This is a genomic window from Methanosarcina sp. UBA411, from assembly GCF_002495725.1.
GTDB lineage: Archaea > Halobacteriota > Methanosarcinia > Methanosarcinales > Methanosarcinaceae > Methanosarcina.
Genome location: NZ_DAGK01000012.1, coordinates 95,098 through 210,440, shown reverse-complemented (window position 1 = coordinate 210,440; position 115,343 = coordinate 95,098). Strand labels below are relative to the sequence as shown.

The window sequence follows — 115,343 nt, the reverse complement described above, 5'->3', positions numbered from 1 at the left end:
GTGAGCTTCATAGTAGACCGTGTCCATGAAATCAAAATTTCTCACATTCCTTATAACCATGACGTATTTATTCCGTTTTTATCCGGGAGCTGAAAACAGCTTTATATATACGAACCTCTTATCAATTTACTTCTGCTTTTCGGTTATGACTTGCGTTTTCAAGCAGAAAGTTTATAGGTGATCATGTACTTCTAAGGTTCGATCTGCAGCATTTAGCTAGCAGTATCTATGTTTCAACTCATTTACTCTCCGCATTGAAGTCTCTCATGTTTCAATTAAATATCTGATTTCAATGTTGACAGATGTGTGTTAAAAAACCTATGATTGATGAAAAATTGCGACACTCGCAATTTCGAAGGAGAATCTTATATGGCACAATTAGCTAAATTCGACGTTCCAGAAGAACTTACAAACAAAGCACTTGAAGCTCTGGAGCTTGCCAGAGACACTGGAAAGATTAAAAAAGGCACCAATGAAGCCACAAAAGCAATAGAAAGAGGCAATGCAAAGCTCGTTCTGATCGCAGAAGACATCGAGCCTGCCGAGATTGTCGCTCACATCGCTCCTCTTTCCGAAGAAAAGAAAGCACCTTATATCTTCATCAAAAACCAGAAAGAACTCGGTGCAGCCAGTGGGCTTGGTGTGTCCTGCGCAACTGTCGCAATCGTAGATGCAGGAAAAGCAGCTGAAATCGTCCAGGACATTGCTCAGAAGCTTGAAGCTCTTAAATAATCCTGATAACAAGAGGTGCTAATTATGGCTGATGAAAGCATAACCGGCGGCTTTGCTGCTGAGGTTATTGACGTTATCGGGAATACAGGTATGCATGGTGAAGCCAGCCAGATCCAGTGTAGGGTTCTGGAAGGCAGGGATAAGGGCCGTGTTATCACAAGAAACTGTGTGGGCCCTGTCCGCGTAGGCGACATCCTGATGCTTCTTGAGACCTCAAGAGAAGCAAAGAAACTGACCACCAGATAAGAAAGCGGTGAGATTGATGGAACAGAGAAAATGCTATTTCTGCGGGAAGATGCTGGAGCCCGGAACTGGTAAGCTCTATGTCAAGAAAGACGGTTCTACCTATTACATGCACTCTTCCAAGTGTATGAGCAACTTCAAATTAGGCAGACTTCCAAGGCGTACCGAATGGACCGAGAAGGGCAGAATCCAGTTGAAGAAAGCATAAAAGTAGAATTGCCAGTTTTATTTGTTCGGATTATTAAGGTGTGCACATGGAACAGACATACGTTATGGTAAAGCCTGACGGAGTCCAGCGCGGGCTAGTCGGAGAGATAATTTCCAGAATCGAGAAGCGAGGTCTGAAGCTCGTTGCCCTCAGGATGAACGTTATCAGTGAAGCCACTGCAAAAGAGCATTACGGTGAACATGCAGCCAAGCCTTTCTTCCCAGGCCTTGTCGAATTCATCACTTCGGGACCTTCAGTCTCAATGGTAGTTGCAGGAAAAGATGCAATCCGGGTTATGAGGGCTATAAATGGGGCCACAAACCCTGTAGATGCAGCTCCCGGAACAATCCGTGGGGATTTTGCTCTTGATGTAGGCAGAAATGTAGTTCATGCCTCCGACTCTCCAGAAGCTGCAGCAAGGGAAATTGCAATTCACTTTAAGGACTCCGAAATTGGAAACTATTCCAGGGTCGATGAGGTCTGTCTGTACGAATAAAGCAGGTGCATCAAAGCCTTTTTGTGTTCCTGGAATTTCAGGACACGATTCCAGGCCTTTGTTTATCCGACCTGCAATTATGGGTCCGTCAGGGTAAACCCGGACCCTTCTGGACCTGCAGCAAATAAGACGCGGGAATGAGAGAGGTTTTGCATATGGCCGACAAGAAAAATTTGAGGACTCCTATAGTCTGCGTGATGGGGCACGTTGACCACGGGAAAACGACTCTGCTAGACAAGATCAGGGGTACTGCAATTGTCAGTGGAGAAGCTGGCGCAATCACTCAGCATATCGGGGCAACCGAAGTTCCAATAGACGTGATTATCAACAAACTTGGAGATCCAAGGCTTCGGGACAGATTCATAGTTCCAGGGCTGCTCTTTATTGATACTCCTGGACATCATGCCTTTACAACTTTAAGAAGCAGGGGAGGCGCCCTTGCCGATCTTGCAATTGTTGTAGTTGACATAAATGAAGGCTTTAAGCCTCAGACCTATGAAAGCCTGCAAATCTTAAAGCGGTTCAAAACTCCTTTTGTTGTTGTTGCTAATAAGATCGACAGGATTGGCGGCTGGGTCTCACAAAAAGACCTGCCTTTTGCAGCTACTTTCAAAAAACAGTCAGAAGACGTCCAGGGCAAGCTTGAGACAAAACTCTACGAAGTAATCGGTGAATTATACAACCAAGGTTTTGCAGCAGAACGGTACGACAGGGTTACAAACTTCCAGAAAACCCTGGGCGTAGTGCCTGTAAGTGCTATGACAGGTGAAGGAATTCCTGATGTCTTGATGGTACTCCTTGGCCTGGCCCAGAAATTCCTTGAAGCAAACCTACAGTACAGTGCCAAAGGTCCAGGAGTCGGAACTGTGCTTGAGGTCAAGGAAGAAAAAGGTCTTGGTGCAACTCTTGACGTTATTCTCTATGACGGCACTTTGAAAAAGGGCGATACCGTTGTTATCGGAAGCCTCGGAAAACCAATCCAAACAAAGGTTCGGGCTCTCTTAAAGCCAAGAGAACTTTCTGAGATGCGTTACGAGAGCAAGTTCAAACAGGTGAATAAGGTTACTGCCGCCGCTGGTGTAAAGATTTCGGCTCCTGGTCTAGAAGGTGCTCTTGCAGGCTCTCCAATAAGGGTTGCTACCGAAGAAACCCTTGACGAGGTTGTATCCCAGGTAAAATCCGAGGTCGATGAGGTCAGAATTGATACGGGCTCAGTAGGAATCATGATCAAAGCCGATACCCTTGGCTCTCTTGAAGCTCTTGTCTATGAGTTCCAGAAAGATGATGTCCCTATCAGGAAAGCAGAAGTTGGGGATATCTCACATCGGGATGTAATAGAGGCTTCTACGGTTGAAGACCCGTTATATTCTGTGATTATAGGTTTCAATGTCAAAGTTCATCCTGACGCCAGAGATTTCCTGCAGGAAAGCAGTGTGAAGGTATTCACCAGCGATGTGATTTACCGCCTGGTTGAAGATTACCAGGAGTATGTAAAAGAGCAGCAGGAACAGGCTGAAAAGAAGATTTTCGAAACAATAATCCGTCCTGGAAAGTTCAAAATCCTTCCCGGATGTGTATTTCGCCAGAGTAAACCAGCAGTTGTCGGCATAAGAGTACTTGGTGGAGTCGTGCGGACAAACGCGGATGTTATGCTTGAAAACGGAAACGTTGTAGGCAAGATCAAAGGTCTGCAGATTGAAGGAGAAAATATTCCGTCTGCAAGGGTAGGCAAAGAGGTTGCAATGGCAATTGAAGGCGCAACCGTAGGCAGGCAGATCAAAGAAGAGGACGTGCTCTATATCAATGTGCCTGAGAGGCATGCCAAAATTCTTGAGCACGAGATCTATGATTCCCTTTCAACTGATGAAAAGGAAACTCTTGAGATTTTCCTCTCCCTGAAACGAAAAGATAATCCTTTCTGGGCAAAATAATGCTTATATGATAACTATATTCAGAATTATGTTCAGAATTTATGGAAGGTTCAGGTAAGAATTCAGGAAAAATCCGGGTAGAGTTTCGGATGGAAAGGCAAGGCAAAGGAATATATTTAAAATAAATCTGATATTGGAGGATTTCACATGGCTAATTTCAAAGTTGTAGTTTCTGACCCAAAGGAAGGGCGTGCTTACCAGATCGATTTAAAAGATGCTGGAGCAAACGCATTAATCGGAAAGTCAATAGGCGATGTTGTTGACGGTTCAATTTTCGGACTGGCCGGCTACAAAGTCAAGATCACCGGCGGCTGTGATGGTAGTGGTTTTGTTATGAAACCCGACCTTCCGGGCTCCAGAAGGCAGAGAATTCTGATGGCAGTAGGTGTGGGATACACCCCCAAGCTTCCAGGACAGCGCAGGAGAAAGATGGTACGCGGCAAGGAAATTACCTCTGACGTCGTCCAGGTTAATGCAAAAGTCGTTGAGTATGGAAGCAAATCCATAAAAGCTCTTCTCGGCCTTGAAGCCGCAGAAGAAGCTCCTGCAGCAGAGTGATTTTTCAAGTTCCGCCTGCGGGCGGGGCTTTAAACAATTTTTTACTTATTTTGTTTTTGATCCTGCTTCTCTCTTCTGTTATTGTTTTATAGTATTTTATTATCACTATTTTACTAGAGATATTTTTATATTTAGTTTCCCTGCTCTGCCTTTATAAATTCTGTTTTTTCTATACAGAATTATTGATACTTTGATTTTTACATAATTTTCGCACACTACTTGATATAAAAAATAATCTTTATATGCCAAATTTAAAAAAGAGTAAGTGTTAAGATTGGATAAACAGAAAAAGAAAGGAAATTATTATCACTTTTTTGTTCATGTAACAATTCAAATCACAGTTTCACCTTTATCTTTTTCTAGTTTTTATTTTCCTGCAGATCACGAGTTTTATATTTTTTCTGAAATTGATTCCGCGATTTTCAGCATTTCGTCTTTCTCCAGGGAAGCGCAAAGGCTTAGATTAACATCTCCTAACTTCCACGTCAAAAGTTTCGTTTTCCTCATAGAAAGATATTTTCCTTCTATCCCATTAATCTGAATATCTTCACCTTTACCCATAATTGTAGCATCTGATGACTGGTTCATAGAGACGGTTTCCGCGAGAGCTATAAATGCTTTGTCTTTTGTGTAAGTCAGCTCGACGGTCTCAAAACGCTGGTTTTCCGGAGAGAATTGGCTGTTATTGTAGATCATTGTATTATTGAATTCATAACCTTCAGGAAGGTACTCTGGAGTAAGAATCTTAAAACTGGCTTTCTTTCTGGCTTCTTCAAGGCTTAATTCTTCAGGAGGCCTAATTTCCCCCAAGTCCACTATTTTTGCGCCTTTTGGGATCTCAAATTTAAATTCTGAGTCCGGAATTTCGGTGTTTACTTTCAAGTCTTGAATTTCCAATCTCATGGTTAGACTTCCATCGCCGTTATAAGTCTCATATCTGAGAGGCATCCATGTCTCTTGATCTACCCAAATTTTTGTCTTGTATATCAGTTCGTAATCTCCATCGTTTTCTTTTGGAGTTGTCTCCAGCAGATAAGTTTTTCTTCCATCTATGTTCTCAACGCCAGGCATTGTTACATTAGTATCATTAAGAAATTCACTTATAATATTGGTATAGTCATTTTTCGTAAGTTCTGAAGCTTTGGAAATTTTTATTTTTGTGACCGTATTGGTATCTGGTGTGTAACTCCACAAGATTTTCCCATCTGAAACGATTATTGTTTGATTTTCTTTACCGGGCTCTGTTACAATACTTTTAGTCATATTAGGCTTTTTGAACAGAGTTTTAGATTCTGTTTCCTTGATTTCTCCTCCGAGATAGGTGGTCACGTGCATTGTATATGAATAATCTCGAGTGCTGTTCTCTTTATCCATCATCTGGGCTGCAATTTGTTCTGCACTTAGGTTTTTTTCCGTGCAGCCTGAAGTAAAGAGAGCTACAACTATGAAAATCAGAACAAATATTGATCTAAATTTTTTCATTGTTATCATATTACTCATCCTTCAACAGATAATTTTTCTTTGAATATCGTAAAACTAATAATCTTGAGGACATTTGTAATTATTTAAGTGTTTTTCAAAATTAAGCTTAAAACATTATCCATAAACCAAGTAACATAAGCACGAATCCGCTGATTTTTTTCAAGTGTATTTTATATGAACGAATTTGTTTAGATAGAGTATAGCCTCCTATCAAGCCAATTCCAATAAAAGGTGTCAATACTCCAGCGCTGAAAGCAAGTAACAGGATCAGATTATTTGCTGTTCCACTAGTGATGGTTTTGTTGAGCAACACAAGGAGCATCGGAGCAGTGCAGGGAACTTTTACAAACGAAAATAATATCCCAAGGAAAAAAATTCCACCCAGAGTACCCGCATATCTCCGAGCAGAGTTCTGGAAATAGTTATCCAGAGTACCCGCATATCTCCGAGCAGAGTTCTGGAAATAGTTATCCAGAGCAACAGGTGATTTTAAGATTCCCAGAAGGTTTAACCCGATAAGAATTACAACGACGCCTGTAACAAAAGAAAAGCTTTCCAAATCGGGAATTGATTTTCGGAATGAGAGCAAACACAGACACAATACTAAGTAAGAACCTACCAGCCCTAATCCAAATACAGTTGCACGTATCATACCGCTTTTGGCGCTATTGCTCGTCCCTGCAGTAAAACTTAACAGAAATCCCAGTATGGCCATCAGGCAGGGTGAAAAACCTGTAAAAGACCTAGTGAATAAGCAAATGACAAATTCAGGTTTGTGCTTATATACTCGTTTTCCTGTTCTTTTCTCGTTGCCTCTTCTGTGGTATATTCAGTAATATTTTCCTCTTCCGCAAGATATTCATCGATTAAAGTTTTTAGCTTTTCTTCAGTAATTTCTTCTTTAGGAACCTTTGTTTCATTGTTTATCACAATAGCCGGGACTTCAAGAAAACCATACTTATTCCACTAATTAAAACCATCAGCAGTGCTGGTTTCAATCCGTGTTATTATGATGCTATTATTATATTGAGCTTCTATTTGATCGATAACAGGGTCAGTTATTTCACAATCATGGCAACCTTTTTGATGAAAATAATCAATCGTGATTGGATTTGCATACGCTATCGGTATAAAAATAAGAGATAAATAAATGATAGTCAGAGGAGCTATTATGCGAGAAATCCTTTTCATGAAAATCCCTATAAGTACATCTTTTATTTTCAAGAATCTATGTATGTCGATAATAGGAAACTCAATTATCTGAGTTCTGTTTGCGCTGCAACCATTTTATTCCTAAAACCAAAAATATCAGTAATATTCCAAGAATTATACTTCCTTTCAAAATCGGAAGAATAGGATAGTCAAGAACAAGGTAACGTACAAAAATGAAGGCACATGCGATTACGTAAAAAACCAGCAATCTTATAGGATCTTTTTGATTTGCTTTCCTTTCACCATATATGATCTTTGAGAGTGAGACTCCGATAAATAATAAAAGCAAAATCCAGTATATCTGATCCATTTTATAAACTAAAGAAGCATAAAGATAGGCAACATACAGAAGTATTGTAACGAGTAGAAGACCCATATGTTCTCGAATTGATGAAGAAATTTTAGTTTCTTTATCTTTATATATCTCTGTGGTTTTTTCTTCAAGAGACCTCGAGCCCAAAATATGGTTAATTATAAAGGAAATATTATTGTTCTCAATTTGTTCCTTTTTTCTATACCAGACCATAAACGAAAAATGTATAGCTGTAATGAAGAGGGAAAGAATAAATACCCCTGACATCTCTAGCGGAACATATCCTTCCCTATTTAGTAGCCCGATTATTAAAAAACTAACAACTAATACTGGGAATGAACGTAATAATTCTTCTTTTATAATATAATCTATATTCATATGTTGACCACCTCTGTACCTTTTGGAGGTTTAAATTTAAATTCAGTATCTTTTATGCCTGAATATATAGAATAATTCTCATATTCTAGTGTCATCAGAAGTTTTGTCACCATTATAACTTTGGATCTTTAGCGGCATCCAGATTTTGGGATCAATCCATAAAAACGATTATTAATTCATTGATTCAGCTATTTTTATGAATTCTTCTTTGGTCATTGCGCCAGTAATCATAATTTCTGTATCATTGGAATCAAACCTAAGCAGTTTTTTATCCTCGCTCATGAACTTGTTCGGTTTCTTGATTGAAATCTCTACTTCATCTAATATTTCTGCTCCTTGAACATTCGTTGTAGAGATCCTTGTTGCTTTGAAGTCATGAACTGTTCCATACTTCTCGTTAGTATGCTTTGCTATTTCTTCAACAGTTATCTCATTTATGCAATCTGTTGCCACGATCGAGAGGATGAGGGTCACGATTTACAGTTTTTTAAGCATGTTGATCACACTTCATAGTGATTGGATGTAGACCTCAGAGATTCGCCAAAATTGCTTTCCCTTCATTTAATATGTACCATGCTAGATAGATAATCCCCACCAGCGCAACAATGTTTCCTATACCCTTAAGGACTAGTCTATCTGTGATGTCCATCAAACCAACTCCGAACAGAACATCTGCAACTGCAATTAGAAATATCCCATTTATCATATCATCATCTCCTTAGATATATTTACAAACGGTGACTGATCAAAATTTTAATGTGTTGTGGACTGGAACAGTGTATCGATTTCATGTAGAAAGGCCAAAGCTTAAGGCAGGCTTCTGGTGTAAAATCGATAGCTTTCAGAAAAGAAAATTCCTAACCGATCCAATGAAATGCATTCTAACAGCAAATTCGTATTCATGCGATTCTTCCATTCGTAATTGATTGGTACTAGTAAGTTGACAGCTCCCTCATATTGTGTTGAGTGTGTTAACTAAACCTTGCAAATATTATCCCAGTTTTTCCGTAGAAGAACATATTGATAGTTTGTATAGTATTTTTACATACTTGTCATTCTAAAATAATAATTATTAATTGGATGTCAATTATGACTACTTCTACTGAAAGAGTATCGGAAAAGTCGTAAGTTTACACCTAAATTCTCATAGTACCGAGAAATCCAATCAAAAATATGGATCATTCGGTCTTTTAAAATTTTAGGACTTACGCGGTTGAACTGAAAAACAACAGCTCTAAACCTTCAACTGTCTAAACTGCTGCGGCAGTACTTCCAAGGTCATTATAGGTGAATGAGATAACCGCCGTCTCGTTCTCATCCTTGCCACTGAATGGCATCCCTACGAGTGTGCTAGATATGGTTCCACTCTCATTCTCCATGGTGAATTTCTCCGCACTGATATTTTCAATAGAAGGTTTATATCCAGATTTAATCAGTTCTTCTCTAAGCTTCAGTACGTCTTCATCTGATAGTGCCTTTGCTGTCGCCTCATTAAGATCTACTCCTGATAGTTTTGTTGCCTTCACCTTAGCACCCGACTCATCTGCGGAGTCCGCATCCTTTGAGCATGGGCCATCCTGTGAGCACGGGCATGCTATCGCAGGCGTAACCAGTACCATACCTACAACGAGCATCATCATGAAAACCCCGCTGATTTTTCTAACTTTGTCATTTAACCTCAATTTATTTCACCTCTTCACTTTCATTCAAGAGGCAAGAAGCAAACTTTAAAACAGTTATAAATTATATACTTCATGCCTTCGGGTATGCAGGGTTCAGGATAGGTCTCAAACTCTAGAATCTGTAGAACATTCTCACTTATTCAGTTTTAGAGAATCCTTTATAAGTTTTCCGGCCAATCTCTCTAACTATCAGAGATCATAGAATCTTTACAGCTCTAAAATGAGCTACAAAAAACAGTTAGAGAGATTGGCCGGAAGTTATATATAGAGCAGCTCGATGTCAATTATTTAAATGTCTACAATTAGTAACCAGGCTTTTCGCTAAAAAATCTAATGATATTTCCTTTGAGAGTTTGTATTTTTATATGGCAAAATCGGACTTTACGATACCACCTGGTTAAAACTTTGTCATTATGTCTTTTTACCGCAAGATTGGTAAAGTCAGCTTTTATTCTTGAGACTATAGATTCAGGGTTTAAGAATAAGTAGCTTGGAGAAAAAAGATCTGCTTAATTAAAAAAGGATGTAGAGAGATTGAAGCAGACTTTTCCAGAAACTTTTTGATAACTGGTATTTTTAAAACTGGATTCAAGGTTATTTTATCCATATTTTTCAATCAAGTTTTCATAAGAAGGGTTTATTCTATAAATGATATTTTTTCCTTTTCTTTCTTCATTTATGAGTTCCACTTCTTTAAGAGTTCTCATATTCCAGCTAATTGTAGCTCTGGAAACTCCGATTTCATGTGCAAGAGCTGAGTTTGTATTACATTTCCCATTTTGTATTTCTGAAATTATTCTTTGATTTATTACGTTTTGAAGAGCAGAAATAATTTTTCTTTCTTCTTCATAAGTGGAATTATTTTCGAAATACCTAATCTTTCCGCCGTCTTCATAGACTTCAATTTTGTTCTGAGCTTCCAGAATGGTTATATGATGCCTTACTCTTCCTCTGCCTAAGCCTGTTTTCTCTACAATTTCACCAATGCATGCTCCCGGTTTAGTCTTGATATACGTATAGATACTAGACCGATTAGGATTATCAAATACATTTCCTTTATCTACAATTCTGAATCCCAGTATCACTAAAATTAGCTTTGCAAGATACAGCAGTATATCTATTATTGATACAATTTGCATCGCAGCTAGCCATAGCAGAAACTGCCAATAGGGTATTACAGTATCCTCAAGTTTTACTACTTTTTCTCCGTTAATTGAAGCTCCGACTTGATCACTTGGAGCTGGGCTTACAATATATTCTGTAGCCTCAGCTGTTGTTGTTAAGAGAAAAAATAGTAAACAGAAGATAAGCTTTTTTTCAAGCTTAATGCTGGTAAACATTAAGTGTATAGCTCTGTGTTCCACTAACCGATTCTCCATAAACCTTAAAACTCCAGGTTCCTTGTTGCACATATCCCTGGGAGGGGTCTATATTGAGGTGTATCCTGCCGTTTACGCTCCCGTCAGAACTATCGCGGTAAGTCCCGATTTTACTTCCTGAAGGGGTGTAAACGCTAAGAGTTAGAGAATCACTTGTATCTCCCCAGTTCAAGTCCACTTCTAGATAATTCACTCCTGAACCTACGTTTACATTGTGGGTTATAGTCTGCCCCTGGCTTATTGACTGGGTTGACCGTTGAGGAAAAATAAAGCTTTCTGTATCAAAAGAATTTTCTGTCGAGGGACTAACAATATAATCTTTCCCATCGGAATCTAGAATAACGTTGGTGTTGGAATTTTCTGCGTATGCTTCTTTAGCTGAAACCGCAGGAACAGCCTTCAACCCTATAATAACGCATAAAATCAACATTTCCCAGGCTTTCATGGTATCACCCAAAAATTAGTTAGAGATCAAGACATATATAATTTCTGTGCAAACTCTCAAACGGTCAGTGTACATGTCTTTATGAAAAATTGTTACAAAATTAAAAAATTACCTGAAAAAAAGCATAAAGATACCTTTAATCAAGGATATTTCTTCAAAAAAGAGAAGTTATGAGGACATTCTCCATCCTCATATCAGTATAAAATCGTAAATTTATAAACTGACTTTAAAAACTCTTTAGAGCAGCCTCTCTCCAGGCTCGGTCCCGGCCCCGGGTTTGCACTCATAAACTTCAGTAATTTTCATAACTACAAGGGCTTTTGCAGGGAACCTGTCTCCTCTGCTCTTGACCATTTTGTACATCTTTTCGTAATCATCCCCTTCGGTCTTAATCTCAATATCTCCCTTTATCTGGTAACAGTCTTTTATTTCCGGGCCCCAGACATAGATAGCTCCCCTCGGGTTTTCGTCAAGATTGTTGCGGGTTTTATGAAAATAATTGTCTGCAATCCAGATTGTTTCCCCGTCTTCCTGCAAATTACACATGCCTATTGGGATTACATTTGGATCTCCGCCTTTAGACGCCGTTGCAAATGGGAATATTTTCATTTTTGCAAAGTCTTCTTTCATTTCGTCAGTTAATTTCACCATTTATTTTACCCCTTATTGAATTGGTTTTTACTAATATGGCTGTAATCCTTATATAACTTTGAATGTTTCAAAAATATAAAAAGTCAAGAACTGCGTTCTATCTTTTTTCTTATTGGGTAATCCATATAAAAAGAATATAGATAGAGATAAGAAGGATGATAAGCCGAAAATAAAGAGAATACTAAGAATAGAAAGAAATCTATACCGAAAATAAAGAGGATTAAAGATTAGATAAAGAAGGTGCCAGAAAGTAAAAATGAATGGAAGCTTTAGAGAAAAAGTACGATAAACAAAAATGTGATAAAGAAAAAAAGCCCAAGGAAAAGAGCCGGAAATATAATTGGCTCCCCATTTGAGTTTCAACAGTTGAACACTTTATCCAGGAAGTACTGGTGAATTCGTAAATCTTCGGTTAATTCCGGATGGAAAGCAAGAGCCAGCACATTTCCCTGTTCTGCAGCAATAATCAGGTTATCAAGCCTAGAAAGTACGCGAACCCCAGGCCCACAGCTCACGATTCCAGGAGCCCTTATAAACACGCCGGTAAAAGGAGAATCAAGGATCTCTAGCTCAAGTTCGGCCTCAAAAGAATTCCTCTGCCTTCCGAAAGCGTTTCTGTTGACCTTCGTATCCATAATTCCGAGCAGTTCCTGGTTGGTTTTCTCAACTTGCTCGTCGCCTTCCTTTGCAATTACAATCAAACCTGCACAAGTCCCAAGAATCGGAACTCCTCTTGCAGCCGCAGCTTTAATTTCCTCTGCAATCCCCTCGCGGGCAAGAAGTCTGCAAAGTGTGGTACTCTCCCCGCCAGGAATCACAATCCCGCTGCATTCCGGGACAATACCCTTATGCTTTATTGCAACTACTTCTGCATCCACTCCTCTTTCCTTAAGGGCTCTCCTTAAAGCATTAATATGCTCAGAAACCGCTCCCTGAATAGCGATTACACCTATTTTCATGAAAAACACCATTTTCCAGAATTAATTCATTACCTGTTAATCCGAAAATAAAAAATTGAAGTGATTTATTCTTACAGGCCCGTAAGAAAGAATCCATTTTTAAAAATTAAACTTCAACCGGTGAGCTGCAACCTTTGCGCCGGTTTATCACGTCGTTCACATCGTTTTTGATCAAACTTTTTTCTAAAACGTTTGCGATCAAGCCTTTTTTGAAAAGGCTTGTGAGCAATCATATTTAAAAATGTTTGTGATCACATCCTATACTGACACGAAACGAAATTCTGGTAAATCAGCCCTCCTGAGAGGGTTGAAAATATAGCCTTTCTTGCCCATCAGCTCTTGACTCAGCTCAGTATCTTCATCATGATTCAGCCCTCTTGAGCGAAGCGAAAAGGGCTTCGTGCTCCCGAAGCGAAATTCGGGGAGCGAAAAGGGCTCCGTCCTCCCGAGACGGGACTCGGGAGACGGAACTCAGGCAGGTTTTACCACCCGCGTTCCTGAAGGGCTTCTTGGGCAGGGATCATGTCTGCGCTGATGCCTTTCATGCCGGCACCGACGCCTTTTGAGATTTCTGCGAGCTTTGCAGGGTTGTCAAAGTTGTTTACGGCTTCAACAACGGCTTTTGCCATTTTCTCAGGATTTTCGGCTTTGAATATACCTGAACCTACAAAGACCCCGTCTGCCCCGAGGCGCATCATAAGCGCTGCATCTGCAGGGGTTGCAACTCCGCCGGCTGCAAAGTTTACTACAGGCAGACGCTGCATTTTTGAGGTTTCGACTACAAGTTCGATTGGAGCTTCTATTTCCCTGGAAACCAGAATCAGTTCTTCTTTTGTCTTCCCGGCAAGGGCACGGATTTCGCCCTGAATCTGTTTCATGTGCTTGACTGCCTGGCTGACGTCCCCTGTTCCAGCCTCTCCTTTTGTTCGGATCATGGCTGCCCCTTCGTTAATTCTCCTGAGGGCTTCTCCGAGGTTTCGGGCTCCGCAGACAAAAGGCACGGTAAACTGTGTTTTGTCTATATGGAAGTAGGGATCAGCAGGGGTCAGGACTTCAGATTCGTCCACCATGTCAACGCCCAGGGCTTCTAAAATTTCGGCTTCGACGAAGTGCCCGATCCTGGCTTTTGCCATCACAGGAATTGTAACCGTATCAATAATCTGCTGGACAATCTCAGGGTCGGCCATCCGGGCAACCCCACCCGCCTTTCTGATATCTGCAGGAACAGCCTGGAGGGCCATAACAGCAACTGCTCCAGCTTCTTCTGCGATCCTGGCCTGTTCTGGATTTGTAACATCCATGATCACACCCCCTTTCTGCATTCTTGCAAAGCCCCTCTTGATAAGTTCTGTCCCGTGTCTTAATTTTTCAAAGTCCATGAATGTCGTCCTCTCTGTTTTGATATGATTATAAGCTCTATGCCGTGGGAAACCCTGTCCACGCTGAAAAGACCTTAAGGTCTTTTCCATTGATTACAACCGACAGGTTGCGGTTTTCAGTTAGTTGTTTCTCCGGTGAATTATGAATACGCTCAATAGTCAAAAGCATTATTTAAGTTATTCCTTATGAATAAACACAAAGCAAATTAATTTCTAATGATTTAATGTTTTTCCTTCAACAATTTTTATTTTTTAATTTTATATGTTTCATCTTGCCTCTTTAGATAATGCAATATAGAGCCTTACTGTGGTTTATTTGTCTGCCTCTATATGCTTGCCTGAAACTTATTATCACTATTTCTGTCTTCATATAATATATATGATCTTCTTTCAGGTTCTGAAATATATAGTTTTCCTGGGACATAAGGCAAACAGGACTTGAAAAATCCTCTAAGTTAGTTCCTGATATCAAAACCATTGATTTATTAAATTCTATAGGTTTCAGCCAGGATTTGACAGATACTATCTGAGAATATAGTTATAAGGAATATCGGGATCATTACATTCACAGGGGATTTTTTCCGGGAATAACTTCTTGATTTTAGAACTTATTGATTTTTTTCTATTATTTGGGGGAATCTGGTTGAATTTCTACTCCATTCCGTTCTTTTTTAATGCATTTCTATTCCATTCCATGTTCTGGCTGCTTAAGAGTTCTTTTTCTCTTCTATACAGGTTGAGCTTTGTGCAGACAACTACGGACACCCAGATTGTAGATGCAGGTATGAATGCTTCTAAGAATTCGATGAGTTTAAAACTAAAATAGGCTGCAGTTTCGAGAGTCTCGAACCCAACATTAAGAATAAAGCTGGAGACTCCAAACAGTAGAAGTGCAGTAACTATTCTCAAAACTCTCTGTTCAACACTTCCTTCATCATCAGGGAGCCCTTTTCGTATAATAAGAACGTATGCCGCATTCGTGCCAAGGAAGAAACCTGCTACATCAGCACTTATCAGAGATAAGGCTGTCAGAACAGGAGGGATAACAAACAGAATGAAGTACAAAATTAGGTTCTTATGCCTGAATGCGAGTTCAAAATTCTCTTTCTTGAAAAACTCTTCTTTCAGGGAGCTTTTGAGAAAGAGAGTAAAAGCAATCAGTAAAAATAAGCCTATAATAGCTCCTCCCATTATGTCTCCCAGAAAATGTCTTCCCAGGTACATCCTTGACAAAGCTACAAGAAATATCATAACAGGAGCCATCAATTTAATTATCCGTCTGTTGAAAATCTCGGAGCTTCCTCCCCAGAGTGCAGTTGTAATTGCGACATGCCCGGAAGGGAAACCGAAAGGAGAATGGTTAAGCGTTTCTTGAAGGCGGAAGGTCTCAAGGACTTCTTTGTCGGGAAGTTTGAATATACCTTCAGGTCCTCCCCCACTGAAAGGCGAGGTATTTTTCACTCCATATTCAAGGTTAAGAACTCTATTATCTACAAAATCCGGCCTTGGAAAGGCGACCACTGTCTTAATGATTTCGGTAATCAGACCTGTCCAGATTAAGAGCTGGAACAGAAGAAAACCTTTCCGGAAATTAATCCCGAAAGTTACGATAATTACTATGGCAGCTAAAAAAGCCGACGATCCCATTGAAGTTATCAAAATCATGAGGGATGTAAGCCAATCGTTTCCAAGTGATTGCAGATAGAGTATAGGTTCAGTCTGAAACAAGGGCTCTGACTCCTTATTTAAACATTTGCCTGCAGATATGCTCAGTTTTATCCAAAAAGTCTCGGGTTAAACTGCATATCTGGAATCAGTAAAAAATCTAGTTCTATTTCGTATAATTGAGTTTATGACGATGTATTCTAGAAAACTATTTTATATTTATATTGTTTTGTACCTATGTATAGCTGGAATCCTCTTCAGGGTTGGATACTTATTATTTAATTTACTGAGTATAATTACCTGTAAGATCTGAGTAAAACTACTCTTGTAAGATCTAAGTAAAATTATTCTTGTAATATTACTGTTCCGCTCTTCTGTTTCATTTTACTGTCCTATCTCTATGGACTCTGGAAGTTCCAGCTTAAAGTCACTGATCGAGAACCTCTTTTCAGGGCACCTTTCTTCACATCTTCTGCAGGCAGTACCGAGACATCTTTCGTTGTTGATCTTAAAACTCTCAGATTCTCTTGAAAGTGCCTCTTCTGGGCATTCTTTCACACAGGTATCACAACCACTGCACTGAATGGTAGCGGTAAAACCACATTTTGACTCCACGATCTCCAGGCTTTTCCCAAGTTCGTGGATATCCGTTTCAGATTTTTTTTCAATAATGATTTCCTGAAATTTTTGCGGGATAGGCTGGATGCCTGATCTTTCGAGGTTTGAGTTATACTTTTCAAGCGGCATCCCTTCATTCCAGAGGGCTATTTCCTGGACGTAGATGGCTTCAAAGGTTGGGGATGAGGCAAACATTATATGATTTGAAAGCACCGATTTCTTCATTTCATTAAGGTAGGAGAGGTAGTCAGGGTCGAGGGCAAGGTCTTTTGCAAGTTCCAGGGAAGTATTTCCGCACTGGATAATCCGTTTCGGTGTTGCAGGCACAATGCCTGTAAAGCGGGCTTTTAGAGGGTCCACATACGTTCCGCTTGCCCCGCATATGTACATTGTTTCCAGATCTTCGTATGCTATCCCTGCCTCATGCATCAGGGTCAGATGACCTGCTCTCAGGGCTCCGAAGGCTTTTCCGGCTTCTATTACATCTTCCTCCGTAAATGTAACTCCCTTTCCCAGCCGAATTATACCGCCTTCAATAATAGGAGGCTTTATTATGCCAGTTACAAGCCCTGCATACATAAGGGCAATTACCCCCGTACCTGTAATTCCCTTTGCAGGATATCCGGTGGCTTTAAAAGTCCTGTTGCGCAGATCTATTCTTGGCCCTTCTACCAGCCTGAGTTTTTCATCAAGGACAAGCGCTTGCCAGCCTCTGGAAAGCTTCAGGTCGGCAATCGCTCCAGGCGTTGCCAGCATCCCTTTGCTGATCTGCTGTCCTTCGATAACAGGGCCTGCAGCAGCCGATCCTGTGTATATTCTGTCGCCTACTCTCAGGGCCATCTCGGCATTTGTCCCGTAATCCGTGACCATACACGTTTCGGGAGTGTCCAGAAACCCGCTCTTTATCATCATAGCAAGGGCATCAGCTCCGATTTCATGCCTTACCGAAGGCGGGATAATCACATCAACATCGGCATAAATCCCAATCTCATTTCCTGAAACTATATGCCCGTTCCTTTCCAGAGGCTTTACATGTATTTTCTCGAGGGCGTTTTTTCCCGCAAATGCGAGGTCCCTGATTTCTATTCCTTCGAATAGCGACAATTGGATCGGATTTCCACAAACGGCTATACGCTTGAGGTTTTCTGGCTTAAGGTCCTTTACCAGGGAGTTTATGGCTGAAATAAGAATTTCATGGGCTATTCCCTGCCCATAACTAATCGCAAAGTCCATATGGTCAACGACATTTGCGCCAGGGAGCGGGTTTCTGGACAAAATTGCAGTCCTGAGGACGGAAGAATCCGTAAGATTTAGGAGCTGGGCTCTAATCCCGCTGGTACCAATATCGATATTTATTGCCTGATCCATATTTTATCCCAGTATTTTTTTGCAGTTTTTGTTCATCCTTTATTTTCCAATTTAGAATTTAATATGAGAGATAAAGCTCGAAGAAGAAAAATAAAAAAGAGAACTGGGAAGTAAAGTAAAATCAGTATAGTTCCTTGCGGGCTTCTTTCCAGTTCTTTCCTGCACAGATCTTCTTTGCAATTTTTACTGCATCAAGTGGGGTTTTTCCATATATAGAATTGCCAAAGGTATCGACAAAATGCCTGTCTATGGCAGCCCCGCCACAGGCTACAGGAACGTCCTCAGAATCCAGAATCTCTGCAAGGTCTTTAAGACCTCCTTTGGTTGTGCTCATAAGGGTCGTTCCGGTAACAAGGTCAGCGTTTGTTGCTTTTACAGCTTTAACGGCTGCTTCCACTGTTATGTCTCTTCCAAGATCAACTACTTCGAAACCGTTTGCCCTGAGAATAGCGGCTACAATATTCTTGCCTATGTCATGCACATCTCCTTCAATAACGAGGGAGACCACCTTCCCCTGGGAGGGAACTTCTCCTATCCTTTCCTGGCAGAGTTCCACCCCTCCTATAAGGGCTTCGTTTGCCAGCAGGATTTCAGGCACGTAGCTCTCTCCCATGTCGTAAAGCTCACATACGGTCTGAATTCCGGGCATAAGAGCATTTAAGACCAGGTCTGTAGGATCTTTTCCTTTTCCAAGCAGGGTAACTGTGAGGTTTATTGTTTCGGCGCGGTCTCCCGCTATCACTGCTTCTGCCACAGCTGTGTATTCGGGGTCTTTCGGCTTGTTCTGTTTCTTTATCTGGTCAGCAACAGTCATTTCTTTGTTTCTATCTCCAAGGTCAACCCCGAGGCCGATCATGATCCCTTCTTCAATGAGTCTTTTAAACTTTGCAGGTTCTTTTTCTTTCATTTCGAATATCTTCTGAACTGCAACGTCGATGTGCCTTATCATTCCTGCATCCCTCCGAGCACATTTTCTTTCATATTCCTACCAATACCGACTCCAATCTGCCTGACAAGATCTTCAACATCGTCGTATTTCGGGATTGGGGTCTCTTTACAGGCCCTTACATATGCTCTGAGATTTTCGAGGGAGGTTCCAAATGAGACCCCACATGAAGTTCCTACAATATCAGTTCCCTGCAAGATGCATTCCCGGGTTCTGTTATAAACCTGTTCGGGAGTGCCGTTTGGCATCAGGTTTATGACGTCCAGGCTTCCTAGAATGGACATCTCGTTGCCCATTACCTGACGGCAGTACCAGACTGGAACGGCATCAAAGGAGAAACAGTCAATTCCACTCTGTTTTATATAAGGCAGGAGTTTACTGGTATCGCCGCAGATGTGTAGGATCTGGGGACAGCTGATTTCCTGTGCTATTCTTTTGTGGGAAGGGAGTATAAACTCCCTGTATGTTTCCGATGAAATCAGATCACCGGAAGCCGAAGGATCAGCGAGGAAGATGATATGTCCCCCGTAAATAATCTGCAACTTCCCGTAAGCTATCACAAAATCAGTTGCCGCTTCAATGAAGGCATGGGCTTTTTCCGGGTCGGTCTTTGTCCACCTGGCCATATTCTCAACACCTGCTATGTGACCTGCTACCGTAAATGGGGATGTAAGTACCGGGATGATAGGGAGCATGCCGTCGTAGCGCTTCCTCAGTTCTTCAATTGCTCCGAGAACTACCGGTATTCTTCCGGCTTCTTCCAGGTTATCGGGCCAGGTTATATCTGAGGGGTCTGTATAAGCAGGGCCAGTTACGGGAGGCCTGTCCGGTTTGTCCCAGTCAAGTTTGCACCCAAGAACTTCCGCCTCAAGAGAAATATCAAACTGGGGACGTGCAGCCTCAATGCCGCAAACCTCATAAGGAGAGGCTGCAAGGTCTGCCATCATCTTGCTGTCAAAGTGGGCTTTTGGCCAGGAGGCGTTGCATACCTGCATCAGTTCGGTTGTGGTCTGAGCGAGGGGATTTGCAGGGGGTACATAGTCAACCCTGCCTCCAAGCACTGCTGCCAGAACTCTTCGGGTTGGAGTCATTTCACTTACCATGCTATACATCTCCTTTTAATCTGCATCTAATATACTTTAAATTATATATTAATATGTTTGACTTTGCAGTCAGATCACCAAAGAATTCGTTTTTGAATGCCACCCACAGGGTAAAAGAAGTAGTGATCTGTTGTCAGGTAAAAGCCTGAAATGTCTTGTTTTCATGAGCCCTTTTGCAAGTTTTTTCCGAGTCCCTGAAATATATAAGAAAACTATCCTTTTTTGTGTAAGAGCCCACAGTTTTTACATTTACATCTATTAATATGGACTTTTGAATATTTAACTGAATGCTGTTAGCACAATAAAGAAAAACTTATATATTTCTCAAATCTACACTGTATTAATTTATTTATAAACAGGGTTTGCCTAAGTAAACCTAACGGGTTCATGATTAAAAAACTGAAAATTTTCTGAAAGTTTATTGCACAGGATGCATATGACAAGATGATTGCTTTTTTGACAGGACATTGAAAAATTAGGCCTTGTAAGGATATTTAGCTCTTCAACCCGGTAAGTTGAGAGGATATTATTTTCTAATTAGTCCGTTTTCTTTTTAATATAAAGATAGAGTTTTTAAAAATGGTATTACTTTTACCCGAGAGCCTGGGGATTTGTTTTTAACGTTTACTTTTATTTTTTATCATTTTCTGAAGTAAATACAACTTTGCAACTCCCGAACACGTTTTTTAAAAAGAAGAAATATATCCTTAATTCTCTATATTATTAATTATAAAAGTCAAACACAAAATCTCCCCTCAGGAATACAGTATCATGGTAAATGTAATTTCCCACCTCGGAGTAGGTTTTCTCATTGCTCTGGCTTTAGGCTTGAAAGAAAACAAACTGAGAGTTGTGGCCTTATTATCCACACTACCTGATCTGGATTATGTCCTGTACTCAACATTTATCTATGCCAATGACAGCCTGAGCCCTGAGGTAAGAAACCAGCTTTTTTACCTGATCGGACACAGAGAGTTTATGCATTCTATTCTTTTCATTTTTCTGATTACTTTTATTCTCTGGTTTAAGACTAAAGATTGGCTTTTTACGGTTGGAGGGTTCCAATCCCTCTTCTTTCATTCGTACCTGGATTATGTTACAAGCTGGAAAATGCGTCCCTTCTACCCGTTCAGTACAGATGCTTCCATTATGAGTGCGGCTTATTTCTTTGACCCTTTGCTAAATCTGCTTCCTCTCTTGCCTCCCTTCATTGTGATTATAGTAAATTTGAGTCATAGAGGAAAGATAAACGGAAAAATAAAGGGCTTTTGCACTTACATATCAAACATTGACGATAAGCTCTATGCCTCGCTTATTCTTTTGTTACTTGTCTGGCTTACCTTCATACCGGTCTCAAAAGCTTTCCTGATCAAGCAGATTTCTTGGACCGAAGAAGCTGAAATAAGCTATCAAAATACCTATCCAGAATCTATGAATAAATTCCTGACGGCGTACTCTTATAATTCCACTCATTATAAAGTCCTAGAAATAAGTTATCTTTCAGGAATAGAGAAAAGTTCGTATGTTGAAAAAGTTTCTGTAAAAGGAAATGTCTCTGATGATGCTGCTTATGTTAAAAGAGCAGAAAACTTATACAGGGCAGGTGTTCCTCAGGAAATTGATTATCCGGTCTACGTGGTTTCCGAAACGAACGATTCTGTAACTGTTATTCTCAGTGATGCCAGAAATCCTTACATTAGAGAACTGGCTTATTTTAAATCATTTTATAGGTTCGTTTTTGACAGGAAAAACGGAGAGGAATATGAAGTTTATGCAAGTATGCACGGAGGACAGGAGGAGAGATTAGGCAGAAACTGGTTTGGGTGATTTTACTTTGATTGGCTTTCGAGATCAATTGATTTTATTTTGATAAGACAAAGCTCAATTTAATAAAAATGAGTTGAGTCCAACAAAAAAATTTTCCGAAACTTCCTCAGTATCCTTAAATTATCTCTAAAAAATAGTTGTTAGTCCGATTACTTATTTTTCCATAGCTGGTAAACTGTAATCGGACTAGCGCGAAACCTTTAAAAAATGACTTTCTGGTTATTTCTGGATTTTCTTGAAATATTTGTCGATTTCTTCCCAGTTGATTATATTCCAGAAGCCTTCTATGAACTTACCTCTGTCGTTCTTGTAATCAATATAATAAGCATGCTCCCATACGTCAAGAGCCATAAGTATCGGGTAATCCGGGACTATATTCACATTGTGCTTTTCTATCTGCATGATCATAAGTCTCTTTGTATCATTACAGAAAGTTAAGGCTGCCCAGCCGGAACCTTCAACACTGGATGCGACCTGGGTAAACTCCTTCTTAAATCTCTCAAAACTTCCAAAGTTGTCTTTAATCATCTCAGACAGTTCACCCACAGCTTCTTTGCTTGCATTGCTTTCAGGAGTCATCTCCCACCAGAAATAGTCATGAAGGACATGCCCACCAAGGTTAAAAGCCAGAGCTTTTGCACTGGCCTTATAATCAAAGTCAGTCCCTTCTTTCCTCGCCTTGTCCATCATCTCTATAAGCGAGTTTGCATTGGTCACATAAGCCTGATGATGCTTGTCGTGGTGAATGCGTAGCTGTTCTTCGGAAATGTAAGGTTCAAGGTCTGAATAGCCATATTTCAAATCCGGTAGTTTGTATAACCCTTTAGCCATGTTGTTTTCCCCTATTCCTGGTTGCTGGTTTTGCATAATTTGTTTGAAACTTGCCCCTGTTATTTGCTTGGCCGTTATTTACTCGGCATGGAGCTCATGTATCGGACTCAAGATTTAAGCTCCGGTTCAAGAAAATTCCATTACAAATTCTGCTAACCAGTTTCCCCTTAACAATATTAACAGAAATTTGTCACTTATATGATCCTGCTTGGTGATTTTAAGGTGAATCTAAAGTGACTCTGCTGTTTTATCTCTTCAATTACATATTAAATTGCCATATGGCAATTCTAAATGCAGAATATAGTTATACACCCCATCTATTTAAAGGTAAAAGATGCAAACTATAATATATTTTGCAAAAATTCGTTCAGGTTATTCGTCAGAAGATTTGTGTTTCATCAAAAATAAAAATAAAAGGTTATTCAGGGATAAAGCAAATGGTAAATTCACTTTCTCACTTGGGAATCGGTCTTCTGATTGCGCTGACTTTAGGCTTTAGGGGAAAAAAGCGAAACACTCTGGGATTTCTAGCAATCCTTCCTGACCTGGATTTTATCCCATACATCCTGTTTGCTCTCGTCAGCGGCAGCGTAAGCCATGAGGCTAGAAATCAGCTTTTTTATCTGCTTGGCCACAGGGAATTCATGCACTCGATCCTTTTCGTTCTGCTTGTCACGCTTTTTATCTGGCTTAAAACCAAAGACCTCCTGTTTACAGCAGCCGGATTTACAGCTATTTTTTCTCATGTCTACCTTGACTATGTGACAAGCTGGAAAATGCATCCCCTTTATCCTTTCAGCACAGAAACATCCACTCTCGGAGCCGTTTATTTCTTCGATCCGCTGGCAAATATTCTTCCTTTGCTGCCTGTTTTCGTTTTACTTGTAGCCTATATGAAAAGCCATGGTAAATGGAATGGAAAATTCAATAATTTCTGTTCTTTTGTCACGAATAACCGGAGCAAACTCTATCCTGCCCTTTTAATTGTGCTTGTGGTCTGGCTTGCAGTCCTGCCGGTGGCTAAAATATTTCTTGTGAATTATATTTCCGGCGCTGAAGGCGCAAAAATCAGCTATCAGGATACATATCCCTCGTCCTTCGGGAAGTTTCTTGCTGCTTATCCTTATAATTCTACCTATTACAAGATTATGGAAGTGAGCTACTGGTCTGGAATCGAAAAAAGTGATTATATCGAAAAAACCAACGTGACCGGCGCCGCTCCCAATGCCTCCGCATATGTTGAAAGAGCCAGAAAACTTTACAGCACAGCCCTTCCTCAGGAAATCGATTATCCTGTCTACAGCGTTTCGGAAGAAAATGGCTCGGTAACTGTTACGCTGAGCGATGCGAGAGATAAGTATGTTAAATATTGGGCTTATTTCAAAACGGTTTATAGGTTCATTTTTGATACGAAGAGCGGGAAGTATGCGGCTTATGCGAGTGAGCAGGGGAGAAGGGAAGGGAGGTTGGAAGATAACTGGTTTGAGTAAATTTTGGATTATTTTAAAATTAGTTTAAAAATCAGTTTAGTTTGATTTCGTCACATCTTCCAAAAATTTATTATTCATTTTCACTTTTTGATAACAAATCGAAATCAAGATGATGAATGTAACAATTTATTTATTTTTAACAAGTGTGTAGTATCAAGGAGATGATGCTTTGGAGGATATAATCTTAGATAAAAGTGATTTTAATAAATCTAACTGGCAGGAAGTTATTTCAAGTTGTGATAAAAAAGAATGCTTGCAATATAGCACAATATTCTTTAATCGAGCAAAAGAAGCGGAATCAAATGGTGACTCAAAAAATAAAACAATATTCCAGATCTTAGGACTCATTACTTCTCCAATTTTGAGGGAAAGCAAGGAAAAACCATTCGTCTTAGAAGAAAATTTTGATAATATCAAAGATCTATATCTTGGAATTCTAGTAGATCTTACTCCCGACATTTTTGACGCAGAAATGAGAGCAAGGATCTCAGATCTACTTTGGATAAAAAAGAAGGATTACAAATGCGCACTCAATGCAATTGATTCTTATATAGAGTCATCGAAGATATTGGAAGATCCTGAAAGCTGGACATCATCTTTTTATCGAATTAGGAGAGCAGTTGATTTAGCTGCATCGCTTGGGAAGAAATCAGAGAAGTTTGAAACTACTATTAAATATATGGAGGCTATTCTTGAGACTTATAATGGTGAAGACCCAAAATTCCTATCTATAAAGATAATGGAACTGCTTCAAGAATATAAGAAGGGAGATACTGAAAAGTACTCATTGCTTTCAGAAAAAATAGCTTTAAAAGCAGAAAATTATCACGACTGGTGGAAAGCCGAACATGCATGGAAAACAAAAGCAAAATGGCATAGACTTGCTGGAGAAATTGATCAAGAAAGGGAAGCCTTAATACGTAGGGTAGAAACCTACGTAAAAAACGCAGAAGATGACGTAAACAAAAATCCTCCTGATTACATTAACGCCTGTGGACGTATTGAAAATGCGATTCAAGAATATAGGAAAATAGGAAACGAAGAAAAACGCATTGAGAATTTGCACAAACTTCTTCTTGAATATCAGCCTAAGTCTACATTACAAATGTTCCCAATTCCATTGGAGATATCCATTCCTGAAGAACAAATTAAGAAGGCAAAGGAATTTGTCAGGGGAAAAACACTCCAAGATGCAATTTTTACACTTTCATCAATAACACATCCACCTGAAATCTCCAAACTTAAGGAAGATGTTGAGAAAACAACAATCGAATACCCAATGGCTAATCTTTTTTATAACAAATTAGTAAACGAGGAAGGAAAACAAATAGGTAGTGGTGGATCAATTCTTTCAAGTAACCCACATGAAAGAGAGGTAGCCACTAACAACAATATGTTCAAGCATGCAAAAATTCATCATCAATTTATATACTTGGGTATAATTGAACCTGCGAAACAGCAAATAATACAAGATCACGATTTAATCACAACCCAAGACTTGTTCCCACTTGTTTTTAACAATCCATTCGTTCCTGTAGGAAGAGAATTTATATATGCTTCTGGTCTTTTTGCCGGATTAAATGGAGATTTCTTAACAAGTATACATTTACTTATTCCCCAACTGGAGAATTCCATTAGATACATTCTTACCAATAATGGGATAATTGTATCAGGTTTGGATCAAAATGGAACTCAAAACGAGTACGATCTTAATATCACTTTAAAAATGAAAGAACTGAACGAAATAATGCCTGAAGACATTGTCTTTGATTTAAGAGGTTTACTAATTGAACGTTATGGCTCAAACTTGAGAAATAGAATGGCACACGGGCTTATTGATTATAATGAGTATAAATTTTCTCTTGAGATTAGATACCTCTGGTGGCTTACATTGAGTCTATGTTATCTCTGGAAAGTAGCTTCCAGATGTTCAAGTGAAAAAGAAGCCGAGCAATAAGGCAAAAATAGAAACTGATTTCTAAAACTCTATTTTTATTTACTTATTTTCCATAAATATATAGCAACGTAATCACGCAAGGAGAAAAGAAGGAGAAAACCTGATGACTACTATTCATTAGGAAAGTCTCATAAATAATTTTTTCCGGTCTTCGCCGCCTGCTTCGCAGTCATATGGTACCCTGTTTTAAGATTCATCGAAACTCAAACTGTCCCTGAATTCAGAAATGCTTCAAAATTGTGCTTACAGGCGTGGTTCACTAAAAAAGTCGATTCAAAAATTCTCAAAAAAAGGTTGAAGAGTAGTAACTGACTGAAATTTAGCGTAAAACAGAATGAATAGTCATTTCAAAAAAAGGAAAGAGAAATGGCAGATAAAGCCATTTCATCACTCTACTATGACAAACCTTTGTTGCATAGGAGTAGGTTCCAGTATTTCCGGAGGGTGAGAGAATCTCACACTATGGAAAATAATCTTGCCGTCACCTTTCTTAACTGCAAGGAACTTGAACTTGCTAGTTCCCCCGCTTCCTGGTCTGATAGGCTCATCGGGTACATACGTTGACTCTACAAAATAAACGCAATGTGGCATTTCTGACAGTAAGCAGTTGTAGCCGGTCGAAGCAGGATTAGACGGTATTGATATTTCGAATATGTCTCCAATTTTTGCATTTATAGGTGGCAATAACTCTAATTTTTGCATTCTTTTATACCCCCTTTATGTTAACTCTCTCACCATTATTTTCGAAATTATTGTTTATATAAACACTTTGGACTATTTATCAGAGTGATTGAGTTATTAGTTAGAATGTCAGTCCAAGTATATACAACTTTCTAACATTATTCATTATGATTTTAAAATAAAACGCTTAATATTCTTTCTTAAAAACATGTTTAAGTTGTTATAGAAATTATAGTATAGAATGATTCAGAATTTTTCTTTATTCATTTTTGAGCTTAAGTATTGTATAGCTCATTTTTAAGAAGATTAGAACTCGAATCAGCCTAGAATTACATAAAATCCATAACATTTATGAGCAATCAAAAGTCATTTTCACTTTCTAAACTTTACATCCTAATTTAACATTCATTACATACATTTTGTAAAATGCCAACCCGAACTTTATATATAAACTTTCAGATCCACCTCACAAAGATCCACCTCACAAAATCTGAAAATTCTTAATAAACATACCCTCCGGTATCAATTTCTCTAAAATGATTCAAAAAACTCGCTCAATAAATAAGCCCGCCGCCCGGCTCTTATCCGGAAAATATCCTGCCGCCGGAATCCATCCTCCCAAAAAATCTTTATTCCGGCAGCAGTTTGAGTGAAGAATTATCTTTCTTCACCTGATGTATTATTTAGTCTTCTTCAACTTTTTGAACTTCTTCAGCTTCATCGAATTCTTCGGTCTCCTCGGCTTCGTCGGGAGCTTCGAAGTCTTCGAATTCGCCAAGATTTTCAAGTTCTTCGGCTTCGTCCTCTGGAACCTCGGCTTCTTCTGCTACTTCAGCGGCTTTAGCTGCCTCTGTGGCTTCTTTACCTTTAAAGGCTGTGAGTTTCAGGTCTTTTTCGGCTTTTCCGCTTTCGATCCTGGCTATACCTGCTACTTTGTCGCCGGGTTTCAGATTAATTATTCTTACGCCCTGGGTGTTTCTGCCCTGGATCGAGATATCTTTAGCTGGGATACGGATAATTATACCCTCGGCACTCGTGAAAATAAGCTCGTCATCATCGGCTACGGATCGGACTCTCGAAACAGGGCCATTCCTCTCATTCGTAACGATTGTTATCACGCCTTTTCCGCCACGGCGGTGCGTGGGATACTGAGAATACTCGGTTCTCTTGCCAAAGCCGTTTTCAGTCACGGTCAGGAGGGTTGTGGTCTCGTCAACAATATCCATACTGACAACTTCGTCGTCCGGGCCGTCAAGAGTCATACCACGGACCCCTCTTGCAGTTCGGCCCATAGGGCGGACATCTTCTTCAGAGAAGCGGATAGCTTTGCCTCTCTTTGAAACCATCAGCACTTCCTTTTTCCCGTCAGTAAGGAGGACTCTTACAAGCTCGTCGCCTTCATCAAGGGTGACTGCAATTATGCCGGATTTCCTCGGGTTCTTGAACTCCGATAGAGGAGTCTTCTTGATTGTACCTGCCCTTGTTGTCATAAGCAGGTAGTGATTTTCGTCAAACTCCTTGACCGGAATCATGGCACTGATCATTTCGCCTTCCTGAAGCTCCAGGAGATTTACTATAGCTTTGCCTCTGGATTGCCGGGAGCCTTCAGGGATCTCATAAACTTTCTGCCAGTACAGCCTGCCAAGATTCGTAAAGAATAGGATATAGTTGTGAGTTGAGGAAATGAAGAGATTTTCCACGAAGTCTTCATCCTTCATCTCCATGCCAATTATACCCCTACCACCACGGCGCTGCATGGTGTAAGTGCTGAGAGGAAGGCGCTTTATATAGCCTCCGTTTGTAATCGTGACAACGACATTCTCTTCGTGAATCAGATCTTCTTCCCTGACCTCAGCAGTAGCCGGCACAATTTTTGTCCTGCGGGTATCTCCATACTTTTCCTTGAGCTCCAGAAGTTCATTCCTGATTATCTCGTACTTGAGCTCATCGCTTTCAAGGATTTTCCTGAGTTCTCCTATCAGTTTTACAAGTCCTTCCAGCTCCTCAAGTACCTTCTGGGTCTCAAGTCCTGTTAGGCGCTGCAGGCGCATATCAAGGATAGCTTTTGACTGGAGCTCATCAAGGGCGAAATTTTCCATCAGGCCCTGCTTTGCTTCATCGGCATTTGCCGAGCCTTTTATTAGAGCGACTATTTCGTCTATGTTATCCAGAGCAATCCTAAGTCCTTCAAGGATATGGGCTCTTTCCTCGCTCTTCCTTAGGTCATAAAGCGTCCGCTTCTGGATAATTTCCATCCTGTATTCCAGGTAGATCTCAAGAAGTTCCTTCAGGTTTAGCTCTTTTGGCTTTCCGTCAACAAGAGCAAGATTGATTATCCCGAAAGTGGTCTCCATTTGCGTGTGCTTATAAAGCTGGTTTAAGACAACCTTTGGATTTGTGCCTCGAGAGAGCTCGACAACAACCCTGATTCCATCCCTGTCTGACTCGTCCCGAAGATCGGAAATTCCGACAATTATCTTATCCCTGGCAAGCTGGGCAATGTTTTCAATCATTCGGGCTTTATTTACCTGATAGGGAAGCTCTGTTACGATTATCTGCTGCCTGTCTTTCTTTAACTCCTGGATTTCGGCAACTGCCCGGATCTTTACAGGACCCCTTCCGGTCATGTATGCTGATTTAAGACCTGCAGTCCCGATAATATGTGCACCTGTAGGGAAGTCAGGCCCTTTGATTACAGTCATGAGCTCGGGAATCGTAGCTGCAGGATTCTCGATAAGCATGAGGGTTCCGTCAATTACCTCCCCTATATTATGGGTAGCCATGTTTGTTGCCATCCCGACTGCAATGCCTGTGGACCCATTAATAAGGAGATTCGGAAGTTTTGCAGGAAGAACCTCGGGCTCCTCCAGTGACCCGTCATAGTTTGGCATGAAGGGAACAGTTTCCTTCTCAATGTCTGCCAGCATCTCCTCTGCAATTCTGTCCATGCGAACTTCGGTATAACGCATGGCAGCAGCCGAGTCTCCATCAATCGACCCAAAGTTTCCCTGTCCGTCAATTAAAGGATAACGAAGTGAGAACGGCTGGACCATACGCACAATACTGTCATAAACGGCAGTGTCTCCGTGCGGATGGTATTTACCAAGCACATCTCCCACAACACGGGCTGACTTCTTGTAGGCTTTGTCATGCGTAATCCCTGCCTCTTTCATTGCAAAAAGGATTCTACGGTGAACCGGTTTTAAGCCATCCCGAGCATCGGGAAGTGCCCTTCCTATGATTACACTCATTGCATAGTTGATGTAAGAGCGTTTCATCTCATTTTCGAGAAGGATGGTAGTAATCCCTCTCCTTTCTGGCTCTGGACCTTCGTCCTCTGGCTCTTCTGAAGCAGGATCGGATACATTTAATTCCAGTTTTTTGCTCGAATCTTCCTGTGTAAGGGCGGCTGAACCGTCCTTATTTTCCGTCTCTTCATCTTTCTCTTCGGGGATAAGGGTAGCCTGATAAGATTTTTTCAATTCATCTTCTGATTTCTTTTCGCCTTCATATTTTACCATTTTTAGCCACCTCATATATCCAGGTTTACTACCTCTTTTGCATGCATTTGTATGAAGTTCCGGCGTGGCTCAACCTCATCTCCCATGAGAATTCTGAAGATCTCATCAGCCCGAATCGCATCTTCCAGGGTCACTTGTAAAAGGGTCCGGCTCTCAGGATTCATCGTGGTTCCCCAGAGCTGTTCGGGGTTCATTTCTCCAAGACCTTTATAGCGCTGGATAGCGAGCCCTTTTTCCCCGAGTTCTTTCTTCTTTTCTTCGAGTTCCCTGTCAGAATGTATGTAGTACTCAGCTTTGCCTTTCTTTATGCGGTAGAGAGGAGGCTGGGCAATGTATACGTATCCCTCGTCAATTAGAGGCCTCATATAGCGGAAGAACAGCGTGAGAAGAAGAGTCCTGATGTGTTCTCCATCCACATCGGCATCAGTCATGATAATGACCTTATGGTAGCGGGCACTTTCCAAGGTGAAGTCCTCGCTGACTCCTGTTCCAATGGCAGTGATCAGGGAAATAATCTCCTCGTTTTTCAGGATCTTTGCAAGTCTGGATTTTTCCACGTTCAGAATCTTGCCTCTGAGAGGTAAAATAGCCTGGAAACTCCGGTCTCTACCCTGTTTTGCCGAACCGCCTGCTGAATTACCCTCCACAATGTAAATCTCGCAGGCTGCAGGATTCTTTTCCGAGCAGTCCGCAAGTTTTCCGGGAAGAGTGCTTACTTCGAGGGCATTCTTTCTCCGGGTAAGTTCTCTTGCTTTTTTTGCAGCCTCCCTGGCTTTCTGGGCAAGGAGAGCTTTTTCGAGAATAATGTTTGCAACCTTGGGGTTTTCCTCAAAGTATTCTGCAAGTCCGTCAGTTACAAGTGAATCCACAATTCCTTTGACATCACTGTTTCCAAGCCTTGTTTTAGTCTGCCCCTCAAACTGGGGCTCCATGAGTTTGACACTGATGATTGCAGTCAGCCCTTCTCTTACATCGTCGCCTGTGAGCTTTGCGTCCTCTTTGGAAAGCTTGTTAGCTTTAATGTAGTCGTTTGCAACCCTTGTAAGTGCAGTCTTGAAACCGATGATGTGGGTTCCGCCTTCGTGGGTATTGATATTGTTTGCGAAAGAGTACACGTTTTCTGTATAGCTATTAGTGTACTGCATCGCAATTTCCACTACCATATCGTCTCTTTGCCGCTCAAAATAAATTGGATCGGGGTGGAGGGGCTGCTTTTTATTATTCAGGTACTTGACGAACTCTACAATTCCCCCTTCATAGGTGAAAGTCTCAGCCTGACCTTCTGGAGTTCTTAAATCCCTGAGGCTGATAGTAAGGCCCTTGTTCAGGAAAGCTAGTTCTCTTAATCGGTTTGAGAGGGTTTCATAATCGAAATCCAGGGTCTCAAAAATTTTTGCGTCCGGCTTAAAAGTAGTTTTTGTGCCAGTAACGTCCGAGGTTCCGATTTCCTGGACGTCAGCTTCAGGCTTTCCACGGGTGTAGCGTTGGAAATACTTCTTACCGTCTCTTGCTACTTCTACTTCCAGCCATTCCGAAAGTGCATTTACGACAGAAACCCCTACCCCATGCAGGCCCCCTGAGACCTTATAAGTGTTCTTGTCAAACTTCCCTCCTGCATGCAAAATAGTCATTACAACTTCAAGAGCTGATTTCTTGTGAATTGGATGGGGATCGATAGGAATACCTCTCCCGTTGTCCAGGACTGTCACACTTCCGTCTGGATTGATTGTGACACTTATCCTGGTACAGAAGCCTGCAAGGGCTTCATCAATACTGTTGTCTACTACCTCATAGACTAGGTGATGTAGCCCGCGGCTATCCGTGCTTCCTATATACATGCTAGGGCGTTTCCGGACAGCTTCCAGGCCTTCCAGCACCTGGATGTGCGAAGCATCGTAAACCTGTTTATCACTCATCTTGGTTTATTCTCCATAAAAATCTAGTAAAGTTATCTGAATCCTATAACATCCTTATCTTTTTTTAAAATTCGCGGGAAAACTTTTATCAAAATAGGTTTTAGAATTCGTGTCTGTTTTGTAAGCCTTCAATTTTTTATTAAAAGATTTTTATATTTTATTTCCATCTTTTCTTCCACGAACCAGATTCAATATGCGCTCATAGATTTTAAGCCTTTAGATTCCCTAAAAATTGCACAAGATTTTTCAGTATCAATCCTCTCAGAACAGGACTTTTTAGCATAATTCTGCGTCCAAATATGAGCTTTTCATACTAATTTTTTAATACATCTGTAGTTTAAATTAATATTTGCTGTTTCTCTCGTAAAAATTCGTATCTCATAAGGTATCCAAGAAAGAGTCGCGGCATTTAGCCGGTTTATCATCAGATTTTTGTATATACAGTTCCAGGTATTTTTCCAACTCGAAAATCAAGTCCAGAATAAAATAACAATTCGAAATGTTTCCTGGTTATCATGGTATACTGCCTGGAGATCCTGCTGTATCATCCCCGATCGGATTTGCTCACATTTTACTTTAAAGTCGAATCTTTGTATATTAATTTATAACGTTTCTATATAAATTTAACCAGCAATCATTGGGCAGCAACAGTTGCACCGTCTAATCATGCTTCTACGCCGTTTTCGATCAATCCATTTCTCAAAAGGCGTAACGCAAAACTTTTGACCACGCTTATTGGGACTTTGGTCAAGCTTTCTTCCGGAAAGGTTGCGTTCAAGGACTTTCTTAAAAAGGTTTGCATCGCTTCTAGGGATAAAGGTCCCCCCTACCGAGATAGGACTTGTGCAAATCAATCCGTTTTAGCGAATTAAGATAAATTATTGTCCGTAGTTCGGCCCTCTTGAGCGAAGCGTAGCGGAGCGAAAAGGGCTTTGTGCTGTTACGATTACACCGTAACTCCCAGAAAATAGGAGATTTTCTGTGATCCCAATGTGAAATCCGGGCCGTCCTCCCGAGACGGGACTCGGGTGACAGGACTCGGGTGACGGAACTCTGCCATTACAGCATACCCAGTTCTTTCAGTCGGTTTGGAAGATAAACCTCGGTTACGAAATCAAGGCCTTTGCCTGCAAAAGCCTGCTGTTCGGCCTTTTTCCCTATGTCAAGCTGGAGCTTGATTTGTTCTTTCCAATAGTCTGATTCGAAACGTGGGTCGGAAAGTTCGCTACGCAGTGCGTTTATATCCTGTTCTGTAAGCTTGTCGGTAGAGAGTTCGTATTCGACTATGTCCGAAGGCTGGAGGCCAAGGAATTTGGCTCCAGGAGTTGCCATGAATTCGGACAGATGGGCACTTTTTATAGCCCCATAGGCAACCGATGCATAGATTCTGTAGGACCATGGGTCACCGTCCGTAAAAACAGCTACAGGAATACCTAATTCCTCGTTCATGCGCTTGATTATTCGGCGGGTTGACCGTGCAGGCTGGCCTTTAAGGTGGACAAGGATTGCGTTATAAGCTTCATCAAACCCATTTTCCATCAAACGTGCATACATACCGCCGGTTTCTATGGCAATGATCATGCTTGCGTCATGGGTTTTGAAATCAATGTTTTCCACATTGAAGGGAATCTGATATCCTCCTTCCCCCACATCCTTCTGACAGTGGATAATCCGATCTCCACGCTTTGTCTGCTCTGTAATTTCAATAGGCCCGAACATCGTAGCTCCGTCTTCTTCAGGGCGCATGTGGAAATACTCTCTCTGAAGATTAGTTAAGAGTTCAAGGTCTTCTATCAGGCGATCGCTCTCAGCCTGCTCTTTAAATTTTGCAGCTTCCCAGCCTTCTGATATATAGTAAAGTTCTCGAAGAGTTGAGCCACGATTATGGGCCAGATGCTCGTTTATAAGGAATTCGGTTGCGTACGTAGTTTTCAGGAGCTGGAATGCTCCTTTTACGGTTTTTGCGCTCCTTTCGCTTTCCCGGTCTCCATAGACCCAGACATCGCTCTCATCAGAGTATTCTATGTTTGCCTTTGTCCGGCTTGGAAGGCTAACGCTTGGGACAACTTCATTTTCGAACTGGCTGTAAATCCTTTCTATAATCTCAAACAGCTTTTCCTTTGCCAGGATAGCTCCTGGAGTTATTTTACTATCAATTTCGTTGGCCATTTTATGCCCCCTTAAAAGCTTTTGCCCCGGTTACAAGCTCTTCTTCAAGCCCTTCCACAACAAGGTCCGGAAACTTCCCAAGTTCGCTGTCGGTTACATACTCTATCCTATAACTGAGCACCTTTGAAGACCCAACTGCTGCGGAGATATCCCATATATAATCGTAATCATTGCCCAGAGTCACAACCTTTGGTTCGGGCTTTGCCCCACTGATTTTCCAGGGCAGCATCTCATGAACTCTGAAAGCATAGGAAGAGGTTCCGAAATTCTTAACCTTTATTGCAATGTCCGCAGTTCCGTCCTCGTTCTTCTTCACTTTCCTGTGTACAAGCAGGTTTCCCATAATCCTCGCAACAACAGGATTGATGTCAGGAACATCTTTTTCCAGGATATTCGCAACCTTTACAGCCATTTTAGGAAGTACTTTTGTAATGATGATTTCTTTTTCCCGACGCTTCTTAAGGTTGCTCTGCTTGCTCAGGTAGTGCTTGAGTTTTCGTGCAACATCTTTGATCGCGAGGTCAATCTCCTCCTTGATTACAGGAATGTCAGCAATAGCATCTTTTGATTCTGAAGTAAAAGGTACGTTAATAGAAGCAACGTGGATAAGAAGAATAACAGGACCTACAGGAATTCCTCCTCCTGGCTGGTTTAAGCCATACTGTTTCCATTTGACGTCTTCTACGGCATGTGTAGTCACGCAGCCTCCCTGCTGGTAAAGCAAAGGCACACGGTTAGCGAAACGCATTATGCTGATTTTTTCTTCTTTCGGAAGGTTTCCCCCATAGGCAAGCCCCACTTCCACTACAAAAGGATTTCCGGAATATACTGCGGGTTTTCGGGTGCTTGTAGCAATAAAGTCCACATTTGTTTCTTTTTCAAGTCCCCTGTAAATCAGCTCTTCTCCTATAGGAGAAAGACAGTCCGTAGGAGGAGCCATGATCTTTACCTTTTCAAAAGCCTCTATTAGCTTTCTTGCTTCATGGCGGCCCAGGGTCTTTGGGTCGATTTCGGGATCAAGCCCTGAAGCTTTGCAGATTTCCTCGGCAGTTAATAGGCCTATTTTGCAAAAAGAGTAACGAAGGAACGGGGCAAGTTTCTGGCGCTCAGTGTAATGAAGCATCTTCATAAGAGTGCCAAGTTCTATACCTTCTGGATGAGGTAGAATTTCTTCAGCTGGCTTAGGCATTTTATCCGTAGCTCTTTCAAAAACCTCCTCATTGCCGTCAGGTTCTATAAGGGTAATTCTTGCGTGGGGATTTACAATTGCCGTAGCCTTGAGGTATTCATAAATGGACTGCCTTCTACCTTTTACGTAGGAAGCTTTCATTTCCAGCTCGATTTGAGTTCCGTGTGGGCGGAACCAGTCCCTTATCTCGTCTTTCAGGATGTCAGGCTCATTCGTACTGGTATTGATCATAAGCTCGTAATAATGGGCAGGTTGACCAGGACCGGTTTTGGAAAGGATTTTAGTCTGCCTTCCAGCAGTCATCTGGGAATAAAGTACAGCTGCGGAAATTCCTATTCCCTGCTGCCCCCGGCTTTGCTTGAGGGCATGGAATCTGGAACCATAGAGAAGCTTTGCAAAAACTTTGGGAATCTGCTCTTTTATAATTCCGGGCCCGTTATCTTCTATAATAACAGTTACGTAATCCTGTCCGGTTCTTTCGATCTGGACAAGAATATCAGGCAGAATTCCTGCTTCTTCGCAAGCGTCCAGAGCATTGTCAACAGCTTCTTTTACGGTTGTTATAAGGCTTCGGGGAGCCGAATCAAAACCTAGGATCTGCCTGTTTTTTTCAAAAAATTCTGCAACACTTATTGACTTTTGATTTTTGGCAAGTTCTTCTGCAATGGTGAATTCCATGAAAATTTACCTCAGGTTGAAAAATCAATGTAACTTTATATTGCTTTAAATATTCTTTTACAAATATCCAAAGCAGGAGTTTCTGCCTTATATGCAATGTAATTGTTAACGTTTTACTTTTTAAGTATTTTACTTTTCTAGTACTTTACTGTTTTAACATTTTACTGTCTAGTGTTTTACTGTTTCAGCGTTTCATTATTAACAACAATAAAATGCTTTCTGTAGATTTTTATGCATCTCTACTTCCTTAGATAGTAGACTTTACAATTCCACAACATCCTTCCACAGTAACTTTTAGAGCATAAAATAGTTTTAAAATTTAAAAAGCACCTATCTAACAGAAGAAAATAGTTTTTAAATATAAAAAAATATCTTTATCGTCTGAAAAATATTTTTACGACTTATTATATATTTATGTCTTGGAATTTTTTATGTGCTGTTAATTGTTTTAAACAGGTTTACATAAAGTTTTAAACGGACCTTATATCAGTTCTTATTTCATGAAAAAGTTAAGATAAAAAGCCAAAACCTGCTAAAAAATGTAGAATTACTTCAGTTTTATCCCGACCACATTGGGCTGTGGTTTTAAAGTCTAAAAACTTAAAGTTCTGCTCCGACAATTGTCTTGGTGGTTTTTACGGTTTCGCTTTCCCTTATCCTATCTACCACGTCGTTAAGGGTGTTCAGGTCTTCAACCTCTATAAATTACAAAATCATATTCCCCAAAAACATGGTAAGCATCCTTAATTCCCTCGATTGGAGGCATACGAATAGTCTCAGATGGTAATGGTCATGCTGCAATGTCAACTCTTGGTTTCGCAGCAAAAACTAGCGATGGAACTAAAGATTTCGTTGTTTCTGAGCATGCTGCGCCATTTATTGGGAGTCAAGTATATCAACCCTCTGCTTCTTCGTCAGATTATATTGAGAGTGTATCTAAACTTAGCAGCAATCATGCAGACGCCTCATGGGTTGTAAATTCCAGCGTTAGAGCAGTAATTTATGAGTATGATACTGATCATACATTAAACGTAGTTTCATATCAGAATGATCCCGACCTAGGAGACCTAGTTTATAAGTCAGGAATAACAACGGGAGAAACAGGTGGATACGTTACTGCGATTGGATCAACCAGGTACGATTCCGGTGTCGGAAGAACTTTGGATAATCAGTGTATTGCACACTTGAATTGTGATTATGGAGATAGAGCCCTGTGTACTCTCGTTTAGCTACTCCTAACAGTGCTAAGATTGTGGGAATTTTTTGGGGAAAAGATTCAACAGGTACTTACGGAACATTTTCGCCAGTCTCTGGAATCCATAATGATTTAGGGGTATACCCTCTCACTCAGTAAATATACATTTAATAATTTGTTTTGTATGGTGCATACTTCAACACTAATGCATTATTGTTTGAGTACGTTGAAATATGGTATTATTCAAAACTAAACCATACAAACATATTTTTAATTTTTAAATTTAATTTTTATGTTGCTCTTAAGAGAACAGCAGTATTTTTGGTAGATCGACAGAAAGTAAGCTGCAAGAAATGCTGGGAATGATGATTTACATGAACTTGAGAATATCCAATATTATACTATTTGTCATGTTGGTAAACATTTTATGGAACTGCAGTTTAGGCTCTTGTTCTCAAAATGGAGATGGTGTTACGGAAAACTCAAACAACAATTCCGAGAATGTTAATAACAATACACAACGTTTACCACTTACCTTTGGTTCTGGTACTTTTGAAAAACTGAAAAAAGAACCGAGTTTTATTGCTGCATATGGGAGTATGCCCTCTTTTGCAAATTCGGAAGAGAGAGACCAATGGATTGACATCCTTAGCAAGGTAGTGGATAAAGTTAATGTTAACTTTGACCAGGAAATATCGAAGTATTTTTATCCAAATGGTTCTGTTACAGGGTATGGTATAACCATTGATGGTGTAATTCAAGTAGGCATTAACAAGAGCATTATAGTCGATAAATCTTTTATGGACGAAGTCTATCAGATTTTTGATTTAAAAGCAGGTGAGATGGGGATTAAGGAAGTACCTGTAGTGTTCGTGTATGAAGATAATCCAATACCGTTAGAGATTGAATATTCGGAATTAGACTCAAAAACAGCGAATTCTTCGGCGTCTGAAGAAAACATTGTGGAACCAAATAATTCAAATAATCACGATTCTGACTCTAATAATGAAAGTGAATCGAGTAAAAATAACTCTATTCCAAGCTTTGGATTATTGGGAAGCTTGACCTGCCTGTATGGAGGGTGGAGGCTAAGGAAAAAGTAATGAATTTGAATTTACCAGATCAATTGGTGAATGGTAATCCATTATCTTCTGTGTATGGAACATGAAGTACAGAAATCTGATGTACCGAAGCATTGCATAGATTTGAAGAGCTAAGCTCCTCGTCTTTTATTAGATTTGATGAGATACGCATTCAACAGCAAAAAATATGAGAAACGCATAGTTACATTATTGTTCATTGGTCATCGGTTAAGGAATTTTCTCGCCTGAAAGCTATCGATTTTGCACCAGAAGCCTGCCTCAAATTTTGGCTTATTTACACGAAATCGATACCTTGTTCTAGCCCACAACATGTTATAAATTTTAATGACTGTTGTGAGAATGGAGTCAATTTATCACGATTCTTCACTTAACCGAAGACGCATGACAGTGTCTTTTATTTCAAGTTTTAACGTAACTATTATTACAGTTTAAGAAGGCTATTATACAGCCTTTTATTTTTTTGTGATTAATGTAAAATATACTTTATAGTGGTATTATGACAAGACTAAAGTCTATCCTCATGTTTTCATTAGAATTTTTTGTTGTTTTTTGTTGTATTACAGGCACAGCTTTCGGAATAAATTCAACTGATAACAAGTCGGCTCAGCCGGGTGATAACTTGAGTAACGAGATTAGTAATGTAGATTATAGTTATTATAATTATTTTTTTGGGCTTAATTCATACGGGAATACTGTAATTACTAGGTATGGCAAGCTCCCTGTTCTGGAAACCGAAGGACAAAAAGAAAGCTGGAACTCAACCCTTGAGGAACTTAGTAATAAAATAAAAGACACTCTTGCCTCCAAATACATGTATCCTTATGGAGAAGTAATGACCTGCGGAATTAATGCCAAGGGATACCTTGTTATTTTGTTCAAGTATGGTAATGTTGATGAGTCGTTAATGAATGAGCTTTACTCTCTGATAGATAGTTCCGCAAAAGAGATGGGTATACAGGATATTCCTGTAGAGTTTGGGTATGGTATTTATCAAGCAGAAATCCCGCTTGACAAAGAACAGGGCATTTACCATACTTATAGTGAAAGTACCGAAAACCTTTCTGAATCGGAGATACAGGCTATTGAAGAATATATGAAGGAAAAACCTGAAAAACTATGGGGAGATGGACAGATTGCATACTATGGAAAAATTCCTCTATTAAAAAACAAAAAAGATCTGGAAAGCTGGGGCAACAAACTGTTTTCAATTAAAAATGGTACAGAGGGAAAAATTTCACCTTATTTTGACAGAAACCAGATAGTAATGTACGGAATAGAACTTACCAGATTGGAAGTAGTTGTTTATGAGGGTTTACCTTCAGAAGAAAAAGCTACTCTAGTTAAGGAGATTTACCAAATAATTGATGAGGAAGCAAGAAAACGAAATGTGATTGATATTCCGGTTGTTTTTGAAGAGGGTGGATACTATCAACCTATGGAAGAACTGGAAAATGAAGATATGGGAATCGAAGAAATCAATTTCTCGTCATCTGAAAAAAATACCACAGAACTTAACAATACAAACATCAATGATTCTGAATTTAATAATGAGGACAAACCGAGTAAAATTAAGTCTACTCCAGGCTTTGGATTATTAGGCAGCTTGACCTGTCTTTATGGAGGATGGAAGCTCAGGAAAAAGTAATACCGGATTTGAATTCACATAAGTTAGAGCTTACAAGCTTGCAGAGATATTAACATCAACTTAAGGATATAATGAAAAAAGAATCTGTGAGGATCAATATTCCTTTCTTTTTATTGCCTGCAAAAAGCAAGGAAGGAGATATTCTGGATATTACTATTGTCAGAGATATCCAAGAGACAGAGGATGCTAAAGAAAGAGTATCGAGCTTGCTTGAGAAGCTTAAGAATAAGAATCGAGACTGATAAAGTATTAATATAAACTCATATAAACTCTTTAAAATCTGTAGATTCTTTTGACATCATGTACTACATGTCACAATAAGTCCTGCAAAAATAAGAGCAAGCAAAATCATTACAAAGAAGTCTTATTTGTCTCTATTTTAAAAAGCCTTGTAGCTTGAGAAAACAACCGGATTTGTAAACGAGTTTTGTATCTGACCTTTTACATGGATTGGACTCCGTGAGAATATATAAAAAATTTGCAAACTTTGAAAGAACTGCTAATTTTGCGTGAATCAACCTGGATCACATTTTGCAAAAAAAATTGACTTTTAATGGGGGGTCATTGAAAGTATCGTTAATTCAAATTCACTACCAGCAAGTCTTAGTGCCTTATGCTTACTAAGCTTCGTATTATACTGAATATGACAGGTAGATAGCTTCTGGAACTCCTGTGATTGCATAACAACCACCTTAGTATCATGCACAATCTTCTCCTACACATGGTGAAAATCTCGTAATGGCAATTTTACTTATAATGTTCTAATTTTATAACAAGGGTATGCCTGTATATAGTGCTTCAACGAGCCCAAGGATTTTATCTGATGATTAAAGAGTAGTTCATTGTCCGATAGGACTGAAGAAAATAGTATTTTGCATTGTTCTCAGAAACAACTACCTCTCTAAAGTTACTTTTATTTGCAGATAATATGGGATTTTAGGAGCAACTCACAGATATAGGAGCTAACGTATTGAATATAAAAGACCCTATCGAATATAAAAAGAGACTGTTAAGGTTCTGATTAATCAGGGCATTAAGGATGAATCCTGAAGTTTGGATATTTTCTTGATTATTTAAAAGAAGTTCTTGTGTTGGGTACATGACGAGGCAATAAGTATATACTATTTTAACGCAGGTTCTCCTTCTATTGATTGAAGGCATGAAAACAGCATTTCTAGTAATGACCTAATGACCATGAATTGTAGAAATCTTCAGTAAGTAATAAGACAGTACCCGAGGCTGATGTTTGCTTCAAGAAAAACGATTGAAATTTCTTAATCAATTTAAGAGCACTTTTGTCGCATATGTCGGCATTTGTCGCAATGAAAAAATCAATAAATTAAAATTATAATTATTTTGAACTTGTATAATTATTTTGTGACAGATATTATCATGGATATCTATATCAGGTAACGGTGGAAGTTATTTATCTTTTTTTCCGGGAATCCAAAGACTGATTACCTCTTGGGGTTATCTACTCTTCGACTTATTCCTTCTCTAGTTTAGTACTCCTCAATAAATATTTTTTTAACAGATTTTCTTTTTTGTATTTCTAAGGTTAGCGATTATTTTAATATTATCAGTGTATAATACAAGCGCATGCCATCAGAGTCTCACAGGGATGAAGATCTTTTCGAGTCCCAGTATATTGATAAATACCTGAGCGAGTACGCGAGTGTTTCGTCAATAGTACGTGAGGCGCTGCCTTTTGAACTTATTGCTACTGTTGGAGGGGTAGTTGCAGGGATTATACTTTCGGGTATGACAAATGAACTTGGAATGATCCCGGGATTGCTTGTAATCTACCCCGGTGTGCTCGGGCTCAGGGGAAATATTTCGTCTACCCTTGGTTCAAGGCTTGGCAGTGCAATTCATCTAGGACTGATTACAGATCTAGACAGGCATAATCCCGAACTCATGAATAACATCTCCGGTTCCCTTATTCTGAGTGTAATCACCGCTTTTATTCTCGGAATCCTCGGGCATTATGTAACTCTGGCTCTAGGCTTTGAAAGTGCTGGAATCTTTGAACTTACACTTATCTGCGTGATTTCAGCCTTTACATCCGGGGTAATTCTCTCATTTGTTGCAGCTTTGCTGGCTGTAGGAATGTTCAGATTTGGTTTTGATCCTGATAATGTTGTCACGCCTTCGATTGCAACGATCGGTGATATTGTATCTATGCTCATGCTTTTCCTCTCGGCAAAACTGGTGGTGATGCTTTGAGGAAAACAGGGCATCAGACTCCTTACTACACAATCAGTGGTATCATTCAGCGCGGGCTACCTGTACTTATAATCACATGTGTTATGGGAATTCTTGTAGGGCAGCTTCTGAACTCAAAAGAAGAAAGTCTTATATCTATGCCAGCGATACTGATTCTTATCCCTTCTCTTATCAAAATCGGAGGGGATACCGGTAGCATGCTTGGAGCCAGGCTTTCGTCAGCTTTCCATATGGGGCTTGGAGATAATCTCCGGAGTAACCCAGTCGTACACAACAGCGTAATTGCGGCTTCAATCGTAGGATTTGTTTCGTCAATTTCGGTCAGTATACTGGTCTTTCTGGCAAGCAGTTTCCTAGGATTCGGGATGCCTTTTCTCACTCTTCTGGAAATTAGTGTCATTGCCGTCATCATAGAACTTTTTGTTGTATATTCTGCAACAGTTGCCATTGCCTTTGTTTCCCACAGGCTAGGGATGGATCCAGATGATACGGTAATTCCTTTCATAGCAAGCCTTGGAGACCTCGTTGGGGTTACAGGAATTTTCATAGCTCTGTACCTGTTGGAGATTCTATAACTCCTATTTTACAACCCATATTTTATAATTTATAAAAGATCATTTATATGTTATAAATAACATTTAATCAAAAATTAGTTCTATATTATTCAATTTATAATATTCCAGCTAGGCTGTTAAAACTCGAATAATTCAAAAATTAATAATTACTATGAAGTATATACTCATACACACCAGCATAAGGTAGAGTTGATCTAGAGACCATGTTCCCTAAAGAATTCAGATACAGTCCAAAGAACCTCAAGGATCTTTTGACTGAGATGAAGGACACTTCCGAACTCATGGTAGACCTTGCATATTCTGCAATGATCTATGACGATGAGGATGTTGCAGAAGAGGTACTCAATCTTGAAGACAAGATGGATACTCTCGATTACCACATTAAGATGGCCGCGATGTTAAGCACACGCAGGGTTGACGAGGCTGAAGGCCTCCTCGGAGTTTTACAGGTTGCTGCGTGTTCGGAAAACATCGCTAACGCCGCAGGCGACATTGCCAAAATAGTTCTTATGAATATGGGAATCCCGATGGAGCTTAAAGTCGCTCTCAGGGAAGCGGAAGAGACCATAGTCAGGGCAACAGTCGCCGCAGAATCTTCAATGGCAGGACGCACGCTTGGTGACCTCGAACTTGATATCGAGACTGGTATGTGGATTATTGCTATCCGGAGAAATGAGGACTGGATTTATGATCCTGACAGGGAAACTCGCCTCCGGCAGGGAGATGTTTTGATCGCCAGAGGGCATGATGAGGGAGTCACACCGTTTTTCGAGATGGTAACGACAAGGAAATTCGTACCAAGGGAAATCGAGCACAATAAACTTTTAAAAGACCTTGAACATGCTGTGGATATCATCGTTGATATGAAGAACATGTCCGAACTTTCTGTAGGGCTTGCATATTCTGCTATCCTTTTTGACAACGAGGATATTGCGTATGAGGTTAGTGCCCTAGAGTCAGAAATGGATTCGATGAAATATGAACTTCAGCACTGGGTGCTTGAAACAGCAAAGCACGTTGAGGATGTGAATATGCTCAGGGGAATCTTACACCTTGCAAGTGCCTCTGAAGCTATCTCCGATGCTGCCTATGGAATTGCAGATACCGTGCTCAGGGATATTGAACTTCACCCCATTATCACCCTCGCAGTCAGGAATTCCGAAGAGGTTATAACCAGACTCCAGGTTGAGAAATGCTCCCCTATAGTCGGAAAAACTTTCTTTGAATTGAAGCTTGAAACTGAAACCGGGCTGCACGTGATGGCAATCAAAAGGGCTGATCGTTGGGTCTATGCTCCGAAAGGCAATACAGTTGTTCAGGCAGGAGATATGCTTATTGCACGTGGCTCAAGGATCGGAGAAGGAGCGCTTATAGAGATGTGTGAGTGTAAGTTGAACCAGTAATCCCTTTATGTACAATTTCCTGAAGAAACTTATTCTAAGGGGCTGGTATAAACTTATTTATGGGAAGTATAATTTGGAATGAATATTTCCAAATAATTTTATACCTTTTATAATTCTTCAATTTTATAGTTTTTTATTTTATTACTTTTTTTGAAACTCACGAGCTTCCTGACTTTTATATATTTATCTACATACTATTATGTGGGAGTTTTGAGTATGGTAGTTATTGGGCTTTCAAGAAATAAAGACACTCTGGAATCCGTAAGATTGGCAGTAGAGCTTGCAGGAGGGCTTGGGATCAAAGAAGGGTCTACTGTACTGATCCGGCCGAATGCAAATACTGCAGATCTGCCTCCTGGCTCGACAAATCCTGAGATCCTGAAGGGGGCTATACAGGAAGCAAGAAAATGCAATCCGGAAAAAATTATCGTTGCTGAGAAGTCGATGACCACGCTGGATACTGAAATGGTGCTCAGGAAGCTTGGACTCTGGCAGGCTGCTGAAGCCGAAGGAGTGGATGAAATTCTTATCTTTGACCATATGAAACGCTCTCATATGAAACCCGATGGCGCTTCCTCCTGGCCTGAAGGATTTTATGTTCCAGAATTTCTGTCTTCGGTAGACTACGTAATCGCGCTTCCTGTAATTAAGACTCATTGGACTGCAACCTTTACCATGGGTTTAAAATCGCAGATCAGCATAACCGCAGGCCGGGATAGAAGACAGCTTCCTCACGGCCAGCACAAGGATGTGCTTTTCGGAAATATGATTGCCGAGTCAAATCTTGTTTACAGACCTGATTTTTATATATCGGACGCTACAAAATGCTTTGTGACCGGAGGTCCTGACCTTGGAACCTTGAGAGAGCCTGGCATTGTACTGGCAAGCTCGGATGTGGTAGCAAACGATACTGTAGGCCTTGCTCTACTGAAAACTCTTGGCACGGTTCCGAAAATCCAGGAACATTCGGTTTGGGCCCAGCCTCAGATCAAAAGAGCGGTAGAACTTGGATTGGGGATACGTGGAAAGGAAGAAATAACTGTAAAAAGCTTAAGGATAGACGAAATTGGAGAAATTCTCGCCAATCTTGCTTGAAGGCACTCTGGAAAGCTTTTAAAGGCAGAAAAATCTGAATAATAGATCTCAGGAAGCCTGATTTTCTGGCTTTCTAATTTAAAAACTTTCACTTCTTCGATTTGAAAAACCTTATGTAGATGTTATCAAAATAAGAAAATTCTCGGATAGAAAATCCTCACAAATGGATTTTTCAGTAAAAAGTCCTAATATATAAAGTTAACAGGACCTGGCAATTTTATAGCTATCTTACGGAAACTTGGAGCAACTTGATTTCATTGGATTTTCTAATATCTCCTTTTTATATTCCCTTTTTATATTCCCTTTTTATATTCCCTTTTTCAATACTGTGAAAATATGCTCACATACCACCATAATTTATTTATTGTCGACTTTCCCATAGGATTATGAGGGGTTTTCAATGAAATGTGAAAGCTGTGGAGCAGAGAGTGAAGGAAGGTACTGCAAGACATGTGGCGACATAATGGACGAAGTTGTAAGACGGGTAGGAGAAGCACGCTGGGCTGCAATCGATGATTGTTCATTTATCTATCCGCTTGTTCAGCGCGTGGCTAAAGGAGAACTTACAGTCCACGATATTATCCAATCCTTTGATGTGGAAGACTGAACTTGCTTTTTTCTTTCAGGATTTCAGTCTGAGGCTTCTGAAAACGGCTGTAAGGGCCTTTTCTTCTAATGTTTCGGCAGGCAAACAGGTTAGCGAAGGAGTTTGTCTGTTGCCTGCCGGATATCCAGTTGGGGGTAAATGTATCTGAGTTAAACCTTAAGTCAAATCTCTAAGTGCGTTATAAGGCTCAGTCTTTTAGGATTAATTTTAGTACATACCATAACCAAGGCCTTAAGGTTATATCTCTTTAACTTTAATATTATATTGTTGGGCAGTTTTCCTGCTGTCACGAGGTGGTGCTGTACATGAACAGACAGGCCGGTGGAGTTGTTTTGATATTCTTACTTGCAGGAATACTTTTGATTTCGGGATGTTTTGAAAAGGAGAATACAGGGACACCTGTAAGTAACGAATCTCCCGAAGCCGGCAAAGGGGATGAAAACATGAATATTCAGAATATAAAGGTTTTTAGCAACGCATTTGCAGCAAACGGCAGTATTCCAGTAAAGTATACATGTAACGGAACGAATGTAAACCCGCCTCTGGAATTCGAAGGGATTCCTGAAGAGGCCGAAAGTTTAGTGCTAATTGTAGACGACCCTGACGCTCCAATGAAAACTTTTACTCACTGGATTGTCTGGAACATAGAGCCTGTAGCGAAAATAGAAGAAGACAGTATACCCGGGGTCGAGGGAATGAACGATTTCAAAAAGATAGGATACGGTGGGCCATGTCCTCCCTCGGGCACACACAGATACTTCTTCCGGGTCTATGCTCTGGACAGGCAGCTCGATCTTAAAGCAGGGGCAGGACGAAAAGACCTTGAAAAGGGAATGATAGGACATATTATTGCCGAAGGGGAGTTGATGGGAAAATACAGTAAGAAATAATTTTTGAGATGTGGAGAGTGGAGGAAAATCGAATGTCTGAAACGAATCCAGATTTCTTCGAAAATCCTGGGGGCAACCTGGAAAAAGCAACCTTTGCTGCAGGTTGCTTCTGGGGCATTGAAGAAGCTTTCCGCCAAGTTAAAGGTGTGGTTGCAACTGCCGTTGGCTTCAGCGGCGGGCATTTTGAACGCCCTACATACGAGCAGGTCTGTACTCTTGATACCGGGCATGCCGAAGCAGTTCGGGTGATCTTCGACCCAAAAGTGGTGTCTTATGAAACCTTACTTGATGTCTTCTGGAAAATTCATGATCCCACTACAAAGGATAGACAGGGTTTTGATGTCGGAAAACAATACCGTTCAGTTATCTTTTACCATGACGAGAAGCAAAAAGCTGCTGCGTTATCTTCAAAAGAAAAACTTGAAAAATCAGGGGCTTTCAAAAACCCCATAGTGACCGAGATTGTGCCGGTTTCCGAGTTTTATATGGCTGAGGAATATCACCAGCAGTATTTTGAAAAGAAGGGCTTTCTGCAGAATGTTCTCAGAAGCTTGAAGAAATAATTCCTAAAGACAAAACCTTATAAGAATTTAAATTGATAAAGTAATCTTTAAAAAGCCCTTTAGCGGAACAGCGCTTAACTGGTGCTCCTATTACTTTATAGCATATTTTCTGTTTTTCTAGCTCTTTTAATTTTGTTGGATAATTTGATAAACGTTCTACCTAATACAGATATTAACTTATTAATTTTTGAGGCAATGTTATGCATTTTAAAATTCTAGCCGCTGCAATGTTAATTTTAGTGGGGATTGCCGTTTTTTCTGTTTATTCTGGTTCCAGTAACGAAGACATCCAGGACGATAACGATATAATTCAAAAAATAGAGGTTAATAACAGCAATTTCTTTGAGGTTTCGGAAGATTGGGATGGCTTTGAAGCAGTAGTCATAAACACTGATAGACTCAGGAAGGATGCAGATAAAGGAAATGTGACTCTTAAATTAATGGGGGAAAATTTTAAGATTAGAATACAGGATGTTTCAAGAAAAAGTGGTGAAAACGGGTACTACTATTATTATACAGGACATATTATCGGAAGTAAACAGGGAAAAGCTGACTTGTATATAGACGGAGAATATTTATATGGGTCTGTTGAACCCGGGGAGCCATGGAATGTTACATACAATATTGCCCATACTGATAAAAGATATAACGGAAAAATAGTTCACGTTATATTTATGCAAGATTGGGAAAAAGAAAAGGAAAGGCTGGAAAAAATGGGAATTGATCCTCTACAATTTTCCCTCAGAAATAGTGATTCCAAAAAGCATGGAGTGTCTATTGAGATTTTTGATTTTAATAATAAGTCCGTATTCAAAGAAAAATATACAATTAACCCCGGAGATACGATCTCTTCGCCGAAAATAAATGCCGAGTTGGGACAATATAAGTATGAAATTATTCTGGACAATAAATTTACTTTTGAACAGAGAGTACAGGCAGGTTACGCCGGTAATTTAGGTGGTTCAACAAAACTACATCTTAATATCCGTGACGATCCGGATAATCCTATTGATTTCACAAGTGAAATTGCCTGATTAAATTCTTTTCTCCTTTCTTGTCGCAGTCGAAAAGAATTTTATGCCTAACGCAAGATTTCCTTCATCCAGGAATCCTGGATAATTATTTACCTTCCTGATCCTATTTTTCTTCATGATTTTTGACCCTATAACTGTCTGCAACCTGGAACTCCAGAACCGCTTTGTAAGGTCCGCAACTCACGAATTTCTGGCTGAGGAAGACGGAACGCCCACTTCCCGGCTTGGAGACCTTTATGAAGAGCTTGCAAAAAACGATGTCGGGCTGATTATAACCGGCTATTCCTATGTTCTTCCGGGCGGGCAGAGTGATATCTACCAGCAGGGCATTTATGATGATCGTTTTATTGAACCCTACAGGAAGATAACTGAAAGGGTGCACAGATACAAAAGCAAAATCGTGCTCCAGATCGTGCACGGAGGGCGGCAGGCGAACATTTCGGACGAATATCCGGTTCCTATGGCTCCTTCGGAAGTAAAAGACAGTCATTCGGCAGTTGTACCGAGGGAAATGACCGAACAGGAAATTCAGGAAATAATTGAAGCTTTTACAAAGGCGGCTATTCGAGCACAAAAGGCAGGTTTTGACGGTGTGCAGCTTCACTGTGCCCATGGCTTCCTTTTAAGTAATTTCATTTCTCCCTATACTAACAGGCGGACCGACCGCTGGGGAGGCTCAATAGAAAACCGGACAAGAATAGTCACGGAAATTGTCAGGCGCATAAAAGAAGAAACAGGAAACTCTTTTCCCGTTCTGGTCAAACTAAATTCAACCGATGGCTTCCAGCCTGGTTGTTCAAAAGCTGAAAAAGGACTTGATATTTCGCAGGCGGTAGAAATTGCAAAGCTTCTGGAAAAGGCTGGAGTATGTGCAATTGAAGTTAGCGGAGGAATAGGTGAGGCAGGTGGGGTAACTATAAGGACCGCAATCAACAGTCCTGCCAAAGAAGCGTATTTCAGAGATTGTTCTAAAGCAATAAAAAATGCAGTAAGTATTCCAGTAATTCTTGTAGGCGGTATCAGGTCGCTTTCAGTTATTAATGATCTGCTTGAAAACGGGTTTGCAGATATGATTTCTATGAGCAGGGTCTTTATTAGCGAACCTGACATTGTCTTGAAATTCAAATCCGGAGAGGTTAAAAAAGCAAGATGTGTCTCCTGTAATCTCTGTTTTGATCCTGAGGGCATAAATTGCAATTTCCAGTTTGAGTAAAGAATCGGATAAATTTTAGTTATCAGATAAATTTTAGTTTTGAGTAAAGGATTGGATTCAACTTTAGGTTTGAGTAAAATCCTGAATTTTCTTTTTCCTTTGCCATTTAAGCTCTACTATATCTCACCGGGCTGTATCTGCCTGTAGTACTGTATCTCCCCTACCTGTTTTACTGTCCTACTTTACATTTGGATTTCATGGAATATTTAAACTCAAACTTTAACGTATAATTTTTATAATAGATTGATGCAAAAGAGATAAGCCTTCAAGGCTATCAATCGGATTCCGGTTTATTTTTTACGGAGTCCGCTACCTTAAAACATTTGTGAGGAAAGTAATAATGTCAGAAGAGAACCGTGTCGGTAGTAAAATACGCCAGCTTAGAGAAGCTAGGGAAATGACTGTTGAAGAGCTGGCTGAAGCCAGTCAGAGCAGCGAGGAATTAATCCAGCAGCTAGAAAACGGAGCCCTGGTTCCGTCCTTAACACCTCTCTTAAAAATTGCCCGGGCTTTAGGCGTACGTCTCGGTACTTTTCTGGACGATATGCCTCAGAGCGGACCTGTTATTGTCAGGGCAGGACTGTCAGAGAACGTAGTCCGTTTTTCGGGGAAGACTGAGAGGCCCAAGAAGAGTGCTCTTGAGTTTTATTCCCTTGCCTCGGACAAAGCAGACCGCAACATGGAGCCTTTCATTATTGATATTCATCCTTCCCCCGAGGAAAGCCACCAGCTCTCTTCTCACGAAGGAGAGGAGTTCATTTATGTCTTGTCCGGGGAAATCGAAATCTTTTACGGAAAGGATACTCATCGGCTAAATGCTGGAGACAGCATTTACTACGACTCTATTATCCCGCATGACGTCCATGCAGCAGGAAAAGAGGACGCAAAAATTCTAGCTGTAGTCTATGCTCCTCTGTAAAGTCGCAGTCAGGTAGAGGAGAAAGTAAGAACTTAATTTTAACTGGCTGAAAACTCCAGATTTAAGAAATTAAATACAAGTACTTGAGAGTTAAGGAATCAAAAATGTTCAGTACAATCGTTAGTCCGCGCTTTGGGGACATAGATGGGCTTGGGCATGTGAATAATACTGTCCTCCCTGTCTGGTTCGAAATTGGAAGAAACTCTATATTCCGGCTTTTTTCACCGGACCTTGATCTTAGCCCTGATGTATGGCATCTGATTCTTGTCAGGACTGAGTTTGATTTTCTACGCCAGATGTATTTCAGGTCTGATGTGGAAATAAGAACTTTTATTGCAAAGATAGGAAACAGCTCCTTTACTGTCGGACACGAGGCGTGGCAGGAAGGCGAACTCAAGGTAAAGGGCCAGGCAGTGCTGGTTTATTACGATTTCAAGCTCCAGAAAGCAATGCCTCTTCCTGATTCAATCCGCAAAATTCTGACAGAGCATATGCTTCCTGTGATGGATAATGCTAAAACGGATACGGATTGATTCCCCTTGCTCTATTTGAATGTACTTGACTGACCGCCCGCAAACCGGGCTTTGGAGTATACGAGACATAGCTGCTCGCAAGCCAACAGTTTCTAAAAATATGTAATGAATGTGAGAGGCTGAAACCATGCATCTTATAGAAGACTCCCTGGGTAAATTCTTTGAAAAACAAGTGGCTATAGATCCTGACCATGAGTTTATAATTTATCCAGACCGTAACCTTCGTTTTACTTATGGGCAGTTCAATGAAAGAGTTAATAACCTTGCAAAAGGGCTGCTCGCTATCGGAATAAAAAAAGGAGACCATGTGGGGATCTGGGCAAAAAATGTCCCTGACTGGCTTACCTTCATGTTTGCAACTGCGAAAATCGGAGCAGTGCTTGTTACTGTAAATACCGCCTACAAAAGCCATGAGGTAGAATATGTATTAAAACAGTCCGATATGAGGGCCCTGGCTTTGATTGATAGCTTCAGAGACGTTGATTATCTTGAAATAATGAATGAACTGGTTCCTGAGCTCAAGAACTCGGAAAGAGGGCGTCTGAAAAGCAAGAAGTTTCCATGTCTTAAGAGCATAATCTATGTAGGACAGGAAAAGCACAGGGGAATTTATAGCACCAACGAGCTTCTACTTCTTGGCAGCCATTACCCTGATGACGAGCTTAAAGAGATTATGGAAAGTGTCACTGGTGATGACGTGGTCAATATGCAGTATACGTCGGGAACCACTGGTTTTCCAAAAGGGGTTATGCTGACCAGCAAAAATATCCTCAACAATGGGCTCTCAATAGGCGACCGTCAGAAATTTACCTATAAGGACCGGATCTGTTTGCCTGTGCCTCTTTTCCACTGCTTTGGGACCGTGCTCGGAATTATGGCAATTTTGACTCACAGGGCAACGGTTGTTATGCTCGAAGTTTTCGATCCCCTGCTTGCGCTTGCAGCAGTCCAGAAAGAGAAATGTACGGCACTCTACGGCGTGCCTACAATGTTTATTGCAGAGTATACACACCCGATGTTTGATATGTTTGATCTTTCGTCCCTAAGGACAGGGATCATGGCTGGTTCAACCTGCCCTATCGAAGCCATGAAAAAGGTCGTAAAAGACATGCATTGTTCTCAGATTACGAGTGTTTACGGGCTTACGGAAGCATCTCCAGGCATGACCCAGACCACTGTGGATGATCCTGTAGAGCTGAGAGTTGAAACCGTAGGGAAGTCTTTCCCGGGCGTTGAAGTCAGGGTAGTTGATCCGGATACCAATGAACCCGTGCCTACGAACACCGTTGGGGAACTTTGCTGCCGCGGGTATAATGTGATGAAAGGCTACTATAAGATGCCCGAAGAAACGAAAAAGGTAATTGATGAAGATGGCTGGCTTCATAGTGGAGACCTGGGAACCTGCGATGAAAACGGCTATTACAGAATCACAGGCAGAATTAAGGACATGATTATTCGGGGAGGGGAAAACATCTATCCAAGGGAGATCGAGGAATTCCTGCTTACCATTCCCGGAGTTACAGACGTCCAGGTTGTGGGTATCCCTGACAAAAAGTATGGGGAAATCGTAGGTGCCTTTGTGATTCTTAATAAAGGTGTAGATCTTACAGAAGCCGATATCAGAGACTATGCCAAAAGAAAGATCGCCCGTTATAAGGCTCCAAAACATGTATTCATTGTAGATGAATTCCCGCTGACAGCAAGCGGTAAGATTCAAAAGTACAGGCTAAGGGAACTTGCTGTCGAACTTCTTAATAAGCAGGATGAAAACAACAATTGATTAAAACGACAGCTATTGAAAAATAGTTTATCAAATATTATTTTCCTAATTGGTAGTGCTATCGGCCATTCAGGTCGATTTTTATTTTTCATTCTGATTTAATTCCTTAATTCTTTTGCTTTAAAATTTAAAGCCATCAAAAAATTAGATGTCAGCAAATTTTAAGGATTGATCTTATTTTTGGAGCATATTGGAAATTGTTCTTCTATCCAAAAGTTTATGATATTACAAAAACGATAGGCAATTGAATATTTGACGTAATTTATTATATATACAATTTCAGCATTAGAAGGATGTAGTTGTAAGAGAAGCGCAATAGTGCACCTTTGTGCATAGCGTATGGGGAGTTTTTTGTAGGGGTTTCATCCGATTGAGAGCTCAGGGATCACATTAGGAGCTCTCAATCAATCACAACCAATTAACAACCAATTGAATGTCTGCACTGTTTCTCTTACAGCTATGAGAAGAATATTGGGGAGTATTCTTCAAGGGGGTTTCACCGATTGAGAGTTCTAGGGTCATCAAACAGAGCTCTCAATCAATTACCAACCTTTAACTTAATTTTAACTTAATTTTAACTTAATTTTAACTTAATTTTAACTTAATTATATTTTTAACATTTATATAAAATATACTTATGATCTTTTAGCGTCATTATAAAATAACATAGTTTATTATTCTGGAATAAATTGTATTAACAATCTAATTCTTCTAATTTTAGAAGTTCAGCTTTTGAATTATCCCCAACCCTTACCTTCAATAAATCTTTCAAACAATCTATAACTGCCCTATTCTATTTAAGTCCTTTGATGAGTCACTTTTATGAGGCACTTCTGTTTGTATGAATACTAACAAAAGTAATTTATTCTTTAATTGTATGGATTTTTGTTTCTAAAATTTTTTATACCAATCTCCGCGAAACAGACCAATTAAGGAGTTTTGGTCTCTTAATAATTTCTTTGTTAGTTAATGCTTTTATTAGTACAAAGATTACTACTATTGTTTCTTCTATAATCCGGATTTACTTCGGATAAGCTGATTAAGTTTTATACTGCTGCCTGCCAAAAATTAAATTTCTATTATTGAATCCGAAATATCAGCTAGTTTATATTAGCCAGCTTATGATACATTAAGTGAGATTTTTCCCTTTTTATCGCTATCCGGCGATAAAATAATCTTCTTATTTAGTAATACTGGCTTAACATCCGGATCATTAATTTTTTAGGAGCTAGATAATGAATTCCTAAGCTTTGGATAAATCAGGAATGGTTTGCTACCTAATAGGCATAAATGTGGCAGAATTCCGGATTAATATAAGAAATTTAAAGGGCAGGAGATTGATTTCTATAGGAAACCTAATCTGGAGTAAGGACATAGGATTAACAAGAATTATTGTGGGGTTGGTATTTCGCCATTTAATGAAAATGAGCTTGATGAAGTCAGGACTATTGAAGACGGATTCAAAAAAGCGTACAGTGGGGATCTGAGAGGAACAGTAGAAGCTGTTGAAAAACTCAAGGGTTTTGTATTCCAGTTGATTCATTTAAATGCTGATGCTGAAAACGAGTTGGATATAAAAACACTTATTGTCTCGATAGGGGATATAGCGAGGGTAACTGCTGAAATGAAAATGGAGCAGGCATGTTCAGTGTCAGGGCGTGTTCTTGGAGATATAGCACTTGAAGCTGCTGGTGAGAAAAGGGAACCACTTGCTATAAAGGCTTTGTCTATTGTCGGGAGTCTTGCCTTGGAGTTTACGGAAAAAGGCTTGGATGCAGCAGCCAGAGGTGTAGTTGAGTCGCTTGGAACTTGCGGGAAGACCTTTTCAAGACAGAATATGGAAACCCTGACAAGTCTTTCTGAGATTTACCTTATGCAGTTGTCCCTGAAATCCCTCGAAAAAAAATCTCATGGTGCTGGTATTGCTGCTATAGGCTTCCTTGGAGAGATTGGAGTTACTTCGGTAGAACAGGCAATAGAAACTAGTGCTCTGGAAGCTGCAGTTATTCTTGAAGATCTGGGTAATGCCGCTGTAAGGGGAAACAATGAACCTTATGCAAAGGCAGTGATTGAATCACTTGAAAACATGGGCACTGCGGTCTCTAAACACAGTCTGAAAAACATCCTTATCCAGATAGCATGGTCTTTGGAAACTATCCGGGTGCTCACTTTGGAACGGGGCTTGAAAGGAGCTTGCTTTGCCGCCAAGGCTGCGCTTGAATCCGTTAACACGGCAGGTCTGCTTGATGCAGAACAGAATCTGGAAAAAATCAGGGAAATTAAGGAATTTCATTCTTTTATTCTTAAAAAAGTTAAATAAGCAATTGGGGAAAGCTAGAGTTAATGAAGCAGATCTGGAGGGTTGAACACTTAAGATCTTTAACAAACCGGAAGTAGAGCCTGAAAAATATATCTTTTCTACATTTAAATAAAAATGACCAAAAGAAAGAAGTCAATATAAAAAACCATTGTAGAAAAAATATTACATAAAAGTCTCTTTAGAAAAAGTCATTATACAAAAGAAGTTTAATGTAAGAAGAAGTTTAATGTAAGAAATTGAATATGGTGCTCCGGCCGGGATTCGAACCCGAGTCTTCGGCTCGAAAGGCCGGAATGATTGGCCGGACTACACTACCGGAGCACATCGCATCTCACAGCGAAACCTTCAATAGACTTAGTATTATATAAATCTGTCCCTTACATATCTCTTCTGGCGTAATCTATTATCCAGATAACTTTTTATGCAACGACTGTTGAAATAATTTTATGCCACATTTATATATAAAACGCAACTTACTATAAATAATTTCTTAAGTTTCACAGGATTTTCTAAAAAAGATGGTCAATACTAAGGAATTTGGGCGGCCAGGCTATAGGTCATGAACTTTCGCGCTCAACCTCTGTATAGGCAATTGACAGCGTTAATTCTGCAAAGTTGCATGTTAAGAGAAAACCGTAATTATCTTAAGGAAGTCAAAAGAACAATTTAGCCAACGCAGTATAAAAATACGCAATGAAAAAGTACATCATGAAAAATTTATTACAAAAAAGAATATGGTGCTCCGGCCGGGATTCGAACCCGAGTCTTCGGCTCGAAAGGCCGGAATGATTGGCCGGACTACACTACCGGAGCTTTTGTTGTGTCTTATTTTCCCTTATTGAAGGGGTTCTTCAATAAGGGGTTCTTCTATATATATTTAGCGGCTGTCGGTACTTTCGAAAATGTTATTGGCTGTTGGATTCTAAATCTCTCTTAAATATCTTCATCTCCATCATCTTCGATATCGGCTTTAATTTCACCGGTCTCTTTCGATCTTTCAGCTTCTTCCATGAGATTGCCAATCCATTCACCGAGTCTTCCGCAATATTCGGGTTGACAATCGCCGGTGCAGCCTGTACAGGCCGAAAACAATGATCCTGCAAGCAGGAGGTCGTATTTTTCCTTAACCTCTTCCTTTGCTTTCAGTAGGTATGTTCTTGCCCCGTTTGAGACTCCAACCTCTCGTATAATTAAGTCTTTATCCAGAAGCTTTTTTATGATCCTGGAGCATTTTCTGCTATCGATATCCAGCTCTTTCCAGATAACGTTCTGGAAAACGCCTTCTTTATGTCTTCTTATTATATTATAGGCTTCTTCTTCAAGATCCATGATTCCACACTAATAAAGTTCCTTATGAAGTTTATTCTTCTACAGGAGTGATCAGTATGATGTTATTACCCCGAAGCACTACTGAACCAAGAGAACGAACTTTTTCTCCCTTTACAATCTCCATGGTATCTACAAGATGAAGGTTCATGTAGTCATCCACACTCTTAAGGGTACCTTCAAGCAGATTAAGGTCGCCTTTCATCTCTACCTGGATCCTTGATCCAACGATTTTCTGAACTTTTTTATTTGGGAACAAATTTAAACCCTCGCTGATTTATTCTCAATCTTCCCCGTACTCCCGGGTTTATGTTTTTACATCCCAAGCCGGTGCGGGACAAGCCGTATCAGAGCCACATTCAAGCCTGCAGTCCGCTTGTTGCCTTTATCAGTCGCTTACTGCCAGTAACCGAAAAATTTTTCTATATCGTCACTCCACCGGCTTTTAAGAAAAACTGAAAATTACATACCCTTTACAGAGATATATAACCATCGATCTCCAGAGCTCTTAAAAGATCTCCAAAATCAACTAGATTCTTCCAGAAGCCACATCAAGCTTCCGAGTACCAGGATTTACAGGACACTTATCCTAATAACTGCTCCTAATAACTGGTTTTTGGTCAAGCTTTTTAAAAAAAGCTTGTGTGGCTTACAGGACATCTATCCGGATAGGACATCTATCCGGATAAATGTAAAAGTCATATACATAAGGGCCAGAGAGAATATCAAATGTAACCCTGGAGGTCTGTACTTTCATCAACAAGCTTTGCAGATTCCTTTCTCGGCCTCGGGATTGCTCTTGCAATGGGTCCGAAAACGGATTCGTATTCATTTATATGCTGGGTCAGCCAGCGGGAAAGCTCAAGCGCAGCTACCGGAGAGAGTATTACTTCGGTCTCTATACGTCTCTGGATAACCCTTGACTCTGAGGCATCCCCGAACAGCTTTGGAGTGTCATTGTAAAAACCGATCCTAAAATCATAGGGGCTGTGCCCACCTGCAGCTCCTATAGCATATACCTGCCTGAAGTTTTCAGGCTTCACAAATTCGATTGTAATGCCTTTTTTAGCCTTTTTAGGAGCTACACTTTCGATATTTTCCCTGGATTCAATATCCTCGGTCATAGAATTACCTCTACTTTTGCTCTCAGAGCATCTGATCAGGTTAGATCTCATGTGCTGCCAGCTATTGAAAAGCCGGCGGTTCTATCATATAAACAATGCAGTCCTGCATAAGCAGGAACATCTTTAACTCATTATACAGTAAATTCATTATACAGTATTATCTGCAAAAACGTTTTTGATCTTTTAACCCTGGACTTTCTTTTTAAGTCTTTTTGCTTCTTCTGCAACTCCCTTTTTGGAGTGTACCTTTGCTATCAACTCTACGGCATCAAGGTTTCTGACTGCATTATCCAGATATCCGAAAACGTCACCCTGGTATGCCGAGATCCCGTACTTATCTTCAAGTTTCTTTACAATCTCTGAAGGGTCAAGCGCTTCTGTACGCAGCTTAATTATTTTTTCCGAAAATTTCTGTTCTGCGCAGCCGCAGTAAGGCGAATCTTTGCATGAACATGTTAAAAAATCCGAAGCAAAGTTTAACAGGAGCTCCCGAATTTTTGCATCAAGCTGGGAAAGGGACTCCCCATCAAAGATTATATCAAGGGTAGCTCCCTGAAAAATCCTTGAAGGCATATTCACATGCAGGGAGCTTCCTATCTGGTTTGCGTACTTAAAATAAGCTGCATCGAAAAACTCCAGGTTCGTTGCAATTTTCAGGGGTTCATTCTCTCCAAGCACTGCATCCCTGATCAGAAAAGCTTTTGATACCGGAAGGAAATGAGCCGTAATAATTTTTCCAAAACGCGTAAGCGTTATTCGGTTTCCTTTTCTTTCCACAAAGCGATAGCTCTGGAGGCGCAAAATTAGTTTGTCAAGGTCGTAACTTCCGAACATCAGGTTATGGATCATCCTAAGATCCTGCACCGAGGAGGTAACTGCAACTGATGCAAGTACTTCCTCAAGCTGTTCGGCTTCTCCATACTGTACGCCTGCTGAGAGCATTTCTCCCTGGAGCAATTTAATTGCAATCTCTTCTTCTGTATCGGATTGGGAACCTGAATACGATTTTCCAGGTACGGGCATAAGCACGACAATTCCTCTGTCGTGGTAATCAGGTCTTCCTGCCCTCCCGCTCATCTGCAGAAAATCCTGGACTGAAATCCAATCTATTCCCATTGCTAGGGACTCAAAGATTACCTGGGAAGCCGGAAAATCCACACCTGCCGCGAGAGCAGCCGTGGTCACAATTACTGGGAGTTCTCCTTTTGCGAAACGAGTCTCAACCCTCTTCCTCTCATACTGGGAGAGCCCGGCATGATAGGGCGCCGCCTGAATCGAAATGGCCCCTGCAAGCTTGTGGCAGTTTCGGCGAGAGTTTGTAAAGACAATTGTCTGTCCTCTATGTTTTTTGGAAGAGAACATTGAGTATTCTTCTTTCGCAAGCTGGGAAATCAACTTTGACTTTTCGTTTTCCTGGCAAAATAGGAGATGCCTGTCAATAGGGACAGGTCTGTGCTCATAACGGACAAGCCTGGCTCCGAGTTTCTTTGCATAGGCTGCAGGATTTGCAACAGTTGCCGAAAGATAGATGAATTGAGCTTCGGGAGCCACGTATCTCAGCCTTCCTATAAGCCCGTCAAGTCTGTGACCTCTTTCCTGGTCTTCTAGAGTATGTACTTCGTCTACTACCACAGTTCCTATCTTACCCAGAAAATCGGCATTTCCCGACCTAAGCATATGGTCTATGCCCTCGTAAGTCCCTACAATGATATCCGCACTCGGGCTGGTATGCATTTTCACGCGCTGAGAGGTTTTTATGAGAATTGCCCCTATCTTTATGGAAGTGGTAAGCCCGAGTTTTGAATATCGCTCTTTGAACTGATCATACTTCTGGTTTGCAAGTGCAACTAGGGGAACGAGGTAGAGCATTTTTCCTTTTTTTTCAAGAAGGTTCTGGATGCCTGCCATCTCCCCTATAAGGGTCTTTCCAGTTGCTGTTGCCGAGACTACAAACTGGTTTTTTCCTTCCAGAAGACCGGCTTCTACCGATAACGCCTGGACAGGTAGCAGGGTCTCGGATTTCTCGAGCAGCATTTCCTTAAATTTCTTTTGAAGGGGAAGGCTCTTTACTCTAACTGTGGCACTTGTAGGATTTGTTCTTATAGTATCGTAACGTGTGAACTCAGGATCTAGCCTTTCAGGGCTCAGCATCCTGATAGTCCGTCCCAGATCTCTGGTTTTCGAGAGCACCTGCTCCAAGAAATCTATGGACTTTTCCCCATACTTAACATCAGCTGTATGTACTGCACGCAAAAGTTCTTCTTTTGCACAGTCCAGGCAGATAAGTTCATCATGGTATTTGATAGATTTACTATTTATAAAGTTGAAACGTTTCTTTATCCAGCAGTGTTTGCAGATCTTAACTTTGTCCGCGTTGAGTTGGAAACCTTTTAGCATTTCCAGAAAAGCAGCCTCATTTGCAGCATCTCCTCCTTCTGCGAGCATTATCCGGTTTGCACTGCGTAGGAGCTCTATGAACTGCTGGGGAGGAATGAATTCTTCTTTTTTCTTGCCGGTGAGAAGCCTTATTTTATGAGGACGAGGTCCTTTGTAACTATCCTTTATAAGGAGCTCAGCCATATAAATCGGCTGTTTCATCCGGTCCTTTATAGCCATAACTCTTATCTTCGATTTTTCAGCGTAGCCTAGGACCCAAAGCATGATTTTTTATCCTGATATATGAATGGTGTAAGTAAGCTTTCTCTTAAAGCCTGTAATTACCAAAGTCTTAAACTTCGAAGTTTTAAAAGTTAATGTTATGCTGTCTTTTTTTGCTTCCGGCAGCATAATTTGCGTTTACAGGTGAAAGTCTATTCAAGTCTCTTAAATTCTATGCAATTTTATAATACACTTCGAGCGATTATTTACATTTAGGTCATTTTTCGGTATGCATTGCTCTATTTTCTCTTCCTAAGCAAACCTTACGTATCTTCCTTATTTATAATTTTATCACATTTGCTACCTCACCTTATAGGCAACTATTATATAAATATTTTATTACTTATTTATTATATAAATACAATCGTCGCCTATTGGATCTAGTATCGATAGTATTGAATAAGCTATTATAAGAAATTGTTTTAAGAAATTATTTTAAGAAATTATTTGAGAAGAAATTATCTGGAAAATAACATCAAGAAAACATTTAATGAAAATGTTTAATGGCAGTATTTAATTAAAATATTTTATGAAAATCTTAATCGAAAATACCAGAGTAGAAATTCTTTATATAAAAGCAACTTCCCTGTTGCATATTTGAATATGGTTTTACAGAACGAAGGGTAAAATCCCTGAGTCTGTAGTCCAGGGAATATTTTTGTCCAGAATATATTTTGACTCAAAGTTAGCTCACAAGCAGGCTCCTTCTTTCGCAAACCTGCACCTGCAGTTTCGAGTTTCCGGAATATTTTCTATCGTGTCCGAAATAATCTCAAAGATAGCTTCCTGAGCTTTTCCCACAACCTCGGTGACTTCATCAGCGGTCAGTTTCTGTGTGGTCATTCCACAGGCCTGATTTGTGATGATGGCAAGAGAAGCATAACAGAGACTGAGTTCTTTTGCAAGACTTACTTCAGGTACACCGGTCATGCCCACAACATCTGCAAACTGGTTCATCATGCGGATTTCGGCTCTGGTCTCAAAACGTGGGCCTTCCGTACAGGCATAAATTCCCTCGGTATAGGGAAGCCCGTGCTTTTCCAGAGCATCCCTGAGAGCTGTCCTGAGTTCAGGGCAATAAGGTTCAGACACATCGACATGTACGGTCCTGTTATCATAAAAGGTAGAAGGTCTGTTCCGGGTAAAATCTATAAAATCATCAAGAACTACAAAGCTGCCCACTGGATGTCCTCGCATAGACCCCACGGAATTCGTAGAGATTACACGCTTTGCCCCAGTGGAATGTACAGCCCAGATATTTGCCCTGTAATTTATTTTGTGAGGAGGAATATGGTTTTCTCCTGCGTGCCTGGGGATTACTGCAACTTTCTTCCCTCTTATAGTAGTGAGATATGCTGTAACTTCCCCATATGGAGTCTGTATTGACTGGCTTTCAAACTCCTGGTATGAATTAAAACCAACGCCACCGAGCACTGCAACTTCAACATTTCCATCCGCTTTTTCCATTTTTTTATCTTCCTGATGGGGTTTTTACCCTGATTTTCGATCTCTTCTAGCCTTATCATGCCTTAAATCCTTTTGCAGGCCGCCTGCGATCAGGTAAGTTTTTTCTTTCTTCTATCTCTTCCTTTATTTCCGTTTTCGGAAGCCTGGTTTGATACGCTGTATTTTATGCCTGCAAGGGCGATAAGAATTGCAACTGCGACCGAATATACAAAGTACTGGAGGGCAAGGGATGGATTATTGGCAATGCCGTCCGAAAGGGAAGCTGTCGCTAAAATATATGTGCTTGCGCCCCAGAAGAGCAGCCCGGTTGCAATCACGAACAGGGAAATCGCGACATTTCTATAAATGGGTTTATCATCCATCCTTAAATCGAAGATTTTTCCGAGATTAGCAAGCAGCAGGGCTCCTGCGTACCACCAGACTGAAGCATTGATGAATACTGAGACAAGCGTAAGGATTCCTTGATACCATATTCCTTCTGCGGAATAAAGCTTCCATACTTCCATAGCTCCGTATGAAGTTGCTACAAGGATTGTAATCAGAGCAGCCGTATAGCTGATAAAAACCATTCTCTGTTCCAGAAAAGCGTCCCAAAGCCTTTCTTTTTCAAGAGCGACAAGGTCGTCCAGCCCAAAACCCCTATACAGCATGTAAAGCCCTACAGCTGCAAGAATTCCTATAATTGCACCTTCTGGATAGTGGGCAAGCAGGAATATTGCATAAATGAGAAAAGCAAGCCCTAAAGGTACAAAGAAAGTCTGTGAAATCTTTGGGTCGCTAAAGACATGTTTCAGGATATAATAGGTACTTTCCAGATTTTCACTCTGCATTACTACGATTCTTTTTACGGAGTCAATTTTCATGCGTGATTGGACAATAGGCACAAGCGTTTCGTCCTCTGCCCCATCCGAGACAAATATCGCTCTCTTCACATCATTCGTATTGAGAAATATTTCGAGCTGCTCGGCAATTTTCTGGTCTGAGATAACTCCAACGTTTTTGTCTCCTGCAAAAGAAACTATTTCAGCGTCGGCTCCTTTTGCCCGCAATTCATCAAGAATTTTGATCCCACCGAAAATCGTATTGGTATCAGAATCCTCCGGGTCTGCGATCCCAAGTGCGACAGCAGCGTGAACATTTGCCTCCCGTCCTATTATTGGGGTTTCGAGTTTTGCTTTTTCGCCTAGATCGTTATCTCTATCTATGCATATAACTAAGGTCTGCATATCTCCTCTATAACCTTCAATGGCTTACTCTATCGCAGAGAGCTGATTTTTCCTGAATACGATATCCTGATTCGGCTGCTACATCTTTCCTGCCGGAGTTTTACATAAACTCTTTTAATCAGTTAAGTTGCTTTACTTTTTACAAGCATACTATTTTAATTTATACTTTATAAGCTTGTAACGTAACAGTGTTTGTTTCAACAGTGGTTTTGACAGTGAGGAGTTTTACGGTATTTTAAAATAGAATTTACTCTTTACCTTTAAAGATAATTTTATAATTTGGAAATTCCATAAGTAAATATCTACAAAAATAGTCTCTCTTTTTGAGAGAAATTCATTATTTATATCAAAAATAAACAGGGGTTTATATGGCACAAACAATGGAAAATGAAAGTAAAGGAACCGAAGCTGAAAAAAAGAGTTCCAAAATACAGGAAAAAGTTGGAAAGCTTGGAAATGACATTGACACTCTTGCAAAGAAGACAGGGGATGAAGCCTCTAAACTTGCAAAGGGTATAAACACAGAAATAAAATCCCTATCAGAGGAAATAAAATCAATTGACGTAAAGAATGAGGTAAAGAGTATCACTGCTAGAGTTGACAAACTTGTTGATACAACAGGCGATAGTGCAAAAAAACTTGCCTCCGATATCAAGGCTGATGTAAAGAAACTCGTAGATAAGATCGAAATCCCGATCTCAAAGAAAAAATGAAAGCTATAAATTGACAGATAAGAAGATAGAAATCTTCCAGATTAGAAGGTAAATCTCTTCTCTACCTTCTCTTTTATTATCGGTTTTGCTTCTCAATGTACATTCATTGAATCATTTATGATTCCATATTTTCAATGTTTTTCGTTTCTGTATTTTATTTAAAGAGTTAACTTTATTATTCAGCACTGCATCTGTATAAATTAAATTGGAGAGAACAGAATGCAATCATACTCCGGAATTTCCAGAAGGCTTATAGCCTCGATAATCGATATTTTTGTAATTATTTTCCTTTTTATGTTTCTAGAGCTAATCACAGAAATCATGAATAAGACCCTTTTTTGTGTCCTGTTCTTCCTCTCGACGTGGGTTTATTTTGTCTTTCAGGAGAGTTCAACCCTAAAGTCAACAGTGGGCAAGCAAGCTATGAACATTATTGTTACTGACCTCAACGGAAACAGGATTTCCTTCATTCAGGCAACAAAGCGCTTTATTATGAAAATTCTCGCTGCAATTCCTTTATTTACAGGATTTTTGCTGATTCTTTTCACTTCAAAAAAGCAGGCTTTTCACGATATCATGGCAAAGACCGTGGTATTTGTTCAGGAGGACTGATTTATTACTTTTTACTTTTTCGTCTCACTTTCCTTTGTATCAGTTTTTTTACAACGAGTACGTTTTTTTATTATGATATCTTTATGATAAATGGGAAGTCATTTGCTGCCAGAGCAGTTAAGGGAAGTTTATTATGCCTATTTCTTTCAATCAGCACAATTTGATCCAGAACAATCCGGTAAGCTTTCAGAGATCTATATCAAATCATTCGCTTGATATCTCTTTTTCTCCAAAACCCGTGGAAGAAATAAAACTCTTTCTTGATATGGATGGAGTCCTTACGGATTTCACTGCCGCCTGCGAAAAGCTCGGTGGCAATATGATGTTCTTGTACAGCAACGATAGAGAACTCTTCTGGAAAAAGATCACATCTGCAGGAATCGAGTTCTGGTCTGAGATGTCCTGGATGCCCGGAGGGCAGGAGCTACATAGTTTCCTTAGAAGCTCGGGACTTTGCCCAACAATTCTTTCTGCGCTTCCCGGGCCTGAGAGGAAAAAAGCCTTATTCAATGCGAGAGAGGGAAAAATCAAATGGCTCAGGAAAGAACTCGGGTCATCTTACGCAGAGGCAGCAATTCTCTGTTACCGCCCGGAAAAAGCCTTACAATCAGGGATTTCAAGGGTTCTTATTGATGATAACTCCGAAAACATTCGCGAGTGGAAAGAAGCAGGAGGTATCGGAATTCTGCATAAGAACACCAGCCGGACAATTCGGTGTTTCAGCAAAGTGCTTGAAGTCGAGCAAAAGTTCTGATCTGCTAATTATACAGGAAATAATTTTATAGGGAAAAACAGAAAAATTAGGCTTCCTTATTGCAGGCTACGATAAGAGCCACAAAATTTTGCCTATAGTTTTTGATATGTTCCCCTTCCGCACCCTTTAACCACTTTTTTCCACCGTGAATTGTGTGATCTCCACAGATGAAGAAAATCGTTCCTTTTTCCGCATGCCTGTAAATCTCACCAAGGTTTTCATCCACGGATTTTGCAGCCTTTTCCAGTTCTTTCCAGCTTTCTGCCCTGTGAGAAAAACGGTCAAGGGTTCTGAGGTGAACTGCCAGGATGTCAGGATTTCCTTCAAGAGCACGTAGTGCGTAATTCGTTATATGGTGGTCATAATCCAGGATATCTTCGGAATCAGGAACTCCATAAAAATTTTTTATTCTCCCCCTGAAACTTTCCGCACCTTCTGACTCTATGACTGCGGATGCTTTCATGCCTGATCTGTAAGCCCATTCCATAATGCTTTTCAGTTTCGGATTTTCCGAGTCTTTTGTCCTTTCGGTATAAATGTCCGCAGTTGAGTAAATATTATGCTCTTCTGGCAGATATCCTGTAAATATTGAAGCAATCGCAGGGGATGTTATAGTTGCCGGGGATTTGCATCTAAAGAGGAGTCCTTTTTCGGCAATTTTATTCAAATTTTTCATTATCGGAGAAAAATAATTATAAAGGGAATAACCCAGACTATCTACGACAATAATTACTGCTCTTTTGCAGCCTCTTTCCTTAGCGTAGCTCTCTACTTCAGGAATTGGCCTGCCAGTAGGCGGAACCATAGGGATTTTCAGCAGTCTCGAGATCGTAGGGGCAATATCAATGGTGTTGCACTCTAAAATTTTCATATTCTCTCCAATATATATCTGGCAAGCCGGCTTATATGTGTTTCCTGTATTGCTTATACTCAGATATCTGTAGATAATTATACGGATCGGGTCTAAATATCCAAGGGCAGAATAAATGCCGGAAAATGAAGAGTTCTCTGAAGTACGATTTCCTGAAGAAGAAGGATTTTCAGAATTTCCATTACTTAGATAATCAACCTTGTTAACCAAATAGCCGGAGTCGACTTTTGTGGAGTTGAGGGTTTCTACATTCCATATTTTTGTACCCTCAGTGACCAGATAAGAGCCAGTATTTTGGGTCTGCTTTTTCTGAGGCGAGAACAGAGGGATCTTGGAAATCAGGTTTTAGGAAACATGTCTAAATTCTATATCAAAATAGCATAGAGTAGTGAAATTATTACACTTTATTAAAAGACAGTAACTCACTTTAACCGAGAAATTGTGTACAATTTTGGCAAGTGTTTTGGGTTTTTCAACAGGAATATATTCATGTGTACCATAATACTCTCGGGGATTGGTGTGGTTAATGTGATTAATGAGAGTCTGAAATTCTCGGAATTTATTCTTGAAGAAATTCTCAGTTTGTATCAAGAAATAAGGGCTCTTTCTGATGGCGAGATCCTTTCCTGCTCTTCAGACAGGCCCGAGGAATTGTTTCTGAAACTGGATACTTTAATTACCCAAAATTTAGAAAGTGATGTAGTTTCTATTCTCCTGGACAAAAAGGATCTGGAACCAATTTTCGCTCATATTAACCGATTCAGGAACTTATATACAGTGAGACTGGAAACCATGTACTCAAATGAAATCCTTGCAAGCCAATCACCCTGGAATGTGCTTGAAAATTATCCCTTTTACAAAAATTATCTTCGGCTAATCAGGACAGAATATGAAGGCTTCGGATTAAAAGCCGGAGACAGGATTTTTTTCCTCGGGAGCGGACCACTTCCCCTTACCCTTATTGTTTTCTTCAAATATCATGCGGTAAAAGGTACAGGGATAGAGCAAAACCCTGAAAGGACAAGGCTTTCAATAGAAACGCTTGACAAGCTCGGGCTTTCGAAAGACATCACTATTATTAACGGAAGCCATCTCTCCATGAATCCAATTGATTTCCTGGATCCTGATGCCGGGTCAAAGGCTCTCATAATAGCTGCCCAGGCTGAGCCTAAAAGAGAAATTCTCGATCATTTATTAAAAGTAATACCTCCAGGGTGCAGGATTTCTTATAGGATCTACGAGAAAGGCTTGATGAGGCTGGTAAACCGGGACTTTTTGCTTGATTTGCCCGAAGGTTACAGAGAATATAAGCGAATCAAACCCGAACCTCCTGCATACAATACAGTTGTATTTGTTGAGAAAAAAGAATAGTCACTCTGAAAATCTGGAGCATCACAGGAGCTTTTCCGTTACTCGTTATCGGTGCAGACATTTATTATAGGGCTTTGTAGAAATTCTATTCAAATCAACAGAAACGGATCAGATTCAATTATAAAAATCCAGTTCACGCCTTGTCAAAGGTATTTGAGATTCTTCCAGCTACAGGATTTCTACAGAGCCAAATATGCCCACAATTATAAGAACCAAAAGTATAGGAATGAACAGAGGATTTCTTTTTATCATATTTATTCCGCCTCGTATTTTTAAGTAGCTGGATGACATATGTTCTTCATGTAGTTCATACATAAGGATTTGTTTGCATTACTAAGCCTGTCGACAGTCTGTCTACTTACCGATATTCGATCTGTCAGTGTAACATGCAAATGTTTTATTCAGTATAGTCTCACCTCGCATATCAACACCATAAAATTAGGGATATATAGCTAAAATTAAACTATGTAGAATATATCCAATAAATATATAATAAACTTGTTTTATTTATAATTTTGAGGTATCAGATGATCGATTCAAAAAATGTTCCCCGATACGCACAATCTCTTATTTTCCGCAAAAGGGCATCATCTCTCAAAAAAGTAACCTCTTTCTCAATCGAGAACTGATACCCCAGACAGATCTTATACGGGCTGCAGGCATCTCTTCTCCTGCAGTTCACAAGATCAAAAAATAGCACGTCAACAAATCCGGCTGAGGCCACCGATTATCCAGCATCTTTTACGCTAGTGACCTCTAGCCATACTTCAGATATTTTACTTTCCTTTTATCTCAAGTTTCACATATCATACTTTATGGTAATGTTAATAAGTGCAAAGCTATTTAAATTTAAACAACGTGTATTCAAAGAGGAAAATGGTAGACACTTCTTTCTCATTGCTTCAAACAAATCCACAACTTTCAGTCCTGATTTTAATTCTGGTACTATGGGAGTTTTTCTGGAAGGGTATAGCTCTATGGAAGGCAGCACGAGAATCTCAGAGATACTGGTTTATCGCTATACTCATTTTAAATACGGCTGGTATTTTACCTATCCTTTATATTTTCTTATTTAAGAAAGGGAGAAAGGGAATATAAATCAAGAATGTCAAACCATACATTAAATCAAGAATATCAATCCACACATCTTTTAAATTTCCTTAATGTACTGCTATGCTTTACCCCCAACTTTTTTGCTTTTTCAAGGGGTTAATGCCAATATTTTCTGCTTAATCTCTTCTTTACTAAAGAAAACGTGTGGCTTAATAATGATAAACTTTCATTGTTCTATGTTAAAGACACTATACTCAAGATCTGGTATTGAAGGATTTCCTGGGTTCGAATCCTACGCTCGAACTAAACTTTGGGTTTATAGGTAACCTAAAAACTCAATGCTATTGTAGATAAAATCTATCTAAATTATATATTTAAATTCTCTGTTAGCTATAGTATTTTAAATCTAAAAGGAAGTAAATCAAATGAAAGGTGGAGACAGGGATATTATTGAGACAGAATCTGGTGTGGAAAAAAACATAATTAATAAGCAACAACCTCACTGGGAGAAGGTGTTTGAAAGTACATGTTCTAGGTTTGGAGACGAACCGAGTTATCCTGCTAGAAAATCAGCAGCTATTTTTGAGAAAGAAGGAAAGAATAAAATTCTCGAACTGGGATGTGGTCAGGGCAGAGATACTTGTTTTTTTGTCAGTAAAGGCTTTCATATATATTCTCTTGATTACACTGAAGGTGGACTAAAGACAGTAGAGGAAAAAGTCAGGAACATGGGGCTTTCAGATTCTATAGTTACTCTAAAGCATGATGTCAGAAATCCTCTCCCATTCGAAAATGAAACTTTTGACGCTTGTTATTCCCATATGCTCTACTGCATGGCACTGACGACATCTGAATTGGAATTCCTCACTAGTGAAATAAAAAGAGTGCTAAAGCCAGGAGGGCTTAATATTTACACAGCCAGGCATACTGGAGATGCACAATATAAGACTGGAATTCATAGAGGAGAAGATCTGTACGAGATTGCTGGCGGTTTTATAGTGCACTTCTTCAGTAGAGAAAAGGTTGAACACCTAGCAAAAGGGTACAAGGGGCTCGAAGTCGAAGAATTCGAAGAAGGAGAGCTTCCAAGGAAACTGTATCTGGTAATGATGCAAAAATAAGCGAAAATACAGCCTCAATAAGGACGAAGATACAGACTCGGGTTAAATCGATGCTTATTACACAAAAAACTAAATGAAGATAACAGTTGGCTTTAAACCTTTGCAGCAACATCACAGTTATCTTCACGTTTTCTCAAAATATTTCCTTACCCATACCTTATTTTTAGTCAATGCTATTTGTGATCCAGCACTAACACACATTGCAACTGCAAGAGCTTCTGATATTTCTTCCCTTCTTTCTGTGACTTCGCATGTACATGATCGTTGAGACGCGGGTCACAGGTAACAGATTAAAACGTATTGCCTACATTCTACCTCTAAAAATAATAATGATAATATCTTACCCAAAAGCTCTAATACCTACCAGCATTGCTCAATCCAATAATTGTCCTTTAATTAGATAAACAGTCTTACTTTTCCCCAAAGAAGATTTCCAAGTTAATATTTGAACTAAATAGCAGGATATATTTTGCTTATTTTAGCCTTTTGAAAATGATCTAGATAGATTTTTAACAAGCCAAATGCTTAAATATATAAAAATTCCCTAATTATTATCGTACAAGTTTTTTCCCGGGCTCTTCTTTAGTTTATCAGGGTTACATTGAAAGCGTTGTACAATTAGAATGATACCAAACGCTGAAATGATAAATTTTTGATTATCACGGGGTTATGAAGTCGCGTACTAGAGAGTGTTGCAGAAGACGATTTGTTTAACTATAAATGGATCGATAGCAGGCTAAATAAACAAAAAAGAGTCCTGTTTTTGCAGATTTATGCAGTTGGCAATTATAATTCTTGAATGAACCTTGGAGGGGGAAGAAGGCGAAGAAAGCTCCAATTGCGTTAATGGCGGTGGGAGACATACACTGCAGGCTCATGATCAGTCTGATCATTCTATTTTCGCCGTACGAAACAATCTGGAGGCATAGCATGCTCCAAAGATCGAAAAGATCTGAAGCTGCTCTTTAAGTTTCTGGAACTGGAGGTTTCGCAATGCTTCGAATCGTGGTCGACCTAAACCGATGTGAGAGCTACGCTCAGTGCGTGTTTGCCGCACCGACAGTGTTCTGGATGAAGGATGAAGAGTCTCTAGAATATGATTATGCGCCAGATGATTCACTACGAGTGCAGGTAGAGAGGGCTGCTGCAGCTTGCCCGGTACAGGCGATTACTATTTGCTGGCTGGATAAGCAATTGGGGCAGCAGGGAGAAAATCACGATGAGCAGCAGTGATGCCGAGAAGATGGTCTCCTCTATACAAAGAATAGTCATCGTCGGTGCCTCGCTGGCTGGCTTGAGTGCTGCAGAGGCAATACGTTCCGAGGGATTTTCAGGAACATTAACTGTGATCGGCGATGAACCGTACGTTCCCTATGATCGCCCTCCTCTGTCTAAAACTGTCCTCACAGGCTGGCTACCGGTAGACCATACAACCCTGCCACAGAGGGCTGATCTCCATGCCGAGTGGTTGCTTGGTGTGCCCGCCATAGGGCTTGATCTGAGAAACCATAAAGTCGAGCTTGCCGACGGAAGGCGGTTTAGTTTTGACCGTCTGTTGATCGCCACCGGGACTCGCGCTCGACCGTGGCCAGATTCGGCACAGGCTTCCCTTGATGGAGTATACCTGCTGCGCACCCGCGATGATGCTGCCCAGCTACGAGCTCGGTTAGCCGATAGACCAAAGCGGGTGCTTGTGATTGGCGGCGGTTTCACCGGCTCCGAGGTTGCTTCAGTCTGCAGAGAGCTGGATCTGGTTGTCACGGTCACAGAACGCAGCGCTACACCTCTCATCGGCGCTATCGGTTCGGCCGTGGGTACGCTTGCTGGGCAGCTCCAGCGCGCTTATGGAGTCGACCTGCGCTGCAACGTCACGGTTATGGCGCTGGAGGGAGATGAGAACGGGAGGCTGCGCCGTGCCTACCTCTCAGATGGCGATATACTCGACATCGATGTGGCTGTGGTCGCTCTTGGAGCAGTACGAAATGTCGAATGGTTGCGTGATTCTGGGCTGGTATTTGACTCTCGTGGGATAGTTCGTGATGCCGCTTGTCGTGCTTTCGATACCAATGGAATGGTTACAGACAATATTTTTGTCGCCGGAGACGTAGCCCGCTGGCCTCACCCGCTTTATGAGGGGGAACTTCTGGCAGTCGAGCACTGGGGGAACGCTGTTGAGCAGGCTAGGACGGCAGCACACAACATGGTATGTAATCCGGCAGATCGCTGGGCATACAAAACTCTGCCTGCCTTCTGGTCCCGTCAGTTTGGCGTCAACCTGAAGACAGTCGGCCTTCCAAGCTTTGCCGATGAGGTTGTGTTCACACAGGGCTCGATCGCAGAACGCAGGTTAGTTGCGGTTTATGGCTACAAGGGTAGAATTGTCGCAGCGCTCACCGTAAATATGGCCCGCTGGCTGCCTGCTTACAAAGCAATGATCGAAGCCCGTGCACCGTTTCCGCCTGTAATTCATGGTCTTTATGGGCCAGCCGAGCATGGGCCAGTTCCTGCTGGATTTCCGCCTCGCACCCATAGCCCTACACAGGCCGGTTCTGGCCCGAGTACACATCGTCCTAAGGAATCGTCTACAAGCACCAGAGTGAAGGATCCACATGTGCCGCCAGGATTTCAGCCTAAATGACAGGAGGCAGATTATGATACAACAATCCTTGTATGAGCAAGTTCTTGACTACGCCAACCGTGCCAACCCCTATCCGCTCTATGCCCAGCTACGCCAGACACCAATCACACGACAGACAGATGGTAGCTACGTTGTCAGCACCTACCGGGAGATCGTCTCACTACTCCATGATCCTCGGATCGGTTCGGATTTCCGCAAGCGTTCAGTGCGCGAGCGTAATCCCGCAGGCAGTCAGATCAATCAGGAGCCTGTTTCTGAAAATCAAGTACCGGAAGCAGGGGCGGAAGTATCCTCACCCAACCAAGGTTCAGAAACGGAAGTAGTTCCAAGCTTCATCGGTCTAGATCCGCCTGAGCACGATCGACTGCGCCGGCAGGCTACATGGCCTTTTGGCCCTCCGCACACGCCGGGAAGAGTGGCTGAGATGGAACCCCAGCTGATCCGTCTTGCAAATCAGCAGATAGATACTATGAAAGGCAAGGCGTCGATTGACATCGTTGAGGACTTCGCCTATCCAATCCCGGTGACGATGATCAGTGAGCTGCTTGGGGTACCATACGAGGATCAGCCACACCTTCATGCTTTATCAGAAGCTATTATCGAAGGAATTGACCTGGATCCTCAGGAAAGCCCGGAGGAACGGAAGCGGCGACAAGAACAGTCTGGTCAGACCTTTAAGGAACTCGAAAAATATATGGAGACATTGATCGAGCGCCATCGAAAGAAGCCTGGTTCCGACCTGCTTTCTGGACTAATTACAGACTACGGTCCCGATGGGCCGATGTCCCAGGCAGACATTGTGAGCACTGCAAGCTTGTTGCTTATTGCAGGCCATGAGACCACAGTAAATCTGATCACCAACGGGATGCTCACACTTTTGAGGCACCCTGATGTCCTTGAGCGGTTGCAGCACGGACCAAATCTGGTTATTCGCCTGGTCGAGGAGTTGCTACGTTACGAGCCTCCCGTCCAAATTCTGCCAAACCGCGTGGCTCTCGCCGATATTAATATTGCAGGTACTACAATTTTGAAAGGCTCGCCTGTGATCCTGCTGCTTGCTTCTGGAAACCGTGATTCTGCCCGCTTTCCCGACCCCGATAAATTTGACCCTGATCGGAGGGATAATATGCACCTTGGATTTGGCAGCGGCATCCATTATTGTTACGGTGCCCCACTTGCAAGGTTGGAAACGCAGATCGCACTAACAGAACTTGTAAGACGTCTCGAAAACCCTAGGCTTATGAATGATCCGCCCACATATCGGCAAAGTGCCACTCTACGCGGACCACGACATCTCTTTGTTGAGATCGACGGCGTGAGGGACTGAGAGTTCCAGTCACGAGTTAACCGAACACAACAGATCTGTAGCATTCTAAGTTTCCGTAGAGCCAAGGAGTCTAGACTATATTCTGTTTTCTGTTCAAGCCGGACAGTGCATGATTTATAAAAACTACTCTCTTAGTCTAAAACTTTCAGTCTAAGATTTTGTTTTATGAAATGCAGCTATAAAATTAAAATTCACATTATCCTTATACGAGTTACAAAAGAGCAAAAAACCCGCAATTTTTACAGATTTAAAAGGTAAAGATTTAAAAGGAGTTCTTCTAAGAGCCTTTTTGCTCGAAGTGATCTTTACTGTTGGAGGGCTGTCTTCTGATTAACGTTATAATTTGTTAACCAAACACTATTGCCACCACTTTACGATATTTTCCAATTCTATACAGGCTGAAACCAGGCTGAGACAATTTTAAAACTTAGTGTTGATGATAGTCAAAATATATCCAATCTGACTGAGCTAATACTTTGTTCTTAATCCATATTATTAAATTGAATTTTAAACTGTAATCACCCTGGGCCATATGTAATTCGTCGTATGGCAAAAATAGGGTAACGTCTCTAAAGCTTGTGCTCGCGTACATTGGGGTAAACTCACGGCCTGTGGAAACTTCACCACTAACTGTGCAGTATTTCTGGTTAAAATCCCTTAATGGTTCACCAGATCCATAGTGGAAATATGCAGCAATTTCACAACTTTTGTCCTTAAGATTGTATGTATTAAACCCAATATGGATTCTCATTCCAAGTAAATCTTCCCAAACATTGTGCTCAACCCAAACTTGTTCAATTGCCGCAAACGTTTGCTGGTAGTAACCTATGTTTCCACTTATAGTTCCAACATCATCCTGTATCATATAATCAAGATCTCTGAAAGCCTGCATAATTGAGCTCCTTTTAGATTTTACATTTCTGCTCAAAAAATGAATTTACTCAGAAGATAAAACCTCATTATTATTAATATAATTATATAATAATTAAACAATATTGAAACATATTTCCTTAATATATATCCTAAAAAAAGATCGCAAAATCGGCTGATATCTTTATATTCCTATAATTTAGGAACTTTAACTCTAACTTTTATCCTATGAGGTGAAAATACCCCTTCCTCAAAACTCTAAGCTTTGCGAAGAATTTAGGGAGAGAGGTATTTGACCCGCTTATTCATCCAGAAGAACAACAGGTTTGATCAGATCTCTTGGTTTTTCTTTCATGACCATGAGAGCCTCTTCAATTTTGTCGAATCCTTCGAATATGTGGGTGGCCATTTTTTCGGGTTTTATTCTTCCGTAGGTACATAGGTCTGCCATTCTTTCCATTCTCAGACGACCTCCGGTTGTCAGGCCACCACGTATGTCTTTGTGAGACATACCCATCCCCCATTCAATACGTGGAATGGGAAGTATGTCTCCAGTTCCGTAGTAGCTGACGTTTGATACCGTGCCTCCAGGTTTTGCAATTTTTACTGCATCTGAAATTGTGTTTTCATTTCCTCCTGCTATGATTACAGAATCAACACCTTTTCCATTAGTCTTTTCAAGAATCTGTTCAACAAGTCCACCTTTTCGGTAATCAATAACTTCAGATGCTCCGTATTCCAGAGCAAGATCAACAGAGGCTTTCCGACTTCCTACTGCAAAGAGCCTACCAGCACCAAGAATAGATGCACCTGCCACTGCCATCAGACCAACAGGACCAATTCCTATGACTGCAACTGTGGAGCCCGTTTTAATTTTTGCCATTTCTGCACCCTGTATTCCAGTAGTTGCCATATCTGATAGCATGACAGCTTGTTCACGGGGCATTCCTTTTGGAAGATGAGCTAAATTCATGTCTGCATCATTTACATGGAAAAATTCTGCAAAGACTCCATTTTTGGAGTTTGAAAATTTCCATCCACCAAGCATTCCATTTGAGTGCATAGGTACTCCATCCTGTGCCGCCATGGATCGCCAGTCAGGTGTAATTGCAGGGACAATTACTTTATCGCCTGGTTTAAAGTCTTTGACCTCTGATCCGATTTCATCTATGACACCTACAGCTTCGTGTCCCAAAATTAAGTTTTTACGGTCTCCAAGCGCACCTTCCCAGACAGTATGAACATCTGATGTACACGGCGCGACCGCAAGAGGCCTCACGATTGCATCATATGGTCCTGCTGAAGGTCTTTCAGCATCAATCCAGCCCACTTCCCCAATTCCAAGCATTGCAAATCCTTTCATCTTATTACCCCAACATTTCTAAAATAATTATTTTTTCAATGCTTTTTATAGTAACCCGCATATTAATCTGCTGTAGTGGTATTTATAATTACTAAGGATGGAAACTTGAATTTTTACTTTTAATTCAGCCAAAATATATTTTTCCTGCCGGCGGTCTGCTGAAATCTTTCTCGAATCTTTTTGTAAAAACAGAGAACTGAGAATCTTTGAAGCTCTCTTCAGCCTGAGAAGTAATACTTTGCAGAGCTTGTTAGTTTTTTATCGATTTCATTCTGCGACTGTTTTAGAGTCATCAATAAGATTTCTTCCTGTAGTGATCATTCCCGAATTATAGTAGTAGGTTTTTCAGGCGACGTATATTTTTAGAAGCTTCAGAAGTGTTGTCACCTAATCTAATAAAACGTGACTCCATTAATATAGTCAAATTTATATATTTCAAACGCAATACTAAGTATTGAAAATAAAGAGACGTATAATCATCTGTTGTTAAAAACCAACTTGCGTTTTTAACTAAAGAGTCTTATACAATCTTATTTTTTCAGCAATAACTAACAACCAAAATCAGGGTGAAACAAAATGGCTTTTAATGACAGAGGAAGGTCCTTCAGGGGAAGAGACAGCAGCCGTGGAGGCTTTGGCGCTCCTAGGGAAATGTACAAGGCAAGATGTTCGGATTGCGGTGTTGAAACCGAAGTACCTTTCAAACCTGACCCGGACAGACCTGTTTACTGCAGAGAATGTCTTCCTAAGCACAGAAAACCCAGAGAAGATAGATACTAAGTGTTATTTGTTTATCTGAGTTACATCAACACTTATTTCTTTTCCACTTTTTAAAAATCAATCTAATTCGGGGTACATCTTTTTCTTAACCCGTTACCTTTTACATTTAAAAGGAGCCCTTCGCAGGGCCTTTTTTGCTGAAAGTGATCTTTCCCTTTGGGGATGGATTTTTCTGATTCAAGCAATATTTTTCAAGCGATACTTTTCAAGCGAATTCTTGATCAAGGGAAAACATCAGGAATTGGACTACAGAATAAAAACAAAAAAATCTTCTGCATGGTCAAGTCAGTTTAAATATATTTTCCCTGCCGGCAATCTGCTTAAATCTTCCCCGAATACATTTATTAAAAACAAAAATCAAACATCCTTTTTTCCGTGCTCAGATAGATAGTTCTTAACTGCACGTTTTGAGCTATACCATGTTTTCCCTATTTTTACTGCATCTAGAAACCCCTGTCTAGCTCGTAGGCTGAGATATTCTTGAGAATAAGGAGTTTCGATGGCAAGCTCTTTTAGAGGCAGCAGTTCGTCATTTCCTCCTGAAATGGAGAGATATAGGGTCAGGTTTTCATCCACGGCTTTTGCAATGAAATTGGCAAATGGTCCCAAGTTTCCAGAATCTGCGGCTCTAAGGGATTTGTAATATTTTCCTCTATCCTCTTTTTTGAGTACGACAGGAGGATAATATCTTGCCATCAAATACAGATTTGTGAGAAGCCGGGCCACTCGGCCGTTTCCGTCACTGAAGGGATGAATTTCAACAAACCTGTGATGCAGGAAAGAAGCTGTTTCAATTGGATGTTTTTTGCTTTCAGCTACCTTTTCAATAAGTTCATCCATCAGTTTAACTATCTTCGACCAATCAGGTGGAGTCTTTACAGCACCTGCTATTCTAACGTTTCTTGTGCGGTACTTTCCGGCATCCTCTAGTATGCTTCTAGTTACAATTTCATGGATTTCCTGAATTGTAACATGATCTATTGCATGTTTTTTCTTTGCCAGTTCTTCCATCCGGTCAAAAGCTTTTGCGTTGTTGCTTGCTTCAAGATGTTCTCTAAGCGATTTTCCGCCAATAGTCAGCCCTTCCTCCAGAATAAGTTTTGTTTCCTGGAGCGTCAGTGTATTTCCCTCTATTGCATTGGAGTGATAGGTATGAACCAGCCTCATTTCTTCATGTAGCCTTGATAAAGCATCTGCAGGGATGGGCCGCATGAAGTTTAGCTGTTTCATTTTTTCATTTATTCGTGCAAGAAGTTCTTCTTGAATCAGGGATGTATCGGTATGTGTCATAATTTAATATCTCCGATATATATCCTCTGATATATATCGGTATCGGCAATTTTCATAGTTATCCGATATAGATATTTTTTATTTATTTCACTTCAGTTAAAGTATATTTTTCCTGCTGACTGTCTACTGGAATCTTCCCCGAATACGTTTTATAAGAATAGATAAATTGAAAACTACTATTGAAAACTACTTTTTGTGGATTTGTAAAGAGTACTTTGCAGGGCCTTTTTTCATCAAACTGATCTTTTCCTTTGGAGGGCTGCTTTCAAATTAGAGCGAAAGTTTTTAAGTAATCCTGCTTTCAGAAACTATTAATAAAATATCTGGTTATTTCTCTGGGAACTACGTCTAAAAATCATCTCTCATTTGAAAGAGTATGCTCCTTTTTGTATAGATGCATTTATATAATTTGACCATGTAATGTAGTTGCTGAAAATAAAGAGACGTATAATCTGTTATTAAAAACCAATTTTTGTTTTTTAATGTAAGGGTCTATACAATCTTGTTTTTAAACTAACGATTATCCGCTAAAGCGGAGGTGAAACGAAAATGGCTTTTAATAACAGAAATTTCAGGGGAAATTCCGGAGGTTTCCGCGGTAACAGCGGACCAAGGGAAATGACAAAAGTGACCTGTTCTGACTGCGGTGTTGAAACCGAAGTACCATTCAAACCTACTGAAGGCAGGCCAGTATACTGCAGGGAATGTCTTCCAAATCACAGGAAGTTCTAAAGATAATCTACATCAGATGTTAATTTTGCAATTAAGCTTCATTAACGCCTGATTCATCTTTTCTTTTTGTTTTTTTTGGTTTATTCTCTTTGTTTTCTTTACTTATTTCCACTAGTGAAGCAAGAAAAAGAAGGAACAAAACAGCATCGAGAATAATAATTGGTGCTAATTATTTAATTTTCAACTTATCAGTTTTTAACTCAACTTATATAGAAATCAATCAAAGATTATCGAGGAGGAATTAACCTGGCTAATTACAGAAGCACTATTAGAAAAAAGAGATTTGGATCCGCAAAATCAGTAAACTCAGGAGATACACCTGAAGTATCCAGGGTACGAACCCCTCGCAAGGACAGAAACGAAGTCCTGGCAAAGGTTGCGAGTTTACTTGGTTCGAAAAGAGTAACACTTCAGTGTATGGACGGAGTTGTACGAATGGGTAGGATCCCGGGTTCTAAACATAAAAAAATGTGGATTCGTGAAGGCGATATTGTTATCGCTAACCCATGGGAAATTCAGGATTCCAAAGCCGATATTGCCTGGAAATATACAAGGCCACAGGTCGAATGGCTTGAACGGAAAGGCTACATTAAGTACTGATTTGAATTATCGAATAAAGATGCCTAGTATAGATAGGTAACTGAAATAAAGGTGTCTGCAAAAGACGCCTTAAATCCATATCTTGGTCACTTTTATCTGTCTCATAAGCCCTGGACATAAGGTATTTTCTCATTTGAGGAAGCGTGACCTCATTTTTATAGATACATTTATATGTTATAATCCTCTTGTACATACGTTGATAAATAAAGATCCGTATAATCATCTGTTGTTAAAAACCAATTTTTGATTTTAAACAAAGAGTTCTATACAATCTTATTTTAAACAATTAGCAAAAACTAAAACAAAGGTGAAACAAAAATGGCTTTTAACGACAGAAATATGTTCAGAGGAAATTCTAATTTCGGCGCTCCCAGAGAAATGCACAAGACAACCTGTTCTGATTGCGGTGCTGAAACCGAAGTGCCTTTCAAACCTGATCCAGAAAGACCAGTTTACTGTAGAGAATGTCTTCCTAACCACAGGACGCCAAGGGAAAACCGTAGATACTAAGCCCGAATTTCGCTTCGGGAACACGATATTCGTCTCGGTCGAGTTGCGGCTCGACGATACGTGGTCCGTTTCGCTTCTCTCAAGCGGACTTACGTTTTTGCTTTTTTTGAATATTTTATTATTAAAAACTAGTTTTTTTATCCCCATAGATATTACAGATTTATAAGGAGCCCTCCGCAGGGCCTTATGATAAAAGTGATCTTTCCCTTTTGGGGACTGTTTTTCTGATTGAAAGTGACTAATTTCAAGTCAATTATGGATCATGTAACGATGTAGTAGTAAAACTGGTTTTGGATAACTCAATTAGAAAACAAGGCATTTATATATCAGCTTCAATAAATAATGCTATATAAATTGTCAATTTACATCTGGAAAGAAATGGACAATTATATATGGAAATTGGGGTACATAAATGATAGAAATTACAAACAGAGCTGCTGCAGAGCTTAAATCATTATTCGAGAAAGAAGGGATCGAGCAACCAGCGATACGGATCTATATAACTGAGTCAAGTGCAGATGTTCACTATGGATTAGCACTTGCTGATGATATAAATGAATTTGATGTAATCAAGGAGAATAATGGTATCAAGATCGTCATGGCACCGAAAGTGGCGGTTGGTTTTCCTGACGGTAGCATTGATTTCAAAGCTGACAGTGCAGGTAAAACTTTCATAATACAAAACGCATTCACTGGCAACTGTGACAACTGCGAAGAATGTTACATATGCGATGCAGAGTAAAGTTTTGAACAAACTCAATAATTGATTTTAGGATAAGTTCTAAATATACTTTTCCTGCTGGCGGTTTACTTAAACCTTCCCCGAACAGGTTTGTAGAAATCAGGGAAATTAAAGGCTACAATTTTTGCAGATTTAAAAGGAACTCTTTGCAGGGTCTTTTTGAAAAAAGTGATCTTTTCCTTCGGAGGGCTTTGTCTGATTGCCGTGAAAAACTGTTAACCTATTATGTCCTCTAAATAAATCAGAAAGCAAACCCTTTTACCCATAGTAATTTAAGTAAAAAGCCTATAACTGATATTTATGCGGTTCAAAATTATCCTTGAGGAAGATGAAGAAGTTGGGGGATTTATTGCCAGTTGTCCGGCCTTAACAGGTTGTTTTTCGCAGGGAGATACGGTAGAAGAAGCTATTGAAAATATTAAAGAAGCAATCCAGGCTTGTTTGGAATCCCTGGCAGAAGACGAACTGCAGGAATGTATTGGGAAATCTTCCTGCAGAGTCGTTGATGTGGTTGCTTAATGTCTGGACTTCCTGTAATTTCCGGAATGCAGGCGATTAAGGCCTTTTCTAAAGCTGGCTGGCTCCCTCACCAGCAGGTAGGAAGTCATGTTGTCCTGAGAAAAGAAGGCTCAAAAGTTACGCTGACTGTTCCGAAGCACAAAGAACTGAAACCAGGCCTCTTAAGAAGTTTGATAAAAGCTTCAGGACTGACAGTGGAAGAATTTGAAGCTCTTTTGAAGTAAAATCTTTGTGAGTTCAGCCACTTTTTCGTGTGTATCCTGAAGTCAGGAGATATATCCGAAAACGGACTCTTAAATACAAAATGGCAATATTTTCCCGCTTTAATTCAGTTTTAATAAATTTCGGGAAGTCTGCTGAAATCTTGCCCGAGTACATCTGTTACGAAAAGATAAAAAACTTGAGTTTATTACTTTGCTTTTCTTGCTAGAAAAGTAGAGCTGTCTCCGCGATGAAATCTAAACTCGCCTTCCAGTATGTCTTTTTCTTTTATCCTGACCCAGCCACTACCAAAGACATGGTCGCACTCATCATTTCCTTCCCAGGTGAATTCAAACCTTTTGCCACCAGCATAATCAACGATCCTTCCGTCTATATCACCAGAAACTAAATCAAATTGAAAATGTCCCATATTGTCTGGCTCTATCACAATATAAGCCTGAACTTCCATATTGAAATAGTCTTCATCCCATAATTCCATCTCATAAATGTACCATGGCCCTGTGAAGTCCATACTCTTGATTCTCTTTTCTTGAATAAAAACACCGCTATATAATATATGAATTTGAAACCCTAGGAGACTATTAATTCAGTAAAATTGCATATTTATAAGGAGCCCTCCACATGGCCTTTTTAATAAAATGATCTTTTCCTTTGGAAAGGCTATTTTATCACATTTCATTCAGTATTCGTTTGATATCCGGTTTTGCTTCGGGAATACCTTCTTTAACAAATAACCAGACTACTTCCAGGTTCACTCCAAAGTAAGCATGAATCAATTTGTCCCGTATCCCTGCCAGATTTTTCCACGGAACGGAAGGGTATTTTTCACGTATTTCAAATGGGACATTCTTTGTTGCTTCGCCAATGATCTCCAGAGCCCTAACGACTGCAAACTGGGTTTTACGATCTTCGGTAAACTCTTCAAATGTCCAGCCGTTGATAAATTCTTCTGCGCTTCCATTGCATCATAAATATCCTGGATACAGTCTTTTACTTCACGAGTTTTTAATCCCTCTTCAGACAGTCTCAACTTCACTCAGGATGTGTTTGCCTATGTTCGGCTTCAAGGCATCTTTCATAACAAGGTCTACCTTAACGCCCAGAACATCCGAAAGGTAATTTTCAAGGTTGACAAATTTAAAAATAGTAGGGGTCTTGCTGAACTCGACGAGTATGTCAAGATCGCTTCCGGATCTCTGCTCTCCCCTTATGTAAGACCCAAAAATCCCCAGGTAGCTGACATGGTACTTTTCTTTAAGCTCAGGGAGCATTTCATGGAGTTTTCGAATATAAGTGTCAGCTTCTTTTCGGTTTTCCGACATTATTTCAGGCTCTATTTGGTTCATTTTTGAGATAACATAGTATTTTGCAGTTGTAGTATTTATAATTACTAAAGAAGGAGAGTAAAATCTTCTTCACGCTTAATTCAGTTTTAATATTTCTCCAGCGGGCTACTAAAATCTTCTCCTAAAACTGTTGTAAAATTGAAACGAAGTTGAAAAAACGTTTTTTATGTTTAAAGAGATCAGAGTTAGAAGGAACCCTTTAAAAGCTTAAAAAGTTATATTTTAGCTCTTAGAGAAGTAATTCAGGGATTTTCATCTAATTTTGCTTCTTTTACAAAATCCTTTACTATAGTTTCTCCTCCATCAAAGCTCATATTCTGGATTTCACAATAGAGACAAGCAGAGGCACAGGAATCGTCATTAATCCTTTTAGTATGTAAGGTTTATATGAGTCAAGTTTACTGGGTCTTGTTAGACGTTTGTAAGATTCGGGTTGCGTCTTCAGATTTAGATCTTTCCTCACAGTTTTCCTATCGTGATCTATTTGTCTGGCGATTTCACTGATACAGAAGCCTTTTGAATGCAACACTTGTATCAATAACCATTCTTCCTTTTTCAGCATTATTTATGATCCTCAATCTTTTCTCGAGGATTGGAAATTGGGGAATTTAAATCTGGCTAAAATGAGGAGTTATTCACCGGCATTGACACCTTTTTCTAATCCTGTATTTTTACTTATGTTCTCTAACTCTTTATACAAAAGAATACCCAGTGTATCTTCGGGACTGAGGTTTAATTCTTCAGATATTTTGGTAAGTATTTGAGCGTTTTTTTTCGATAAAAATACAGGTTCTACCTCTGTTTTACCCCAGTGTAAAAGTACAACTTTCTCTATAGTCATTTTTTTTATTTGTTTAACACAAAATTCAATCCCGTGACTTCGGCTGCTGAATATTTTTTCGTCACATAATTTATCAAGCCATTGTGCAAGATCATTATCCATCGAAATAGTAAATCGTTCTTTCATTACTAAATCATACTGTTGCCTCTAATATAAACAATTCTATGATTTTAAGCCCAATACAAAACTATTTAGGTGAATAATTCATCATATAGTATGAATTATTCACCAAATACGACGAACTAAATTATAATAAATATCAATATGGTTTAGATTTTCCGATCTAAAAAGAATCATCAATCTAAAAAGAATCATAATAGAAAATTAACCTCAATTGATTTCCAAAATATTTTTTTTCGTTTTATGGAGTAATTGCTATATAGTGTAGTAAAAACTTCACTACATTATATATACATTTTTAAAGAACTATATATCGAGTTAATAAACGGAGATTATAAATGGCCAAAGTCGTAAAGAAAAAAGAACAAATTAATGCCACAGTATCTCCGTGGATCAAAAAACAGTGCCTGGAACTAGCTAAAACTCCCGAATTTTCTAGCGTTTCCGATGTAGTATCTCTAGCATTATCTGAATTTTTTGGAAAATACGAGTATATAAAAATTAAGGAATTAAAGGAACATGAGACTCGAATTCCTGATTTGCTTGAAGTCCTAATGAAAACTAAAGAAGGTCAAGAATGGCTTAAATCTGTTTACGAGATCAAAACTAAAAAAATCAATCATTCAAGAGAAAAAAATTGTCTTTTAGAACAAAATATTGAAGGTCTTATAGGATTCAGAGTAAAAGAAAACTTTGTACTAATATTCATAGATGGAGATCTAGAAGGCGTCACAGGTTACGATAAAGAAGATTTTCTTTCCGGTAAAGTTAAGTGGGTAGAAATAATTACACCCGAAGATCGTTTATTAGCTTGTGAAAACTTAAAAAAAGCTATGTATGAGTCAGATATCTCTACCGAAATAGAGTACAGAATATTAAGAAAGGACGGGGAAACAAGATGGGTTCTGCAAATTCTCCAGAAACTTCCAGCAGGCTCCAGATCACAAGGATGTGTACAAGGTTTAATTCGCGATATTACAAAAAGAAAAGCTGCAGATTTTACTCTTAAAAAAACGTATGAAGCTCGTATAAAAGAAATCTACCACAGGATAAAAAATAACTTGCAAGTAATCTCGTCTCTTCTCAGCCTCGAAGCTGACAGATCTACTGATGCAAAAATGCTTGAAGCATTTCGGGAAAGCCAGAATCGGGTTACTTCCATGGCTCTGATTCATGAAGAACTCTACAAAGGAGACGAAGTAAATAATCTTGACTTTACAGATTATCTCCGAAAACTCACGAATAATCTTTTTCATTCATACAGATTAAGAAATGAGGAAATCAGCCTGAAGCTTGAACTTGAAAAGATATACTTGGACATGAATACCGCAATCCCACTCGGAATTATTGTCAATGAACTGATCTCAAATGCTCTGAAGTATGCTTTTCCAGCCCAAAAAGGCGGAAAAATCCATGTAAGTCTTCATACAACAGAAAAATGTGAAAAAAGATATAAAAGTGTCAGAAACTCAGGAACAGAACAAAACTGTATAAATAAAAAAAAATTTCAGTTTATTTTGATAGTATCCGATAATGGTAATGGATTTCCGGAGGAGATCGATCATCAGAATACGAATTCTCTCGGTCTCCAGATTGTGAACATTCTTGTTGAACAAATAGAAGGTTACATTGAACTTAAAAGGAATAATGGGACTGAATTCAGCATTTACTTTAACAAATTGGTATAGAGATCTTTTTATTTACTTTAGCTAATTATACCTTAAATAGTTTATATACGGAAGATTTAAGATATTTTATAACTCAAAAATAAGTAAGGGAACTTATCTATTCACAATGAATCCATCTTCTGTGGGGGCGCAGAGTATTGGATGAAGTTTTCCCCGAATACGGTTATTAAGAAAAGAGAATTGAAAAACCGCGATTTTTGCAGATTTAAAGGAGTTTAAAAGGAGCCCTCCGCAGGGCCTTTTTGCTCAAAGTGATCTTTCCCTTTTGGGGACGGTTTTTATGATCATTTACATCTCGTCCAGTATTTGTTTGAGATCCGGTTTTGCTTCGGGAATACCTTCTTTAACTGATAACCAGACTACTTTCAGGTTCACTCCGAAGTAAGCATGAACCAATTTGTCCCGTATCCCTGCCAGATCCTTCCACGGAACGGAAGGATATTTTTCACGTATTTCAAATGGGACATTCTTTGTTGCTTCACCAATGATCTACAGAGCCCTAACGACTGCAAACTGGGTTTTACGATCTTCGGTAAACTCTTCAAATGTCCAGCCGTTGATAAATTCTTCTGCGGCTTCCATTGCGTCATAGATATCCTGGATACAGTCTTTTACTTCACGAATTTTTAATCCCTCTTCAGACAGCCTCAACTTCACTCAGGATGTGTTTGCCTATGTTCGGCTTCAAGGCATCTTTCATAACAAGGTCTACCTTAATACCCAGAACATCCGAAAGGTAATTTTCGAGATTGACAAATTTAAAAATAGTAGGGGTCTTGCTGAACTCAACGAGTATGTCAAGATCACTTTCTGATTTTTGCTCTCTCCTTATGTAAGACCCAAAAATCCCCAGGTAGCTGACATGGTACTTTTCTTTAAGCTCAGGGAACATTTCATGGAGTTTCCGAATGTAAATGTCAGCTTCTTTTTGGTTTTCCGGCATTTTTTCAGGCTCTATTTGGTTTCTTTTTGAGATATCATAGTATTTTGCGGTTGTAGTATTTATAATTACTAAAGGAGGAGGGTTAAATCTTCTTCATATTCAATTCAGTTGAAATATATTTCTCTCGCCGGCTGTTTGCTGGAATCTTCCCCGAGTACGGTTGTTAAGATAAGTGAAGAAAAGCGAAATTGAAGAACCCATGATTTTTGCAGCTTTATAAAGAGCACTTTGCAGAGCTTCTTTAGATTAAGCGATTCTTTTCCTGTGAGGGAGGTTTTTTATGATTCAAGTGGAATTTTTCAGGTGTTATATTTATTGAATAAACCAAATGTCAAATCTTTTCACCCATACAAATTTAAGTAAAAACCTCATAATCGGTTTTATGCGGTTCAAAATTATCCTTGAAGAAGACGAAGAAGTAGGGGGATTTATTGCCAGCTGCTCCGGTTTACCGGGCTGTTTTTCACAGGGAGATACTGTAGAAGAAGCTATTGAGAATATTAAAGAAGCGATTCAGGTTTGTCTGGAATCTCTCGCAGAAGATGAACTGCATAACCCTTTTTGAAATAAGCTTCCTGTTAGAAAAAGCTGAGTTTTCGAATTACATTTAAATATACATGAAGACAGATTGAAATGAAAGTACGTGAGGTCATAAAACTTCTTGAAGCCGATGACTGGTATCTGGTTGCAACAAAAGGTAGCCACCGGCAATATAAGCATCCAACTAAACCAGGCAGGGTAACAATTGCAGGGCATAGTGGAGATGATCTTGCTCCAGGAACATTGAACAGCATATTAAAACAGGCTCAATTAAAAATAGAGGACTGAATCATGCACCGTTTCCTCGTTGTAATCGAAAAAGCAAATAATAACTACTCGGCATATTCTCCTGACCTACCGGGCTGTGTAGCTACCGGTTCCACCAGAGAAGAGGTAGAGAAAAACATCTATGAAGCCATTGAAATGCACGTGCAGGGACTTCTTGAGGACAATTTGCCTATTCCTGAATCAGAGTCCTTTGCCGAGTACGTGGCTATTGCCGAAAAACCTTCTACCAGTTCTGAAGTTGTATAATTTTATTTTTTACTTCAAACCTCTTTTAAGTCACATTAAATATATTTTTCCTGCCGGCGGTCTGCTTTAATCTTCCCCGAATACGTTTGTAGATATTGAAAACCTAATACCTGTGAGTTTTCTAAATTTAAAAGAGTTTATTAAGAGCCCTTTACAGGCCTTTTTGCTAAAAGTGATCTTTTCCCTTTGTGGGAGAACTTTCCAATTTAAGTAATCTTCTCTTCACTTTTATTTCAATTGAAATATATTTCCCCGGCCGGAGAGTCTGCTCAATCTTCCCAAAATATGTTTGTAAAATCAAAGTGAGATTGAAAAACCACGAGTTTTCTGGATTTAAAGGAGTTTATAAGGAGCCCTCCGCAGGGCCTTTTTGCTCAAAGTGATCTTTTCTGCTAGGAGGGCTATTGTCTGATTGATCTCACCCTAATAGCTATTTATTCTTAGAGCTCATCCCAAAACCTATTTTATTCCTAAATCGATCAAAATTTCAGAATTATTTTCATTATCTGTGACTCGATTGACAATTTCAGATTCAAAATTCAAGGAGTATATTTTGAGTTTTGAGATAAACTCTTAAATTAGTTCATAATCTCGGAAAGTATTTTGTAGAAATTGGATTCGTTCGGTTTCAATTTCTACAAAATACTTTTAGTCTTCTCTTTTTATGGTCGTTTCTGGACTCTGAACACTGCAATCAAGAGCATAATTGTAGTACTGAATAATCCAAATCCTGGAATGGTAGGAATTTCAGATTTTGCGTAAATATTCTGTGTTGATTCTCCTTCAGTCATATGCCATTCGGCTTTTTTTCCATTAGTAATATCAGCGTTTGATTCAATTATCTTGCCTGGCATCTCGAGATAATAATCAATTTTTGCTTCATTGTCTACATCCGCATTATATACTATATATCCGTCAACCTTTGTTACGTTTACATTCTCATCAGGAACTCCTGAAATTTTGACTTCAACATTATCTTCATTCTGAACTTCTGAGTATTTTCCGCCTTCATCGATAACATATTGCTTTAATGTTTTTCCCTTTTCTTCCTTTACCTGATCATTTATCAAAGAATATACTACTGTACTTGTATTAACTGTGGTATCAAATTTGTCAAATTCCCCGTTTTTATCCACTTTCACGTCATATGTAAGTGAAACACATCCACTTGTAATCACTACCAGAATCAAAGCTGCCGCTATTGCGATTTTTTTCATTCAAAATTCCTCAAGTTTATTTAACCTTTTAGGTAAAGGGAAAACTTGGCTTTAATCTTTTGATTTTGTCATTTACTCTTGGATTCGGCTTCTCTCATATTTATATAATTATTTTCAGGAACGTCTTCGTGACATCGTACGCTACGTTGTTAAATATCATCTATAGTGGGCTCCAAATTTTTTGCCATGTCAAGTAATGATTTCCATATGAATTTATCTTTTAGTCTTCAATATAATGTATTCCTCAGTTAATAATTTAGAAAATATGGTACATATCGGTCTCAATTTCTGCCTAGCTTTAGTTATTAGAGACTTAAAATTTGTAGACTCCAAATTGAGTTTTAGGATTCACTCGGAAAAAAACTAAAAAGGCATTTATCACTACAGTTTTAGTGAATTACATCAATATTTTTAAACTACAGATATCTTTTGACTATTTTTTAGAATTAAATTCGAAACAAGCATATATGTGGACTGTTTAGCCTAAAATTGAACTAATTTAGTTTCATAAAATTGTGTTGGATACTAATCGGTAATGAAGTGATATTTTGAGTATAGATAAAAATAAGGAAGAAAATAAAATAGACCCTCGATCTACTAGGCTTGTATGTGCAAAACTCTATGAAGGAGGGTTACTCTGTTCATATAAAATATTGAGCAGTATTAAACGAAAACCATTTAAAGGTAAAAGTCCAGAATTCGAATTAGATATCGATAGGATTACTAAGGAAGCTGAAGCTGCCTTTAAGTACCATATGAAATTTGCTTTAATGGCTGTAGTGCTTTCATTTTTAGGGCTTATTTTTTCTATATATATGTATGACTATAGTTCCTTTGAACTTTGGCAATATCTATATTATGGGTATTCTGAGCAATTTGGATTTGTGCAATTTATGTTTTATGCTTTCTCAATATCCGCGATTTGTTTATTACTACTCAAGCCTGTTCATGATAGAAGTATTGCACTTGGAAATTTCTCCAAGGGGCACTTTAATCCGAAATTTGACAAAAATATCTCTTCAGAGACACAAAATGGGATAGAATCAATTTTAACCAAGCTTTGTGATTGGATAACACGAAGCAATGTAATAATTGAGGAAGACAAAGGAAATTCTCAAAATATTATACTATTTGGAGACTATTTCCCATTTTTAGGTGCAGGGATAAAAACTAGAAATTGGAATTTTGTAACTGATTTAACAAAACAAAAGAAAGGTTTGGGATCTTTAGTAGAATTTCAGAATAACCAAGAAAAAGGAAGTAAAATTAGTGAATTATCTTTAAAAGAGTTATACGAGGCAGTATGCGATAGAATTGATGCAAAAAACCTTCCCAATCTTTCATACAAATTTATTTTATTTGCAGATGGGAATAAGGAAGATGAAGTCGGTTTTCTGTTAAGAGACAGGTTAAAACCATGTACATATAATAAACAACTTCAATTACTTACTGACCAATTATTAAATAAATCAGTGGAAAATGACCAGTCTGAAAATATTAAATCGTTTTTTGATATTTGTGAAGAAGGTATCTTTAAAGACTATAGAACATATTTTAATATAAGTCATCTTGATAAAAATAGATCAACATTATTCTCTACATTTTTAAGACTTTCAAAAATAGAAAAAGAGTTGTTTGCGGAGTGCTCTTTTTACGTTTTAACTCCAATCGACGAAAATATATATAACATAGACAAACTGCCAAAGAACAATAGTTTCTTTACTGTAAAATCTATGCTTGTTACTGTTGGTCTTATAATAGTTTATATTCTATTCTCCGAGCTACCATATATTGGGATAATTCTAGCTTTTGTTTTGTTTATCTTTGCTGTTCGTCCATTAGCTAAGATATTGATAAATAGAGCTAAAGAAACAGAATATAGTGATGACATTGAACAAATTAAAAGAGGAGAACCTCATAATTATGGACTTTCGAAGACATTCAGGGAGACAATTGCAAGTCCTGATTACAAGAACTATTTTGGTGCTCAAGATATCATACTGATCCAAAATACTATAGAAAATGCTATTATAGACTCTGTAGCAGACTTATTAGATGCTAAAGGAATAGACACGTCTTTTATTAGAAGCGAAATGGTTTCCTTTATTAACAAAGGAATAATGCAGTTTGGTGGGAAGATGGAAAATTCACAAGTTGCCTTTGGAGATGGAATTAAAGTAGCTCAGAAGATGCAACAATTTACGCAAAAGGTATTTAGTGCTTCTAAGGAGTTTAAAAATGAATAAAGGGATAATACAGTTTGGCGGAAACATGGAAAATTCACAAGTTGCCTTTGGAGATGGAATTAAGGTAGCTCAGAAAATGCAAAAAAACATTAAGGTTATAGAAGAGGAAAACAAAAAAGATATAGAAGATGGTTTGGAAGCTATTAAGAGACAGTTAGAAGACCTAAACTTAAGGTTATCAGAACATAGAAATTCTTTGGATGAGTTGGGCAAAAAGACTTTAATTCTTGAAACTGAACTCAAAGAGGAGAAACCCAATAAAGAAAGGATTAAAAGATGTCTAACAGAGTTATCTTTGATAGCTTTCCAAACTACAACCACCACGAATAATCTGTTGCATATATTATCTGCGTTCAAGTAACATTAAAAGCAATAGTCAAAGTGATGCATTACTAAAAGCGATAGGTATTTATGAAATAAATATATCCTTGAATCGGCCAGGAGTAGAAGTTTTTCTATATCTGGCCATTAATTTTAATATTATATATAATACTACCAATATCATTGGTGATCTGAGAAATTAAATTCTTTTAGTTTTTTAAATTGATTTAATTTAAATATATTTTTCCTGCCGTCCGTTCTCTTAAATCGTCATCAAATTTTTATGAAAAAACCAGAGAAAATTGAAAACTCACGATTTATACAGATTCAGAGGGAGTCTTTCTCAAAGCCTTTTGAAAAAAGTGATCTTTCCCTTTTGGGGAGGTTTTTCTGATTAAAGTGAACTCTTCTCCACGTTCATTTCAGTTTTAATATAATTTTCCGGCCGGAGGACTACTCAATCTTCCCCGAGTACGTTTGTGAAGATAAAGTTAAGAAAAGCGAAATTTAAAAACACGTGATTTTTGCAGCTTTATAAGGGTGATTTTGTAGGATTTAGATTAATCGATTATTTTTCCTCGTGAGGAATTTTTCTGATTCAAGCGACATTTTTCAGGTGAATTCTAGGACTTATCCCAAAAGCTATTTCATTTCTACTCATTGACAATTTCTATAATTGTTTTCATGATGAGGAGTTTGATCGGGTATTCTGATATAAGATTCAAGAAACAAATTCGAATTTTTGTGATGTTTTATATGAACTTTAAGAACTTTGGATCATTAATTTCAGCGTCACAAAACGGATTTGGATAAAAAGCAATTTTATTCCATTTATCTCGGAATAGCACACCACTTACATTCTTCATTTCTGCCTCTGAAAGAAATATCCCTTCAGTGCGATCATATAATAATTTATCAATATCAATCTCATCAATTGACGGCTCGCACCAATCTAGAGCAATTATATAGTGAACTTTCCTATGTTCGTCACCAAACGAGTTTCTTTTAGTCGCTTTATCGAGTAATCTTGCCTTTATATAATCGCACAGTATATCAGTAGGAACCTCAATGTAGTCTGAGGAAATAAATCTTGGATATCCCTTTCCCGAATCAGTTCTTTCTATTGTAAATGTGAGGCTCTCAGTGTCGATTACATCTGACGGAGTTTGAAATGTATTCTTTGTTAGTTTCTCTTTGAATATTTCTTCAAACATATCTAATGACTTTTCAACAAGATCCTTTTGAATATGTCTTTCAATACGTTTCATCCTAGGTACTGATAATTCTGTATTTAGAGACACATCAACCCGATAAGGGTGAGATTTTAAAATTTCTCTAAGACGACTTGATATTATGTCTCTGATATGTGGATTTTCGTTGACCCTCGTCACCTCTACATAAGAAGTAATAACTTCATCTCGAAATAGTATGTCAGGTGATTTACTTGGCAAGTAATCATCAGGTAGTAGTTTTAGTTCATTTATTTCTTTGTTCTTTGCTATTAATAACGCGAACTCTAATTCAGAAAGTATTGAACTAAATTTTTTCAAAGTCTTTACATCTTTTAATTTCTCTTGAATTCCTTCGCATTTATAAGATATCAGTTCTGAAATTAGGTTATTAAGGTAAAAAAGATAACGTGAATTATGCTCGTATTCTTCAAAAATTGCATTTTTCAAATAAAGATTATCTATTAATGCCCAAGATAAATCTGGATATTGTTCATTCATAGTGCTAAACTATAACTAATACAATATGAAAATTATGAAAACAATTTTCTCTCTTCTTCAAAATTCTCTTGGGAAGGCCCGTGCTACGCACGGTGACAACAACGGTTTAAGACAGCTACTACTGCACTCTGAAAAAGCTAAATCCATTAATTACTCTGGAACTATAGAACATAATTGAAACTTCAAAAGTAGCCAGAAATAAGTCAAAAAAGAGAATAATTATCCTGCCTACTGAAAAAACAGGCAGGTAAATAAATAAAACTCACAAATTCACTGTTTATCCATCACTTTCCTGTACATCCTCGCCTGGAACCCGTGATACTTCGCAAACCCTTCTGCATCCTTCTGGTCAATGGTCTGGCTGTCAAACGAAACCAGGTCCTCGGAATAGAGGGCATTCGGCGAGCTGCGGGCAAGGATAGTAAGTGCGCCTTTGTAGAGCCTGACTTTCACTGTACCTGTAACCCTTTCCTGGGACTTGTCGATAAAGGCATTCAGGTCGGCATAAAGCGGCTCGTCCACAAGCCCGTAATAGGCAAGTTCGGACCACTGGTCGTCTACGATCTTCTTGAACTTGAGTTCGCTGCGGGTCAGGACGAGTTTCTCAAGGTCGGCGTGGGCTGCCAGGAGAACGGTTGCAGCCGGGTGCTCGTAGTTCTCACGGGCTTTTAAGCCGAGAACGCGGTCTTCAATCATATCGGTCCTGCCAACGCCGTTTTCGCCTGCAATTTCATTCATTTTCTTGACAAGGGCGTAGCCGCTCATTTTTTCGCCATCAAGGGAAACCGGGACTCCGGCTTCAAAACCGATGTCAACAATCCTGGGCTGGTCAGGGGCTTTTTCAGGTGAAGTTGTCCACTCGTAGATCTCTTCCGGTGGGACAAATGAAGGGTCTTCAAGCCTGCCGCCTTCGATGCTGCGGCTCCAGATATTTTCGTCAACGCTCCAGGGCTTGGATTTTGTGGCTTCCACCGGGATTCCGTGCTCTTTTGCGTACTCGATTTCCCACTCGCGGGTCAGGTTCATTTCCCGCATAGGGGCGATAACGTCCATGTCAGTCTGGCGGAAAACAGCTTCGAAACGGAGCTGGTCATTACCTTTTCCTGTGCAGCCGTGCGCAAGGGCGACTGCGCCTTCTTTCTTGGCAGCCTCAACCACTTTTTTGGCGATCAGGGGGCGGGCAACCGACGTGCCCATAACATAGCCTTCGTAGCTTCCGTTGGCTTTGATCAGGGGGAAGATGTAATCTTTAACGAACTCTTCCTTTGCATCGATCGTGTAATGCTTGTCGCTTATCTTCTCGGCTTTTACGTCAGCCCGCTTGATTTCCTCTTCAGGTTGGCCTACATCGACCGAGATTGTAATTACTTCGTCGTACCCGTACTTTTCCTTGAGGATGGGGATGCACACTGATGTGTCAAGCCCTCCAGAATATGCAAGTGCAACTTTCTTTGCCATGCTTTTACTACCCCTTTAACTTTGGATTAAAACAAATAAGAGTCATGTGTGACTTGAAACAGATCTAATTTGAAACAGATCTAATTTGAAACAGATCTAATTTGAAACAGATCTAATTTGAAATAGATCTAACTTGAAACAGATAAGAGAATTGAATATGATTGATAGTCTAAAAATATATAAAGATGGCAGACAGGCCATCTTTTTCGACTCGGTGTATTTAAGTAGAACTTCGAGCCGGAACTTTCTGGCTTTTATCCGGGTTTAGCCGGCTCATTTGCTTTCCTGTTTCATCTCTTTATGATATTCGTTGATGGATTTTATGGTAAGGCCCTGTCCTTTCTTCATAGTTTCTATGGCATCGGCTGCGGCTATTGCTGCCTGCATTGTGGTTATGTACGGAACCTTGAAATCCACGGCTGCCCGCCTGATTTTTGAGCCATCCCTGCGAGACTGTTTGCTTGTTGGAGTGTTGATGATAAGGTCAACCTCATCCCTACGCATCATATCTATGACATTCGGGCTTCCGTCACGAACCTTCTTCACGACGTCCATAAATACCCCGTTTTGTGCAAGATAGTTTACAGTGCCTTCAGTGCCCATAAGTTCGAGGCCTGCTGCCTGGAGTTTCCTTGCAACGTCTACAAGTTTGGTTTTGTCTGCATTCCTTATGGAAAGGAAAACTTTTCCCGTAAGGGGCAGCACATTGTCGGCTGCAAGCTCGGCTTTATAGTATGCCCTTCCGAAGTCGTAGTCAACACCCATGACCTCGCCAGTGCTTTTCATTTCCGGGCCAAGGACAGGATCTGCGCCTGGTAATTTATCAAAAGGCAGGAGTACTTCCTTAATCGAAACATGATTTGGCTTTGGTTCTTCCATGCATCCCAGGCTTTTTAAGCTGTGCCCGACAATAACTTTAGCTGCGATCTTTGCAAGTGAGACTCCAACAGCTTTTGAAACAAAGGGAATTGTCCTGCTTGAACGTGGGTTTGCCTCAAGCACATAGACCTTTCCACCTTTTTCTGCCATCTGAATGTTGATTAGCCCTTTGACCTTAAGTCCAAGCGCTATCTTGCGGGTATAATCCCTTACCTGGGAAAGTACTTCAGGTGAGAGAGTCTGGGGTGGAATCACACATGCTGAATCTCCTGAATGGACACCTGCTTCCTCTATGTGTTCCATGATTGCGCCGATAAGTACGTCTTTCTGGTCGCAGACTGCATCCACATCAATTTCCGCGGCTGCCTCCAGGAAATCGTCGATAAGGATCGGGTGTTCGGGAGAAACCCTGACCGCTTCTTTCATGTAACGTTCAAGGTCAATTTCATCATATACTATTTCCATTGCCCTTCCGCCAAGCACATAGGAGGGACGCACAAGTACAGGGAAGCCGATCCGTTTTGCAACCTCGATTGCTTCCTTCTGGGAAGTTGCATACCCGCCTTCAGGCTGCGGAATGCCAAGCTCCTGCATAAGAAGATAGAATTTTTCCCTATCTTCGGCAAGGTCCATGTCATCAGGGTCAGTTCCAAGAATCACGGTATTAAGGTCAGTCCTGTGCTCCAGTTCCTGCTTGAGAGGAATAGCAAGGTTCACTGAGGTCTGCCCTCCGAACTGCACAAGGACTCCATCAGGCCTTTCGCACTCGATTACATTCATCACATATTCCAGGGTCAGAGGCTCAAAAAAGAGCTTGTCCGAAGTATCGAAGTCTGTAGATACAGTTTCGGGGTTGTTATTGATAATATGAGTCTCGATGCCTTCTTCCCGAAGCGCAGTGACTGCATGAACAGTACAGTAATCAAACTCGATTCCCTGTCCTATCCTGATAGGCCCTGCTCCAAGGATGAGGATCTTCTTCTTTTCTGTGGGATTTGTCTCACAGGCATCTTCATAGGTTGAATAATAATAAGGAGTAGCTGCTTCAAACTCGGCTGCGCAGGTATCGACCATCTTGAAAGTGGCTAAAATTCCGGCTTTGTGCCTGAGGTCGCTTATTTCCTGCCTTGTCCTGTCAGTCAGTTCGGCAAGGCGGGTGTCCGGGAAGCCAATCCTTTTTGCTTCGCGCAGAAGTTCAGGAGTAAGTTCTTCTTTCCTGATGCGCTTTTCCATGTCCACGATCCTTTTTATCTTTGAGATGAAGAATGGATTGATACTTGAAAGTTCGGCAATTTCCTTTACCGACATGCCCCGCTCAAGGGCATTGAAGATCACAAAAAGGCGTTCGCTTGTAGGGGTCTTGAGGAGAGTTTTAATTTCAGGCTCTTCCCATTTTTTTATTCCTAACTGGCTGTCGATATCCAAGGATTTAAAAGCCTTTAGCAAAGATTCTTCAACGGTCCTGCCAATTGCCATGACTTCTCCAGTACTCTTCATGGCTGTGGTCAGGGTCTTGTCTGCAGTTGTAAACTTGTCAAAAGGCCACCTGGGAATTTTTGTAATTACGTAGTCCAGAGCAGGTTCAAAAGAAGCTGGCGTGTTTTTGGTAACACTGTTTATGATCTCATCAAGTGTCATTCCGATTGCGATCTTTGCGGTTACGCGGGCAATTGGGTAGCCTGTAGCCTTTGATGCAAGGGCTGATGACCTTGAAACCCTGGGATTTACCTCGACAATACGGTAATCGCCTTCTTTCAAGGCGTACTGAATATTACACCCGCCTTCGATCTTTAGGGCACGGATGATCTTAATTGAGGCACTCCTTAGCATCTGGTGTTCGGCATCACTTAAGGTCTGGGAAGGGGCAACAACTGCCGATTCACCTGTGTGTACACCCATGGGGTCAATATTTTCCATGTTACAGATAACGATGCAGGTATCGTTTGCATCTCTCATGACCTCGTACTCGACTTCTGCCCAGCCAAGCACGCTTTCTTCTATGAGTACCTGGTTGATGCGGCTGCGCCTGAGCCCGCGCTCTGTGATTTCAAGCAGTTCTTCTTTTGTGCGGGCAATTCCACCTCCTGCTCCGCCGAGGGTGTAAGCCGGACGGACGATGAGAGGAAGGCCAAGTTCTTCGACAACGTCTTCGGCTTCTTTTAAAGTATTAACTGCCCGGCTTAAAGGAACCTTCTCCCCTATCCTGAGCATGGTCTCTTTAAAGAGTTCTCTGTCTTCGGTGTTTTTAATGGCTTCGACAGGGGTTCCGAGAATCTGAACTCCGTATTTCTCAAAGACGCCCTTTTCTGCAAGTTCACTGGTAATATTAAGGCCCGTCTGCCCTCCAATGCCTGCAATAATTCCGTCAGGGCGCTCTTTTTCAATAATCCTTTCTACAACTCTGGCATCAAGGGGCTCGATATAAACCGAATCTGCCATTTCAGGGTCGGTCATTATGGTTGCAGGGTTTGAGTTTACAAGTACTACCTTTACCCCTTCTTCTTTTAAGGATCTGCAGGCCTGGCTGCCTGAAAAGTCAAATTCCGCAGCCTGTCCGATAGTGATTGGCCCTGAGCCTATAAGCAAAACTTTCTTTATGTCCTCGCGTTTAGGCATTAAATCTCACCTCCGAGGACTTTTACAATCTTGTTAAAGAACATTTCCTCGGTATCCATCGGCCCTGCCTGAGCTTCGGGATGGAACTGCACACTGAAAATATCCAGGTCTTTGTGGGAAACCCCTTCTACGGTTTTGTCGTTTGCATTCAGGTACTTCACATATAACCCTGTACCATCAAGAGAGTCCGCATCAACGGCATACCCGTGATTCTGGGAGGTTATGAAAATCTTGTTTTCAATGAGGTCCTTTACTGGCTGGTTTCCCCCCCTATGCCCGAATTTCAACTTGTAGGTCTTTGCTCCCATAGCAATAGAGATAATCTGGTGACCGAAACAGATCCCGCAGACCGGAATTGTGCCTGCAAAAGCCTTTACGGCATTGATCGCATCCTTTGCTTTTTCAGGATCTCCTGGCCCGTTTGAGATAAAAAGGAGATCCGGTTCGTAATCTGCAATTTCCGAGGGTTTTGTGGTTGCAGGAACCAGTGTAAGGTCAATTCCACGCTTATGCAGATCATTTATTATATTCCGCTTTACACCAAGGTCAACTACAACTGCATGTTTGCGTTTGCTGCTGCCTTTCCAGGCGCCTTCTGCTCCGGGAATGAAATGCGGCTCTTTACAGGTTACAAGAGAGATAAGTTCCTCGTCCGTGAGCTGTGGAGAGTTTCTTGCTACATCAACAGCCTCCTCCCCGTCGTCGCTGCCCGTGATAAGGGCTGCTCTCATGGTTCCACGCTCCCTTGCTCCTATTGTGAGCATCCGAGTATCCACGCCTTCAATTCCTGGTTTTCCTTCGTCCTCCAAAAACCTGTGGATAGAACGAGTTGATTTATAATGATAGGGTTTTTTGCAGGCTTCCCTCACAACAAGCCCCTCTGCATGCATATTATCGGACTGGACACGCTCCCCACTGACACCGTAGTTTCCGATAAGGGGGTAAGTGAACATTAAAATCTGACCCTTGTAAGAAGGATCTGTTAGAGCCTCCTCATATCCCGTGAATTGAGTGGTAAAAACAAGTTCGCCGCAAGCTGTGCCTTCGGCACCAAAACCGGTGCCCTTAATAACTGTTCCATCTTCTAAACCTAATACTGCTTTCATCATCTGAACCTGCGAGTAAATGTCATAAGACATGTATAAGTGTTACGATGACTTTCCCGATTCTCGAATTTGCCCTATTTTTTTCAGTCTTTTAATATATAAATCTTTCAATTATATAATTTTTTTCGGAAATCTGCCTTTCAAACTATAAAGTGAAACGTTATTTTCGAAAGACCAGGTATCCATTGTAATATTTTTTAACATATTAATAAAAAACCGAGTAAGTGGTAAAAATTACTAATTTGTTGAAGTAGAGTAAATTTCTTTAGTACAGCAAAATAATAATCTGAAATCCAGATATGCTAAAGTAAAATAAACTTTCATACTTTTTGACCGAAAAGTTATACCAATTCATATGCATTTTTTAAGGGGTAGACTTTTGCTATATTATATTTTCGCAAAAAAATTATATATAAGTGGGAAAGAAATACTAGTCAGGAAAATAAGTTGTTTAAGCTGCAAAAAATAGAGATTTTCTTAAATTAAAATCTTCAACTGGTTGAAGTAATTGTAAAAGGGCTAATTAGCTCGAATAATATTTGGTTTTTATTAACTGAATTTTTGTGGCAATTTTTTAACAACGTTTTTACCTTTTGTAAAGATTATTGGTTATTTTTTAAAAGCCACTTAGTCAAACCGTGGTATTACATGGACAAGTCATATGGATAAAAATATAAAACTCGAATTACGAAACATTACAAAGATTTTTGGTAAAAATCCCCCGAAAGTGATTTCCCTTCTAAATGAAGGGTTATCCAAAAGTGAAATTTTTAAAAAAACAAAACAGACTGTCGGGCTTAACAATGTCAATTTCGAAGTCTACGATGGAGAGATCTTCGTCATAATGGGGCTTTCTGGTTCAGGGAAATCCACTCTTTTACGCTGTCTAAATCGCCTAATCGAGCCAACTGCTGGAAAAATCCTGATAGATGGGCAGGATATCACACAGATGAATGCGAAAGAACTGCGAGATATACGCAGGACCAAAATCGGGATGGTGTTCCAGAACTTTGCCCTGCTTCCCCACAGGACTGTACTTGATAATGTGGCTTATGGGCTTGAGATCCAGGGGATTCCTAAAGAAAAACGTTATTCTAAGGCTCTCGCAGCTATAGAATCCGTAGGGCTCAAAGGCTATGAGCACAGCAAGATAACCCAGCTGAGCGGAGGCATGAAGCAGAGGGTAGGACTTGCAAGGGCGCTTGCCAATAACCCTGATATCCTTCTCATGGACGAGGCTTTCAGTGCCCTTGATCCTCTTATCAGGAGCGATATGCAGGACGAGCTGCTTGCCCTTGAGGACAGGGTGCAAAAGACAATTATCTTTGTCTCCCATGATCTGGACGAAGCTCTGAAACTCGGGGATCGCATTGCCCTCATGAAAGACGGGGAAGTAGTCCAAATAGGGACCCCTGAAGAGATCCTGACCGAACCTGCAGATTCCTATGTCTCAAAGTTCGTTGAAGGTGTTGATAGATCTAAAGTCCTCACAGCTGAATCGGTCATGAAACGGCCTGAACCGCTCGTATCCATCAATTCCGGACCCAGGGTAGCTATCCAGTTAATGAAAAATCATGGGATCTCCTCGATTTATGTAGTTGAGGGAAAGAACAGGCACCTGAAAGGTATACTTATGATAGGTGATGCCCTTGAAGCCCTTAAAACTGGAAAGAGCCTTGAGGTAGCAATGTTTCCGGATTCGCCCCGCGTGGCTCCAGATCTGCCTCTTAGTGAGGTGATCCCGCTGATTGCGGAAAGCCAGTACCCCCTTGCTGTGGTCAATGATTCCGGAAAATTGCTTGGGATTATAGTCCGGGGCACTGTACTTGGCGCTCTTGCAGTGTCTGGAGAGAACGGACGGGCCGAGACTCCCGAAGAAAAGGATCCCGAAGAAAAGGATCCCGAAGAAAAGGATCCAGAAGAAAAGGATCCAGAAGAAAAGACTTCAGAGGAAAGAAAATCTGCAGGGAAATTTTTTAAACATAAGCCTCCCGAGAAAATTGTCTTCATTGGCAAAAATAAAGGAGAAGTCGGGCCCTATTCTGAAGGCTCAGGTGTTACGGATGGCAAGGGCGATATAATTAATGATGGAATTGACAGCGGGGCTCCTGCCGAGGCGACTGCCAAAGTACCTTTAAGGTCTGACTCCGGGTCTGGTCAAGAGGCGAAAACATGCTGATCCCCCGGCTCCCTGTCGGAGACACAGTTGAATTTGCTGTGGACTGGATCGAAGGCAATTTCGGCCTGTTTCTTGACCTCACAAGCAAGCAGCTTGATCTCCTTATTTCGGGTTTAAAAGATGCGCTTCTTTTCCTGCCTCCAGAATTCTTTATCCCTGGAATTTCTCTACTCTCATACTTTGTAGGAAAGCGCAACATCAAACTTGCAGCAGGGACTGCATTTGGTTTTTTCCTTATCGAGAACATGGAGCTCTGGGAGCTCTCAATGGAGACGCTTGCCATTGTACTTTCGTCTGCTCTGCTTGCTCTTATTATTGGGATTCCGCTTGGGATCCTTTCTGCAAAAAATAACATACTTTTCCATGTTGTAAAGCCTGCACTCGACTTCATGCAGACTATGCCATCTTTTGTGTACTTAATTCCTGCTCTCATATTCTTTGGGCTCGGAAATGTTCCTGGCATGATCGCAACTGTTGTTTTTGCAATGCCTCCTGCAATAAGACTCACAAACCTCGGGATAAGACAGGTCCCAAAAGAGCTTACTGAGGTTGCAGACGCCTTTGGTTCCACTGGCTGGCAGAAACTTTCCAAGGTTGAACTGCCTGTGGCACTCCCGACTATAATGGCCGGGGTCAACCAATGCATTATGCTCTCCCTTTCAATGGTTGTAGTTGCAGCCATGATCGGAGCCCGAGGGCTTGGATATCAGGTTCTTTTCGGGATACAGCGTGTGGACATTGGCATGGGCTTTGAAGCAGGACTTGCTATTGTCATAATCGCGATCTTCTTGGACCGGATTACTCAGTACCTTAGCCCCAGATAAAAGCCCTAGATAAAAGCGCTATTTCCAGATCTTTCCTTAAAAGGGTGTTCTGAATAGGATATTCACTTTAGCAGGGCAGCCTTATGCATCCCCCAAAGAAGGCGCTCACTTATTATCAACTCTTGAAAAACTAGGGATAAGAGAAAAGAAAGACTCAAAAAAGACTGGATAAGTTGAAAAAAATTTAAACAGGTAGTAGATATTTTGATTGATACAAAATTTAATTCGAATGTTAAAAAACTTGGATCAGTTCTGGCAATTGGCCTTGTCATAGGCCTTACCCTGTTTTCAGCAGGCTGTGCGGAAAAAGAAGATGAAGTCGTAGAAGGCATAGAAGCTGCTTCCCCAGCGGCAGGGACATCGGAGTTCAGCGAACCTGTGAAGATAGGATACGTCTTATGGGACGGTGAGATTGCAAGCACCAATGTGATACAACAAGTTCTTAAACAGGCAGGGTATGAAGATGTGGAGATCACTGCAGTTGATGTAGGCCCCCTTTACCAGGGACTTGCTAGCGGGCAGTTTGATTTCACCACTACCGCCTGGCTACCCAATACCCAACAGAACTACTGGAAAGCTTACGGTGACCAGATCGACTCTGTCCAGACAAACCTGGAAGACTGCAAAATTGGGCTTGTTGTGCCAGCTTATGTAACTATCGATTCGATCGAGGAGCTAAATTCCGAAAAGGAAAAATTTAACGGCAGAATAATCGGGATCGACCCCGGATCAGGCACTATGCAGATATCAGAATCTGCAATTTCCGAGTATGACCTGGAAATGGAGCTTGTCCCAGGCAGTGGCGCAGCAATGACTACCTCCCTAAAAAAAGCCATTGACTCCAAAGAATGGGCAGTTGTGACCCTCTGGTCCCCTCACTGGGCTTTCAACCGCTGGGACCTAAAGTACCTCAGCGACACAAAGGGTGTGTTCGGCGAGGCTGACCATGTTGAAACCCTGGCAAAGCTCGGCCTTAAAGAAGAAAAGCCAAATCTCTACGGCATCCTGACCCGCTTCAAGTGGACCCATGATGATATCCAGACTGTCATGATGGATATTGAAAACGGAATGACGCCTGAAGCAGCCGCAGCAAAATGGGTTAAAAACAACCCGGAAAAAGTTAACGAGTGGATAGGGCAAAAGTAAGTTTCTTTTTCCCTAATTTTTTACACAGTTTTTAATTTTCGTCTTTCTCTTTTTATATTTTTCATCCTTTTTTCTTTACTTTCTGGCCTTTGTTTTATTTTCACTCAATATGTATAACTTTTCAACATGTATAACCTTAGTACCACTGTGCCTTTCAACATGTATAACCTTAATATCACTGTGCCTCAATATGGTATAAAATCGCCATTCGTATTATCTTCTGCTGCCGGGCGAGTTTAAAACATTATATATTATAAATATCAACTCTTTATCATAATCATTTTTCAGGTCTAGAGAAAATCGCTTTAGAATACCGCTTCAGAATGCGGGTCATGTCAGTTAAAATTCTGAATATGAGAATTTTGGTTATTCTTACTGTATAAGAGGCAGATGACAAAAATGGCAAATGCACTAAAAGACCTTGATAGATTGGCCAAGGCGGACTACAGCAAAGCCAGGGTTTTCTTCCAGATGGGCAAATATGAAGATGCTCTGGCTGCTTATGGAGAATCAGACAAAGTCTGGAAAAAAATGGCAGAATTGTTTTTCGAAAAAGGGAAGGGAAACCACGGAAAAGAGTTCCTTGAAAAGGCTAAGGAAACCCAGTCTCACATCGGGATGTGTTTGTTCAAGCTCGGAAAATATACTGAAGCCCTGGAAATTGTGAATTCTGCCCTTTAGCTTAAGCCTGAAAGCCCTACTGAGTGGTCTAATCGGGGTTTCGTGCTCTCAGCCCTGGGGCAAAACGAAGAAGCCCTTGAAGCTTTCGAAAAAGCACTTGTTTTTGACCCGAAATCCTCCAAAATCCTGACCAATAAGGGCATAGTATATTTTAGGATGGGTCTCATGAAAAAAGCTCTTGATACTTTCGACTGCGCTCTGGAAATAGAGCCCAGGAAAGCTTCAGACTGGGCCTGTAAAATTCCAAGATTTAGTTTTTTCTCACGAAATAAGGCTCCCATAATGAAGCCTGATAATGCTGAGACCTGGTACTGGAAAGGTAATGTGCTTCTTGAACTCGGCGAAAAGGAAAAAGCTCTCAATGCCTTCAGGATGGCTCTTGAAAGCAATCCCGACCATCTTAACTCTCTTCTCAGCGGAGGGGATTTGCTTTGCGAGTTTGCCGAATACGGCGAGGCTTTCAAGTGCTATGTACGGGTTCTGAAACTCAGCCCTGGAAATGAAGCTGCTGAGAAGGGAAAAGAGTTTTGTGAAGAGAAAATTGATGAATGATTATTATTCTGTATTGCACTTGGCATCATTCTTGATATTTTTTATCACTAAGGTACTCATTTTTCTCTTCCAAAAAGAACAATTGATACCCCTAAATAATGTATTTTTACATACTTCATGATGCTGAGTGATAAAAGTTATATTTTCTCCGAGTAATATAAATTTATTTTTAATTCTATGCTTCAATCAAAAATTCCAAGATGGCTACAATATGGTAGATACAAAACACTTGATATTTGAGGAGAAATGTTATGAATTTTATATCTAATTTATTTGGAAAAAATAAAACTCAAAATTTTTTCGAGGCATGTAAATTAGGTCAGGTAGAAAATGTAGAGAAACTTTTGAAAAACGATAAAGTAGATATTAACTCGCAGGATGCATATGGTAAAACTGCTTTAATTTATGCAGTAAATAAAGAGCACAGGGACATCGTAGAATTGCTTATTAAAGGCGGTGTCGATCTTAATATTCAGGATGAAAACGGGGATACCGCTTTAACTTCTGCGGCAAAGATCGAACGTGGGGATATTGTTGATCTGCTCATCAAAGGTGGTGCCGACCTCAATATTAAGGATGGAAACTGCGAGACTGCTTTGAAGTTTGCGGTAAAAGTAGGATATAAGAGCATTGTTGATCTGCTTCTTGAGGGTGGTGCCGATCCTAATATTCTGGACAGGAACGGTGAAACGGCTTTGATTTCTGCCGCAGATCGAGGACATAAGGATATTGTAGAGTTGCTCATTAAAGGTAGTGCAGACGTAAATCTTCAAGACAAAAATCGTAACACAGCTTTGAATGCTGCAGCCAAGATTGGACATAAGGGTATTGTTGAGCTACTTGTTAATGCCGGTGCCGATCTTAACATTCAGGACAAAAATGGCAATACTGCTTTGATTTATGCGGCAGATAGAGGGTACAGGGAAATTGTAGAGTTGCTTCTTGAAAGTTGTGCCAATCTCAATATTCAGGAAGAAAACGGGCTTACTGCTTTGATGTTATCGGCACAAGTGGGGCATATGGATATTGTTGATTTGCTTATTAAAGGTGGAGCAGATCTTAACATTCAGGACGAGAATGGCAATACTGCTATGGATATTGCGGAAGAAATGGAGTTTAACGAGATTGTTGATTTGCTTCTTGAAAGTGGTGCAAGTTTCAGATCCTGATTTTCTCTGGAAGCCGTCACAGGATGGCGAATATACAGAGAGCCACTAATAAGTTGTAAAGGGCTAATAATCAGATTGCAGATATCTAAATATCGGTCTCAAAAGCATAGCCTCTCTAAGTTTTGGATTACGATGAAGAAAACAGACAAAGCCTTCGTATAATTGATATACCATCGTGACAATTCCTATTGCTATGAATGACAGTAAATCCAAAAATTCAGCTTCATCTTCTCACTTAACTGACCGTGCAGCCTGCGAAAAGGCACTTGCCGGAAATCTCACTCCTACTTACGAATCCGTAACATTTTCAAATCCGGTTCTTGACCAGTTCAGGGATCTTATGCCCGATTTCAATAGACGTCTCTCGCCTGACAGGGATCTGAGACTCTCTTCTTCTGATCATCTTCGCTTGAGCCCGGAAACTCTTCCGAGACTTGTTTCCAACTCCTGTGCCGGAATCAGATCTGCTGGTCTTCCGGAGTCCTTATTCGAAAGCCCTAAGCTGCCTGCAGGGAAAGGGTTTGAGATCATGCCTGACCTGCCGGGAAGAACGTTGACAGGATCAAGAATCTGCTCTCTAACGCTTAGTTCAGACCTTCCTATGGCTCCTCTTGCGAGCAGGTTTTTAACTCTCAGGCCGGCTGAAGAAGGGTTGAAGGAAGTCAAAGAGAATAGGAAATAAAGCACAGTGAAAATAAAGAACGATAAAATTAATGGACGGTAACAATAAAATATAAAAGTAACGAACGATGAAAATAAAGAACGAGAAAGGCTAGAAAGGATATAGTAATTTATATTCTTTATTATTCTATTTACTTAAAAATTAACTATACTCATCTAATGAAAAAAAAGACCGTTTTTACTATTTTATAGAGATTGATCAGGTGATGCACATAACTATCCCTAAGATACTTACTGCCACAGCAACTAAAGTTATAAAAATTAACAAAGCCGAACCATCGTTCTCAAAAGGATCATTGTTCTTATAATCCATATTATTATATATGCGATATTTACTTAAAAACCTTCGCAGGTTTTGCAAAATTAATTATACAGAAACATCCCGTAAGAGCCTTTAATTTATTCATAGAGACCGCAAAATTCATGTACTTACCCTTATTATTTTTTTTACATATTCTAGGGGCTCATTAACATCTTTAAGATTGAATATCTCCTAGGCTCATTAATATCTTTAAGATTGAATATCTCCTAATATATCCTATTTTTTCGGAAACTTAACTCCTTGTTTTTTTCAGAGTTTTTTCAAATTTCTCGAGCCCGAGGTCAACCTCTTCAGCTGTAATCACTAGAGGAGGAGAAATACGAATTACTGAATCCCCGCAGGGGAGAAGCAGAATTCCTTCTTTAAAGGCTTCCCTAAGAATTCTATCCCTCCGTACCGTATCTATTGAATTATCGGGTTTTACAATCTCGACTCCGATCATCAGGCCTAAACCGCGTACATCCCCTATACAGGGAAAGTTTTCCTGAAGCTCCATCAGGCGTTGCTTCATCTGGAAACCGCGTTCCTTTACTCGATTCTCCGTATTTTCTTTTTCCAGAAATTCGAGAGACGCAAGAGACGCGGCTGAAGCCAGAAGATTTCCTCCAAAGGTGTTCGAATGGACACCTGGCGGCCAGTCCATAAGCTCATGGTCTGCAAGTATTGCTCCCATTGGAAGCCCTCCTCCAAGGGCTTTTGCAAGGCATGAAATTTCAGCTCTGACCCCAAAGTTTTCCATTGCAAGGAAGGGGCCTGTCCTAAAGCAGCCTGTCTGGACTTCGTCAGCTACAAGGAGGACATCATTGTCTGTACAGATTTTCCTTACTTCCCTGTGAAACTCAGGAGGGGGAACAATGTACCCGCCTTCTCCTTGGACCGGTTCCACAAAAACAGCAGCTGTATCCTTTGGGCTTAATTCTCGCCTGAAAATCAGATTTTCAAGTTCTTTTGCACACTCAATTCCGCAGGAAGGATACTCGAGTCTAAGAGGACAGCGATAACAGTAGGCATAATGGGAATGAGCTGTGTGAATCGCGGGAAAATGTTCTTTTTGCCTGGCTTTTGAGCAGGTAAGGGAGAGGGAACCTAGAGTCCGGCCGTGAAAGGAATTGTAAAAAGAGATAAGGCCCTGCCGCTTTGTTTTCCATATGGCAAGTTTGATTGCAGCTTCCACAGCTTCAGTCCCACTATTGCAATAGAAGACCTTTGAATAGCCTGAAAGTTCTTCTAGTTTTTTTGCAAGCTTCACCGGAGGCTCGGCAAAGAAATCCCCGTATCCACAGTGAGTCATTTTCTCAAGCTGGGTTGAGATTGCAGTGTTAATATGAGGATTGGAGTAGCCTGCATTCATGACAGCGATTCCTGCAACCAGGTCAATGTACTCTCTTCCATCAACATCCATGATTATAGAGCCCTTTGCTCTGTCCACAACCAGGGGATAGGGACGGGCTGCACAGGCCGATATCATATTGCAATCTTGCTTGATAATCTCCCTGGCTTTCGGGCCGACGATATCAAAAAGTTCGGTTTCTTTTAGTTCGGTTTTTTCTTCAGTAAAATCAAGACCGTGACCCACATTTTGTGATGAATTTTTCCCCGACTTCTCAGTCCCTTGAGCCTTTTCAAATTTTTCAGTTTTCTTCTGAGCCAGAACACCTTCCTCCTTTATTTTTTCCATGTTCTAGACTTCATTCCGCTGAATCGATCTGGGCTTTTTGCAGCCTGCCGCTATAGTCGATGTATACGGCTTTTACCTCGGAGAACTCCTTGATAGCCTCGGTTCCGGCTTCCCGAAAACCGTTTCCTGTCCCTTTCACTCCCCCAAAGGGGAGATGTACTTCAGCCCCTATTGTAGGGGCATTAACATATGTGATTCCGGCTTCGATTTTTTCGATTGCCCTGAAAGCATTTCCAATATTTCCTGTATAGATTGCCGAAGAAAGCCCGTATTTAGTATTATTGGCAAGCTCGATTGCTTCTTCAAGGCCTGAAACCGTAAAGATCCCGAGTACTGGCCCGAAAATCTCTTCCTGTGCAATCCTCATTTCCGGCCTAACATCCGTAAATATTGTGGATTCAAAGAAATAACCCGGAAGTCCGGGATCTATTCTATTTCCCCCTGTAAGAAGAACTGCCCCTTCTTCTTTTCCTATTTTCACGTATCTTTCGATCTTCTCAAGCTGTGCTTTGTTGATTACAGGTCCTATATCCGTCTCAGGCAGGAGCCCGTCACCTACCCTGAGAGCTTTTGTTTTTGCAAGCAGCCTTTTTATGAATTCGTCCTTTATCTTCTCATGCAGAATTAGTCTACTTGTCGCAGTACAGCGCTGTCCGGTAGTCCCGAAAGCTCCCCACAGTACTCCTTCAAGAGCTAGTTCAAGATCAGCATCATCCATGACAATTACCGGGTTTTTGCCTCCAAGTTCCAGAGAGACCCGTTTCATGGTTTTTGCACATTCTTCCATTATCCATTTTCCGGTATCAAGGCTGCCTGTAAAGGAAATAGCTTTTATTCGAGGGTGCTGGACTAAAGCTTTTCCCACAGTTCCTCCTGGTCCTGTTACCAGATTTATTACTCCGGGAGGCAAGCCTGCTTCAATAAGCGCCTCTATCAATTTGAGGGCAAGTAAGGGAGTATCACTTGAAGGTTTGAAAACGATTGCGTTTCCAGCTACAATGGCTGGCATTATCTTCCAGGCAGGAATTGCAATTGGAAAGTTCCAAGGCGTAATTAGACCAACGACCCCTATCGGTCTCAGCACTGTCATGCAGAATTTTTCCTTGAGTTCGGAAGTCGTTGTTTCCCCAAACATCCTCCTTCCTTCCCCAGCGGCATAATTTGTGATATCGATAGCTTCCTGTACATCTCCCCTTGTTTCAGGCAGAATCTTTCCCATCTCTTTTGTCATAAGGACAGCAAGTTCTTCCTTTCTTTCCTGCAGAATCCGGGCTGCTCTGAAGAGTACCTCAGCTCTTTTTGGAGTCGGGACCTTACTCCAGAGCCTGAACCCTGCTTCGGCAGCCTCAACTGCCTTGTTCACGTCCTCAGCTCCAGCTACCTGTATTGTTGCCAGGCTCTCCAGAGTAGCCGGATTTATATCCTCAAAAACCTCTCCGGTTGACGAGTCTTTAAACTCTCCCCCTATAAACAGCTTGTACTCCTGAACCATACAATCCCCCTAAAAGGATGAATATACGAGGAAATAAATATATTCCAGCAATTTTTTCTTACAGAAGGTTTTCCAGGCCTGCAGGATAACTCTGCTTCTTATTAAGTAGGAGGAGAATTAATAAAGGGAACTAAATAAAGCTGGTTTCAAGCTCCTTAAAAGCCTAGATAAATATTCAAAAACTGAATTAGCAACAGCTATTGACAATTTCAAACACACTCTAAATCTGGTTACTCTTAATCTGGTTAAGAATTACCGCGTGGCACAAAGTTTTTCCTTTGCTCTTTTTAGAAGCTTGCACTGTTGCTGACAGCCTGCCAGATTCTTTTTGACAACTCGGAGTACTGAGCCTTTGGATCTCCTATTTTCTCAATAAAGGAATTTGCGCCATTTTCTATTGCCTGATGCATCAGTTCGTCTCTGCCTACACCTGTGAACAGGATGAAGGGAGTATTAATCCTTTTGTCACGGATTGTTTTCAAGAACGTGATGCCATCCATTAAAGGCATATCATAGTCTGATACTACCACATCATAGGAGTATTTCTCCAGCCTTTGAAGGGCTTCTCTTGCAGAGTTTACAGTATCCGAAGTTATGTCATGGAAAACTTCTAAGAAGGTCTTTGATAACTCCAAAAATAAGGGGTCATCGTCTACAAGCAGTACTTTCATGGGATCTCTCCTTAGGTTATTATTTTATAACCTTAGTGTGGTTCATTACACAATTCACCATCTCCTAGAAATATGTACCTAAATCTCACCCACAACTACTTCTATCAATACAAATGTCTTAATTAATATAAAAAGTTATCTTCTTTCCTTCATATATTGGAGTTTCTACATATTTGAAGTGATAATAGATGATGATAAAAATATTATTTCTTCAGAAGATCATGAATAAAGAATAAGGGATAAAGAATAAGAAAAAAGAATGAGAATGAAAAGTAAAGAATAAAAACAATAAAGAATAAGGGATAAAAAAGGATTTATCCCTGATTTATGAAACTATCCAATTCTTTTTTTAGCATCTGGCTAAGGATTTTTCCATCGACCATGCCCCTGTATTCTTTCATGACAATACCCATGAGGGGACCAAGAGCTGCCGGACCTTTTTCCTTGATAAAGTCTCCTCTTTCCATGACGGTTTTCTTGATGAAGGTTTCGACTTCTTCGGGATCAAAAGCACTGAGCCCAAGCTTTGAAATCGCTTCCGGAGTGCTCAGTTCAGGCTCTTTTGCAAGAGCGGATAAAAGGTCCTGGATGGCTTCTTTTGCGATTTCCTGATTTGAAATTGCTACAAAAAGCCCTTTGAAATGCTCATCTGTAAGGTTTTCGGTCTCTACCCCATTTCTCCGGATTTCCGGAACGATCCCGACAAGAGTTCTCGCAATGAGAGTTGAGTTTACGTTTGCATCTTTCCTGTAAATCTCTATTAGATCTTCAAAGAGAGGAAGATGCTTTGAATAAGCTATTTTTTCGGCAAGCTCTTTATTCAGGCCGTTTTCGGAGATAAAACGTTTCGCCCTTTCAGTAAGGAGTTCGGGAGTCTCAATCGAATCGAAATATTCCTGCGAGATTTCGATTTGAGGCACATCGGTTTCAGGGTACATCCTTGCAGCGCCAGGAAGGGGCCGCATATAGGCGGTATTTCCATCGGGAAGGGCTTTTCGAGTCTCCTCCGGAATTCCTTCTATGGCTTCTTTTGCCCTAGCAATAACCGCTTCGATTGCGAGCCTAGCTTTTTCGGGCTCGTCCGCAACCATTATTACGGCATCCCCTACAGATGCACCTATTGCGTCTCGGACAGTCTTGACTTCTTTTTCGGTTATCCCGTAGTTGGGAAGTTCGTCGGTGTGGAAAATCCCTCCTACACCCGCAGTCTTTGCCCGGTCTGAAAATTCGGTTCCGAGTCTTCTTCCTGGCTGTACTTCTTTGCCTACGAGCCCATCGAATTTCCTGAGAAGGGCTGCAAGGACTGCTCCTTTTTTCACGCCTTTTTGCAAGACCTTGGATTTTGTATCTACGAAAAGTCCTGTTACGTCATAGATTTCTTCGCAGACGAAGGCTTTTCTTTCCATAAGCTCCTGCCTGATAAAAAGGAGATTTAACTGTCTTTCAACTTCCCTGCGAACAATATCTTCTATGAGGTCAAGTGCCTGCACGCCTTTAATTTCGACTCTTGCACCTTCGGCAATTGAGATGTTTACATCCTGCCTGATCGTGCCAAGCCCTCTCTTTACTTTTCCTGTAGACCTGAGGAACATTCCTATCTGCTCGGCAACCTCTCTTGCCTGGCTAGGGGAAGTAATATCTGGCGCAGTTGCGATCTCCACAAGTGGAATTCCCAGCCTATCCAGGGAATAAATTATCGAGTCTCCGATTTCCTCTACTTTCTGGGCAGCTTCTTCTTCTACGCAGAGGCTGTCAATTCCGCAGCGCCCGTCAGAGGTCTCGATATATCCGTCGCTTGCAAGAAAAGCAGTCCTCTGAAACCCGCTCGTGTTTGACCCGTCGACCACAATCTTCCTCATAACGTGCATCTGGTCGACAGGTTTCATGTTGAAGAGTTTTGCAACCTCGAGGGAAATATCCAGGGCTTCCTTATTGAGTTCTCTTGGAGGCTCTTCATCATTTTCTACAAGGCAGGTAGTGTCATATGCCTTATAGACATACTTCCTCCGGATCTTGGTCTGCTCCACTGCAGCCCTGTCCTTTTCTCCCATCTCACTTTCCGTAGCCCTGAGATACCTGAAGAACTCAAAGTCCGAATCCTTGACATCCCTTATAATGGTCGGACACCTACAGAACAGCTTCTCCTTCGAATCAAGCTGCTGGTGAATTTCAAGCCCGGCTTTTAGCCCAAGTTCACTGTAATCATATTTTTCCATATTTTCACCCGAATCTAAGCAGGAAGCGCCTTAATGCTCTTTAATTTCCTTATCTTCTTTAAATTTTCCTGAAATTTTTCTTAAATTCTCTTTAATTTTCCCTTTAGCCCTTTTTAATTCTCTTTCAAATCCGATCTTTCAAATCCAGCTCTTTTTGTTCTCCCTTCTGTTTTAAGTCCTTCGGCTCGTTAATTCCTCTCTCATTTAAACTCTTTTTGCGCTTGATTCCTCTCTTAGCTTTTTAGGTGCTGCACTGCAATTCTCAATTGTTGTTGAGTAGCTGTTGAATAATTGTTGAGTAAGAAGTTGAATGTAAAAGGTATGATAGAATGTATAAAGGTATCTCTGTATATAAGAGTGAAACAATTTGACCCGCCAAGTAGTAAATATCAGTAAAGAAATGCTGGCCATTTCCGCAGAGATATTCTTCTTGAAAAGTGTAAGCATCGGACTTACCAAAAGGAGTCTCTTCTCGGATTATTCTTATATTCTTATATTCTATCGTCATTAAAGTTTTTTATTTCCTGAAAACCTACACCTTTATATAATCCCGAACTTACCTTCTGCCATGAGAAACGGTACTATCAGAGCAAACATTAAAGAAGGACTAAATGTCGGAATTGTCTTAAAAGCAGACCAGAAAACCGGAAAAATTACTCGGGGCGTCGTAAAGAGAATTTTAACCAATTCTTCAACCCATCCGCACGGAATAAAAGTACAGTTAACGGATGGCCAGGTTGGAAGAGTTAAGGAAATCTATTAAAAGTTGCAGGATAAGTGTTTTCGGAAATTGGCATGTGGTCAATGGTAAGGAGTAACCGCCAACAACCATATATCTATTAATCTTATGTTGAAAATCTTATGTTGAACATGCACCCAATATTTAATGGAAAAAATGACAATGAGATAAAAACATGCTAAAATTTATTGCTTCAGATATGTTTTTTATTGCCGGTACGAAGCTTGGCAAGGAAATCAAGAAAATATTTACACAGCAGCAGCAGAAGCCGGTCATCGTTACTGAAGAGATGCTGCAAAAACTGCCGGATCCGATAAAAAGATATCTTAATTATACAGGGGTGGTTGGTAAGCCGATAGTACAAACGGTAAGGCTCAAGCAAGTCGGAAAAATCCGGAAAGATATCACACAACCGTGGATGAACTTTGAGGCAAAACAATATTATTCCGCAAGCCCGCCGGGTTTCGTCTGGATTGCGTATATGAAAACTTTTGGTTTGCCACTGATGCGAGTGAGAGATTATTACCTGGAGGGCAGGGGCAATATTCTGGTGAAGGCGCTTTCATTATTCACAGTTGCAGATTCAGGAGGCAAGAAAATGGATCAGGGAGCTATGACTCGTTACCTTAACGAAATGATGTGGTTCCCATCGGCTTATCTGGGAAAAAACATTTCTTTCGAACCCATCGACGCCAGTTCAGCAAAAGTAACGTTGAAGGATATGGGTAAAAATGTAACCGCAACTATGTACTTTGACGATGAGGGGAAGTTGACAAATTTCATGGCTCCACGTTACAGGGACATGGGCAACGGTAAGTTTGAATTGGAAAACTGGTCTACTCCGATCAGAGGATACGGTGAATTTGAGGGACTTAGGCTTCCCATACAGGGCGCAGGCGTCTGGAATTTAAGAGAGGGCGATCTGGAATACATTGATGTAAAGATAACCGATTTAAAGTTTAATCCGGAAGATCCATATTGAAAAAATAAGCAAGAGAGCTAAGGCGTTTTCCATTATACTTTTGTAAGATTTAAATGTCTCATCCTGAGTTGCTATTTTTCATTATTCTCCAGGTGCTTTCATCAGCACCAGCATTCATATAGTAGTATATAATTAAACATATGACTATAAAATCCACATTATGCAGCGCTTTTTCGAAAACCAATATTTTTTCCTAATAGGGTTTTTGAAACCGATTAAATTAATTTTAACATATGCTGGAACTTGGCGAAAATTGAATGACATTGTTTTTGATCTCTAAATACACCATATTTTACTGCATAATGTGGGATCAAAATTCCAGCAGTTACAAAAACGCAGTTAGAGCTAAAAAAGGCAAAGATAAGTAAACGAATAAATACACCAATAAATACAAAATAAGGAAATATAAATATAAATCTTCTCCGTGGCAAACTCTCTTTTCAATGTTTTCTAAAATCACTGAAAAATCATCCTAAGTAGTATCATAACCAAAAGATAGTTATCATTTCTTATGGCTTGATATATCTAGACTATATATCTATATAATTTTAAAAATAAATTTTGAACAAAAGATATCCTGGTATAGTAATGTTTATTTTAGTTCAAAGCCAATTAATTATAAATGAATATTCCTGAAAGAAAATATCTTAGGGGAGCTAACCTTATAGGGGCTGACCTTCGAGAGGCTAATCTTGAAGAGGCTAATCTCATAAAGGCTAACCTTGAAGGAGCAGATCTCAGAGGCGCTAATCTTCGAGGGGCTGATCTTCGAGGGGCTAACCTTTCAAATGCTCATCTCCTGGGCGGAAAAGGAGCTGACCTTGAAAAGGCTAACCTTGTAAAAGCTAACCTTGAAGGTACTGACCTTATAAAGGCAAACCTTCAAGCTGCTGACCTTGAAGAGGCTAACCTTCAATTGGCCAACATTCATTTGGCTAATCTTGGAGGGGCTGATCTTCGAGGGGCTAATCTTCAGGTGGCTAACCTCCAAAGGGCTGATCTTCACGGTGCCAATCTTCAAGATGCTGACCTTTATGGAGCTGACCTTCAGGATACCAATCTTACAAAAGCTAATCTTCAGGGGGCTAGCCTTATTAAGGCTAATCTTTACGGAGCTGATCTTCTAGATACTAACTTCCAAGAGACTAACCTTGAAGGAGCTAATTTATGTCATGCAAAAAATGTATCAGTTGACCAGCTTTCTAAAGTGAAAACCCTTTATAATGCAAAATTAGACGAAGAGATCTTAATACCACTAAAAGAAAAGTACCCTGATCTTTTAGAAGTACCAGATTCTTTTCTATTATGAAATCTATTCCCTATGAATGGATTGCACACAGAACAAAATAACAAAAGTATTTCTCCCTTTTAAAAATATTGTTGAATTCGCACTTTTTTAATATTACCTTTTTAATATTATCTTTTTAAT

109 protein-coding genes, 2 tRNA genes and 3 pseudogenes (1 of these 114 running past the window's edge) are annotated in these 115,343 nt (G+C 40.2%); 60 read left to right on the top strand and 54 right to left on the bottom strand.

Annotated elements, in window-relative coordinates; all coding sequences use genetic code 11:
• On the bottom strand, nucleotides 1-60 hold the 5' portion of the coding sequence (locus tag BP861_RS04735; protein WP_292373057.1) for a TatD family nuclease-associated radical SAM protein. Its footprint begins 588 nt before the window's first position; 60 of the gene's 648 nt are visible here — the first part of the coding sequence; it begins with the start codon at nucleotides 58-60; the stop codon falls past the left edge of the window.
• A 309-nt stretch (nucleotides 61-369) separates the two neighbouring features.
• On the opposite strand from BP861_RS04735, the gene rpl7ae reads away from it, so the two are divergent.
• The 6 genes from rpl7ae (at nucleotide 370) to BP861_RS04705 (ending at nucleotide 4,168) form a co-directional block, all read left to right on the top strand.
• Nucleotides 370-732 (top strand): 50S ribosomal protein L7Ae, encoded by a 363-nt coding sequence (gene rpl7ae / locus BP861_RS04730; protein WP_292373055.1) that lies wholly within the window; start codon nucleotides 370-372, stop codon nucleotides 730-732.
• Nucleotides 733-756: 24 nt separating this feature from the next.
• Entirely contained in the window at nucleotides 757-978 is a 222-nt protein-coding gene (locus BP861_RS04725) for a 30S ribosomal protein S28e (protein ID WP_292373053.1), read from the top strand.
• Nucleotides 979-994: 16 nt separating this feature from the next.
• Nucleotides 995-1,183, top strand: a complete 189-nt coding sequence (locus tag BP861_RS04720) for a 50S ribosomal protein L24e (RefSeq protein ID WP_292373051.1) — start codon at nucleotides 995-997, stop codon at nucleotides 1,181-1,183.
• Nucleotides 1,184-1,229: 46 nt separating this feature from the next.
• A complete protein-coding gene (gene ndk / locus BP861_RS04715) occupies nucleotides 1,230-1,679 on the top strand; it encodes a nucleoside-diphosphate kinase (RefSeq protein WP_292373050.1) in 450 nt (149 codons plus the stop codon).
• A 155-nt stretch (nucleotides 1,680-1,834) separates the two neighbouring features.
• Entirely contained in the window at nucleotides 1,835-3,610 is a 1,776-nt protein-coding gene (infB, locus tag BP861_RS04710) for a translation initiation factor IF-2 (protein WP_292373048.1), read from the top strand.
• A gap of 147 nt (nucleotides 3,611-3,757) precedes the next feature.
• The gene (locus BP861_RS04705) at nucleotides 3,758-4,168 is read left to right on the top strand and encodes a 30S ribosomal protein S6e (protein WP_292373046.1); all 411 of its coding nucleotides are present in this window, start codon (nucleotides 3,758-3,760) and stop codon (nucleotides 4,166-4,168) included.
• A 390-nt stretch (nucleotides 4,169-4,558) separates the two neighbouring features.
• On the opposite strand, the gene BP861_RS04700 is transcribed toward BP861_RS04705, so the two are convergent.
• From BP861_RS04700 to BP861_RS04625, 16 genes are all read right to left on the bottom strand, one after another.
• Nucleotides 4,559-5,650 (bottom strand): outer membrane lipoprotein-sorting protein, encoded by a 1,092-nt coding sequence (locus BP861_RS04700; protein ID WP_292373044.1) that lies wholly within the window; start codon nucleotides 5,648-5,650, stop codon nucleotides 4,559-4,561.
• A 106-nt stretch (nucleotides 5,651-5,756) separates the two neighbouring features.
• Nucleotides 5,757-6,365 (bottom strand): cytochrome c biogenesis protein CcdA, encoded by a 609-nt coding sequence (locus tag BP861_RS04695; RefSeq protein ID WP_292373043.1) that lies wholly within the window; start codon nucleotides 6,363-6,365, stop codon nucleotides 5,757-5,759.
• Complete coding sequence (locus BP861_RS04690) at nucleotides 6,365-6,580, bottom strand: hypothetical protein (RefSeq protein WP_292373041.1); 216 nt, start codon at nucleotides 6,578-6,580, stop codon at nucleotides 6,365-6,367. Before BP861_RS04690 ends, BP861_RS04695 begins: the two co-directional genes overlap by 1 nt.
• 322 nt (nucleotides 6,581-6,902) lie before the next feature.
• A complete protein-coding gene (locus BP861_RS04685) occupies nucleotides 6,903-7,553 on the bottom strand; it encodes a hypothetical protein (RefSeq protein WP_292373039.1) in 651 nt (216 codons plus the stop codon).
• A 171-nt stretch (nucleotides 7,554-7,724) separates the two neighbouring features.
• On the bottom strand, nucleotides 7,725-8,006 hold the full coding sequence (locus BP861_RS04680) for a DUF4367 domain-containing protein (protein ID WP_292373037.1): 282 nt from the start codon (nucleotides 8,004-8,006) through the stop codon (nucleotides 7,725-7,727).
• A gap of 76 nt (nucleotides 8,007-8,082) precedes the next feature.
• Nucleotides 8,083-8,259, bottom strand: coding sequence for a hypothetical protein (locus tag BP861_RS04675; RefSeq protein ID WP_292373035.1), 177 nt, complete (start codon nucleotides 8,257-8,259; stop codon nucleotides 8,083-8,085).
• Nucleotides 8,260-8,803: 544 nt separating this feature from the next.
• Entirely contained in the window at nucleotides 8,804-9,235 is a 432-nt protein-coding gene (locus tag BP861_RS04670) for a hypothetical protein (protein WP_292373033.1), read from the bottom strand.
• 599 nt (nucleotides 9,236-9,834) lie between these two features.
• Nucleotides 9,835-10,599: a winged helix-turn-helix transcriptional regulator gene (locus BP861_RS04665; RefSeq protein WP_292373032.1), complete on the bottom strand. Its 765-nt coding sequence runs from the start codon at nucleotides 10,597-10,599 to the stop codon at nucleotides 9,835-9,837.
• Nucleotides 10,559-11,059 carry a pre-peptidase C-terminal domain-containing protein gene (locus BP861_RS04660; protein ID WP_292373030.1) on the bottom strand — a complete coding sequence of 167 codons (501 nt, stop codon included), beginning with the start codon at nucleotides 11,057-11,059 and terminating at the stop codon, nucleotides 10,559-10,561. The genes BP861_RS04665 and BP861_RS04660 overlap by 41 nt, the downstream gene beginning before the upstream one ends.
• Nucleotides 11,060-11,296: 237 nt before the next feature.
• Complete coding sequence (locus BP861_RS04655; RefSeq protein WP_292373028.1) at nucleotides 11,297-11,710, bottom strand: pyridoxamine 5'-phosphate oxidase family protein; 414 nt, start codon at nucleotides 11,708-11,710, stop codon at nucleotides 11,297-11,299.
• Between the two features lie 359 nt (nucleotides 11,711-12,069).
• On the bottom strand, nucleotides 12,070-12,669 hold the full coding sequence (gene pdxT, locus BP861_RS04650) for a pyridoxal 5'-phosphate synthase glutaminase subunit PdxT (RefSeq protein WP_292373026.1): 600 nt from the start codon (nucleotides 12,667-12,669) through the stop codon (nucleotides 12,070-12,072).
• Nucleotides 12,670-13,151: 482 nt separating this feature from the next.
• A complete protein-coding gene (pdxS, locus tag BP861_RS04645) occupies nucleotides 13,152-14,048 on the bottom strand; it encodes a pyridoxal 5'-phosphate synthase lyase subunit PdxS (protein ID WP_292373025.1) in 897 nt (298 codons plus the stop codon).
• Nucleotides 14,049-14,699: 651 nt separating this feature from the next.
• Nucleotides 14,700-15,776 (bottom strand): phosphatase PAP2 family protein, encoded by a 1,077-nt coding sequence (locus BP861_RS04640; protein ID WP_292373023.1) that lies wholly within the window; start codon nucleotides 15,774-15,776, stop codon nucleotides 14,700-14,702.
• A gap of 321 nt (nucleotides 15,777-16,097) precedes the next feature.
• A complete protein-coding gene (locus BP861_RS04635) occupies nucleotides 16,098-17,699 on the bottom strand; it encodes a methylamine methyltransferase corrinoid protein reductive activase (RefSeq protein ID WP_292373022.1) in 1,602 nt (533 codons plus the stop codon).
• A gap of 121 nt (nucleotides 17,700-17,820) precedes the next feature.
• Nucleotides 17,821-18,648, bottom strand: a complete 828-nt coding sequence (locus BP861_RS04630) for a cobalamin-dependent protein (RefSeq protein WP_292373020.1) — start codon at nucleotides 18,646-18,648, stop codon at nucleotides 17,821-17,823.
• A complete protein-coding gene (locus BP861_RS04625; RefSeq protein ID WP_292373018.1) occupies nucleotides 18,645-19,748 on the bottom strand; it encodes an MtaA/CmuA family methyltransferase in 1,104 nt (367 codons plus the stop codon). Before BP861_RS04625 ends, BP861_RS04630 begins: the two co-directional genes overlap by 4 nt.
• Nucleotides 19,749-20,519: 771 nt before the next feature.
• Here BP861_RS04625 and BP861_RS04620 point away from each other — a divergent pair.
• Nucleotides 20,520-21,575, top strand: coding sequence for a metal-dependent hydrolase (locus BP861_RS04620; RefSeq protein WP_292373016.1), 1,056 nt, complete (start codon nucleotides 20,520-20,522; stop codon nucleotides 21,573-21,575).
• 219 nt (nucleotides 21,576-21,794) lie between these two features.
• On the opposite strand, the gene BP861_RS04615 is transcribed toward BP861_RS04620, so the two are convergent.
• Nucleotides 21,795-22,406 (bottom strand): superoxide dismutase, encoded by a 612-nt coding sequence (locus tag BP861_RS04615; protein WP_292373015.1) that lies wholly within the window; start codon nucleotides 22,404-22,406, stop codon nucleotides 21,795-21,797.
• A 437-nt stretch (nucleotides 22,407-22,843) separates the two neighbouring features.
• Between BP861_RS04615 and BP861_RS04610 the strand changes: the two genes are divergently transcribed.
• Complete coding sequence (locus BP861_RS04610) at nucleotides 22,844-23,896, top strand: metal-dependent hydrolase (protein ID WP_292373014.1); 1,053 nt, start codon at nucleotides 22,844-22,846, stop codon at nucleotides 23,894-23,896.
• A 169-nt stretch (nucleotides 23,897-24,065) separates the two neighbouring features.
• Nucleotides 24,066-25,853: a DUF4209 domain-containing protein gene (locus tag BP861_RS04605; protein WP_292373013.1), complete on the top strand. Its 1,788-nt coding sequence runs from the start codon at nucleotides 24,066-24,068 to the stop codon at nucleotides 25,851-25,853.
• Between the two features lie 387 nt (nucleotides 25,854-26,240).
• Here BP861_RS04605 and BP861_RS04600 read toward each other — a convergent pair whose 3' ends face one another.
• The 6 genes from BP861_RS04600 to BP861_RS04575 form a co-directional block, all read right to left on the bottom strand.
• On the bottom strand, nucleotides 26,241-26,555 hold the full coding sequence (locus BP861_RS04600) for a protease inhibitor I42 family protein (RefSeq protein WP_292373012.1): 315 nt from the start codon (nucleotides 26,553-26,555) through the stop codon (nucleotides 26,241-26,243).
• Nucleotides 26,556-27,217: 662 nt separating this feature from the next.
• Nucleotides 27,218-30,055 (bottom strand): DNA gyrase subunit A, encoded by a 2,838-nt coding sequence (gene gyrA, locus BP861_RS04595; RefSeq protein ID WP_292373011.1) that lies wholly within the window; start codon nucleotides 30,053-30,055, stop codon nucleotides 27,218-27,220.
• 11 nt (nucleotides 30,056-30,066) lie between these two features.
• A complete protein-coding gene (gene gyrB, locus BP861_RS04590) occupies nucleotides 30,067-31,971 on the bottom strand; it encodes a DNA topoisomerase (ATP-hydrolyzing) subunit B (protein ID WP_292373009.1) in 1,905 nt (634 codons plus the stop codon).
• A gap of 623 nt (nucleotides 31,972-32,594) precedes the next feature.
• Complete coding sequence (locus BP861_RS04585) at nucleotides 32,595-32,825, bottom strand: hypothetical protein (protein WP_292373007.1); 231 nt, start codon at nucleotides 32,823-32,825, stop codon at nucleotides 32,595-32,597.
• A 205-nt stretch (nucleotides 32,826-33,030) separates the two neighbouring features.
• On the bottom strand, nucleotides 33,031-34,140 hold the full coding sequence (locus BP861_RS04580; protein WP_292373005.1) for a DNA topoisomerase IV subunit A: 1,110 nt from the start codon (nucleotides 34,138-34,140) through the stop codon (nucleotides 33,031-33,033).
• A 1-nt stretch (nucleotide 34,141) separates the two neighbouring features.
• A complete protein-coding gene (locus tag BP861_RS04575; protein ID WP_292373003.1) occupies nucleotides 34,142-36,007 on the bottom strand; it encodes a DNA topoisomerase VI subunit B in 1,866 nt (621 codons plus the stop codon).
• 800 nt (nucleotides 36,008-36,807) lie between these two features.
• Here BP861_RS04575 and BP861_RS04570 point away from each other — a divergent pair.
• The 18 genes from BP861_RS04570 (at nucleotide 36,808) to BP861_RS04485 (ending at nucleotide 55,108) form a co-directional block, all read left to right on the top strand.
• The gene (locus BP861_RS04570) at nucleotides 36,808-37,236 is read left to right on the top strand and encodes a hypothetical protein (protein WP_292373002.1); all 429 of its coding nucleotides are present in this window, start codon (nucleotides 36,808-36,810) and stop codon (nucleotides 37,234-37,236) included.
• Between the two features lie 319 nt (nucleotides 37,237-37,555).
• Complete coding sequence (locus BP861_RS04565; protein WP_292373000.1) at nucleotides 37,556-38,305, top strand: hypothetical protein; 750 nt, start codon at nucleotides 37,556-37,558, stop codon at nucleotides 38,303-38,305.
• A 496-nt stretch (nucleotides 38,306-38,801) separates the two neighbouring features.
• Nucleotides 38,802-39,950, top strand: a complete 1,149-nt coding sequence (locus tag BP861_RS04560; protein ID WP_292372999.1) for a hypothetical protein — start codon at nucleotides 38,802-38,804, stop codon at nucleotides 39,948-39,950.
• 71 nt (nucleotides 39,951-40,021) lie between these two features.
• Complete coding sequence (locus BP861_RS04555) at nucleotides 40,022-40,192, top strand: DUF3006 domain-containing protein (protein ID WP_292372998.1); 171 nt, start codon at nucleotides 40,022-40,024, stop codon at nucleotides 40,190-40,192.
• A gap of 1,357 nt (nucleotides 40,193-41,549) precedes the next feature.
• Entirely contained in the window at nucleotides 41,550-42,176 is a 627-nt protein-coding gene (locus BP861_RS04550) for a magnesium transporter (RefSeq protein WP_292372996.1), read from the top strand.
• Nucleotides 42,173-42,751, top strand: coding sequence for a magnesium transporter (locus BP861_RS04545; RefSeq protein WP_292372995.1), 579 nt, complete (start codon nucleotides 42,173-42,175; stop codon nucleotides 42,749-42,751). The genes BP861_RS04550 and BP861_RS04545 overlap by 4 nt, the downstream gene beginning before the upstream one ends.
• 203 nt (nucleotides 42,752-42,954) lie before the next feature.
• Entirely contained in the window at nucleotides 42,955-44,154 is a 1,200-nt protein-coding gene (locus BP861_RS04540) for a potassium channel family protein (protein WP_292372993.1), read from the top strand.
• A gap of 216 nt (nucleotides 44,155-44,370) precedes the next feature.
• The gene (locus BP861_RS04535) at nucleotides 44,371-45,249 is read left to right on the top strand and encodes a DUF362 domain-containing protein (RefSeq protein ID WP_292372990.1); all 879 of its coding nucleotides are present in this window, start codon (nucleotides 44,371-44,373) and stop codon (nucleotides 45,247-45,249) included.
• A gap of 400 nt (nucleotides 45,250-45,649) precedes the next feature.
• Complete coding sequence (locus tag BP861_RS04530) at nucleotides 45,650-45,856, top strand: hypothetical protein (protein WP_292372988.1); 207 nt, start codon at nucleotides 45,650-45,652, stop codon at nucleotides 45,854-45,856.
• Complete coding sequence (locus BP861_RS04525) at nucleotides 45,843-46,004, top strand: hypothetical protein (protein WP_292372987.1); 162 nt, start codon at nucleotides 45,843-45,845, stop codon at nucleotides 46,002-46,004. Before BP861_RS04530 ends, BP861_RS04525 begins: the two co-directional genes overlap by 14 nt.
• 157 nt (nucleotides 46,005-46,161) lie before the next feature.
• Nucleotides 46,162-46,746 (top strand): YbhB/YbcL family Raf kinase inhibitor-like protein, encoded by a 585-nt coding sequence (locus BP861_RS04520; RefSeq protein ID WP_292372985.1) that lies wholly within the window; start codon nucleotides 46,162-46,164, stop codon nucleotides 46,744-46,746.
• A 32-nt stretch (nucleotides 46,747-46,778) separates the two neighbouring features.
• Nucleotides 46,779-47,309, top strand: coding sequence for a peptide-methionine (S)-S-oxide reductase MsrA (gene msrA / locus BP861_RS04515; protein WP_292372983.1), 531 nt, complete (start codon nucleotides 46,779-46,781; stop codon nucleotides 47,307-47,309).
• A 200-nt stretch (nucleotides 47,310-47,509) separates the two neighbouring features.
• The gene (locus tag BP861_RS04510) at nucleotides 47,510-48,343 is read left to right on the top strand and encodes a hypothetical protein (RefSeq protein WP_292372981.1); all 834 of its coding nucleotides are present in this window, start codon (nucleotides 47,510-47,512) and stop codon (nucleotides 48,341-48,343) included.
• Nucleotides 48,344-48,458: 115 nt separating this feature from the next.
• Nucleotides 48,459-49,556, top strand: a complete 1,098-nt coding sequence (locus tag BP861_RS04505) for an NADH:flavin oxidoreductase (protein WP_292372979.1) — start codon at nucleotides 48,459-48,461, stop codon at nucleotides 49,554-49,556.
• Between the two features lie 340 nt (nucleotides 49,557-49,896).
• On the top strand, nucleotides 49,897-50,475 hold the full coding sequence (locus BP861_RS04500) for a helix-turn-helix domain-containing protein (protein ID WP_292372977.1): 579 nt from the start codon (nucleotides 49,897-49,899) through the stop codon (nucleotides 50,473-50,475).
• A gap of 83 nt (nucleotides 50,476-50,558) precedes the next feature.
• The gene (locus BP861_RS04495; RefSeq protein ID WP_349680994.1) at nucleotides 50,559-51,008 is read left to right on the top strand and encodes a thioesterase family protein; all 450 of its coding nucleotides are present in this window, start codon (nucleotides 50,559-50,561) and stop codon (nucleotides 51,006-51,008) included.
• 127 nt (nucleotides 51,009-51,135) lie between these two features.
• Nucleotides 51,136-52,788, top strand: a complete 1,653-nt coding sequence (locus BP861_RS04490; RefSeq protein ID WP_292372975.1) for an AMP-binding protein — start codon at nucleotides 51,136-51,138, stop codon at nucleotides 52,786-52,788.
• Between the two features lie 1,534 nt (nucleotides 52,789-54,322).
• A complete protein-coding gene (locus BP861_RS04485) occupies nucleotides 54,323-55,108 on the top strand; it encodes a hypothetical protein (protein ID WP_292372973.1) in 786 nt (261 codons plus the stop codon).
• 243 nt (nucleotides 55,109-55,351) lie between these two features.
• Here the strand turns inward: BP861_RS04485 and BP861_RS04480 are convergent.
• From BP861_RS04480 to BP861_RS04445, 8 genes are all read right to left on the bottom strand, one after another.
• Nucleotides 55,352-55,429: transfer RNA gene (locus BP861_RS04480), tRNA-Glu, on the bottom strand.
• Nucleotides 55,430-55,843: 414 nt separating this feature from the next.
• Nucleotides 55,844-55,921: transfer RNA gene (locus tag BP861_RS04475), tRNA-Glu, on the bottom strand.
• Nucleotides 55,922-56,041: 120 nt separating this feature from the next.
• Nucleotides 56,042-56,437 carry a helix-turn-helix transcriptional regulator gene (locus BP861_RS04470; RefSeq protein ID WP_292372971.1) on the bottom strand — a complete coding sequence of 132 codons (396 nt, stop codon included), beginning with the start codon at nucleotides 56,435-56,437 and terminating at the stop codon, nucleotides 56,042-56,044.
• Between the two features lie 31 nt (nucleotides 56,438-56,468).
• A complete protein-coding gene (locus tag BP861_RS04465) occupies nucleotides 56,469-56,693 on the bottom strand; it encodes an LSM domain-containing protein (protein ID WP_048107204.1) in 225 nt (74 codons plus the stop codon).
• Between the two features lie 466 nt (nucleotides 56,694-57,159).
• Nucleotides 57,160-57,558, bottom strand: coding sequence for a DUF3467 domain-containing protein (locus BP861_RS04460; protein ID WP_292372965.1), 399 nt, complete (start codon nucleotides 57,556-57,558; stop codon nucleotides 57,160-57,162).
• Between the two features lie 183 nt (nucleotides 57,559-57,741).
• Nucleotides 57,742-60,222 (bottom strand): DEAD/DEAH box helicase, encoded by a 2,481-nt coding sequence (locus BP861_RS04455; protein WP_292373291.1) that lies wholly within the window; start codon nucleotides 60,220-60,222, stop codon nucleotides 57,742-57,744.
• Between the two features lie 684 nt (nucleotides 60,223-60,906).
• Nucleotides 60,907-61,683: an S-methyl-5'-thioadenosine phosphorylase gene (gene mtnP, locus BP861_RS04450; RefSeq protein WP_292372963.1), complete on the bottom strand. Its 777-nt coding sequence runs from the start codon at nucleotides 61,681-61,683 to the stop codon at nucleotides 60,907-60,909.
• Between the two features lie 89 nt (nucleotides 61,684-61,772).
• A complete protein-coding gene (locus tag BP861_RS04445; RefSeq protein WP_292372960.1) occupies nucleotides 61,773-62,909 on the bottom strand; it encodes a DUF373 family protein in 1,137 nt (378 codons plus the stop codon).
• 368 nt (nucleotides 62,910-63,277) lie between these two features.
• On the opposite strand from BP861_RS04445, the gene BP861_RS04440 reads away from it, so the two are divergent.
• The 3 genes from BP861_RS04440 to BP861_RS04430 all read left to right on the top strand — a co-directional run bounded on the left by BP861_RS04440 (nucleotide 63,278) and on the right by BP861_RS04430 (nucleotide 64,988).
• Nucleotides 63,278-63,622 (top strand): hypothetical protein, encoded by a 345-nt coding sequence (locus BP861_RS04440; protein WP_292372958.1) that lies wholly within the window; start codon nucleotides 63,278-63,280, stop codon nucleotides 63,620-63,622.
• Between the two features lie 219 nt (nucleotides 63,623-63,841).
• On the top strand, nucleotides 63,842-64,234 hold the full coding sequence (locus BP861_RS04435; protein ID WP_292372957.1) for an RDD family protein: 393 nt from the start codon (nucleotides 63,842-63,844) through the stop codon (nucleotides 64,232-64,234).
• A 133-nt stretch (nucleotides 64,235-64,367) separates the two neighbouring features.
• Nucleotides 64,368-64,988, top strand: a complete 621-nt coding sequence (locus BP861_RS04430) for a hypothetical protein (protein WP_292372955.1) — start codon at nucleotides 64,368-64,370, stop codon at nucleotides 64,986-64,988.
• 46 nt (nucleotides 64,989-65,034) lie between these two features.
• On the opposite strand, the gene BP861_RS04425 is transcribed toward BP861_RS04430, so the two are convergent.
• A complete protein-coding gene (locus BP861_RS04425; RefSeq protein WP_292372953.1) occupies nucleotides 65,035-65,859 on the bottom strand; it encodes an alkaline phosphatase family protein in 825 nt (274 codons plus the stop codon).
• Nucleotides 65,860-66,378: 519 nt separating this feature from the next.
• Here BP861_RS04425 and BP861_RS04420 point away from each other — a divergent pair.
• The gene (locus tag BP861_RS04420; protein WP_292372951.1) at nucleotides 66,379-67,230 is read left to right on the top strand and encodes a nicotianamine synthase family protein; all 852 of its coding nucleotides are present in this window, start codon (nucleotides 66,379-66,381) and stop codon (nucleotides 67,228-67,230) included.
• A gap of 523 nt (nucleotides 67,231-67,753) precedes the next feature.
• Here BP861_RS04420 and BP861_RS04415 read toward each other — a convergent pair.
• A complete protein-coding gene (locus BP861_RS04415; protein ID WP_292372949.1) occupies nucleotides 67,754-67,954 on the bottom strand; it encodes a hypothetical protein in 201 nt (66 codons plus the stop codon).
• 152 nt (nucleotides 67,955-68,106) lie between these two features.
• On the opposite strand from BP861_RS04415, the gene BP861_RS16090 reads away from it, so the two are divergent.
• The 5 genes from BP861_RS16090 to BP861_RS04395 all read left to right on the top strand — a co-directional run bounded on the left by BP861_RS16090 (nucleotide 68,107) and on the right by BP861_RS04395 (nucleotide 73,369).
• Nucleotides 68,107-68,328, top strand: a complete 222-nt coding sequence (locus BP861_RS16090) for a DUF5652 family protein (RefSeq protein WP_394339083.1) — start codon at nucleotides 68,107-68,109, stop codon at nucleotides 68,326-68,328.
• Between the two features lie 380 nt (nucleotides 68,329-68,708).
• The gene (locus BP861_RS04410) at nucleotides 68,709-69,404 is read left to right on the top strand and encodes a class I SAM-dependent methyltransferase (protein ID WP_292372947.1); all 696 of its coding nucleotides are present in this window, start codon (nucleotides 68,709-68,711) and stop codon (nucleotides 69,402-69,404) included.
• Between the two features lie 993 nt (nucleotides 69,405-70,397).
• Nucleotides 70,398-70,637: a ferredoxin gene (locus BP861_RS04405; RefSeq protein WP_292372944.1), complete on the top strand. Its 240-nt coding sequence runs from the start codon at nucleotides 70,398-70,400 to the stop codon at nucleotides 70,635-70,637.
• Nucleotides 70,624-72,042, top strand: a complete 1,419-nt coding sequence (locus tag BP861_RS04400; RefSeq protein WP_349680993.1) for an NAD(P)/FAD-dependent oxidoreductase — start codon at nucleotides 70,624-70,626, stop codon at nucleotides 72,040-72,042. Before BP861_RS04405 ends, BP861_RS04400 begins: the two co-directional genes overlap by 14 nt.
• 529 nt (nucleotides 72,043-72,571) lie before the next feature.
• Nucleotides 72,572-73,369, top strand: coding sequence for a cytochrome P450 (locus BP861_RS04395; protein ID WP_292372942.1), 798 nt, complete (start codon nucleotides 72,572-72,574; stop codon nucleotides 73,367-73,369).
• Nucleotides 73,370-73,796: 427 nt separating this feature from the next.
• Here BP861_RS04395 and BP861_RS04390 read toward each other — a convergent pair whose 3' ends face one another.
• Both BP861_RS04390 and BP861_RS04385 read right to left on the bottom strand, forming a co-directional pair.
• Nucleotides 73,797-74,261, bottom strand: coding sequence for a hypothetical protein (locus tag BP861_RS04390; protein ID WP_292372940.1), 465 nt, complete (start codon nucleotides 74,259-74,261; stop codon nucleotides 73,797-73,799).
• Between the two features lie 279 nt (nucleotides 74,262-74,540).
• On the bottom strand, nucleotides 74,541-75,602 hold the full coding sequence (locus BP861_RS04385) for an NAD(P)-dependent alcohol dehydrogenase (protein WP_292372937.1): 1,062 nt from the start codon (nucleotides 75,600-75,602) through the stop codon (nucleotides 74,541-74,543).
• A 576-nt stretch (nucleotides 75,603-76,178) separates the two neighbouring features.
• Between BP861_RS04385 and BP861_RS04380 the strand changes: the two genes are divergently transcribed.
• A complete protein-coding gene (locus BP861_RS04380) occupies nucleotides 76,179-76,382 on the top strand; it encodes a CxxC-x17-CxxC domain-containing protein (RefSeq protein ID WP_292372936.1) in 204 nt (67 codons plus the stop codon).
• 357 nt (nucleotides 76,383-76,739) lie between these two features.
• Here BP861_RS04380 and BP861_RS04375 read toward each other — a convergent pair whose 3' ends face one another.
• The gene (locus tag BP861_RS04375) at nucleotides 76,740-77,672 is read right to left on the bottom strand and encodes a Fic family protein (protein ID WP_292372934.1); all 933 of its coding nucleotides are present in this window, start codon (nucleotides 77,670-77,672) and stop codon (nucleotides 76,740-76,742) included.
• 549 nt (nucleotides 77,673-78,221) lie between these two features.
• On the opposite strand from BP861_RS04375, the gene BP861_RS04370 reads away from it, so the two are divergent.
• The 6 genes from BP861_RS04370 to BP861_RS04345 all read left to right on the top strand — a co-directional run bounded on the left by BP861_RS04370 (nucleotide 78,222) and on the right by BP861_RS04345 (nucleotide 80,999).
• Nucleotides 78,222-78,404, top strand: a complete 183-nt coding sequence (locus BP861_RS04370; protein WP_292372932.1) for a CxxC-x17-CxxC domain-containing protein — start codon at nucleotides 78,222-78,224, stop codon at nucleotides 78,402-78,404.
• 267 nt (nucleotides 78,405-78,671) lie between these two features.
• Nucleotides 78,672-79,004 carry a translation initiation factor eIF-1A gene (gene eif1A, locus BP861_RS04365; protein WP_292373288.1) on the top strand — a complete coding sequence of 111 codons (333 nt, stop codon included), beginning with the start codon at nucleotides 78,672-78,674 and terminating at the stop codon, nucleotides 79,002-79,004.
• A gap of 318 nt (nucleotides 79,005-79,322) precedes the next feature.
• The gene (locus tag BP861_RS04360) at nucleotides 79,323-79,514 is read left to right on the top strand and encodes a CxxC-x17-CxxC domain-containing protein (protein WP_095644336.1); all 192 of its coding nucleotides are present in this window, start codon (nucleotides 79,323-79,325) and stop codon (nucleotides 79,512-79,514) included.
• 412 nt (nucleotides 79,515-79,926) lie between these two features.
• Entirely contained in the window at nucleotides 79,927-80,256 is a 330-nt protein-coding gene (locus BP861_RS04355; RefSeq protein ID WP_292372928.1) for a HesB/IscA family protein, read from the top strand.
• Between the two features lie 300 nt (nucleotides 80,257-80,556).
• Nucleotides 80,557-80,775, top strand: a complete 219-nt coding sequence (locus tag BP861_RS04350; RefSeq protein WP_292372927.1) for a type II toxin-antitoxin system HicB family antitoxin — start codon at nucleotides 80,557-80,559, stop codon at nucleotides 80,773-80,775.
• Nucleotides 80,775-80,999 (top strand): type II toxin-antitoxin system HicA family toxin, encoded by a 225-nt coding sequence (locus BP861_RS04345; protein WP_292372925.1) that lies wholly within the window; start codon nucleotides 80,775-80,777, stop codon nucleotides 80,997-80,999. Before BP861_RS04350 ends, BP861_RS04345 begins: the two co-directional genes overlap by 1 nt.
• 185 nt (nucleotides 81,000-81,184) lie before the next feature.
• Here BP861_RS04345 and BP861_RS04340 read toward each other — a convergent pair whose 3' ends face one another.
• The 5 genes and pseudogenes from BP861_RS04340 to BP861_RS04320 form a co-directional block, all read right to left on the bottom strand.
• On the bottom strand, nucleotides 81,185-81,508 hold the full coding sequence (locus tag BP861_RS04340) for a hypothetical protein (RefSeq protein WP_292372924.1): 324 nt from the start codon (nucleotides 81,506-81,508) through the stop codon (nucleotides 81,185-81,187).
• Nucleotides 81,509-81,665: 157 nt separating this feature from the next.
• A complete protein-coding gene (locus BP861_RS04335; RefSeq protein WP_292373286.1) occupies nucleotides 81,666-81,938 on the bottom strand; it encodes a DUF86 domain-containing protein in 273 nt (90 codons plus the stop codon).
• Nucleotides 81,939-82,013: 75 nt separating this feature from the next.
• Nucleotides 82,014-82,319 (bottom strand): nucleotidyltransferase family protein, encoded by a 306-nt coding sequence (locus BP861_RS04330; protein WP_394339161.1) that lies wholly within the window; start codon nucleotides 82,317-82,319, stop codon nucleotides 82,014-82,016.
• Nucleotides 82,320-82,603: 284 nt separating this feature from the next.
• Nucleotides 82,604-82,905: pseudogene (locus BP861_RS04325) on the bottom strand (IS21 family transposase); the annotation flags it as partial.
• A 69-nt stretch (nucleotides 82,906-82,974) separates the two neighbouring features.
• Complete coding sequence (locus tag BP861_RS04320) at nucleotides 82,975-83,310, bottom strand: ribbon-helix-helix domain-containing protein (protein WP_292372921.1); 336 nt, start codon at nucleotides 83,308-83,310, stop codon at nucleotides 82,975-82,977.
• A 332-nt stretch (nucleotides 83,311-83,642) separates the two neighbouring features.
• On the opposite strand from BP861_RS04320, the gene BP861_RS04315 reads away from it, so the two are divergent.
• The gene (locus BP861_RS04315; protein WP_292372919.1) at nucleotides 83,643-84,992 is read left to right on the top strand and encodes a histidine kinase dimerization/phosphoacceptor domain -containing protein; all 1,350 of its coding nucleotides are present in this window, start codon (nucleotides 83,643-83,645) and stop codon (nucleotides 84,990-84,992) included.
• Between the two features lie 288 nt (nucleotides 84,993-85,280).
• Here the strand turns inward: BP861_RS04315 and BP861_RS04310 are convergent, their stop codons facing one another.
• The 3 genes from BP861_RS04310 to BP861_RS04300 are packed head-to-tail and all read right to left on the bottom strand — an operon-like array spanning nucleotide 85,281 to nucleotide 85,935.
• Complete coding sequence (locus BP861_RS04310; RefSeq protein WP_292373284.1) at nucleotides 85,281-85,478, bottom strand: DUF86 domain-containing protein; 198 nt, start codon at nucleotides 85,476-85,478, stop codon at nucleotides 85,281-85,283.
• A 3-nt stretch (nucleotides 85,479-85,481) separates the two neighbouring features.
• A complete protein-coding gene (locus BP861_RS04305; RefSeq protein ID WP_292372918.1) occupies nucleotides 85,482-85,649 on the bottom strand; it encodes a hypothetical protein in 168 nt (55 codons plus the stop codon).
• Nucleotides 85,630-85,935, bottom strand: coding sequence for a nucleotidyltransferase family protein (locus BP861_RS04300; RefSeq protein ID WP_292372916.1), 306 nt, complete (start codon nucleotides 85,933-85,935; stop codon nucleotides 85,630-85,632). Before BP861_RS04300 ends, BP861_RS04305 begins: the two co-directional genes overlap by 20 nt.
• 382 nt (nucleotides 85,936-86,317) lie before the next feature.
• Here BP861_RS04300 and BP861_RS04295 point away from each other — a divergent pair, with 382 nt between their 5' ends.
• The 3 genes from BP861_RS04295 to BP861_RS04285 all read left to right on the top strand — a co-directional run bounded on the left by BP861_RS04295 (nucleotide 86,318) and on the right by BP861_RS04285 (nucleotide 87,009).
• Nucleotides 86,318-86,500, top strand: a complete 183-nt coding sequence (locus BP861_RS04295; protein ID WP_292372915.1) for a type II toxin-antitoxin system HicB family antitoxin — start codon at nucleotides 86,318-86,320, stop codon at nucleotides 86,498-86,500.
• A gap of 68 nt (nucleotides 86,501-86,568) precedes the next feature.
• Entirely contained in the window at nucleotides 86,569-86,763 is a 195-nt protein-coding gene (locus BP861_RS04290) for a type II toxin-antitoxin system HicA family toxin (protein ID WP_292372914.1), read from the top strand.
• Between the two features lie 3 nt (nucleotides 86,764-86,766).
• A complete protein-coding gene (locus BP861_RS04285; protein WP_292372913.1) occupies nucleotides 86,767-87,009 on the top strand; it encodes a type II toxin-antitoxin system HicB family antitoxin in 243 nt (80 codons plus the stop codon).
• Between the two features lie 662 nt (nucleotides 87,010-87,671).
• Here the strand turns inward: BP861_RS04285 and BP861_RS04280 are convergent.
• Complete coding sequence (locus BP861_RS04280; RefSeq protein ID WP_292372911.1) at nucleotides 87,672-88,226, bottom strand: hypothetical protein; 555 nt, start codon at nucleotides 88,224-88,226, stop codon at nucleotides 87,672-87,674.
• Between the two features lie 548 nt (nucleotides 88,227-88,774).
• Between BP861_RS04280 and BP861_RS04275 the strand changes: the two genes are divergently transcribed.
• Both BP861_RS04275 and BP861_RS04270 read left to right on the top strand, forming a co-directional pair.
• Nucleotides 88,775-90,472: a hypothetical protein gene (locus BP861_RS04275; RefSeq protein ID WP_292372909.1), complete on the top strand. Its 1,698-nt coding sequence runs from the start codon at nucleotides 88,775-88,777 to the stop codon at nucleotides 90,470-90,472.
• Nucleotides 90,465-90,833 (top strand): hypothetical protein, encoded by a 369-nt coding sequence (locus BP861_RS04270; protein ID WP_292372907.1) that lies wholly within the window; start codon nucleotides 90,465-90,467, stop codon nucleotides 90,831-90,833. The genes BP861_RS04275 and BP861_RS04270 overlap by 8 nt, the downstream gene beginning before the upstream one ends.
• 712 nt (nucleotides 90,834-91,545) lie before the next feature.
• On the opposite strand, the gene BP861_RS04265 is transcribed toward BP861_RS04270, so the two are convergent.
• From BP861_RS04265 to carA, 4 genes are all read right to left on the bottom strand, one after another.
• Nucleotides 91,546-92,523: a hypothetical protein gene (locus tag BP861_RS04265; RefSeq protein WP_292372906.1), complete on the bottom strand. Its 978-nt coding sequence runs from the start codon at nucleotides 92,521-92,523 to the stop codon at nucleotides 91,546-91,548.
• A 270-nt stretch (nucleotides 92,524-92,793) separates the two neighbouring features.
• Complete coding sequence (locus BP861_RS04260; RefSeq protein WP_292372904.1) at nucleotides 92,794-93,981, bottom strand: argininosuccinate synthase; 1,188 nt, start codon at nucleotides 93,979-93,981, stop codon at nucleotides 92,794-92,796.
• Between the two features lie 273 nt (nucleotides 93,982-94,254).
• Complete coding sequence (gene carB / locus BP861_RS04255; protein WP_292372902.1) at nucleotides 94,255-97,476, bottom strand: carbamoyl-phosphate synthase large subunit; 3,222 nt, start codon at nucleotides 97,474-97,476, stop codon at nucleotides 94,255-94,257.
• Entirely contained in the window at nucleotides 97,476-98,582 is a 1,107-nt protein-coding gene (carA, locus tag BP861_RS04250; protein WP_292373282.1) for a glutamine-hydrolyzing carbamoyl-phosphate synthase small subunit, read from the bottom strand. The genes carB and carA overlap by 1 nt, the downstream gene beginning before the upstream one ends.
• A 661-nt stretch (nucleotides 98,583-99,243) precedes the next feature.
• Between carA and BP861_RS04245 the strand changes: the two genes are divergently transcribed.
• The 8 genes and pseudogenes from BP861_RS04245 to BP861_RS04210 all read left to right on the top strand — a co-directional run bounded on the left by BP861_RS04245 (nucleotide 99,244) and on the right by BP861_RS04210 (nucleotide 105,815).
• The gene (locus BP861_RS04245; protein WP_292372900.1) at nucleotides 99,244-100,761 is read left to right on the top strand and encodes a quaternary amine ABC transporter ATP-binding protein; all 1,518 of its coding nucleotides are present in this window, start codon (nucleotides 99,244-99,246) and stop codon (nucleotides 100,759-100,761) included.
• A complete protein-coding gene (locus BP861_RS04240; RefSeq protein ID WP_292372898.1) occupies nucleotides 100,755-101,585 on the top strand; it encodes an ABC transporter permease in 831 nt (276 codons plus the stop codon). The genes BP861_RS04245 and BP861_RS04240 overlap by 7 nt, the downstream gene beginning before the upstream one ends.
• A 204-nt stretch (nucleotides 101,586-101,789) precedes the next feature.
• Nucleotides 101,790-102,731, top strand: coding sequence for a glycine betaine ABC transporter substrate-binding protein (locus tag BP861_RS04235; RefSeq protein ID WP_292372896.1), 942 nt, complete (start codon nucleotides 101,790-101,792; stop codon nucleotides 102,729-102,731).
• A gap of 399 nt (nucleotides 102,732-103,130) precedes the next feature.
• Nucleotides 103,131-103,412, top strand: a complete 282-nt coding sequence (locus BP861_RS04230) for a hypothetical protein (RefSeq protein ID WP_292372895.1) — start codon at nucleotides 103,131-103,133, stop codon at nucleotides 103,410-103,412.
• Nucleotides 103,413-103,445: 33 nt separating this feature from the next.
• Nucleotides 103,446-103,616 (top strand): annotated as a pseudogene (locus BP861_RS04225) (tetratricopeptide repeat protein); the annotation flags it as partial.
• Between the two features lie 78 nt (nucleotides 103,617-103,694).
• On the top strand, nucleotides 103,695-103,964 hold the full coding sequence (locus tag BP861_RS04220) for a tetratricopeptide repeat protein (protein WP_292373280.1): 270 nt from the start codon (nucleotides 103,695-103,697) through the stop codon (nucleotides 103,962-103,964).
• Nucleotides 103,965-104,212: 248 nt separating this feature from the next.
• Nucleotides 104,213-105,133: pseudogene (locus BP861_RS04215) on the top strand (ankyrin repeat domain-containing protein); the annotation flags it as partial.
• 175 nt (nucleotides 105,134-105,308) lie between these two features.
• Nucleotides 105,309-105,815 (top strand): hypothetical protein, encoded by a 507-nt coding sequence (locus tag BP861_RS04210; protein WP_292372893.1) that lies wholly within the window; start codon nucleotides 105,309-105,311, stop codon nucleotides 105,813-105,815.
• A 553-nt stretch (nucleotides 105,816-106,368) separates the two neighbouring features.
• On the opposite strand, the gene BP861_RS04205 is transcribed toward BP861_RS04210, so the two are convergent.
• The 4 genes from BP861_RS04205 to gatE form a co-directional block, all read right to left on the bottom strand.
• Nucleotides 106,369-107,814 (bottom strand): aspartate aminotransferase family protein, encoded by a 1,446-nt coding sequence (locus BP861_RS04205; protein WP_292372891.1) that lies wholly within the window; start codon nucleotides 107,812-107,814, stop codon nucleotides 106,369-106,371.
• Between the two features lie 10 nt (nucleotides 107,815-107,824).
• Complete coding sequence (locus tag BP861_RS04200) at nucleotides 107,825-109,306, bottom strand: aldehyde dehydrogenase family protein (protein WP_292372889.1); 1,482 nt, start codon at nucleotides 109,304-109,306, stop codon at nucleotides 107,825-107,827.
• Nucleotides 109,307-109,593: 287 nt separating this feature from the next.
• Entirely contained in the window at nucleotides 109,594-109,977 is a 384-nt protein-coding gene (locus BP861_RS04195) for a response regulator (protein ID WP_292372886.1), read from the bottom strand.
• 314 nt (nucleotides 109,978-110,291) lie between these two features.
• Complete coding sequence (gatE, locus tag BP861_RS04190; RefSeq protein ID WP_292372884.1) at nucleotides 110,292-112,193, bottom strand: Glu-tRNA(Gln) amidotransferase subunit GatE; 1,902 nt, start codon at nucleotides 112,191-112,193, stop codon at nucleotides 110,292-110,294.
• 568 nt (nucleotides 112,194-112,761) lie between these two features.
• Here gatE and BP861_RS04185 point away from each other — a divergent pair.
• The 3 genes from BP861_RS04185 (at nucleotide 112,762) to BP861_RS04175 (ending at nucleotide 115,223) form a co-directional block, all read left to right on the top strand.
• Nucleotides 112,762-112,956, top strand: a complete 195-nt coding sequence (locus BP861_RS04185) for a YwbE family protein (RefSeq protein ID WP_292372882.1) — start codon at nucleotides 112,762-112,764, stop codon at nucleotides 112,954-112,956.
• A gap of 151 nt (nucleotides 112,957-113,107) precedes the next feature.
• Nucleotides 113,108-113,914, top strand: a complete 807-nt coding sequence (locus BP861_RS04180) for a DUF6544 family protein (RefSeq protein WP_292372880.1) — start codon at nucleotides 113,108-113,110, stop codon at nucleotides 113,912-113,914.
• 622 nt (nucleotides 113,915-114,536) lie between these two features.
• A complete protein-coding gene (locus BP861_RS04175; protein ID WP_292372878.1) occupies nucleotides 114,537-115,223 on the top strand; it encodes a pentapeptide repeat-containing protein in 687 nt (228 codons plus the stop codon).
• Nucleotides 115,224-115,343 lie beyond the last annotated feature (120 nt).

Bases quoted from the DNA above. Each gene is read 5' to 3' on its own strand.
- BP861_RS04705 (WP_292373046.1), top strand. From the start codon at position 3,758: ATGGCTAATTTCAAAGTTGTAGTTTCTGACCCAAAGGAAGGGCGTGCT.
- BP861_RS04355 (WP_292372928.1), top strand. From the start codon at position 79,927: ATGATAGAAATTACAAACAGAGCTGCTGCAGAGCTTAAATCATTATTC.
- BP861_RS04280 (WP_292372911.1), bottom strand. From the start codon at position 88,226: ATGAAAAAAATCGCAATAGCGGCAGCTTTGATTCTGGTAGTGATTACA.
- BP861_RS04330 (WP_394339161.1), bottom strand. From the start codon at position 82,319: ATGTCGGAAAACCGAAAAGAAGCTGACACTTATATTCGAAAACTCCAT.
- BP861_RS04430 (WP_292372955.1), top strand. From the start codon at position 64,368: ATGCCTATTTCTTTCAATCAGCACAATTTGATCCAGAACAATCCGGTA.
- BP861_RS04315 (WP_292372919.1), top strand. From the start codon at position 83,643: ATGGCCAAAGTCGTAAAGAAAAAAGAACAAATTAATGCCACAGTATCT.
- BP861_RS04300 (WP_292372916.1), bottom strand. From the start codon at position 85,935: ATGCCGGAAAACCAAAAAGAAGCTGACATTTACATTCGGAAACTCCAT.
- BP861_RS16090 (WP_394339083.1), top strand. From the start codon at position 68,107: ATGGTAGACACTTCTTTCTCATTGCTTCAAACAAATCCACAACTTTCA.
- BP861_RS04205 (WP_292372891.1), bottom strand. From the start codon at position 107,814: ATGGAAAAAATAAAGGAGGAAGGTGTTCTGGCTCAGAAGAAAACTGAA.
- BP861_RS04470 (WP_292372971.1), bottom strand. From the start codon at position 56,437: ATGGATCTTGAAGAAGAAGCCTATAATATAATAAGAAGACATAAAGAA.
- BP861_RS04345 (WP_292372925.1), top strand. From the start codon at position 80,775: ATGTCTGGACTTCCTGTAATTTCCGGAATGCAGGCGATTAAGGCCTTT.
- BP861_RS04230 (WP_292372895.1), top strand. From the start codon at position 103,131: ATGGCAAATGCACTAAAAGACCTTGATAGATTGGCCAAGGCGGACTAC.
- BP861_RS04540 (WP_292372993.1), top strand. From the start codon at position 42,955: ATGTTCCCTAAAGAATTCAGATACAGTCCAAAGAACCTCAAGGATCTT.
- BP861_RS04725 (WP_292373053.1), top strand. From the start codon at position 757: ATGGCTGATGAAAGCATAACCGGCGGCTTTGCTGCTGAGGTTATTGAC.
- BP861_RS04445 (WP_292372960.1), bottom strand. From the start codon at position 62,909: ATGCAGACCTTAGTTATATGCATAGATAGAGATAACGATCTAGGCGAA.
- BP861_RS04440 (WP_292372958.1), top strand. From the start codon at position 63,278: ATGGCACAAACAATGGAAAATGAAAGTAAAGGAACCGAAGCTGAAAAA.
- BP861_RS04575 (WP_292373003.1), bottom strand. From the start codon at position 36,007: ATGGAATTCACCATTGCAGAAGAACTTGCCAAAAATCAAAAGTCAATA.
- BP861_RS04240 (WP_292372898.1), top strand. From the start codon at position 100,755: ATGCTGATCCCCCGGCTCCCTGTCGGAGACACAGTTGAATTTGCTGTG.
- BP861_RS04580 (WP_292373005.1), bottom strand. From the start codon at position 34,140: ATGGCCAACGAAATTGATAGTAAAATAACTCCAGGAGCTATCCTGGCA.
- BP861_RS04510 (WP_292372981.1), top strand. From the start codon at position 47,510: ATGCATTTTAAAATTCTAGCCGCTGCAATGTTAATTTTAGTGGGGATT.
- BP861_RS04220 (WP_292373280.1), top strand. From the start codon at position 103,695: ATGAAGCCTGATAATGCTGAGACCTGGTACTGGAAAGGTAATGTGCTT.
- BP861_RS04685 (WP_292373039.1), bottom strand. From the start codon at position 7,553: ATGAATATAGATTATATTATAAAAGAAGAATTATTACGTTCATTCCCA.
- BP861_RS04525 (WP_292372987.1), top strand. From the start codon at position 45,843: ATGTGGAAGACTGAACTTGCTTTTTTCTTTCAGGATTTCAGTCTGAGG.
- BP861_RS04270 (WP_292372907.1), top strand. From the start codon at position 90,465: ATGAATAAAGGGATAATACAGTTTGGCGGAAACATGGAAAATTCACAA.
- BP861_RS04375 (WP_292372934.1), bottom strand. From the start codon at position 77,672: ATGACACATACCGATACATCCCTGATTCAAGAAGAACTTCTTGCACGA.
- pdxS (WP_292373025.1), bottom strand. From the start codon at position 14,048: ATGGACTTTGAAAAATTAAGACACGGGACAGAACTTATCAAGAGGGGC.
- BP861_RS04350 (WP_292372927.1), top strand. From the start codon at position 80,557: ATGCGGTTCAAAATTATCCTTGAGGAAGATGAAGAAGTTGGGGGATTT.
- BP861_RS04560 (WP_292372999.1), top strand. From the start codon at position 38,802: ATGACAAGACTAAAGTCTATCCTCATGTTTTCATTAGAATTTTTTGTT.
- rpl7ae (WP_292373055.1), top strand. From the start codon at position 370: ATGGCACAATTAGCTAAATTCGACGTTCCAGAAGAACTTACAAACAAA.
- BP861_RS04295 (WP_292372915.1), top strand. From the start codon at position 86,318: ATGCGGTTCAAAATTATCCTTGAAGAAGACGAAGAAGTAGGGGGATTT.
- BP861_RS04530 (WP_292372988.1), top strand. From the start codon at position 45,650: ATGAAATGTGAAAGCTGTGGAGCAGAGAGTGAAGGAAGGTACTGCAAG.
- BP861_RS04520 (WP_292372985.1), top strand. From the start codon at position 46,162: ATGAACAGACAGGCCGGTGGAGTTGTTTTGATATTCTTACTTGCAGGA.
- BP861_RS04660 (WP_292373030.1), bottom strand. From the start codon at position 11,059: ATGAAAGCCTGGGAAATGTTGATTTTATGCGTTATTATAGGGTTGAAG.
- BP861_RS04695 (WP_292373043.1), bottom strand. From the start codon at position 6,365: ATGGCCATACTGGGATTTCTGTTAAGTTTTACTGCAGGGACGAGCAAT.
- BP861_RS04550 (WP_292372996.1), top strand. From the start codon at position 41,550: ATGCCATCAGAGTCTCACAGGGATGAAGATCTTTTCGAGTCCCAGTAT.
- BP861_RS04500 (WP_292372977.1), top strand. From the start codon at position 49,897: ATGTCAGAAGAGAACCGTGTCGGTAGTAAAATACGCCAGCTTAGAGAA.
- BP861_RS04340 (WP_292372924.1), bottom strand. From the start codon at position 81,508: ATGGACTTCACAGGGCCATGGTACATTTATGAGATGGAATTATGGGAT.
- BP861_RS04180 (WP_292372880.1), top strand. From the start codon at position 113,108: ATGCTAAAATTTATTGCTTCAGATATGTTTTTTATTGCCGGTACGAAG.
- BP861_RS04245 (WP_292372900.1), top strand. From the start codon at position 99,244: ATGGATAAAAATATAAAACTCGAATTACGAAACATTACAAAGATTTTT.
- BP861_RS04625 (WP_292373018.1), bottom strand. From the start codon at position 19,748: ATGGTAAGTGAAATGACTCCAACCCGAAGAGTTCTGGCAGCAGTGCTT.
- BP861_RS04615 (WP_292373015.1), bottom strand. From the start codon at position 22,406: ATGGCTAAAGGGTTATACAAACTACCGGATTTGAAATATGGCTATTCA.
- BP861_RS04370 (WP_292372932.1), top strand. From the start codon at position 78,222: ATGGCTTTTAATAACAGAAATTTCAGGGGAAATTCCGGAGGTTTCCGC.
- ndk (WP_292373050.1), top strand. From the start codon at position 1,230: ATGGAACAGACATACGTTATGGTAAAGCCTGACGGAGTCCAGCGCGGG.
- BP861_RS04610 (WP_292373014.1), top strand. From the start codon at position 22,844: ATGGTAAATTCACTTTCTCACTTGGGAATCGGTCTTCTGATTGCGCTG.
- BP861_RS04400 (WP_349680993.1), top strand. From the start codon at position 70,624: ATGAGCAGCAGTGATGCCGAGAAGATGGTCTCCTCTATACAAAGAATA.
- BP861_RS04185 (WP_292372882.1), top strand. From the start codon at position 112,762: ATGAGAAACGGTACTATCAGAGCAAACATTAAAGAAGGACTAAATGTC.
- BP861_RS04390 (WP_292372940.1), bottom strand. From the start codon at position 74,261: ATGCAGGCTTTCAGAGATCTTGATTATATGATACAGGATGATGTTGGA.
- BP861_RS04435 (WP_292372957.1), top strand. From the start codon at position 63,842: ATGCAATCATACTCCGGAATTTCCAGAAGGCTTATAGCCTCGATAATC.
- BP861_RS04175 (WP_292372878.1), top strand. From the start codon at position 114,537: ATGAATATTCCTGAAAGAAAATATCTTAGGGGAGCTAACCTTATAGGG.
- BP861_RS04360 (WP_095644336.1), top strand. From the start codon at position 79,323: ATGGCTTTTAACGACAGAAATATGTTCAGAGGAAATTCTAATTTCGGC.
- BP861_RS04320 (WP_292372921.1), bottom strand. From the start codon at position 83,310: ATGAAAGAACGATTTACTATTTCGATGGATAATGATCTTGCACAATGG.
- BP861_RS04460 (WP_292372965.1), bottom strand. From the start codon at position 57,558: ATGACCGAGGATATTGAATCCAGGGAAAATATCGAAAGTGTAGCTCCT.
- BP861_RS04630 (WP_292373020.1), bottom strand. From the start codon at position 18,648: ATGATAAGGCACATCGACGTTGCAGTTCAGAAGATATTCGAAATGAAA.
- BP861_RS04700 (WP_292373044.1), bottom strand. From the start codon at position 5,650: ATGAAAAAATTTAGATCAATATTTGTTCTGATTTTCATAGTTGTAGCT.
- BP861_RS04285 (WP_292372913.1), top strand. From the start codon at position 86,767: ATGCACCGTTTCCTCGTTGTAATCGAAAAAGCAAATAATAACTACTCG.
- BP861_RS04380 (WP_292372936.1), top strand. From the start codon at position 76,179: ATGGCTTTTAATGACAGAGGAAGGTCCTTCAGGGGAAGAGACAGCAGC.
- BP861_RS04200 (WP_292372889.1), bottom strand. From the start codon at position 109,306: ATGGTTCAGGAGTACAAGCTGTTTATAGGGGGAGAGTTTAAAGACTCG.
- BP861_RS04565 (WP_292373000.1), top strand. From the start codon at position 37,556: ATGCTGGGAATGATGATTTACATGAACTTGAGAATATCCAATATTATA.
- infB (WP_292373048.1), top strand. From the start codon at position 1,835: ATGGCCGACAAGAAAAATTTGAGGACTCCTATAGTCTGCGTGATGGGG.
- gatE (WP_292372884.1), bottom strand. From the start codon at position 112,193: ATGGAAAAATATGATTACAGTGAACTTGGGCTAAAAGCCGGGCTTGAA.
- BP861_RS04410 (WP_292372947.1), top strand. From the start codon at position 68,709: ATGAAAGGTGGAGACAGGGATATTATTGAGACAGAATCTGGTGTGGAA.
- BP861_RS04675 (WP_292373035.1), bottom strand. From the start codon at position 8,259: ATGATAAATGGGATATTTCTAATTGCAGTTGCAGATGTTCTGTTCGGA.
- BP861_RS04535 (WP_292372990.1), top strand. From the start codon at position 44,371: ATGGTAGTTATTGGGCTTTCAAGAAATAAAGACACTCTGGAATCCGTA.
- msrA (WP_292372983.1), top strand. From the start codon at position 46,779: ATGTCTGAAACGAATCCAGATTTCTTCGAAAATCCTGGGGGCAACCTG.
- BP861_RS04395 (WP_292372942.1), top strand. From the start codon at position 72,572: ATGATCAGTGAGCTGCTTGGGGTACCATACGAGGATCAGCCACACCTT.
- mtnP (WP_292372963.1), bottom strand. From the start codon at position 61,683: ATGGAAAAAGCGGATGGAAATGTTGAAGTTGCAGTGCTCGGTGGCGTT.
- BP861_RS04555 (WP_292372998.1), top strand. From the start codon at position 40,022: ATGAAAAAAGAATCTGTGAGGATCAATATTCCTTTCTTTTTATTGCCT.
- BP861_RS04490 (WP_292372975.1), top strand. From the start codon at position 51,136: ATGCATCTTATAGAAGACTCCCTGGGTAAATTCTTTGAAAAACAAGTG.
- carB (WP_292372902.1), bottom strand. From the start codon at position 97,476: ATGCCTAAACGCGAGGACATAAAGAAAGTTTTGCTTATAGGCTCAGGG.
- BP861_RS04385 (WP_292372937.1), bottom strand. From the start codon at position 75,602: ATGAAAGGATTTGCAATGCTTGGAATTGGGGAAGTGGGCTGGATTGAT.
- BP861_RS04620 (WP_292373016.1), top strand. From the start codon at position 20,520: ATGGTAAATGTAATTTCCCACCTCGGAGTAGGTTTTCTCATTGCTCTG.
- BP861_RS04570 (WP_292373002.1), top strand. From the start codon at position 36,808: ATGTCAACTCTTGGTTTCGCAGCAAAAACTAGCGATGGAACTAAAGAT.
- BP861_RS04265 (WP_292372906.1), bottom strand. From the start codon at position 92,523: ATGAATGAACAATATCCAGATTTATCTTGGGCATTAATAGATAATCTT.
- BP861_RS04600 (WP_292373012.1), bottom strand. From the start codon at position 26,555: ATGCAAAAATTAGAGTTATTGCCACCTATAAATGCAAAAATTGGAGAC.
- BP861_RS04260 (WP_292372904.1), bottom strand. From the start codon at position 93,981: ATGGCAAAGAAAGTTGCACTTGCATATTCTGGAGGGCTTGACACATCA.
- BP861_RS04425 (WP_292372953.1), bottom strand. From the start codon at position 65,859: ATGAAAATTTTAGAGTGCAACACCATTGATATTGCCCCTACGATCTCG.
- BP861_RS04655 (WP_292373028.1), bottom strand. From the start codon at position 11,710: ATGGTGAAATTAACTGACGAAATGAAAGAAGACTTTGCAAAAATGAAA.
- BP861_RS04405 (WP_292372944.1), top strand. From the start codon at position 70,398: ATGCTTCGAATCGTGGTCGACCTAAACCGATGTGAGAGCTACGCTCAG.
- BP861_RS04195 (WP_292372886.1), bottom strand. From the start codon at position 109,977: ATGAAAGTACTGCTTGTAGACGATGACCCCTTATTTTTGGAGTTATCA.
- BP861_RS04290 (WP_292372914.1), top strand. From the start codon at position 86,569: ATGAAAGTACGTGAGGTCATAAAACTTCTTGAAGCCGATGACTGGTAT.
- carA (WP_292373282.1), bottom strand. From the start codon at position 98,582: ATGAAAGCAGTATTAGGTTTAGAAGATGGAACAGTTATTAAGGGCACC.
- BP861_RS04635 (WP_292373022.1), bottom strand. From the start codon at position 17,699: ATGGATCAGGCAATAAATATCGATATTGGTACCAGCGGGATTAGAGCC.
- BP861_RS04720 (WP_292373051.1), top strand. From the start codon at position 995: ATGGAACAGAGAAAATGCTATTTCTGCGGGAAGATGCTGGAGCCCGGA.
- gyrA (WP_292373011.1), bottom strand. From the start codon at position 30,055: ATGGTAAAATATGAAGGCGAAAAGAAATCAGAAGATGAATTGAAAAAA.
- pdxT (WP_292373026.1), bottom strand. From the start codon at position 12,669: ATGAAAATAGGTGTAATCGCTATTCAGGGAGCGGTTTCTGAGCATATT.
- BP861_RS04505 (WP_292372979.1), top strand. From the start codon at position 48,459: ATGATTTTTGACCCTATAACTGTCTGCAACCTGGAACTCCAGAACCGC.
- gyrB (WP_292373009.1), bottom strand. From the start codon at position 31,971: ATGAGTGATAAACAGGTTTACGATGCTTCGCACATCCAGGTGCTGGAA.